Origin of the sequence: Roseovarius sp. PS-C2 (assembly GCF_018862045.1) — a bacterium.
Taxonomy (GTDB): domain Bacteria; phylum Pseudomonadota; class Alphaproteobacteria; order Rhodobacterales; family Rhodobacteraceae; genus Roseovarius.
The window spans coordinates 60,185-142,999 of the sequence record NZ_JAHKSQ010000009.1; the positions used below are offsets into that span (position 1 = coordinate 60,185).

Below are 82,815 nucleotides of genomic sequence, written 5' to 3' on the forward strand. Positions count from 1 at the left end.
ATACGGGGCGACAAGCCCCACGGTATGCGTGCTCTCCGCACCGGAAAGAGGAACGAGTTTCAATCGTTTCCCCGCCGCCAGAAAATTGGCCATGTCCTCGGGCAGGATCGTCAGCCAGTCCCCCGCCTCCACATTCGCCACCACGACGACCGTAGAATTCGATTCGATCCGGGCCTCGGGCATGACCCCTGCCGCGGCGAAATTCTTGTTGATAATACGCCGGTTCTGCATATCCGGCGTCAGCAGGCAGAGCTTCTGCCCGACCAGTTCGTTCCACCCGACCGTACTGCGCCCCGCGAACGAAGATCCTTCAGTGCAGACAAGCATGTAGCGTTCCTCATAGAGCGGCTCCGTGCTCACGCGTCCCATGGGTTGGTTATCGAGATACGAAATCCCCGCATCCACATCGAGATTGTCCAGCATCGACAGAATCTCCACCGAGGTCCGCGACAGGATGGTGAAACGCACATTCGGATGGGCATCGCTGAACCGGCTCGACAGCTTCGCCGCCCATGTCAGAGCGGTGGGAATGACGGCAATCCGCTACTGGCCGGACAGGCCATGACGCTTGAATCGCATCTCCTCCCGAAGCTGCCGCGTGTCCCCGACGATCTTGCGCGCTCAGATAAGCGCGGTTAGCCCCCCGAAACGCGAGCCGCGAAAGATCAGCTGAACACCCAGTTGCACCTCGAGATGCTTGATCCCGGTCGAAAGCGTTGGCTGGGTAATTCCAAGACTGGTCGCGGCACGACCGAAATGGCCCTCCTTGGCGACGGCGATGAACATTTCCAGCTTGTCGATCATGGTTGCTCAGCCGCCTTGAAATCGGGAAAGCCCGGTTCGCTCGCCATTGCCCGCAGGCCGATCCGGGATCAGGAAAACACCGCGCTCCGCCCGAGCGTCGTTCAGATTTGAAGCGAAAACAACAGGATCATCGAGCGCCATGCCGGTCGAGAAAATCCAGGATGGCAGGCGCGATTTCTTTAGCGACAGTCGGATCGAGATGTAAATGATGGTCTCCGGGAAACTCCATCATTTCATAATCCCCGATCAAATCCGCTCCAAGACGGATCAGGTCAAGGGCCTTGGGCCGCTTGCTCTTGATCCCGTCCCTGGCCCAGATATTGAGCACGGGACACCGGATCGACCTCAGCACGGCCTCGACATCCCCTTGCGTCAGCTTGACGGCGGAACTTGCGAACAGGCGCGCATCCCCCCGCATGTGAAATCCTTCAGGCCCCTCTTCCAGAGCGCGATCCGCAAGCGCCTCGGAAACCTGCCGGGAATTGCCCTGCGCGCACCGGCGATCAATGTAATCCGCCCTGGTTTCGAACGTCCTGCGGGCACGGGCCTTTTGCTTGTTGGTATCCTCGATGAAGGCACGCAAGGTGGCCACGACGGTTTCCTCCGTCGGCTCCGGCACCAGAGAATCCAGCGCAACGAACGCGCGGACCTTTTCGGGCTGAGCCGCCGCGAACAGGGCCGAAATATTGGCTCCTCGGGAATGACCGACCAGCACGCAATCCGTCCATCCGAGCTGAACCAGAATACCGGCAATCTGCGGGAGGTCGTCCCAGATATTATAGGTCGCGTGGGGCGACCGGTGGGAACTCAACCCCTGGCCGCTCAGATCGAGCGCGACAACGTGGCAACCGGTGAGCAACGGAGCCAGTTCCCGAAAACTGTCGGCATGGTCCATCCAGCCATGCAGCATCAGAACCGGAGTGCCGTCCCTCGGCCCCCATGCCAGCCCCGAAAGGCAAAGACCATCCACCTCCCACCGGCAAACCAGCGGGTCCGTCCCGACATTCTCTATCATTCGCGCCTCACCGTTCAATTCACCCGAATTGAGTACGATACACTTCATTCTGCAATTCGCAGCAACCGGGAAGTGACTGTTTTGCCTAGGGGAAGCGGTACCTGACCAAACCGGCATCCGCCGATCCACGGCAGATTCGCGCAATGGGTTCGATAGCCCTCATGCACCGCAGTTTCCGGACCTGCGCAGGCAATCAGGATGGCGGGCCTCTTGGGGCATGCCGTTCATTTCATAAATTCGCGGAACCGTTTCAGGGCCAGCCAGAACAGGACCGATCCGATACCAACGAGGGCAAGCAATTGCGGCCAGACCGTTTCAAGCCCCGCCCCCCTGAACAGAACCCCCTGAGACAGGGTGATAAAATGCGTGTTCGGGGCGGCGAGCATGATGATCTGAATGAAGTCCGGCATCGACTCGCGCGGGGTCATCCCTCCCGAAAGCACCTGTAACGGCAGCAGCACCAGCATCATCAGCAGAGCGAATTGCGGCATGCTTCCGGCAACGGTCGCCATGAAGATGCCAAGCGCGGTCATGGCGAACACCATCAGCACCACGCCGACAAGAAACAACGGCACAGACCCCTGCACCGGCACCTCGAGAAGGCCCTGCACCACCACGATCAGCGCAAAGGAGGACCCCAGCAGAACCACCAGCCCCATGGACCAGATCTTGGACAACACGATCTCGGCCGCAGTCACCGGCATGACCAGCAGGTGCTCGACGGTGCCATGCTCTTTTTCACGGATCAACGCGGCACCGGTGAGCACCAGCGACAGCATCGTGATTGACTCGATCACACTGTTGATCGCACCGAACCATGCCGGATCCAGCGATGGATTGTACCGCGCCCTGAGCGCCAGCCCGACAGGCAGCTCGGTTTCCGCGCGGTGACCCGCAACATACTCCGACACCTCGCCGGAAACGATCTGCTGGATGTACCCACTGCCGGTAAACGCTTGGCTCATCCGCGTTGCATCGACGTTCAGCTGAATGGCCGGGGTTTTGCCCGCCAGCACGTCGCGTTCGAACTCCGGCGGTATGTTCAGCGCAAAAGTATCGAGCCCCGCATCCATGCGATCATCCATCTCATTCGTGGTGATCATCCGCGGCTCGAGAAACCACGGCGGATAAAAGGCCAACGCGATGCGCGACGAAAGTTGCGACCGGTCTTCGTCCACGATGGCGATCGCAGCCTTGTTCAAGGCCTCTGGCATGGCAGTCGAAGACGTATAGATCGACAAGCTGAAGGAATACACGATCAGGGCGAGCATGATCCAGTCACGCCACAACCCGCGCAGTTCCTTTACTCCGAGGTTCCAGACGTTCTTGAGGTTCATGTCCCTACCTCGCCTGTTTCTTAAGGAAAACCGTGGCCAATCCGAGGATGACGGGAATCGAGGCCGCTATGGCCAGTATCGGTTCGACCTGTTCCGCAAAACCGAACGCCTTGGAAAAGGCGCCACGGGCGGACGTCACGAACCAGGATGTCGGATAGATCTCGCCCAGCATCCGGCCAAACCCCTGCAACGATGAAACCGGGTCAATCAGGCCCGAATACTGAACCGCCGGAATCATCGTCAGCATGACCGTCGCGAACAGCGCGGCCACCTGGCTGGTGATGAAGACCGAAACCAGAAGACCAAGACCCGTTGTCGCGATGACATAGACCAGCGACGACAATATGAAGCCCACAAGACTGCCAGAGAATGGCACGCCGAAGACAGTTACCGCCATGCCCATCATCAGCGCAAAGTTCAGCATCGCGAGTGCGATATAGGGCAGTTGCTTGCCAAGCAGGAATTCAAGGCGCGTCACCGGCGTGACATAGAAATTGATGATCGATCCCAGTTCTTTCTCGCGGGCGACCGACAGTGTGGTCAGAATGGCCGGAATCATCAACAAAAGCAGCGGAATGACCGCCGGGACCATGGCAACGATGCTTCGCACATCCGGGTTGTACCGGAACCGGGTCAGCAGCTCGAAATTTCCGGCAAGGGCCGCATCGCCGTACAGTTCGCGCGTCTTGCGTGCGATCCAGTCCGCATGCATGCCCTGGATATAGCCCTGCACCGTATTGGCGCGGGTCGGATTTGCACCGTCAAACCAGGCCCCGATCTCGATATCGCGGCCACGCGCGATGTCTGCGGCAAAACCGGGGGGAATCTCGATAGCGAGCCCGAGTTCGGACGAGCGCATTCGCGCGTCCATCTCCGCGTAGCCTGACAGAGGGGGCCGTTCGTTGAAATAACGCGAGCCTGCGATATCCAGAATATAGTCGCGGCTTGTCGCGGTCTGGTCACGATCGAGCACGGCAAACGTCAGATCCTCGACATCCATATTGATGCCAAGACCGATAACGGCCATCAACAGCAGGCTACCGATCAGCGCCATGGACAGTCGGATCGGATCGCGCCGAAGCTGTAAACTTTCCAGTAGCGAATAACTCAGCAAGCGGCGCGAACTGAACGCGCTTGCCGTCTTGTGCGGTTCCGGAGCGGACTTTGCCACGGCGGATACCGTGGCTTCGGGCGCTGTCGCTTCCTGGCCGATGGCGTCTTCCAGATAGGCGATAAACGCGCCTTCCAGTGTCGCGCTGTCCTTCGATTTCGCAATCGCCTCGGCCGTATCGCTGATCAGCACCTTGCCGGCATGCATCAGGCTGATACGGTCGCACCATTCAGCTTCGTTCATGAAATGGGTCGAAACGAAGATCGTCACTTCGTCCCGGCGCGAAAGATCCATCAGGATACGCCAGAAGTCGTTGCGCGCCACCGGATCGACCCCCGAGGTCGGCTCGTCGAGGATAAGAATCTCGGGGCCGTGGATCATCGCAACCGCCAGCGACAACCGTTGACGAATGCCGATGGGCAGCGCGCCAGGCAAATTGCGCACCACCTCGCCCAGATCGAAGCGTTCGATCATCTCCTCGACACGGGCGGGAATTCTTGCTTCCTCCATGTCGAAAAGACGTGCGTGCAGTTCCAGATTCTGCCGAACCGTCAGTTCGGAATACAACGAGAATGCCTGAGACATGAAACCCACGCGATGACGCGTTTCCATGTCACGTGCGTCAACCTCGTGTCCGAAAAGCCTGGCGCGGCCTTCGGTGGGCTCCAGAAGGCCGGTGAGCATTTTCATCGTCGTTGTCTTGCCGCAGCCGTTCGAACCGAGGAAACCGAATATCTCGCCCTTCGGAATCCGAAAGCTGACCTTGTCGACCGCGACAAAATCTCCGAAGCGCTTTGTCAGGCTCTCGGCCTCGATGGCGAACTCCGCCTGCACTGCACTGCGCGGAGGTATCTTCACCGCGAGATCGTCCCCCCGTTGTTCGGCGGGGAGCAGCGCAATGAAAGCATCGTCAAGAGTCTCCGCCCCGGTGCGGGCCAGCAGATCCTCGGGCGTGCCCGTCGCCAGAACCTGCCCGGCGTTCATCGCCACCAGCCAGTCGAACCGCGCGGCCTCTTCCATATATGCGGTGGCCGTGATCACGCTCATCCCCGGCCGGTCGGCGCGGATACGGTCGATCAGATCCCAGAACTGACGACGCGACAGCGGATCGACACCCGTGGTCGGTTCATCGAGTATCAGAAGATCGGGATCGTGGATCAGCGCACAACAGAGACCGAGCTTCTGTTTCATGCCCCCCGAAAGCTTGGCCGCCGGACGGTTGCGAAATGGCGACATGCCGGTGGCCGCCAGAAGATCGGCAATGCGCCTTTCGCGCTCGGCCGTGCCATGGCCGAAGAGGCGACCGAAGAAATCGAGGTTCTCACCGACCGAAAGCGTGGAATACAGGTTCTTGCCCAACCCCTGCGGCATATAGGCGATACGCGGGCAGACCCGGCTGCGATGGCCGGAGTTGCGCATATCGCCGTCCAACACCCACACCGCACCGTCCTGAATTTTCCGCGCACCGGCCAGCAGCGACAGGAAGCTCGACTTCCCCACGCCGTCCGGCCCGATCAGCCCGACCATGCACCCGGCGGGGATTGTCAGAGAAACATCGTCGAGCGCCGTCACCTTGCCATAGCGAAGCGTCAGTTCCGACACCTCTGCGACAGGCAGGGCCGACTCGTCGGTCATTTCACGATGTTGTCGAGGAAGGCAGGCCATTCGACCTGCGGGTCAAGCCGGACATACGCCATGCCCGGCAACCCGGTTTTCACATACTCGATATACCGGGCCAGCAGATCGGGGTCGATCCGGGCGCGGACGCGGAACATCAGCTTTTCACGTTCATCTGCGGTTTCCACCGTTTTCGGCGTGAATTGCGCCACATCCGCGACATATGAAACCGTCGCCGGAATCACGTAGTCTGGCGCGGCGTCCATCACCAGCCGCACTTCGGACCCGACCTGAACGCGGCCCACCTGAGATGTCGGAAGGAAGATCGTCATATAGACATCCCCCAGATCGACCAGATTCAGGATGCGCCCGCCCGAGGCGACGATCTCGCCTTCTTGAGCGACAAGGTACTGGACACGCCCGTCGCGCGGCGATGTCAGCGTGGCGTCATCAATGGATGCGGTGATCACGTCGATCGAAGCCTTTGCCGCTTCGACAGCGGCCTCGGCATCCACGACCTGCGCCTGCGCGGAGGTGACACCCGCCAGCGCCGCGGCGTGCGAGGCTTCGGCCGAGGCCAGCCCCGCCTTTGCCTGCCGGTCACTGGCGAAATCGTCATCAAGGGTCTGTTGTGAAACGGTATTCGATTCGACCAGCCGCTCGGACCGGGCCAGCCGCTGTGCGGCGGCTTTCGCGACGGCTTGTGCCTGGTCGATGGCCGCGACGGCGGCGCGTTCCTGCGCCTTGGCCTGCGCCACAAGCGATTGGGCGGTCTGCACCCCGATTTCGGCACGGCGCAATTGCGCTTCGGCCTGGCGTTTCTGGGCGTTTAGCTGAACCACATCCATTTGTACGAGCACATCACCCGTCTTCACGAAATCGCCCTCGACGGCGGTGATGTCAGCGATACGTCCCCCGGTAAGCGCGGCAATATCTATCTCGGTCGCCTCGATCCGTCCGTTCCCCGAGGCCAATCCCTCGGGCAGATCGGGAGCCTGAGCGCTGCTCCAGGTGAAGTACCCGGCGGCCACAACGATCAACGACAGAACCGACAGCAGCAGTCTCATGTTCATATTTTGCATGGCATTTTCTTGGACAGCACCGACCGACAGCTTGTGACGGCACAAGCAGGTTCATTGCATCACACCTCCGACACAGGGTGTCAACAACTGAGAGTTGCGGCAACGCCGCACAAGTGGACGTGCCTGAAATTCAGCCACCGCATCGGCGCCTGGCGGGCCGAAGGAACAACAATCGGACCGATGGCGATATCTTGGGCAAGGGATGGCCGGGTAGACCCCAGAACACGAAAAGCTTGATCGAAAACAATGACAGCCCATCTTTCCCGTGGCAGCATAATCAGGCGCGGACCAATACGATATTCCTGCGCCTGCACCGTCCGACATGCCGGCGTCCCACCCGGATAGCGCCGACAAGGATAAAGAAAGGCACGCAATGTCCGACACGCCGCTCAAGAGCGACCAGAATACGCTGCCAGTGCCTATGGCTCCGGCGGCGCTCTCCGAGACCCCTTCCTCCTCTGCACGGGACGGGTTTCATGACACGCTCGACCGCACCCTTGCCTCGGTCCAGGCGCGGATGACCATGGGCGTTTCGCCCTATGCCGCCGCCTCTGCATGGCAAGATTGGGCCCTCGCCCTGAGCCGCGCGCCGGGACGGCAGACCGAATTGGCCGAACGGTTCTGGGACAACCAATGGCAGGCGTTCAAAGGGGCGTGGGATACAGACGCGGGATTTCGCCCCGCACCCGGCGACCACCGGTTCGACGACGAGGGCTGGACCGCGCCGCTGGCGCGGGTTTTCAAGCAGAACTTCCTTGCCGCCGAAGACTGGTGGGCCGCCGCCACCCAGCCTCAGCGTGGCATGTACCAGCGCAACGCCGAACGGGTTTCCTTCATGGCACGCCAGACGCTTGATGCCATGTCGCCGTCCAACATGCTCTGGTTCAACCCCGAGGTCCAACGCCGTACTATGGAAACCGGCGGGCAGAACCTTGTGAATGGGGTGATGAATCTTGCCAATGACTGGCTCAGCGAATGCAGCATGCAGTGCGAAGACCCGTCCGAGGATTTCGTGCCGGGCCGTGACGTGGCCTGCACGCCGGGCAAGGTGGTGTTTCGCAACCATATCCTCGAACTGATCCAGTACGCACCGGCCACCGGGGCTGTTCAGGCGGAACCGGTCCTGATCGTACCCGCCTGGATCATGAAGTATTATATTCTCGACCTCAGCCCCGAAAACTCGCTGATCCGCTATCTGGTTGGACAGGGGTTCACGGTATTCTGCATCTCGTGGCTGAACCCCGGCGCCGAGGAACGCGAGCTGTCGCTGGACGATTATCGTCGCGACGGCGTGCTTGCGGCGCTGGACGCGGTAGAGCGGATCTGCCCGGACGAGAAAATCCATGCCTGCGGATACTGCCTTGGCGGGACGATCCTGAGCATCGCGGCGGCAGCCATGGCCCGTGACGGAGACGATCGTTTTGCCTCCATCACGCTGCTGGCGGCGCAGACCGATTTTTCCGAGGCGGGCGAACTGATGTTGTTCATCGACGATGCCCAGATCGCCTATCTCGAGGATCTGATGTGGGCCCAAGGCTATCTCGACCAACGGCAAATGGCGGGAACGTTCCGAGTGCTGCGCGCACGCGATCTGGTGTGGTCGCGCCTTGTCCGCCGGTATTTCATGGGCGAGGAAGAACAGGAATTCGACATCGGCGCATGGAGCAAGGACGCCACGCGCATGCCCTACCGGATGCATTCGCAATACCTGCGGTCGCTGTTTCTGGAAAACCGCCTGACAGCCGGGCGGTTCGCCGTCGAGGGCCGTGTCATCGCGCTCAAGGATATCTCGGCACCACTCTTCGTGCTGGCCACCGAGGAGGATCACATCGCACCGTGGCGTTCGGTCTACAAGACGGCGCTGTTCACCGACAACGTCCTGACATTCGCCCTGGTCAGCGGCGGCCACAATGGCGGCATTCTCAGCGCACCGGGCAAGAAACACCGGGAATACCGCCTTGGCCACCGGCCACCCGGTGCACAATATGTCGATCCCGACAGCTGGCACACCCGCTACGCGCCAACCTCCGGCTCGTGGTGGCCTGTCTGGACCGACTGGTTGCGCCACAAGGGCAAGGGCGAAGAAACGGCACCGCCCGGCATGGGCGCCCCCAAGGCCGGTTTTTCACCGCTTTGCGAGGCACCGGGCCTCTATGTCCAGCAACACTGAAATCCCGGCTGCCCCGCTTTTTCAGGGGGCGCAACAGCCCGCATTCCGGGCTTTCGCAATTCGTTCCGTGAAAACCGCAGGGAAGAGGCGCGTTGTGACCGAACGGGTCTTGCGCCGAACCCCCTTTTACGCCCTGCGCCGGTTCGATGTGGCGGAGCACGACCGGGATGCGGCGCCGGTGCTTGTGGTGCCGCCGCTCTCGGGGCACTTTCCGATCATCCTGCGCGATATGGTCCTGAGCCTTCTGGCGGACAGGCCGGTTGCGGTGCTCGACTGGTGCAATGTGCGCCATGTGGCCGTAGGATACGGGCGGTTCGGTTTCGACAGCAATATCCGCGCCATCGCCGACGCGATCCTGCAAATCGGCCCGCCTGTCCGTGTGATAGCGCTGTGTCAAGGCGGCGTGCCCGCGTTGGCCGCCACCGCGTATCTTGCCGCGCAGCTGCCCGGATCGGAACCGGCGGCGCTGGTTCTGATCGCCGCACCGGTCGATCCGCTGGCCAATCCCACGCCGGTGGTCGAGACCATCCGGGAACGGCCCTTGCTCTGGTATCGAACCGTCCCGATTTCGCATGTCGGGCGGTCCCATGCGGGGCACCGGCGCATGGTTTATTCCGCCGAAACCCAGCTTGCGGCGCTTCAGAAATATCTCTCTGCCGCCCAGGACGCCGGGTCCGAACTGGCCCGGAAAATGCGTGTCGATGACGGGGCCGATCCCCGGCATTTTCCGTTCCGCGATCTTTACACCTCGGTGATGGATCTGGATGCCCGGCACTATGCCGAAAATATCGACCGGGTGTTCCTGTCACGGCAAATTGCGTGCGGTACGCTGCACTTCGAGGGGCGGTGCATTCAGCCGGACGCGATCCATCGCACCACCCTGCTGACGGTCGAAGGCGCGTCTGACGCAGTGGCCGCACCGGGACAGACCAGCGCCGCGCACGCCCTTTGCCCCGAAGTACCCGACCGGAACCGTCAGAGCCTGATCGTCCCGGATTGCGGGCACTTTGCCCTGTTCCACGGAGCGACATGGCGCGATACGGTCTACCCGGCCATTACGGCCCACATCACGGGTTGACGCCTTCTGGATGTTTCATGCATCGGCTAAGTGGCCTTCGGAGGTCGGGGTGCTGTTGGATTTGCAGCTTTTTACTCTATCCGTCCCGTTCACCAGATCGGGCTCGTTTCAAAAAAATACATTCCCCCTTTTCCCGATCGCTCATGCAAATTCTCCGCATCCCAACCGCAGAACGGAAAGCGTGGCCCGTGAAACAGCGGCCAGACGGAATGACATCGACCCCGATTCAACGGCATGAGGTGCAAAGGGTTTTCATTCCGACGAGTCCTGTGGCAAAAGCCCGTCACATCACCTAGTCGCAAGCCGATTCCAAATGCTCCACAGGCACCTTCATCTATCCGGGTTTCTGCCGGTGCTCCCCCGCCCGGTCGGGCGCGAGGTGTGGCGTGCTTCGGCCGGTGCCGCCGTTGGCATCGGGCTTTGTGCAGCGGTGGCAATGGCCGTGCTGGACGCCGGGACCTTTCACCTGTCCCTGGTCGCTCCGCTCGGCGCGTCCGCTGTTCTGGCATTCGCCGTTCCGAATGCCCCGCTCGCACAGCCTTGGTCGGCAGTGGCCGGGAATACGCTATCCGCGCTGATCGCAGTGATCGTCCTGTCCCTCTATTCCGGGCCGTGGGCACCGGCCATCGCGGTGAGCCTCGCAATTGCCGCAATGATGCTTGCGCGCGCCTTGCACCCGCCGGGCGGCGCTGTTGCCCTTCTTGCGGCGCTGGACCCGGACCCGGTGATCGAAGCGGGTTTCGTCTATGCCCTGGCACCGGTCGGCCTGATGACCGTGCTTCTGATCGGGTCGGCCATCCTGTTCAACCGGATGACGGGCCGTGTGTATCCGTTCCGGCACACGGGCGATGACGAAGAACAGATCGAAGATGTCAGGCTCGGGCTGTCCGAGGAGGAACTGGCCACGCTCCTGCAAACCTACAGGCAATCCTCGAATATCGGCGTGGCCGACCTCGGGCGTCTTCTTGCCGCCGCCGAGCGGGAGGCCGCGAACCACCGGTTCGACAACGTCACATGCGCGGATATCATGACTGCGGACCTCATCACCGTGACGCCCGATACCGATATCCGGCAGGCCGCAAAACTGTTCCGCCAGCACAGGATCAAGAGCCTTCCGGTTGTCGGCACGGACGGTCGGTTCGGGGGGCTTATCCTGCAAGCGGACATCATCGACGCATTGGTGACATCGAAACTCGATCTGCGGATCGTGGGACGCGCCCCGAAAGTCACGGCCCAAAAGATCGCCCGCCCCGCAGACCGTTCCACGACAACCGATACCCCGGTGGGCCAGATCCTGAACCGCCTCGCGATTCAGGGAACCGAAACGGTGCCGGTCATGGCGGGCGAGCGGCTTGCCGGGATCATCACCCGATCCGACGTCATGCGCCTGTTGCTGACAGGGGCGCATGAGCGACAGACCGTGTGAGCCCTTTGTTCAACGGCCGGTGGCGATATCGCGGGTCCGGGCGCGCACCGGGAAGGTCGATTGCGACAGGTGCGTTCCGTCGCGATCCACGATCAGCCGCAACGCCCGCGCACCAGCGTAGAACGTGATGCGCCAGCGGCCTTCATCCTCGTCCTGCCCGGCCTCGCAAAGCGATGTGATGTGACCGTTTCGAATACGCGTTCTGACGTCATCAGGCGTCAGGTCAAACGCCGAGGCCAGCAGATTGGCATCAACGATGAACTCGTCGCCGTTCCGCTCGACGTTACTCATGATTTGCCCTGCCAATAGCCGTTTGCCGCAGCAACCGTGGCGAAATGCGTGGCGACCACCTGACTAACGGCAATCAGAGCGTCAGGGTCCTCGGCATATTCGGGCCGCAGCCGGTCGCGCACCCCGGCATCCGGTTGGGTCAGTTTCACAGCGACCCGCGAGAGTTTGACGGCAAGGTCATAGCCTTCTTCGGGAGTGGCGGTTTTCAGTGTCGGGAGCCAGCTTGTCATCGGTATGTCCTTCCGGTTCAGGTGGGGTATCAGATGAAATGATGTATCGCGGTCATCCCGGTCGGCCGCTGCACGTCACGCGGCGACCCGTTCGGGCAACGCGATATCCGCGAGGGTCGATTGGTTCAGGTCCTCGATAAAGCGGGCTTCGGCATGGCGCAGCCGCACCTTGAGTCGACAGCAGCCCTCGATCGTGCAGTTGTTCCCGTCGGGCCTGAAGCACTCGACCAGCGCCTGCCCCTGCTCCAGCAGTCGCACCACATCGCCAAGCCTTATTTCCCCCGGATCACGGCGCAACCGGGCCCCGCCGCTCACGCCCCGGCGGGTTTCGACGATCCCGCCCTGGGCCAGCCGTTGCATGATTTTCGTCAGATGATTGCGCGACAGTTTGAATTCTTCTGCCAATTCGGCGGTCGAGAACGCCCGGTCGGGCGCACTGGCCATCCGCATCAGCATTCGAAGCCCGTAATCGGTAAAGGAAGTCAGCTGCATGGTATACGATTGCCCTTAATTCGGTATTTACAATACCTATTTAACAGAGATAGGCTTGAATTCAAGTTCAAACGCCGGAGATTCCCGTGCCCTCCATCGACCCTGAAATCGTCTCCGCCCGCCCGCAAATGACCGCCCAAATCATGGCCCGGACCGGGCTGGACGAGGCCAAGCTGACCGAACTGGTGCACCGCTTCTACGACAAGGTGCGCGCGGATTCGGCACTTGGCCCGATCTTCGCGGAGCGGATTTCGGACTGGGACTCGCATCTGGACCGGATGGTGACCTTCTGGTCGTCGGTCGCGTTGATGACGGGCCGGTATCACGGGGCTCCGGTGCCGGCCCATGTCGGCCTGCCCGTGGACTGGGATCATTTCGACCGCTGGCTGACGCTGTTCCGCGAAACCGCGGCCGAAACCTGCCCGCCCGAAGGCGCGGCGCATGTCATCGAACGCGCCGAGCGGATCGCGCGCTCGCTGCATATGGCGGTCGAGGATGCGAAGCCCCGGACAATTCCATCACTGCTCTGACCCGAGGATACGAACATGACAAAACCACTGCCCCCGCAAGACCCGAGCGACCTGACCAGTTTCATCGAAACCGAGTATCACGCGAAACACCGTGCCCAGCTTCCCGAACTGGCGACCTTGTCGGAAAAGGTCGAAGCGGTCCATGCCGGGCAAACGGATGTTCCCGCAGGATTGGCCGACCTGCTGCACCGGATGATCGGTGACCTCGAAGTTCACATGAAGAAAGAGGAACTGATCCTGTTCCCCGCCATTCGCAACGCGGCGGCGGAGCTGGATGCGCCGATTGCGGCAATGCGCGCGGATCATGACGACCACGAAGCCGAAGTCGGCCAAATCCGGCACCTGACCAACAACCTGACATTGCCGGACGGCGCCTGCCGAAGCTGGACGCGGCTTTATACCGGGGTCGGTGAATTCCTTGACGATCTCGAAGAGCATATCCGGCTGGAAAACGATGTGCTGTTTCCGCAATTCGAAACGCGGGAGACAGGCCATGTCTGAGCTACACCTCCCAAAACCCACCAGGGACCTTGTCGACCGGCGTCATGCCCTGGCACCCGATACCGAAGACGCATTCCGCGCGTTCTCAAAGGCGGTGTTCGCCGAAGGGGCGCTCGATACACGCACCAAGCAGCTCATCGCGGTGGCCGTGGCGCATGTGACCCAATGCCCGTGGTGCATCGAGGGCCATGTCAAGGCGGCCAAGCGCGAGGGAGCCTCGGGCGAACAGATCATGGAAGCCATCTGGGTTGCGTCCGAAATGCGCGCCGGGGCGGCCTGGGCACATGCGCTCAAGGCGGTAGATCTGATCGACGACGCGGGCCAACGGGACAGCTGATGCCGTCCCGACCGTCCGTCTCAGACACCCCCGCCGGGCGCATCCGCATCAAGCGGATTTATCGCGCGGCGCGGGTGTCGGACGGCAAGCGGATTCTGGTCGATCGTCTTTGGCCACGCGGCGTGGCAAAGGACCGCGCCCGGCTGTTCGACTGGTGCAAGGACATCGCGCCGAGCGATACGTTGCGGCACTGGTTTCATGCCAATCCCGATCAGTGGCAGGACTTCGCCACGCGCTACCGGGCGGAACTCGCCACGCGCGAAGATTTGGTGTGCGAGCTTGCCGGATACGCGCAGGGCGATGTCGTCACGCTGCTGTATGCTTCGAAGGACGAAGAACACAATAACGCCGTCGTGCTGCGGGACTACCTGCGCCGATGGTTGGAAAGGGAGGGGGAAAAATGACGGACCGGCCTAATGACGAGCCTCTGCGAACGCCGCTTTGCGATCTGCTTGGATGCGAGGTGCCCATTCTGCTGGCGGGCATGGGCGGCGTGTCCCGGTGGGAACTGGCGGCGGCGGTGGCCAATGCGGGCGGCTACGGGATGTTGGGGATGGTGCGCGAACCCACCGACCTGATCACACGGGAAGTCACCGCGATGCAGGCGGCGACGGACCGGCCCTTTGCCGTCAACCTGATCCCGGCGGCGACCGAACCGCAGTTGCTTGGGGCACAGATCGCCTGTTGCCTCGATCTTGGCGTGACGGCCTTCTGCTTTTTCTGGGATGTAATGCCGGATGTAGTGGCGCGGGTGAAAAACGCGGGATGTCTCGTATTGCATCAGGTCGGCACGGAGGCCGCCGCGCGACTGGCCGAAGAGGCCGGGGCGGATGTGATCATCGCACAGGGGATCGAGGCGGGCGGCCATGTGCACGGGCGAAGCCCGGCCTTCGGGCTGGCGGAACAGATACTGGCCGGGACCGACCTGCCGGTCGTCGTCTCGGGCGGGATCGCGACGGGTGAAGGGCTTGCCGCCGCGTTGGCGATCGGGGCCAACGGTGTGCAATGCGGCACCGCCTTTCTGGCGACCGAAGAATCCTTTGCGCATTCCTATCACAAGTCCCGCATCGTCGAGGCCAAGGGCGAGGATACGGTGCTGACCGATGTGTTCGTTCTGAACTGGCCCAAGGGCGCCGCCGTGCGGGTGATCGGCAACAGCGTGACGGAGGGGCTCAAGGGACATTACCTTGGGCACGACCCGGACAGCCTGCCGCGCGAGACCATCGCCCATGACGACGATCAGCCCCGCCTGCGCTTCAGCACGGATTCGCCTTTGCGCACGACAACCGGCGATCTCGAAGCGATGGCGCTCTATGCCGGTCAGGGCGCGGGAAATATCCCCGATATCGTCCCCGCCGCGACGCGGCTTGCCGGGATCGCCTCGCAGGCCAGAAACATACTGGCCAGTACAGTCCGGGAGGGTTCTGGCCCGGCTTCATGAGCGATCTGGCAAAGGCCCCAGAGGCGCATTGGGGGGAGCCTGTGACAAAGCTGAGGCTTTAGGAATATACCTGCAGGGCGTATGGACTGTCGGCATGATCGAATCCGTCACACGCCAGCGCCAAATTGCGAGCGTCGCCACGCCAGAGCCATGCGACACCGATTAGATGCCGATCCCGTCGCGCAGGTGGCCTGGGCCGTTTCAGCGCTGCTGTGGATTCCGCAAGCCTGGTTTGCGGCCTCGCTGATTGCTGGCTTGCTGCAACAATCGTCGATGCAAGAGGTGACTACGAAACTCGCCCTTTTCGCACTTTTGGGCGGTACGCGCGTTGGTCTGGATCATGTCGCTCAAACACGGCTCGTCCGGGATGCGCGGCGCTCTGTCGCGATACTGCGGCAAGAGCTTCTGAACCGCGAGGCCGGGCGCAGCCCAAGCGATGACGCCCGCCCCGATTCCGGCGCGCTGGCGGCGCTACTTACCGAAAAACTGGACATGCTGATCCCCGCGCTGACACGCTACCAACCCGCGATGATGCGGGTTCGGATCGTCCCGCCTGTCATTCTCGTTCTGGCGCTGTGGCACTCCTGGGCCGTCGGGCTGGTCCTGCTGGTGGCTGGACCGCTCATTCCGGTGTTTCAGGCCCTTGTCGGCATGGCCGCCAAACAGGCCAGTGCGCAGCAATTGGAAGAGGTATCTACCCTGAACACGATGCTCCTGGACCGGTTGCGCGCCCTGCCCGACCTCCGGCTTCTGGGGGCCGTGGGACGCATGACCGAGGATTTCCGGCATCGGGCAGACGCCCTGCGCGAACGGTCGATGCGTGTTCTGCGTCTGGCCTTCCTGTCATCGACCGTGCTCGAACTTTTCTCCGCCATCGGTGTTGCCATGGTGGCGGTCTATGTGGGCTTTCTCCTGTTGGGGCAGATCGACTTTGGCTACTGGGCCAGCCCACTGAATGCGACCGAAGGCATCTGGCTGCTGATGCTGGCCCCGGCCTTTTTCGAACCCCTGCGCGAGCTGGCCGCCGCATGGCACGACAAGGCCGCCGCCGAAGCGGTCAATGACGAACTGGACATACTGCACGCGGGCGAATTTCTGCCCTTGCCCGGCGGCACCGGCAGGGCACCGGCCCTGAATGGACCGGCGCATATCCGAACCCGGTCGCTTGGCGTGCAACTGGCGGACCACCGGATCGTTTTCCCCGATCTCGATATCCCACCAGGTGCGCGCGTGGCCCTGACCGGGCCCAGCGGGTCGGGCAAAAGCACGCTGCTGGCCTGTCTTGCGGCGTTGCGCACCCCCGTTCATGGGACAATCGAGGTTGCCGGTCATGTGCTCGACCCGGCGACAGCCGCCGCGTGGCGCGCACGTCTGGGCTGGTTGCCGCAGGATATCCATTTCCTGAACCGCAGTCTTCTGGGCAACCTGTTATTGAACGGGCGCAAGGTTGACGACCCCACTGTGCAAGCCGCTCTGCGAAAGGCCCAGGCCGACAGGATCGTGGCGCGGCTGCCACATGGTCTGCACACCCGGCTTGGCGAAACCGGCGTGGGGGTCTCGGGGGGTGAGGCGCGGCGGCTGCTTATCGCCCGCCTGTGGCTTTCGCAGGCCGACGTGATCCTGGCCGACGAACCGACGGCGGATCTGGACCGGGCAACCGCCGACGCGGTGATCGACGCGCTTCTTGACCTGTCGGCCTCGGGGCGCACCCTGATCGTGGCGACACATGACACCGCACTGGCGGACCGGATGGATCGTGTCGTTTCACTCGACGGAGGGGTGCGCTGATGCGCTGGCTCTGGCGGATATACCGGCTGCTTTGGCGCTCCGACAGGGTGGCGATGCGGCGCGGGCTTGCCCTTTCGGTCGCGGTCCTTGTGGCGGGTGCAGCGCTGTTAGGATTGTCGGGATGGTTCATTACGGCGGCGGCCGGTGCCGGGCTGATCGGAATGGGCGCCGTTTTCGATGTCTTCCGCCCCAGTGCCGGGGTGCGGTTCCTTGCGCTTGGACGGACAGCCGCGCGCTATGGTGAGCGGGTGCTGACGCATGACGCCACGCTGCGCGCCCTGGCCAACCTGCGCGTGCGGCTTCTGGCAGGCATCGCTGCGCGGCCCTGGCGGCAACTGACACGGATGCGTGGATCGCAAACGCTGAACCGGATCGTCGCCGATGTCGATGCGCTGGACGGGGTGATGCTGCGCCTTGCGATCCCGTTGCTTGCGGGCGCGTCGACCCTTGGGCTTGGACTCGTGGTGCTGGCCTGGCTGGTTGCACCGGTCGTTGCGCTGTGGATGGTGGCCGTTCTTGGGCTGGGCGGCGCGGCAGGTCTCGGTGTGGCGGCACGGCGTTCACGCCGGGCAGCCCGGCGGGCCGAGGCAGCGATGCAGGACCTGCGAACCCGGAGCATGGACATGATGCGCGCCAAAACCGATCTGGCCATGCATGGCGTGCTGGATCGCGCACAAGCGGATTTTCACAACGCGGCAGACCGGATGGAAGCGGCCCGCGCCGAGGTGGACCGCGCCGAACACCGCGCCGCGCTGGCCCTTGGCCTGTCGGCGCTGCTGGCCGCCACCGGCGCATTGGGCCTTGGCGCATCTCTGGCGCAAAGCGGCACACTGACCCCGGCGCAGGCCGCATTGGGGTTCTTTGCGGCACTTGCCCTTGCCGAAATATTCGGCCCCCTGCGGCGGGGCATGGCCGATCTGGGGCGCATGGCAGACGCGGCGCGCCGCGTCGGGCGGCAACTCGATACTGCAACCGTATCGCATGACCCCGCCAATGATGAATGTAACGCCCCGCATACCCGATTGAGCTTGCTGGATGTTGGCTGGCGGGACAACAATGCGTCCGCCTCGATTGTATCGGGTGTGACGCTGGAACTCGGCCCCGGCGACATGGTGGCGCTCACGGGGCCAAGCGGGTGCGGCAAAAGCACGATCCTGCATCTCGCCGCCGGGCTCCTGCATCCGACCGAAGGCCGCGCGCTACTCGACGGGCGTGACCTTGCCGACTGGAATGAAATGGACCTGCGGGCGCGCACGGTCCTGCTGGCACAACGCAGCGTCCTGACACGCGGTACGGTGGCCAGCATCCTGCGTGTGGCCAGCCCCGAGGCCAGCAATGAAGAAATGCGCGCGGTTCTCGATGCCGTGGCGCTGTGGCCGGTCCTGGCCCGGCGTGGCGGATTGCAGGCGGAACTGGCCGAAACCGGCACGGGCCTGTCGGGCGGGGAAACGCGGCGACTGGCGCTGGCGCGCGTTCTGATCCGCCGTCCGGCGATCCTGCTGCTGGACGAGCCGACAACCGGGCTCGATCCCGCAACCGCGCGCGCGGTTCTGGACGGGGTGCGGACGATCTGCCCCGACAGCGCAATACTCCTCGCCTCGCATAGCCCTGTCGAAACCGAATGGGTGCGCGCGGCCGGCGGGTCGGTCATGTCAATCGGAAAAGATAGAGATTTCTGAATATTCCTTTGACCTGAATCAAAGATTTATCTGTGATACATCTTATTGATCTACTTGTACCCACGCCAAGGATGCCCTTCGGGGCCGGAGAGTAGACATTATGGAACTCGACATCGTTGAGCTGTCTCGCCTGCAATTCGCGATGACGGCCATGTATCACTTCCTGTTCGTACCGCTGACACTGGGCCTGTCGATCCTGATCGCCATCATGGAAACGGTCTATGTGATGACGGGCCGCCCGATCTGGCGGCAGATGACCAAGTTCTGGGGCACGCTGTTTGGCATCAATTTCGTGCTGGGCGTCGCGACCGGCATCACCATGGAATTCCAGTTCGGCATGAACTGGAGCTATTACAGCCATTATGTCGGCGATGTGTTCGGCGCACCGCTGGCCATCGAAGGACTGATGGCTTTCTTCCTTGAAGCGACCTTTGTTGGCCTGTGGTTCTTCGGCTGGGACAAACTGTCCAGGGTGGCCCATATGGTGGTCGGCTGGCTGGTGGCCATCGGATCGAACTTTTCGGCGCTTTGGATTCTGATCGCGAACGGCTGGATGCAGAACCCCGTGGGGGCCGAGTTCAACCCCATGACCATGCGCATGGAAATGATCAGTTTCTTCGACGTGATGTTCAACGAGGTCGCGCAGGCGAAATTCGTCCACACGGTATCGGCGGGCTATGTCACCGCCTCGGTCTTCGTGCTTGGGGTTTCGGCGTGGTACCTGATCAAGGGGCGGCATATTGAACTGGCCCGCAGGTCGATGACCGTTGCCTCGAGCTTTGGATTGGCCGCCGCGCTGTCGGTCGTCCTGTTGGGCGATGAATCCGGCTACAGCGCCACTCACACGCAGCGCATGAAGCTCGCCGCGATGGAAGGCATGTGGCACACCGAAGAGGCCCCCGCTCCCTTCACCCTTGTCGCCCTGCCCGATCAGGGGGCGCGCGAAAACCACTATGCGATCAAGATTCCCTATGCGATGGGCCTGATCGCCACGCGGTCCCTGACCCGAGAAATCCCCGGCATCAACGACCTGGTGGCCGAGTCCGATGAGCGCATCCGCTCGGGCCTCATCGCCTATGACGCGCTGATGACTATCCGTGACACTCGGGAAAACACCGCACCTGCGGTTCTTGACACCTTCGAGGAACACGGTGGCGACCTTGGCTATGCGCTGTTGCTGAAACGCTATGTCGAAGACCCGCGCGAGGCCACCGAGTCACAGATCGTGCAGGCCGCCAACGATACCGTGCCCACCGTCTGGCCGCTGTTCTGGGCGTTCCGCATCATGGTGGGGCTTGGCTTTGGCTTCATCGGCGTGATGGCCTATTTCTTCGTGCGCTCCAACTTCGGCAGCCGCAGCTACCCACGTTGGGCGCTGTGGGCAGCGGTTGCAATCATTCCGACCCCGTGGATCGCCGCCGAAATGGGCTGGTTCGTGGCCGAGTACGGCCGCCAGCCCTGGACGGTGGATGGTGTCCTGCCGACGGCATTGTCGGTCAGCCACCTGTCGGTCACGTCGCTGCTGCTGACGCTGGCGGGGTTCATCACCTTCTATACCGTTCTCTTCGTCATCGAGATGGGCCTCATGCTGAAATACATCGGCAAGGGTCCGGTTCAGGATGTCGAGGAAACCGAGAAATGGCGCATTCGCCACGAACACCGCCTGCGCACCCATGACGGGCGCGATCCATTTGCAAGCCCTGCGGAGTAAACGCCATGATCCTGCATGAATTGATTGATTTCGACATCCTGCGCATCATCTGGTGGGGTCTTCTAGGCGTGCTGCTGATCGGCTTTGCGCTGACCGACGGCTTCGATATGGGCGTCGGCGCACTGTTACCTTTCATCGCCAAATCGGACGAAGAGCGCCGTCTGGTCATCAACACCGTCGGCCCCGTCTGGGAAGGCAATCAGGTGTGGTTCATCCTTGGCGGCGGGGCGATATTTGCCGCATGGCCACCGCTCTACGCGGTCAGCTTTTCGGGGTTCTACCTTGCGATGTTCATCATTCTGGCCACCTTGATCCTGCGGCCCGTGGCCTTCAAATATCGTTCCAAACGTGAGGATCACCGTTGGCGCAACACCTGGGATTGGGCGTTATTCGTCGGTGGGGCGGTTCCGGCGCTGATTTTCGGGGTTGCCGTGGGCAACGTGCTGCAAGGTGTGCCCTTCCGCCTGACGGATGATCTGTTCTCGCTCTACGAAGGATCGTTCTTTGCCCTGCTCAACCCGTTCGCCCTGCTGGCCGGGGCGGTGTCGCTGACGATGCTCATCGCCCATGGTGCGGCTTGGGTGGCGGTCAAGGCCGAAGGGCCGGTCGTGGACCGCGCACGCCGGTTTGGCACGTTCGCCGGGCTCGCCGCAATGGCGGGCTATGCACTGGCCGGTCTCTGGCTGGCCGTGGGGATTGACGGCTATACCATGACCACCGAGGCCGTGGTGAACGGCCCCTCGAACCCATTGCTGACTGAGGTTGCACGCAAAGGCTCGTGGCTGGCGGCCTATGCCGCCCGCCCCTGGATCGTGATCGCCCCCGCGATGGGGTTTGCCGGGATGGCGCTGGCCTACCTGTCGCTCTGGCGCGGTGGCGAGGTTTCGGCGCTGCTGTTTTCGAAACTGGGGATCACCGGCGTCATTTCCTCGGTCGGGCTGACGATGTTCCCGTTCATCCTGCCTTCGTCGATCGACCCGCGCTCGTCGCTGACGGTGTGGGACAGTTCCTCGTCACACCTGACGCTGTTCGTGATGCTGGCCGTCACGGTGATCTTCATGCCGCTGATCCTGCTTTACACCGCCTGGGTCTACAAGGCGCTGTGGGGCAAGGTCACCATGGACGAGATCACGCAAAACAAGAACGCCTATTAAGGAAAGGAGCCCTAACCATGTGGTATTTCGCCTGGATTCTCGGCCTTCCGCTGGCCGCGCTGTTCGCCATCCTCAACGCGATATGGTTCGAGGTGCGTGAGGATTCCCGCCTGACGGAGGACGCGGATTGAGCCGTGGTCGCCAAACCGATCCAATCAGGCCGGGCCACAGTTGACAGCGCGTCATGTCGGCCACTTGCATCCTCATTCCGGCTGCACGCGCCCGGTTCCAAACCTGACGGATTGAAGGGTCACTTCCTTTGAGCCAGTTGGCGTGCCTGTTGGAAATTGGAGCCCGAGTTCGGGCCGCGAGACGGTGCCCACCGCCGAAACCAGACTCGTCCGGGTGAGATCCCGGCCGGCAATCCGAAGAGCGTCGCGCAACACCTCACCGATCAACACGGCATGGGCTCGTATCACCTCGATATCCTCGACAACAGCCAGGTCGAGCCCCGGTGTCTCGTGGCGTCCGACAACGAGTGTCCCGTCGAAACCCTCAAGCGAATTGAGCAAATTAACGACATACCCCCCCGGCACATAGATCGCCCGGGGGCTGCCGATATCCTGCCACGTCAGGGTGCCGCGGTTTCCGGACAGGAAGAACACACATTCGGCATGTCGCTCCAAACCGCGCGAAACCTTCAGAGGTGCCGGGTTCTTTTGAACAAGTCGTTCTTGCGCGTCCCGGAATTCCCCCTCCGTCGCAGTCAGGAGAGAGATTTGTCGGCAGCCATCAGTGCCGATCTTGTCGATGAGCGACCTGATAACGCGTTCCCGCGATGCGTAAAGGCTGCGGATCAAGGTGTGATCGTCGTCTTCGGACACCGCTGCAAGTGGGAAGAGAACCGGGATACCGGAGTCGGTGAATTGGGATTGGTCAAGCCGGCCTGAAGGAACCGGAGACAGCACCGCAACAGTCTGACGCCGCGCCTGATCCACGATCGACGGAAGATCGCCCACAAGAGGCCGCAGTTCCACCCGCCTGCCATAGAGACCATTGCGCGGAATTTTCGCCGCAATCATAGCGTCGAGGTTTTGAACCAGGCGACGCCCATAGGCTTCGCGACCCGTCGGAACGGGAACGCCGAAAACGATCCTGTCCGGATGGATGCCTGTCTTCTGCTCTGCCGTCAGCATGGACAGATATGCAACCAGAGAACCCATGGTCTCGTCATCGAACTCATATCGGGGCATCAGGCGGCTGATCCGCTTGCCCGACGGTGCAACGCCGGTTGCGAGCAGATTGTTGAACGATTCCACGTCATAGGCAGGTCTGCCATGTGCAGGCCGGGAAAGATACTCCCACGCTATCGGAGGGGCATCACCCTCTCCCCCACCGCGCCCGTCGCGGCGGTGGCATGTTCGACATGGGAAGCGGGATGCCTCGACCTTGTTGCTGCCAATAGCGGCATATCCCGGCGCTTCGGCCAGACCCTCGAAAACGGCGCGGCCCGGGCCCAGAGGATCGGCAATACCCGGAAACGCCCAGAAACTCAGAAAGATGACCGCCCGAAGCAGCGTCATGCCTCGAAACTGTTGAGCATTCGGATGAGTTCATCCGCATCGGGCATCGACAGAGAACGGAAATAGCGGCCCGATCCGATCTCACCGACCAGAAACACCGGATCGTGAAACTCGATATCTGCAACATTCGCATCAGCCGCTTTGAGGATTTCGGAAATCACGGCTGGCGAAGAGGTCAGCCAATGCCATTTCTCACTGGCGCCGAACGCCTCGGCCGCCTCCCGCATCTTTCCGGGCGTGTCATGGGCCGGATCTATGGTGATCGTCAGGAGGTGCACCGGCCTTGTCACCTCACTTCTGCGGTCATCGACAAACTGCAGAATCTGGTTGCCAAGCGGGCAGATCGACTCGCATGTCGTATAGCTGAAATTGATCACGACAAGCGCGTCCTGATCTATATCGCCCCGCAACCGAAATGCGCGGGCGGACGCATCGAGCATCTTGGCATCGGGCAGGTCGATCCGCGCCTCCTGAAAATTCTCGGGGCCGGATGGCCCAAACGTGGTGAACCCGACAACAGCGGCGGCAATCGGCACGGCGACGAGGATGGAAAGCAGAATCGTTTTACCAATCATGACGATACCTCGAGTAATACAGCACTTTTGAGATGAAGCTTCTCCGGGAGGGCAAGCGGTTGCAGGGCATAGGGTCCGGGATGGGGAAACCTTACGCGCCCCCTCAGCTTGCCATCCGGCGCACGCAGGGCGGTCATCCTGCCGATCCAGGAGGAAGACAGGCTGGGCACCAGAAACTCGACGCGATCGACGGCAATCGGATTGCCTGCCCTGTCGTGGAAGGCCAGTTCGATCTCGACATCCTTGCCAGCAGGAACATGGCCCTGTCCGGCATCGACACTCAGGGTCACCAGGTCCGCCTGCTGCATATCCACCGGGCCGCGCACCCTAAAATCGAGACAGGCGGTCATGCCGCCGATACCTGTCGTCAGGACAAGTTCGTGATCTCCCCCCGGAACAAGAGCAACGGTTTCGAACACGCCAGGGTCGGTTTCGCGAAAACTGCGGTCAATCACCGCGACACGCGACGGGACACCGCCACGAAGCCGGACGGAATCCATCGGAGGCATCTCTCCGACCGCCTGATCGTCGTGAAGCAGCCACCCCGTTTGGGTTTCGGGCGAGACGGCAAGCACCTGTGGCGATGGCCAGAGAGGAACCAAAAGGCCCTCCGTACTCCGGGGTTGCGCCGATTTACGGGCGAGATCGATCTTTCGAATCTGCGCCCCTCGCCCGAGCGATACCGAGGACAGGTCGATCAGACCGGCAAAACCGCCGTCCAGACTCAGAAGATAGGCCGCATCGTCGGTAAAAGTGACCTCGGCAAGTGTGCTGTCGGTCAATTCGAGCGGCTGGACCACTTCGGCCCGAGCAACGTCAATCACGACGGCGGCAGAGCCGCCGGGGGTGTATGCAATAGCGTGGCGGCCATCCGGACTGGCAACGACACGCCCCGCCTTGAAACCCAGCGGGACGTCGATGGATTGGCCCGGTGCGTCCGGATAAACGATCCGTGCCACCCTGCCGGATACAGGAACGGTAATTGCCGAACCGTCATGAAGAAGCGCGAGATCGCTGAGGGGCTCGAATTGAGGGGCGTCGAACACCGTACGGCCTGTTGCACCGTCGAACACCAGAAGCCCGCCCTGATCGGCAAAGGCGGCCAATAACGGACTGTCGGGTTCGCTGGACTTGCGAAATGTAACGGCGCCATCACCGACACGGCGAAGGGCATCCGGATCGCCAAAGGGAAACATATGACCATCGACCCGCCCGACCCAGATACCGCGTTCGTCCCCTCCTGCGACATCGGACAGCGGTGGCTGACGTTCGAAATGCTGTTTCAGAGCGCCCGTCAGCAACGACAAGGACGATATTCCAGCCCCGTCGGCATTCACGAAAAAGGCCCGAAAACTGCGTACATCCACCGCCATGGCCAAGGGTCGTCCGTCGAGATTGGCGGCCGCGATCATGTTGGAGGATTGCAGGTTCAGCTTGGGATCAATGACGCCAACACTGGCGCCTTCGTTCAGCGAAACAAGCAGGATACCGTTCAGGTCAACCGACCCGACCGGCGGCTGTGCCGTCACCCGAAACGCCTGTGCCGCCTCTTCGCAGCCTGCATTTCCCGGTGCCTTGCTGCGGACCCACCCCGCAACCGTCAGGCCGCGTGGGGCCCGTCCGGTCGTGACATCGGTCAGCGAGACACGCATCCCGATCGCTGTTCCCGCCTCGGGCCTGACAGGACGGCGCGTTTCCGGGTCGAAGAAGTCCAGTTCCGCAGCAAGGCTTGCCCGCGCGTCCTGTGCCCCGGCGCTTTCAGGACCGACAGCCAGCGACATGACCGCCACGACCAGCGCAGCAATTGACCTAGTTGCAGGATGTATCATCGGTATCCAGCCTGCCGGAGGGCACGACATCCAACAGGCCCCATGTTCCACCGGAACGAAGATGCAAAGGTCCGTCGAACCAGAGATAGCAGCCTTCGCGCATGACTTCCGTCAGCGATGCGCTCATCGATTTTCCGGGGGCCAACAGGGCGGAATGCGGGAATCCGAAATCCGGAAACAGATCGTCGTAATCCTGCGCGATGGTCACGAATGCCCGCTGACGCGCCCGCCCGCCCGGATGCACGAGATGGATGACGACTTCTTCTCCGGCTTCGGCGCGCAACACTGGCGTTGCCGCATTGGCCTTGAAGACACCATCGCCGAAATCAAAGGCATTCAGGTTGAAATGGCGCTCAATCGTATCGCCGTTACCGTTTCGTCCGCGAAGCTCCCGTCCAAAGCTGGCGCTGCGATAGTTTACGCCCTGATCGCCAAGATCATAGCTGTCGTCGCAAACCTCGCATTCGGCGACCAGACTGGGCGTGACCGCCGTGGAACTTCCGGGGGGCAGATAGCCCTTAAAGATGTCCCTGGTATCGCTGTCGCGCAGATTCAGCCCGTCCTGCCAGAACAACGTGAACTGGCGGATCGGGTGTGCCGTTCCGGCAAGGTCCGTTTCGATCCTGCTGATCCAGACGGGTTGCGATTTCATCGGAGCGGCAACGAAATGACCCGGAGCGATCTCGGTTCTTGTTTGGCCATCCTCCAAAGTCGCGCTCTTGGGCATGATGTTGACCGACCCGAACAGCCCATGCGCCCCGTGTCCGATAATATCGCCCATCGATTTTATGGGAAGTGCGCCATAGGCGTAGGGGATGAAATGGACACCATCCAGGATGGCCGCCTGCGCGTCGCCCGTCAGGTCATCGAGAAGCGCCTGCAAAGCCTGATGCCGGTCGGCGGACAGAATGTTGCGCATGACCTGGGGACCGCTGGTGGCAAGCACACCGATATCCACCAAACGGCCACCAACACGGAACACCGCCTCCGATTGTTCGCTGGGGGTGATCTCGCCAAAGGCAACGAACCCCTCGGTTTCAGCGGCAAGCCTGATCTGCGTCCATGCGGTATCCGTCGACCCGAGAGCAGGGCCAAACGCCTCGGAAACCTGTTCTATCGGATCGAAATCCAGGTCCTTCGGCGCCGATGCCCGGCCCGCGTAAAAAGTCAGAAGCTCGATCTGGCTGTTTCGGGGACTGTCCGGCATATCCATGCACTCATCCGCCGCACCGCCGCCACCCGGCACAGGGCAGATCGACAAGGCCGGATCTTCCACAACCGGTATGCCCGCCAGTGCCCATGACCCGTTGCCACCGAACGGCATGGCGACATTCTGTCGGTGGTTCAGGACAGGCAAGGGAAAGGTCAGCGCCAGCCGCGCCGAGGGGCGCAGATTGACCGTTTCGGTCTGTTCGAACGTCCAGAGCTCGTTTCCGTCGCCTTCGGTATGGCTCCAGACCGGTTCAACATTGAGCGGCACGATGGGCGGCATTCGTGCGTCTCCGAGATCGTCCCAAAGCCCGCTTGGGTCGCCCTCGCCCGTGTCGCGCAGCGCATTCAGGACGGCGAGTTTCACACAATCGCCTGCATTCACCGAAAGGACGAACGGTTCGGGACGGTCGTATTTCCGGGTTATCGCCGCGCTGATGGTCGAAAGCCTGATACCCTTCCAGAGCTGCGTGTTCCCAAGATCTTCCGGTGTCACGCTTGCGGGATTTTCCGGCGCAAGAAGCTCTCTTGGATCGACGAGCGCCAGAAACAAGCCGTTCCGGTCGTAATAGCGCGGGCCGTATGGAGTGCCCCAGTCTCCCGCCTCCGGAAGTTTGCCGAATACCGTGCTGGCTTCGATTGCAACGACGGCGGCATAGACACGCGGCGCATCGTTGGCGCAGCCGAATACCTGCGTCGGCGGGAAGGTGGCGAGAGTGGACGCAATCGCTTCGTTCCCGTCCGCAAGCAGCAACCGACGACTGTTTTCAAGCGCCACGATATCCGTTTCCCCGGCATTCTCGTGGACCCGGAACAAACCCCAGGCACCGTTCCACAGGGCATCTGACGACCCGAAGTGAAGCAATGTGTCCGACGCGCGGTCCTGAAGCGAGGGAACAGCCTCGAGGCCCGTCGCTTCCTGCCGGAAAACACCCTGAAACTCGAAATGCTCCGAAATACCGACTTCCTGCGCGGGGATGCGCCCGGTTGCGTTGAAACATTCACCCAGGAAGGTTTCGTATGCGTTCCAGTAGTCCCGGTCGGCCGCATTCGCGAACGCTTCGGGCCCCAGACGCAGCCACATGGAGTACTGATCCGGCCTCCCCGTCCGCGCGGCATCCAGACGGGTGCAGGCATGGGTCAGGGTTCCTGCCGCGGTGATGTCGCCCAGGATTGGACTGCCGGCGGGAAAGGCCTGATCGATATGGCGCGGCCATGTGTACCCTTCCAGCGTAAAGGTGTGCTGCACTTCCTGCGCACCTTGTATCAGGCGGAACTGCACCTTGTCGCCCGACAGGCTTTCAAAGACCGGCGTGGCTGGATCGCCATGCACCGCCGACAGGAAGACATTCGCCATGTCGCCCCGATCTCCCGGTCGCTGTTGTCTGACCGAACAGGTTTCACGCACACCGGTTTCCAAAGAGGCCACCCAGTGATCGAGTTCCTTCAGATCACAATCCTCGCCCTCCAGATTACCTTTACCCACACGCAGAGGTATGGGCTCTCCGCGATAGTTGACGAGGTAGGGATCGTGGTGATCGACCGAAATGCTTTCGGGCCGCTGCGGTGCGACAACGGGTTTGGCGAGCGGCGCAGCCGGATCTACATCCGGATCATTGCCTGCCGCCTTCTGGCGGTAGGCGATCATCTCCTTGCGCAGATCGTCGAACTCTGTCGCGGAAATCTCAACGCCGGGGCTGATATCATGCCCCGAGATATCTCCCGGACGTCCATTCGCGATCCATGCCGGAGCCGCATTCCCGGCGGGAGCGAAAAACTTGCTTGGATCACTCTCGTCCGTCGCGATCGCCGATCCACAGATATCGCGAAGCCTCTCCGGATCGTTCTGATACCGCGCTTCGCAGACCAGCGTCCCCATACCTTTGAACGTATGCCCTGCCGTTCCGTTCAACGCCGCGTCGAACTCCGCCGGGTCCAGCCTGTCCCTTGGGTCGTAGAGCAACGCAAAATCGGCCACGGCAAGCGCGAATTCTCGATATGTCCGATCCTCGATGCTGCCGGGACCATTCAGAGTCCCCGCCACCGCCTGATCAATCAGCGCCTCGTCGAACCTGTCCACTATATCGGGGTCGTGAATCACCTTGCGCGCACCGACATCGCTGTCATCAGCAAGAACAAGGGCCCGGTCATTCCTCTGGTCGGTGCATCCGCTGCCCGTGCCATTGCTGTTTGCGGGACAGGTCTGCGAACGCTGTGGCTCGATCACCAGCGCAGTGTAGAAACCGTGCTGCTGAATCGAGGACGGACCAAAATGATCGTGGCTGAAAACGGTCTTCAGCGTCCGGTCGGCGAAACTGTCGCCATCTCCATCGGCCCGCGTCGCGCTGAGGATCGGATCGGCAAACCAGCGTTGTACCGTTGTCTGGAAAAGCTTGCGGTTTTCGCCCTCCTGCAAAGCCTTGCGCCAGATATCCTTGAACGCCTCCGCAACTTGCCACTTGCCGTCTTTTTCAACGCACAATCCCTCTGTCTCGCGCAGTTCCAGCGCGGATGGCGGCCGGTCCGGATTGGTCGCCATACCGCCGTTCTTCGCGGCGCAGATTCGCAGCGCGATTTCATCCGGCGCGAATGTACCGTCCTCGTAATTGAACCCGTTGCCCGACCCGTCGGACGAGGTGACATCGAACTTCACAAGGTGGATGTGCTGGCCGATCGTGTCGGTTGGGGTCTTCACCTGGAAATCGTCGAGTTCCAGTTCTTTCGGCAACTCGTTGGTATGCCGGAATTCGATGCATTCACCTGAAAGCGCGCGGAAGAAGAACGGCTCTTCACTCGCACTGATCACCGGAGAAATCCGGCGCTGACTGGCAATATCCGCATCCTTGTACTTGCCGGAATTACGGGTGAGCACGTTGATGCGTGCCTGTGGATCGTGCCATCCCGCACGGTTGGTCACCAGATCGAGCTGTACCGCAGACGCCTCATAGCGCCGATACCCGACGACTGCCGGATCGGCCGTGAAAACACCGGCAATTTCGGTATCCACAAGGAACGGGTCCGCCTCGGTGATCTGTATCGGGCCGATGATTTCCTGCTGTGTGCCGTCATCTCCGACCGTGTAGAGTTTCGGGCGATCTTTCGGCGTGGCGTCGGGATGCAGGCGTTTGACCCATCCCGTCACCTCAAGCGCGGTCGCTTTCTTGCGGTCCGCCTCCGGGATGATCGTGGTCGACAGATCAACGTCGCCATCGACGAAGAAAACGGTTCTCTGCTGGTGCGTGTAGGAATCCGCCGCTTCCGTGACGCTGCCGAGCGTGTCAGGAGCGCCGCAAGGGTCTGCATAAGGGGCACCGGGTTTACCCGGAGCACCATTCACCGAATAGACACCACCGGGCGACGTATACCCACCCAATACCGGATCGTAAGTGCTGGGTGATCCATCTGCGGCCTTCAGCGTCAGGCCGGAACCGTCATGATGAAACGCCATCGCCGCGCGCTCGAGCGGCGTGCCGTCGTAATCGAGCAGGTTCAGGTCCATCGTCTCGATCTTCATCGACATGTCGCCAAGCGCCAACGCCTTGGCGACGATCTGTTCCTGCCGGATTTCGCGGTCCGTTTTCTCGCCGCCATTCAGCGCATCCTCGAACTCCGCCGCCGTTGGGGCGGGAGCGAGGTCAGGAACCTCGAACGGAAAAATGCGCTTGCCCGCATTCACGACATGCCGGGGAAGACCGCCGTCAAGGAACTCATCGCCGGGGTCCGAGGCCGGGGTCCGTGCGATATCCATCGGTGGCTGCGGCGGCCGATGGCCGGGCTGTCCGGCAATGTAGAACGGGTATCCCGGCATGGCGTCGACGGTGTCCGTCTCGGCCGGCGTATCCGGATCGCCATAGGTGGGCAGTACGGGCCAGGGCTGTCCGGGAAGTGGAACAACAGCCGGGATCGGCGTGCCAAGCTGGCGCGCCACAGGATTGCCATCCGCATCGGATGCAGGCGCGTTCCAGGCTCCGGTCACCGGATCGACCGAGCCGGGACGGCTCAACTCGCGGATTTCCTTCTTCATCTCGGCCAGCGACAGGGATGGCTCCCACTGCCCATCGGGAAGCTTGCGGCTCCCGTCTTCCAACGTATCGTGGACGCGCCAGAGCTCCCACATGCCTTGGGCGAAATGCGGATAAAGATGGCAATGAAAGATCGAGTCCCCAACCGTACGGTTGCGGTTGCCCGAACCCAGCGTGTCATACCAACCGGTCTCGCCGTCCTCGCCGCGGCGGTAAATCTCCATCCCGCCGCCGTAGATGCGATATGTAAATCCTTGCTGCGGCGCGACCGTCTGCGAGTCGAGATATGCGCCGCGATTGGCGTCGTTGCCGCTGAACCACTGATGTGCATGCAGGTGGAAAACATGTGTCTCTTTCGGACCGGCATGAAAATTCCGAAAGACGACCGGATCGTTCAGATAGGAATGGTGAACATTCGACGGATCTTCGCTGAATTGCTCCAACAACGCGGGATCTCCGTTTGCCCATGAGGTCAGAAAGAATTCTTCGTACAGGCATTCGATGCAATCCGCGGCAGGGCCGATTCCCTTGCGGTTGGCAAGAACCATCGCGCCCATGCCACTGGAGCCATAATTGATCGCGAAACCGTCCTTTACCCCGGCAAGCTGACCTTCGGCAAAAAGACCGAGTTCTTCGTAATTTCGGGTCACGAACGTCTTGAGTTCGTCGTGGAAGAAAACCGAAAACTCACGGTAGATGATGCCCGCCTTGTCAGGATCGCCGCCGTATTCCGGAGCGCGGTGAACGATCGCGTTCAGATCACTGTGGACGATTTCATACGCATCGCCGTCCAGTTCGCGCAGCATGTTGAGGATCGGAACACCATTGGGCCCCAGGGCCTCATACGGCGCCATGTCTCCGGCGTTCGTCACGGCATCGAGTTGGCCATCGTCCAGACGATCAACGCTCCAAGCCGCATCGAAGGCCGCTTTCGAAACCTGGCTCCGGTACCATTGGGTATCCGCCGGTTCCGCCACCACGGCACCAAACAGCCCGTGGGTCAACGAACCTCCGTCGCCCTCGCCCCCCGATGGTGCTGCGGTCGACGCCAGAAAATAAGGCCCTTCGCGCAGAACGGCATAAAAACACTCGACAGGATCGCCCTGAACGACCGGCGCCAGCCCGATACAACGATCGTCAGGGCGCCCATCGGTCTGTTTGTCATGCGGGTTCGCCACTGCGCGCAACCCCTGGATCGCAAAATTCACGCTTCTGGTGCGGGGCCAGTCTCCACCCTCCGGGGCGGACTCCGGCGACTCCGCGGTCTTGCTTGCATCACAGGTGGCCTCGCCATGATCGACGCGTGCCGTGTCTCCCCAACTCACCCAATCGCGCAGTTTCGTCAGAAGACTGTCGGCCCCGTCCGGTTGCTTCCGACAGAACGTCTCGGAAATGCCCGGCGCGGCCTCTCTCAGCAGGTTGTCCAACCGGACATGCAACAGATCACCGACATTTGCCCGCAACGTCAGGGGGCGCGGGCGCTTGCAATCCCTAAGCCGGACATCGCCGGGCCTCAGCGGGCCACCGCCGGCCTCGGTTCCCAGCAACGCGTCGCACGCATCGGCGGTGTAATGTTCGGGCGCATCGCTCATCGGTGCAACGTCACGCCGCAGCGCAAAGATCATCCCATAAGGATTGAACGAACCGAACCGATTGTAGACCAGGACCTGATCCAGCGCGACGACATCAGCACAAACCGTTCTCTTCAGGCTCAAGTCCGCGACTTGGTCATGAACGGGTTTGCAGTTCATCGCTGTGCTGTCGTCACTCTCGGCCGCGACAGCGAAAGGTGCTGAAACGAAGACAAAGCAGGCGGCAAATGCGCCCTTGAGGAAAATACGGGACATGAAAAATAACCTCGGGCAGTAAATAAGTTACGCGCCGAACATAAGCGCACCACAACCAAAACCTGCTCGATGTGTTATGCTTCTACTATAACGAGCGAATCTATTTACGTCAAAGAGTGTTGTTTCGACGATTCCAGGGAGGGTTGCATGTCTGATCGCCGATTGAATTTCGAAGAGCGCATTCTTCGGAGACTGCCGCGAAGTCCCGCAAACGAACTCATCTCGCGCCGACGCCTCCGCGACAGCAGGCTCGACATTGCGCGCATCAACCGGCTGATGGACCGGGTCCGCGCCGGTGAGACGCTTGACGAAACCGAGACGATCACGCTGTTCTCGATCATATCGCCCGAGCTGCGGCCCGCGATCCCGGTGCTGAACGACCTTCCCGAACCGACGGACCACCCCCTGTGGCTGGACCTGAACGAAAGCGCGGCCCAGAACATACTGGGAAAGGTCTGCAAGGCGACGGGGCGGATCGAGTACAGTTCCGGCGCAGAGTTCAAACCATACGGAAGCGGTTTTCTCGTCGCGGACGACCTGATCCTGACCAACCGGCATGTTGCGGATGTGTTTTCGATGTCGGTGCGCGGTATCGGGCATTTCCTGAAGTTCGGTTACGATGTGAGGATCAATTTTTGCCGCGAGATCGACCGCTGGGATACCGATCCGACCTGCACCAAAACGGTAACCGAGGTGCTGATGCTGCATCCGTGGTTCGATCTCGCGCTTCTGCGGATTCAGGAAAAACCGGACGGTGCAGAACCGCTTTCCCTGGCGATTGCGGACGCTGACACAATTCAGGATACACGCGTCGCAGTCGTCGGGTATCCCTCGCGAAATCCGGACGAGGATGTCGATATCCAGCGGCAGGTGATCCGCGAATTCGACAGCAAGCATGTTTCGCCAGGCTTCGTGGACGAGGTCACCGTAAAATCGTTTGACGGCAAGACCGGGCGGGCGATCGGGCACGATAGTTCCACGCTTACGGGAAACTCGGGGTCACCGGTTGTCGATCTGCAAACCGGCAATGTCGTCGGCCTGCATTTCAGGGGAAATGCCGATGGCCTGAACTGGGCGGTGCCTGCCTCCGATATCGCTTCGGACACCCGCATCATAGATACCGGGATATCGTTCGATGGCGTCGCAGTGGCGCAACAAGGCCCGTGGGATACCGCTTGGGCCGTCGTTTAACGGCTGGCGGTCATGCGCGGGTGTTTCACCCCGGCAATGGCAGGCCGGTCGCCTGGCTGCCGGATATGCCTTGGGCTTGCTCCGGCCCGCTTCAAACCATGTAGACGCCGCCGTTCACGTCCACTGTCGCGCCGCACATATAGCTTGCCGCGTCGGAACACAGGAAAACGATTGGCTTGGCGATTTCTTCGGGTTTCGCCATGCGGCCAATGGGGATCGACGACGCATCTATGTTGGAGGATTTCACCATCGCCGTCGCTGTCGCTCCGGGGGCGACGGCGTTGACATTCACACCATGAGGGGCGGCCTTGGCCGCCATCCATTTGGTCATGGAAATGACACCCCCCTTGGCCGACACGTAATGCGGACTGGCACGCAACCCGCCCATGCGCCCGGCGACCGACGCCACAAGAACCGCCTTACCGTATTTTTGCGCGATCATCCGGGCGATGGCGGGCCGCATGACATTGATCACCCCCTTGAGGTTGATATCCACCACCCGGTCAAAGGTATCGTCCCAATCCCCGTCGTTCCAATCGTCCCAAGGGCAAAAACCGGCATTGGCAACAATGGCATCCAGCCTCGGCTGCGCGCCGATGAACGCCTCGGCTTGCGCGCGGTCGCGGATATCGAATGCCGCCGTTGCCACACCGGTGCCGATGTCGCGCAGTTCGTCGGCCAGATCGTTGCAACCTTCAAGATCGCATAGCGCCAGATCGGCCCCCAGACCGGAAAGGATACGCGCGGTTTCCTGCCCGATGCCCCCGGCAGCGCCGGTGATCAACACGGTCTTTCCTTCGAATGACAGCATGGCGTTACACGGCCTCCTTTCCGGGTTCGGGCAGGGCGCTGTCACGCAGCATGGCCAACAATTCCTTGGTGATGTCGTCCTCACCGGCCAGCGCCGCACGCTCCAGCACCCGCGAAACGGTCGGCGGCGCCCAGGCCCCGGTGACGCGCTTGACCGGCTGATCGAGATAATCGAAAAAGCGCCGCTGAATCTCGTCCACCAGAAACGCCCCGAACGCGGCCCCGCGCGTGGTTTGCTCGATGATCGCGACGCGCCCGGTCTTGCGCACGGACTGCCCGATCAGGTCGTAGTCTATATCGCGCTGCGACAGGCTGCGCAGGTCGATCACATCTGCGCTGATCCCCAGGCTGGCCACCAGATCCTTGCAGGTCTCGACCATACCGAGCGATGTCAAAAGCGTCAGATCGCGGCCTTCGGTCACGCGCTTGGCCTTGCCGATAGGGATGTAATAATCCAGATTCTCCGGCACCCGGCAGCGGCGTTTGTGCAGCGCTTGCGGCTCGATGATCAGAACCGGATCGTTGCAGCGCATCGCGGCATTCATCAGGCCCACATAATCGAACGCGTTTGACGGCGCGAGGATGTGCCAGCCCGGAAACAGCGCGAAACCGCTGGTCGGGTCCATCGAATGCTGCGAGCCATACCCTTCCAGCCCCGGAAGCCGGCACCGCAATACCATCGGAACCTGCGCCGTGCCGTTGAACAGATGCCTGATCTTGCCAGCCTGATTGAACAACTGGTCCGCCGCGACCAGAAAGAAATCGCTGTACATCAGTTCGACGATGGGCCGCAGCCCCGACATCGCCGCCCCGACGGCCAGTCCGCAAAATCCGTTCTCGGTGATGGGGGTGTTGATGATCCGGGTCTCGAAAAACTCGGACAAGCCGCGCGTCGCCCCGACGGTTCCGCCGCCCATATTCGCCACGTCCTCGCCGAACAGAACGATACCGGGGTCGTTTTTCATCGCCGCGCCCATGGCGGCGGGGATCGCTTCGATGAACGTCATCTCGCGCATCTGTTCGGACGGGAAATCCTCGGCCTCCGCCGCGCGAAGCCCCGAGAATTCCGACATGTCCGAGGTCAGGTGATCGTCAACGCCCGCAGGGTCGGGCCAGTGTCCGGCGTGGATCGCCATGGCCGACCCCTTGCCCTCGGTACAACTCTCCGCTGCGGCCTGCATCGCTTCCGACACCGCGGTATCGATGGCGTTCAGTTCGTCCTCGCTCACAATACCGTGCGAGATCAGCTTGTCGCACAGGAATTCCCAAGGGGACCGGGCGCGCCAGGCCTCCTCCTCCTCTTTGTTGCGGTATCCGAACACGCTGCCCGGAAAGGGCGATGACTGATGATAATAGCGATAGACATCCGCCTGCACGAAAGCCGGGCGGCCCTGTGTGCGAATGTGATCTTCGGCCCACCGCGTGGCCAGCCAGACGGCCAGAGGGTCCATCCCGTCAACATGAACGCTTTCAATACCATGCGCGCAGGGGCGGGTGTTCAGGTTGGTCTCGAAAGTGGATTGTTCGATCGTCGTCGAAACGGCATAGCCGTTGTTTTCGCAGAAAAACAGAACCGGCAGGCGATAGAGCGCAGCTAGGTTCATCGCCTCATGCGTCGTGCCCTGATGAATGGCCCCATCGCCGAAGAACGATACGGTGATCCGCTCACCGCCCTGCTGCTTTTCGGCGAAGGCATGACCGCAGGCTATCGGCAAGCCCCCCGCGACGATGGCGTTCGTGCCCATCACTCCCAGATTTTCCCGCCGCAAATGCATCGAGCCGCCACGCCCGCCGGTCCAGCCCTCCTTGAGCCCCAGTATCTCGTGCATCATGCGCCGGATTTCTTCGCGCATCTCGTCCCGCAGGACAGGCGCCGCCGATGGATCGAAATTGTCGGTATAAAGCGCGTTCACGATCTTGGCGACGACCTGATGATGCGCCCGGTGAGAGCCGTTCATCATCGTGTCGATGGGCAGCGCCGCAAGGCACCCCCCTGCCCCGCCTTCCTGCCCCAAACTGGAATGCGCGGGGCCATGAACCAATCCGCGCTTGTCCAGCGACAGGATCGTTTCCTCGAACCGGCGCGCAGACAGAACCAGCGTGGCAAGCCGCTTGGCGTCTTTCGTCGATAGACGCGCCCAGTCCGAGTCCTCGGTGACAAGGCGGCGCATGCCCGTTTTCATTTCAAGCCGGGTGAACTTCATCCTCGCCTCCTGCCGGTTCGGGTACGCATTCAATAGGCCGTCTGCAAAAGGGTCAGGAACTCCTGCTGCGTGGTGTGGCGCGGGTTCCAACGGTTATAGTTCAGTGCATGGCAACGCTCTGCGATCTCGGGCAGGGCCGCCTTTTCGACACCAATATCTCTCAGGCGCGATGGCACGCCCAGATCATCGCAAAGGGCCTCGATGGCGCTGATGGCCCTGCGCCCGGCGGTCAGCTCGTCACAGTCGCGCACATCCTCGCCCATCGCCTCGGCGACCTGCGCGTACCTGCCCGGCGCGGCGATGAAATTGAACCGCGCGACATGCGGCAGGCAGGCGGCATTCGCCAACCCGTGAGGCACCGGGTAAAGCCCGCCAATCGCCATCGCCATGCAATGCACGTTCCCGGTTCCGGTCGTGCCAAAGGACATGGCCGCCATGGAGGCCCCGCACAGCATGTTCAGCGCCGCATCGGCATTTTCCCGGTTCGCGACATAGGGGCGAATGTTCCCCGACAGGACCCGCATGGCCCTCAGGTTCCATGCGTCCGTGAACGGGTTCGCCAGTTTCGACAGGTAGGATTCAAAAGCATGGACAAAGGCGTCGACCCCGGCATGAACCGCAACATGGCCCGGAACCGTCGCCACCACCTTCGGGTCGAGAACGGCATGAACCGCAGGACCGAACCGGGCATGGCGGATCGCCATTTTCACATTTCGGGCCGTATCGGTGATGACCGCCGCCCCTGACACCTCCGAACCCGTTCCCGCCGTCGACGGGATCGCGATCAATGGCAGGGGCGCGACATCGAAGGCATCGACCCCTTCGTAATCCGCGATACACCCGCCATTCGTGGCGACTATGGCCACCGCCTTGGCCACATCAATCGCGCTTCCTCCGCCAAGGGCGATGACGGCATCGGCCCCTGCGGCGTTCAGCACATCGAACGCTCCGTCGACATTGATATCCTTGGGTTCGGGATCGACACCCGAGAATTCGCAGAACCCGACACCGGCCCCCGACAAATCGTCAATCAATCGCTTGTAAGCCACCCCGCCGACAAGCGCCGGGTCGACGACCATCATCACCCGCGACCATCCCGCCCCGGTCACGATCCGCGTCACCGCAGCCAGTGCGCCATGCCCGAAATGCAACCGTGTCGGACAATGAAAACTGACGATGTCACCTGTGAGCATGGAACATCACTTTCCTGAAATTGGCGAGCAGAGGGCGGGACAGCGCATGCCAGTTCACCCCCGCAACTCCCTCAGCAGCCGCGTTGCAGTGCGTTCGTTAATGTCACCGCTGGCCTTCATCGCTTCGGCAATCCGGGCAATCTCGTCACCTGCCGCACCGGCCGTGATCGCGATATTCTGGGCATGCAACGCCATGTGCCCCTTCTGGATGCCGTCCGTCGCCAGGGCCCGCAACGCGCCGAAATTCTGCGCCAGCCCGACCGCCGCCACCATGCGCGACAGTTTCTCGGCGCTGTCCGCGCCCATGATCTTCAAGGCAAGCTGCGCAACGGGGTGAATACGCGTGGCCCCGCCCACGATCCCCAGCGACAAGGGAACCTCGATCGACCCCGCCAGATCGCCATTCGCGGTCTTTTCCCACCGGGTCAGCGGGCCGTACTGCCCGGATTGCGCCGCGAATGCGTGGGCGCCGGCCTCGATGGCGCGGGTGTCGTTGCCGGTTGCCAGCACGACGGCGGACACACCGTTCATGATGCCCTTGTTATGCGTCGCGGCACGATACGGGTCGATCACGGCGAAATCCGCCGCCTCCAGCATCGTCTCCACCACCTCCAGGCCGCCGATCTCGTCTGCGGGCCAGACGGCCTCGGCCCTGACGATGCGGCGGTCGGCAAGGTTGGACAGGATGCGCAACAAGGACCGCCCCCCGACCCAGTCCGCCAGAACCGGGGCCAGCCGCTCGGCCATGGTGTTCACGGCATTTGCCCCCATGGCATCGCGGGTATCCACGATCAGATGCACGACCATGACGGTGCCCTTGCGCCCGTTCAGCAGGCGAACATCCACATCCTGAAACCCACCGCCAAGCTCGACAAGCACCGGGTCGATATCGTCGCAGAACGCCCTGATCTCATCGACCCGGCGCAAAATCTCGAGACGCGCCCGATGCGGATCGGCCACATCCAGAAGCTGGATTTGCGCAATGGTCAGCGAGCCAGCATATGACGTACGAAACCCGCCGGTCGAGCGACAGCGCCGCGCCGTATTGCACACCGCCGCGATGACCGAGCTTTCCTCGGTCGCCATCGGAATCAGCACATCCTCGCCATCCACGATCATGTTCGTGGCCAGCCCGAGAGGCACCGGCATGACACCGATGGCGTTTTCGATCATCCTGTCCACCAGATCGTCAGGCAAGGCGTCCAGCCGGTCCAATGCGCCGGTCGCTCCGTCGCCCTCGTCAATCCAGTCCGACAGGATTTCGAGCCGTTTTTCACGGCTGAGGGTTGCAAACCCGGACAGTCTTGAGGTGCGTTCGCTCATTCGATTTCCCTTCCATTTCAAGGGCAGGCGTTACGCCCGCATCACAAACCCGCCATCCACCGGGATCGCCGTACCGGTCACAAAGCGCGAGGCAGCCGTGCTCAGAAACAGGATGGTTCCGGCAATGTCCTGCGGCTCCGCCCATCGGCCAAGCGGGGTTCTGTCCCGAACGCGCGCATCCAGATCGGGCATGTCCAGCCGCGCCTGCCGGGTCAGCGCCGTGTCCACCCACCCCGGAAGAACGCAGTTCGCCCGGATTCCATCCTTGGCCCATGCCGCCGCCAGACTGCGGGTAAGCTGAACGACACCGCCCTTTGCCGCGGCGTAGGGCGCTGTCATATCGTTGGCCAGAACCGACATCATCGACCCGATGGTGACGATCCGCCCATCCCCCGACTGGCAAAGCTGCGGATAAAAGGCCCGTGCCGTCACGAAGGTGCCGCGCAGGTTTGCATCCAGAACGGCATCCCAGTCCTCGAGGCTCAGATCCTGCGGCGGGCCCCGCCGGTTTATCCCGGCAGCGCAAACAATCGTATCGACACCGCCCATATGTGCCCTGGCCGTTTCGGCCAGCCTCTCGGCGTCGGCCTCGTCCGATGCGTCGGCGGCACAGAACCAGACATCACCCTTGTCCGCGAGACCCCCAAGCGCCGCCTCACCGCGGTCTTCGGAACGCCCCGAGATCGTCACCCGTGCCCCGGCCTCCAGAAAGGCCTGGGCAGCGGACAATCCGATGCCGCTCGTCCCGCCCGTGATGACAACGCACCGTCCCGTCAGATCGAAAAGATCACTCATGCGAACCCCCTCAGTTGACGGTCACGCCCGGCAGCCAGAGCACCAGTGCCGGGAACAGAATGCACAGCAAAAGCCCCAGAATCTGGATCAGAACGAAAGGAACGATCCCGGCATAGATATCGCGGATGCCCAGCTCCGGCGGCGCGATGCCGCGCAGGTAGAACAGGGCATACCCGAAAGGCGGGGTCAGGAAGGATGTCTGCAGGTTCACCGCAACCAGAACGGCAAACCACGTCAGCGTGATAGCGGAATTCTCGAACCCGAAATCCAGCCCCGCGATGACCGGCGCGAACAGCGGCAGCACCACATAACTGATCTCGATCCACTCGAGGAAAAACCCCAGGACAAAGATCAGCGCCATGATCAGGAACAGCGTCTGATAGGGCCCCGATGCAATCGCCATGACCGCGTCTTCGATCATGTAATCGCCGCCGACACGCTTGAAGATCGCGCTGAACACGGTTGCGCCGATGGCCACGGTCAGGATCATGGCCGTTGTCAGCGCTGTCTCCTGAACGCAGTCCACAAGGTTCTTCCACGTCAGTTGCCGCATCACCGCCGCCAGGATCGTGGCCCCGAGGGCGCCGATGGCCGCCGCTTCGGTCGGTGTCGCGACACCCGCGACAATGGACCCCAGCACACCGAGGATCAGAAGCACCGGGGCGATCAGGTGCTTGACCAGAACGGCCAGCGCCTCCAGCGTCGAAACCTTTTCCCCGCGTTCGCTCGGAGGCGCGATGGACGGGTCGATATGCGTGGTGACGAGAATATAAAGCGCATAGAGCCCACCGAGGATCAGGCCGGGGATCACCGCCCCCATGAACAAATCCCCGATGGAGATCTGCAGGATATCCCCGACCAGCACCAGCATGATCGAGGGCGGGATAAGAATGCCGAGCGTCCCCGCCGAGCAGATCGTGCCGGCCGCGAGCCGCATGGAATATTTCTGTTTCAGCATGACCGGCAAGGCCATCAGCCCCAGCATGACCACCGAGGCCCCGATGATCCCGGTGCTCGCGGCCATCACGACACCGACGATCGTCACCGACAGGGCCAGCCCGCCGGGGCGCTGCGCGAACAGGCGTTCGAGCGCGAGCAGCAGGTTCCTGGCGATATTGGACTTTTCCAGCATCAGCCCCATGAAGACGAACAACGGCACGGCCATCATCAGCCAGTTCGTCAGGGTGCCGGTAAATATCCGCGATGAAATCGTATTGAGAAAGATCAGCGGCACATCGCCGATGAACGTGAAAAGTATCCCCACACCGGCCAGAACCAGCGCAACGGGATACCCCGTGAAAATGCCGCCGACGAGCATCAGCACCATCGCGATCGGCAAAATGTATTCAGTCATGCTGTCGGTCTCCGCGCGCAAACAATTCGCCAAGATGCATCAGAATTCGCCCGATCCCCGCCAGACCCAGAAAGACAAAGCCGATCGGCAGGATGGCCTTGACCAGATACCTGTCGGTCAGCCCGCCGTAATCCGATTGCTCGCCGGTGTTGTAGGCAAACTCGACAAAGCCCAGGCTCAGCCAGCCGATGATGATGCAGAACGGCATGAGAAACAGGACATCGCAAACCAGATTGACCCCGGCGCTGACACGCGGCGAAAATCGTGCCGACAGCATGTCGACCTGAACATGCGCATTGCGCGACAGCGCATAGGACATACCCAGCATCACGATGACCGCCTGAAAATGCCACTGCAATTCAGCCAGCCCCGTCAGGGTCAGTTCAGAGCCGAAAAGCAGAATATCCGCATCCCAGCTGGCGATCTGGCCCCATTTCATCAACGAGCCGACGACAGCCAGTAATACCAGCGCGATCATCGGCAGGAGCAGCCAGGCCGCGATACGACCGGGCCATGCGCTTGCCTCGACAAGCGCATGGCCGACCCGCTCCAAAGTGGAACGCCGGGTCATCTGGCAATCACTCCGAAGGTGCGGGGATTGTCTGCAGGTTCGACCAGATTTCGGCCTTGGCAAGGTAATCCTGAATGGATGCGTATGCCTCGGCAAAAATCTCGTCGTTCGCGGCCTGCTCTTCCAGAACCTCGTTCGCGGCAGCCCTCAGCGCTTCAAGCACGTCGTCCGGGAACCGCTTGGTCTCGACGCCCTGCGCGCGGAACTCTTCGATGACAGCGCCCTGCGGGGCAGGTGCGGCTGCAAGCGACCAGTTCACCGTCGCACGGCAGGCCATCATGATCTGGTCCTGGGTCTGCTCGTCAAAGCCGTTCCAGACATCCATGTTCATGATCAGCGAGTTCCAGCTCGCGGGCTGATGCCAGCCGGGGAAATAGTAGTATTTCGCGATCTCCGAGAACCCGAGGGCCTTGTCCACGACCGGCAGCGAGAATTCCGTCGCGTCGATACGGCCACGTTCCAGAGCCACGTACAGCTCCCCGCCCGGAATCAACTGCGTTGAAACGCCCAGCTTGTTGAGAACCTGGCCGCCCATGCCGGAAATCCGCATACGAAGCCCCTTGAGGTCTTCCACGCTGTTGATTTCCTTGTTGAACCAGCCGCCCGGCTCGGGCGCCGTCACGTGACAGGGCAACAGCTTGATGTTCAGCGGATCATAGGCCTTCTGGACGATTTCAAGCCCGCCCCCTTCCCACATCCAGCCGACAAACAGATCGGGGCCGGGGCCGAACGGCATGGAGCCCGCCAGCGAGGCCACCGGGATCGTACCGCCCCAGTACCCGACATAATCCCAGCCCGCCGGAATCGCGCCCGAACTCACCTGGTTCAGCACCTCCAGCGCCGGAACCAGGTCGCCAGCGCCATGAACGCGCAGCTTGACCTCGCCGCTGGTCGCGGTCTCGATGTTCTTGGCCAGAACTTCGGCCCCTTCACCAAGAAACGTCAGATTCTTTGGAAAGGTGCTTGCGACATCCAACGTTTCGGCCTGCGCCGGAACGGTGGCCACCGCGGTCAGCGCAGCCAGTAAAGTTGCCTTTAATTTCATAATATTCCTCCCTTTATCCCTCCCGGAAAATCCGGGTGCATCGCGATCGTCGATTGCGGGGTTCACTTGACTTCCTCGGCCCTACGCTGCAATCTGAGATCGCAGATCAACGATAACCATAGAAAAACAATATGCAAGACGTTTCCGAGACTCGCCTGACCTTCAAGGCTGCCACCCTGAGGCGCGACAGTCTGCAACAGCAGATTTACGACAATCTCCGCAACGACATCATGACGGGGGTGTTCAGGCCGGGTGAAACACTCTCCAGCCGCAGCCTTGCCACCGAGCTCGGCGTCAGCGCCATGCCCGTCCGCGAGGCGCTGACCCGCCTGACCACCGAAGGCGCGTTGGAGCTCACGACCAGCAGGACACTCCGTCTCAGGCTCCTCACCCCCGAAGATTTCGACGAAATCACCGCCATCCGAACCGACCTGGAAGGCATGGCCGCCGAACGGGCCGCCGAACAGATAACCGCTGACTCGCTGTCCCGGATCGGCAAGCTGAACGACGACCTGACCGCCGCCGCCGACAGCGGCGATGCAGACAGGTATCTCAAGGCCAACGCCACATATCACGCCGAAATCTACAAGATGTCGGGCTGGCCGCTTTTGCTCAGCATGATCGAACGCCTCTGGCTGATCGTCGGCCCGTCGATCCGGACATGCGTCCCCGACCGCGACCATATGGCGACATCGCAGGGCTTTCACGATGCGGTCATGACCGCCCTGACCAAAGGCGATGCCAAGGCGGTACGCGCCGCGATCGTCGATGACATCCAGACCGCCGCCCATGATATCCGTGCGTTTCTCGCCTCGGGCGAGAAACATTGAACGAACGCGATGAAGGACATGACACAATGACAGCCCCGGCCACCCTCACACCGCCCTCCGGGCTGCGCGTCCTCGTGACCGCAGGCGCCGCCGGGATCGGCAAATCCATCGCCGAAGGTTTCGCAGCCGTCGGCGCACGGGTCCATATTTCGGATGTGGATGCCGCCGCCGTCAGCGCCACATGCTCTGACAGGATCACCGGCACCGTCGCCGACGCCGCAAACGAAGACGCGACGCGCGACCTGTTCGGCGAGGCCCGTGAAACCCTTGGCGGTCTTGACGTGGTAGTGGCCAATGCCGGCGTCGAGGGGCCGACCGGCCCGATCAGCGATATCAGCGCCGAAGACTGGGACAAGACCCTCGATATCAACCTGAGGGGGGCCTACCTTGCCGCGCGCTTTGCCTCCGAAGACCTGATCGCAAGCCGCGGCAGCTTCATCGGCATCGCCTCGGTGGCGGGCCGCCTGCCCTTTGCCTACCGGACACCCTATGCCGCCTCGAAATGGGGTGTGGTGGGGCTCGCGAAAAGCCTCGCCTCCGAACTGGGACCGCAGGGCGTGCGGGCCAATGCCATCCTGCCGGGGATCGTCGAAGGCCCCCGGATCGACCGGGTCATCAATGCCCGCGCCGAACGGCTGGGCCTGACTTACGAGGAAATGCGCGAACGCAACCTCGAAAAAGTCGCCCTTCGCCGCATGGTCAGCCCGGATGACATCGCGGCGATGTGCCTGTTCCTCAACACCCCCGGTGGCAGCAACATCACCGGACAGGCGCTGAGCGTCTGCGCCGGCGTGGAGACCCTGTGATGACACAATCGACGAAAACCGCCATCATCGGCAGCGGGCTGATCGGCTGTGCCTGGGCCGTGGCCTTTGCGCGGGGGGGCTGCACCGTGGCCCTCTACGATCAGAACACCGCCGCCGCCGGGCAGGCAAAGGACACGTTGGCCAACCTCGCCTCCGAACTGGAAGAGGCCGACATGCTGAACGGTCAGACGGCCCACGACATCGTGCAGCGCGTCAGCATTGCGGACACCCTGGAAAGCGCCCTGTCCGGGGCCGCCCATGTGCAGGAAAACGTCCCCGAAAAGCTGGACATCAAAAAGCAGGTTTTCGCACAGCTCGACGCAGCGGCCCCGCCGGATGCCATCCTGGCCAGTTCCACCTCGGCGCTCCTGCCCTCGGCCTTCACCGAACACCTGACCGGGCGCAACCGCTGCCTTGTCGCCCACCCGATCAACCCGCCCAGCCTGATCCCGGCGGTCGAGATCGTGCCGGCCCCCTGGACCGATCCCGAGGCGGTCGAACGCTGCGCCGCGCTGATGGAGCAAATCGGCCAGAAGCCCATTCGGATGACGCGCGAAATCGACGGTTTCATCATGAACCGCCTGCAAGGTGCCCTGCTGCAAGAGGCCTTCCGCCTCGTCGCGGACGGCATCGCCTCGCCCGAGGATGTCGATACCGGCCTGCGCGACGGGCTTGCCCCCCGTTGGGCGCTGCTTGGCCCCTTTGAAACGATCGACCTGAACGCCCCCGGCGGCGTCCGCGATTATGTCGCCCGCTATGGCGCAATGTTCGAAACCATTGCCGCCGGACAGCGCGAAACCCGCGACTGGACGGGCGACACGCTTGACCGGATCGAAAAGTCATGCCGCGCAATGCTCCCGCTGGATCGGATTCCCCAGGCCCAGGCCGAGCGCGACAGCCGCCTGGTGGCCCTGATGAAACATCTCGGACAGCCCAAAACAAACACCTGAACAACCCCGGAGGCCCCGATGCCCAAATCCAACCGCAAGGTCATCATCAGCTGTGCCGTCACTGGCGCCATTCACACCCCTTCGATGTCCCCGCACCTGCCGGTCACGCCCGAGCAGATCATCACCGACAGCCTTGCCGCCGCCGAGGCGGGCGCAACCATCCTGCACCTGCACGCGCGCGACCCTGAAAATGGCCGCCCCACGCAGGACCCCGAAGCATTTCGCGCCTTCCTGCCGCAACTGAAGCAGGCGACCGGCGCCGTGTTGAACCTGACCACCGGCGGCAGCCCGCACATGAGCGTTGAGGAACGCATGCGCCCCGCTGCCGAACTCAAACCCGAGGTCGCGTCGCTCAACATGGGGTCGATGAACTTTGGCCTCTACCCCATGCTGAACCGCTTCAAGGAGTTTCAGCACGACTGGGAACGCCAGCATCTGGAAAACAGCCGCGATCTGGTCTTCAAGAACACATTCGCGGATATCGAACATATCCTGAAAACCGGCAATGCGAACGGCACCCGCTTCGAGTTCGAATGCTACGATACAAGCCACCTCTACAACCTTGCGCATTTCGTCGATCGCGGCCTCGTCAAGGCGCCGTTCCTCGTGCAAACGGTTTTCGGCCTACTCGGCGGCATCGGCGCCCACCCCGAAGATGTCTCTCACATGAGACGCACGGCGGATCGCCTGTTCGGCGACGATTACATCTGGTCCGTGCTCGGGGCCGGGCGCAACCAGATGGCCGTGGCCGCACAAGCCGCGGCCCAGGGCGGCAACATTCGCGTGGGGCTCGAGGACTCGCTGTGGATTTCACCGGGCAAGCTGGCACAAAGCAACGCCGATCAGGTCCGCAAGGCGCGCGAACTTCTCGCGGGCCTCAGCCTCGAGGTCGCAACCCCGGACGAAGCCCGCGACATGCTGGAGCTCAAGGGGGGCGGGAATGTCGCATTCTGACACCGGCCCGGTTGTCGTCACCGGCGGCAGCCGGGGCATTGGCGCGGCGACGGTGCTGGCCCTGACCCGCGCCGGACGGCCCGTCGCCTTCTCCTACGCATCGAACGATCGGGCGGCGCAGGATCTGACCGCTCGTGTCAGCGCCGAAGGGGGCCGCGCCCTCGCCGTCAAGGGCGATGTCACCGACATGGCCGCCATCAAAGACCTGTTCAAAGGCTGTGAACGCGAATTCGGCCGCCCGACCGGCGTTTTTGCCAATGCGGGCATCACCGGCCCGGCAGGCCGCTTCGAAACCCTGCCCCCCGAAACGCTCCGCCGGGTTCTGGACGTGAACGTCACCGGCGCGGGCATGACCGTGCAGGCCGCGACCCGCGCCATGTCAACGGCGCATGGCGGATCGGGCGGTGCAATCGTCATGATGTCCAGCCGCGCCGCCGCCCTTGGTGGCGGGAACGAATGGATACAGTATGCCGCGTCCAAAGGTGCGATCAATTCCATGACGGTCGGCTTCGCCAAGGAGCTGGGCGGCGACGGCATCCGCGTCAACGCCGTCGCACCGGGGCTGATCGACACGGAAATCCACGCTGCCGCCGGTCTCGCCGACCGCCTGCAAACCAAGGCAAAAGACGTGCCCCTCGGCCGGATCGGCACCGCCGACGAAGTCGCCGAAGCGGTGAAATGGCTGCTGTCCGATGCTGCCTCCTATGTCAGCGGGGCGATCCTGGACATTTCCGCAGGGCGGTAGACACCGAAGCGCCCCCTCGCCCCGCGTGTCAGGTCGCGCCCTGCAAGGCCGCCTCGATGCCCGCGATGTCGATTTTCTGCATCTCCATCATCGCGGCCTGCGCGCGTGCCGAGGCGTCCCGGTCCGGGTGCGACAGCGCCTCCATCAGAATGCGCGGGGTGATCTGCCAGCGATAGCCCCAGCGATCCTTGCACCAGCCGCACATGATGGGCTCTCCGCCATTACCCACGATGGCATCCCAGAGCCGGTCCGTCTCGGCCTGGTCCTCGGTATAGACCTGCAACGAATAGGCATCGTTGGGTTGCACATGCGGACCGGCATTGAGCAGCGCATACGGCAGGCCGAGAAGGGTCATCTCGACCACCTGAACGGTCCCGGCTGGCGCGCTCGGCGCTCCTTCGGGCACGCGGATCACGTTGTCCACATGGCTGTCCGGGAAGGTGGCGGCATAGAACTCCGCCGCCGCTTCGGCCTCGGTATCGAACCAGAGGAACACGGCGGCCTTTCGTTTCGTCATCGTCTTTCTCCTTTCAAAGGGCGGTCGGGACGGTGCATCGGGGTATCACGCGGGTAGCTACGGGACCCGTCCGGCACCCTGTCAAAACTGCAGCCCTTGCATTGATCACAGTTCAGGCACTGTCCTCGAATATCGGGGTAAAGCCGCCCCACATCATGCGCTTGCCATCGAAGGGCATGTCCATCTCCTGCCAGCGCGGGTCGGTCTGCATGCTGGCGCCGCACTTGTCATGCGTTTCCTTGTCCGGCCAGATCATCCACGAAAAACAGACCGATTCACCCTCCTCCAGGGCCACCGCGCGATTGAAATCGGTGTGTTTGCCTTCGGGGATCTGATCGCCCCAGGTTTCCATGATCTGCAGGGCTCCGTACTCCCTGAAAAGCGGCCAGGCCTTGCGGGCGCTTTCGATATACGCCTCCTTGTTCCCGTTCGGGACGGGGGTGAGGAATCCGGCAATATAGGTCATGTCGTCTCTCCTTTTGTGGCTTGAAGCTCCGCCATCCATGCGTCGAAACCGGGCGGCGGGTTACCCGTGAAACCGGCCATCTGCGCGGCCAGTGCTCTCTGAAAGGCGGGCCGTTCGGTGCCCCGCGCGACATAGTCGGCGAGATTGGGAAAGGTCTCGATCAGCCCTTCGCCTTCGATGGCCCGAAGAACGCTGACCATCATCAGATCGCCCGCGCTGAAGCGGCCCGTGAACCACTCCGCCGCCCCAAGCCGATCCGAAGCCTCCTGCAACCGTTCCGCGATCCGCGCGTCGATCCCCGGCAAACGCCGCGCCGACCAGGGTTCGGTGGCCTCGAAGATCGTCGCCGTGGCGCGCTCCATGATTGGCGGCTCCAGCGTGTTGAGCGCGGCAAAAAGCCATTCGAGCGCCCGCGCCCGCCCGGCGGTCTCCTCGGGCATGAGGCCGGGAAACCGCTCGGCGATATGCCAGACGATAGCGCCGCTTTCGAACAACGTCAGGTCGCCCTCTTCGTAGGTTGGCACCTGCCCGAACGGTTGCAGGGCACGGTGCGCGGCCTCCTTCTGCTGCCCCTGCGGTAGACAGCGAACGGCATAATCCTGACCGACCTCTTCCAGCGCCCAGCGAACACGCAGGTCACGCACCTGCCCCTTGGCGAAATCCGGCACCCAGTCAAAGGCGGTGATCGTGATCGGGGCGTCCGCCTTAACCGGCATGGGACATCTCCGCCGGCCCCTTCTCGACCGCCTCGGCGCTCATCCACATGGGCTCCCAGATATGTCCGTCGGGATCGGCAAAGCTGCGCCCGTACATGAACCCGTGCTCCTGCACCGGACAAGGATCGCCCGCGCCGCCCGCAGCCACGGCGGCGTCGGTGATGGCATCCACCGCCTCACGGTCCGCTCGGCTGATACACAGCAGCACCTGCGCCTCGGTCGCGGGGTCCACCCGGCGCCGGTCGGTGAAGCTCGACCAGAATTCATGGGTCAGCAACATCACCCGGATCTCCTCCGACAAGACCATGCTCGCCGCGAGGTGATTGGTGAATTTCGGGTCCTTGGTGAAACCGATCGCCTCGTAGAACGCAATGGAACGCTCGAGGTCTGCCACCGGCAGGTTTATGAAGATCATCTGTGACATCGCGTTTCCTCCTGAGTCGCGTCGTCGATATGGACAGGCTACGAGAATGAGATTATAAAAAGCAACCATGAAGTTACAAAAAGAAACCAAACCGGCGAAAAACCCCCATGGCCGCTGGTACGGCGATGCCTGCGGCACGGCCTTCGGCCTCGAGCTTTTGGGGGAGCGCTGGTCACTGCTGATCGTGCGCGAGTTGATGTTCGGGCCGCGACGCTTCAGCGACATTCGCGCAAACCTGCCGGGGATCAGTGCCAAGGTGCTGACCGAACGGCTTGCCGGGCTCGAGGCAAACGGTGTGGTCCTGCGCTCGACCGCACCCGAACCCGCACCTGCACAGCTCTACGGCCTGACCGAATGGGGCTATGCCGCGGAACCGGTCATTCAGGAACTGGGCCGATGGGCCGCGGCCTCACCCTTGCACGACCCGACCCTGCCCCTGTCCCCCGTTTCCTTCATGCTGTCGCTACGAACGATGCTTGATTCCGAGGCGGCGCAGGGCATGGAGGCAGAGGTCGTCTTTCTCATCGGCACCGCCCGGTTCACGGCCCGGCTGACGAAAGGCACGCTGCCGGTGACACGGGGCGAAACCGAAACGCCCGACCTCCTCTTCAAGGCCCCCGCCGCACCGCCCCTCGCAGCCGTCTTCTACGGCGATGCCCCCCCCGAGACCGTTGGCGTGCAGATCACCGGCGATCCGGGACTGGCGCAAAGGTTCACCGCCATATTCAAGCTCCCGAAACCTTACCTTTAAGGCGGGGATAACACCCGATCCCTGCCCGTCCGGCCAGTCTCGAAGGTCCTGTCAGGTTCTCAAGCGGAAACCTCCGCAGTTTTGCTATATGCCTCCGGCGCGGATGCCCCGGCTGAGCCCGAGTTGACAGGTGTCAACCATCGACCCTAGCGAGCCGCCGACACACAAAGCGACACCCCGCTACGACGCCTGACTATAAACCGCGCCAATATCGCTGTAGGCGTCATAGGCGCTGGCGATTATTCGGGTCAGGGGCTTTCCCTCGTGGCGTATCGACAAGGCGTCATCGTCAAGTGAAACGAACTCATCGAACCGCGCCGCGACCTGCCGGTGGATCGGTTGAAGGCGGTCCACAGCGGGGCCGAACTCGAAGAAAAGCGCCGGGATGTTCAGCGTCAGGTCGCACATCAGCATCTCGATCGCGCGGGCGCGCAGGCGGTCGTCCTCGGACAGGACATGGCCGCGCGATCCGGCAAGCTCACCCGCCGCGATGCGTTGTGCATAGGCCGCCGTGGCGGGCGCATTCTGGACATAGCCGCCCGGCAGTCGCGAAATCGACGAGGCACCGAGCCCGATCAGCACCGGGCAATCGTCGGCGGTATAGCCCTGAAAGTTGCGCCGGAGCCGGCCGGACCGGGCGGCGCGGCACAGTTCGTCATCGCTGCGGGCGAAATGGTCGATCCCGATGGCGGCGAACCCGGCATCGGTAAACAGTTCCGCCGCGGTTTCGGCCAATCCGTAACGGGCGCGTTCGCCAGGCAGGGACAGTTCGTCGATCAGCTTCTGCCGTTTCGACATCCAGGGCACGTGGGCATAGCCGAACAACGCGATCCGATCCGGGGCGAGGTCCAGAACTTTGTGCACCGTATCGACCAGGCGTGCCTCGGTCTGGTGGGGCAACCCATAGACCAGATCGGCATTGAGCGAGCGTATCCCCGCGTCGCGCAGATCATTCACACAGGTGCGCGTAACATCGAAGGGCTGAATTCGTCCGATCGAGGCCTGCACAAGCGGGTCGAAATCCTGAATCCCGATCGAAGCCCGGTTCATGCCCTCATCGGCCAGCGCGGCGATCTTGGCCCGGTCCACCATGGTCGGGTCGATCTCGACCGAGAATTCCCAGTCCTCGGTTGGCGGGATGACGGCTTTCACGGCTCCGGCCAGGCGTTGAATCATGTCGGGGGGCAGGATCGTCGGCGTGCCCCCGCCCCAGTGCAGGCGTCCCATCCGAATGCCCTCCGGCAAGGTGTCGCGCATCAGGGCCAGTTCGCTCTCCAATGTTTCCAGGTAGCTTTCCACGGGGCCAAGCGTTTTGGTCCCCTGCGTGCGGCAAGCGCAGAACCAGCAGAGCCGCTCACAAAACGGGATATGGATATAGACCGAAACCGGCTGTGCCGGGTCGAGGCCGGACAGTTGCTCTTGCTGGAACGGGCTGCCCGTCTGCGTGGTGAATACCGGCGCGGTCGGGTACGAGGTGTAGCGGGGCACCCTGGAATCGAAGAGACCGAGGGATTCGAGGCGTTGCATCTGTTTCATGGATACACATTGCCAGTTCCATCCCGATCCGACTTTGCGATCCCGCAAAGTCATGCGTCATGAGATGGCGCAAACTGCGGATGATGCAGGAGAGACATATGAAGCGCCCCGACATAGACGATCCCGATCTGCCGTTGACCGATCTTTTCCATTATTGGCCACGCGCGTCGTTGCCGTTCCTCGATCATGGAATGCTGTGTCCGGGATGCCCGATTGCGCCGTTTCATACGGTGGTCGATGCCTGCGAAGAATACGACCTGGACGAGGCGGCCTTTCGTGCTGAACTTCGCCGCGCTGCCCTGGAGACGCAGTGACGATCCGGGCTCAGCTATTGCTTTGGCTGAGCACCACAAGCCGGTGGGGGTCCGTCACGACGACGTGTTTCCGGGTCGATTTCACGATCCCTTGCTTTTGCCAGCCCGACAGCAGGCGGCTGACCGTGTGCAGGGTCGTTCCGGTCATGTCGGCGATGTTCTCGCGTGTGACGGGGAATGCGATCTCGATACCGTCGTCGGTCTTGCGCCCGCTCTGGTTCGCCATACGCAGAACCGTGGCGGCCACGCGCTGTTCGACCGCCTTGGTGGCCATTTCGGTGAGCGAGGCCTGAATTTCGCCGAGCCGGAGGCCGACGGTCTTGTAGCTTTCGGCGGCAAAGCTCGGATAGCTGTCGATGAACGGGGCCCACAGTCTCATGGGCCAGCTCAGGACGATCGACTCGGCGGCGGCAATCGCCGTGGCCGGATAGGTCTCGCGCTGAAGCGCACGGGCAATGCCGAACAACTGACCGGGTGAGATGTGCAAAACGATCACCTGTTCGCCGGTTTCCGTGGCGCGCGACACGCGAACGAATCCGTCGAGCAAAAGAAAGAAATGATCCGCGTCGAACCCTTCGCGGAAGATCGCCTTGCCTTCGTCGTACCGGCGCGAGGTCGCCTCGTCGAGAATGGCGCGCACCTGTGGCCGCTCCAATTGGCTGAAGGGCGGCAATCCGGTCAAAAGGCTTTCGTCGAGCTTTGCCACGAAACGATCCGAAGTTTGTCAAAGGGCAACGTTCATGAAGGTCAGGCATCGCATATCGGGACCGTCAAAGACAACCGGATTAACGGGAAAGGAAAATCCGATGTTCAAATATGCGATGGCAACCGCAGCGCTGGCCCTGATGGCGACAAGCGCCGCTGCCGAGACATTCGAGGTCGAACTGCTCAACCGCGGTGAAGCCGGGGTGATGGTATTCCAGCCCGACTTTATCGAGGCGCAGCCCGGCGACACGATCCGCTTCGTGCCGACCGACAAAGGCCATAATGTCGAGTCCATCGGCGGCATGCTTCCCGACGGGGTCGAGGCTTTCAAATCCGACTACAACACCGAGTTCGAGCTGCAGGTGGATGCCGAAGGCGTATACGGTGTGAAATGCACCCCGCATTACGGGATGGGCATGGTGGCCCTGATCCAGGTCGGAGAGGCCGGCAACCTGGCCAGCGCCAAGGACCAGAAACAGCCCGGCAAAGCCGCCAAGCATTTCGACGCGCTGTTCGCCCAGGTCAACTAGACCGTTTCGCGGGGCGGTGCCCGGAGGTGGCGCCGCCCTTCTTCCATCTGCCTTCCGAAGGAGACCGTGATGACCCGTTCCGCGTATGATGGCCCGGCGCTGTTTTCGTATGGCTTCCGTCCATTCTTTCTTGTCGCGACGGCCTATGCCCTCGGCGTCGTGCCGGTCTGGCTGTTGATCTGGCGCGGCACGATCCCACTGAATGGACATCTTGCGCCGGTTTCCTGGCACGTACATGAAATGCTGTTCGGTTACGGTGCCGCCGTGGTCGCGGGATTTTTGTTTACCGCCGTGCCGAACTGGACGGGCCGTATGCCGACCCGTGGCTGGCCCTTGATGACACTTCTGGCGCTCTGGATCTTTGGCCGGTTGGCCTGTGCGGGTGTCCTGGGCCTGCCGCCGACCGCCGTCATGGGGGTCGATGTCGCCTTTCTGGCAGCCGTGGCGGCGATGGTTGCGAGGGAAATCGTGGCTGGTCGCAACTGGCGGAATCTCAAGGTTCTTGTCCCTGTGACGCTGCTCATGGGCGCAAACGCGATGCATCACGTCGAGTCGATGCAATATGGTGCAGCCGCTTACGCAGAACGTGCGGGTATTGCCACGCTGGTCTTTCTGATTACCCTGATCGGCGGGCGGATCACCCCGAGCTTTACGCGCAACTGGCTGGCTAGGACGGGATCGCCGGGACGGCCTGCGCCTTTTGGTATATTCGATGCCGTTTCGTTGATCGTGGGGGCGGGCGCTCTGGCGCTTTGGACAATCGCGCCTCAGACCGAGGTCACGGGGATTGCGCTGGCCGTTGCGGCGGGGCTGCACCTTCTGCGGCTGCTGCGCTGGTTGGGTATTTTCACGCTCGGATCGCCGCTGCTGACCATGCTCCACATCTCTTATGCCTTCATCCCGCTTGGCCTTGCCGCCGCATCGCTGGCCGCTTTCGGGCTGGCGGAACAGGCAACACCGTCGCACCTGCTGGGGATCGGGGCGATCGGAGGCATGACGCTTGCCGTGATGATGCGGGCCACGCTCGGCCACACGGGGCGCGAGCTGGTCTCGGGCCCGATCCTGAATTTCGCCTTCGTGGCGATTGCCGGCGCAGCGCTGGCCCGGATCGCCGGGTCGTCCGATGTCTTTCCCGGTATTGACGGCATCCACCTTGCCGCCGCGCTGTGGACCCTGGGCTTTGGCATGGCGCTGCGGCGGCTTCTGCCGTGGCTCGTTCAGCCACGGGTCCAGCCGCGCCGCCCCTCGCGTGCCCCCGGCCGCGCATGACGCTGCTGGCCGGGGTTGGCGAAACACCGTCAGCCCCGGCACGAAAACCGGATCGAAGATTGCTGATCCGCAAAGAAGGCCAGCCGCCTTTTCGTTAGTCTTTCCGCAAGAACATCGGAGAACGAAAAGGAGAGTTCTGATGCTTACCCGAAGAGCCGCTCTGCTTGGTGTCGCTGGCGCAGCCGCCTCACCGCTTCTGGCCCGCGCAACCCGCGCCGAAGAGGCGATGACGCCTCTCGCCGTTCCACTCGACCTGTCCAACCTCAAGCGCATCAAGCGCGAGTTGGTGCGCCCGCCCTTTGTGCACGCGCACGAACAGGCGGCCCCCGAAGAGCCGCGGATTGTCGAATTCACCATGACGATTGTCGAACAGGAAATGCAGATCGACAATGACGCCTACGTTCAGGCCATGACCTTCGACGGCTCCATGCCGGGCCCTCTCATGGTGGTGCATGAAGGCGACTATGTGGAACTGACACTGATCAACCCGGCGAGCAACATGATGCCGCACAACATTGATTTCCATTCGGCCACCGGAGCCATGGGCGGTGGCGCGCTGACCCATGTCGCGCCGGGCGAAATGACCGTTTTGCGGTGGAAAGCGACGCGCCCCGGAACCTTCGTCTATCACTGTGCGCCGGGCGGTCCGATGATCCCCTGGCATGTGGTCTCGGGCATGAATGGCGCCGTCATGGTGCTGCCGCGCAACGGGCTGAGGGACCATAACGGGACGAGAGTGTCCTATGATCGCGTCTACTATATCGGAGAGCAGGATTTCTACATCCCGCGCGACGACAATGGCGATTACAAGCGATTTGCCGATCTCGGGGAAAGCTACCCCGAAACCGAAACGCTGATGAACGGCTTGATCCCGACGCATGTTGTCTTCAACGGCGCGGTCGGCGCGCTGACCGACGAGAAGGCGTTGACCGCCAAGGTGGGCGAGAAGGTTCTTTTCATTCACAGTCAGGCCAACCGCGACACGCGTCCGCATCTGATAGGCGGACATGGTGACCTCGTTTGGGAAGAGGGCAAGTTCAACAATGCCCCCTTGCGCGATCTCGAAACATGGTTCGTGCGCGGAGGATCGGCGGCGGCGGCAATCTATGAGTTCCTGCAACCCGGCATCTACGCCTATGTGAACCACAACCTGATCGAGGCGGTAAATCTTGGCGCGACGGCCCATATCTCGGTCGAGGGCGAATGGAACAACGACCTGATGGAACAAGTCGTCGCTCCGACGGCAATCACCTCCTGAACGGGGACGCTACCACTCACGACAGAACAGGGCGGTCACCAAAGTGGCCGCCCTGTTCCATTTCCCCCACTCGACACATTGGTAATAAATTTTAACCAATTTTGTTGCCGATCGGAAACTCTGGGGTTAAATAACGGGGAAATCAGAATACGACTGTATGCCTGACCAGACCAGCAATGGAGGACTCCGACATGGCGCAACGCATCGAAAAGCACAGCCTTCAGGTGGCCGGGCCACTGGCCCGCTTTGTAGATGAGCAAGCCCTGCCCGGCACGGATGTATCGGCTGATGATTTCTGGTCGGGCTTTGCCGCGCTCGTCGAGGAAATGGCCCCGAAGAACAAGGCCTTCCTTGAGCGGCGTCAGGAATTGCAGGATCAGATCGACGATTGGCATATCCGCCACCGCAATCAGGCGCATGACCACGAGGCCTATAAGCAGTTTCTCAGCGACATCGGCTATCTGGTCGGGGAAGGCCCGGATTTCGAGATCGAGACATCGAATGTGGACCCCGAAATCGCGCTTGTGCCGGGGCCGCAGCTCGTCGTGCCGATCACCAATGCACGATATGCGCTCAATGCGGCGAACGCCCGCTGGGGAAGCCTGTATGACTGCCTTTACGGCACCGACGCGATGGGCACGACCCCGCCCAAAGGCGGCTATGACCGGGGCCGCGGCGCGCGCGTGGTGGCCCGTGCGCGGGTGTTCCTGGACGAGGCCTTTCCTCTGGTGGGCACCAGCCATGCCGACGTGCGCCGCTATTACGTCCAGGACGGGGCGCTTCTGGTAGACGATTGTCCCTTGGCCGAGCCTGAAAAATTCGTGGGCTATCGCGGAAACCCCAAGGCCCCCGATGCCATCCTGCTGCGCAACCACGGCCTGCATGTGGAACTGATCTTCGACCGTGCGCATTTCATCGGCTGCCGCGATCAGGCGCTTCTGGCCGATGTGCAGATCGAAAGCGCCGTCTCGGCCATCATGGATTGCGAGGATTCCGTCGCCTGTGTCGATGCCGAGGACAAGGTTCAGGCCTATGCCAACTGGCTGGGCCTGATGCAGGGCAATCTCGAGGCGACGCTCGACAAGGGCGGCAAGACCATCACCCGCCGCCTGAACGAGGACCGCCACTATACCGCCCCCGACGGCAGCGATCTGACCCTCAAGGGCCGGGCATTGATGTGGGTGCGCAACGTGGGCCACCTGATGACCAACCCCGCCATTCTGGACGCGCAGGGCAATGAAATTCCCGAGGGGCTGATGGATGCCGCGATCACCACGCTGATCGGCATGCACGACCTCAGGCGCGACAGCGGCAACTCGGTGCACGGGTCGATCTATATCGTCAAACCCAAGATGCACGGCCCCGAGGAAGTGGGGTTTACCGACGAGATTTTCACCCAGGTGGAAAAATTCCTCGGCCTGCCGCAATATACCGTGAAGATCGGCGTGATGGACGAAGAGCGCCGCACATCCGTCAACCTCAAGGAATGCATCCGCGCCGCCAGGCATCGCGTGGCCTTCATCAACACCGGCTTCCTTGACCGGACGGGCGACGAGATCCACACCAGCATGGAAGCCGGCCCCTTCAGCCGCAAGGATTTCATCAAGCGCAAGGCATGGATCGGCGGGTATGAAAACCAGAATGTCGATATCGGGCTGGAATGCGGGCTTTCGGGCAAGGCGCAGATCGGCAAGGGCATGTGGGCCATGCCCGACATGATGGCCGCCATGATGGAGCAGAAGATCGAACACCCGAAATCCGGCGCCAACTGCGCCTGGGTGCCTTCGCCCACGGCGGCCACGCTGCATGCGCTGCACTATCACAAGGTCGATGTCTTTGCCGTTCAGGACAAGCTCAGGGCTGGCGGGCGGCGGGCCTTTGTCGATACGCTTCTCGATATTCCCGTCGCCAGCTACCGGAAATGGTCGAAAGACCAGATCGTGAAAGAGGTCGAGAACAACGCCCAGGGTATCCTTGGCTATGTCGTGCGCTGGATCGATCAGGGGGTCGGATGCTCGAAGGTGCCCGACATCAACGATGTGGGCTTGATGGAAGACCGTGCAACCTGCCGCATCAGTTCTCAGCATATCGCCAACTGGCTGCACCACGGCGTGATCAGCGAACAAGAGGTCATGGCCGCAATGCAGAAGATGGCGCAAGTGGTGGATCGGCAGAACGCAGACGATCCCGGCTATCGGCCCATGGCGCCCGGATTTGACGGTATCGCCTTCCAGGCGGCCTGCGATCTGGTCTTCAAGGGTCGCGAGCAACCTTCGGGCTATACCGAGCCCGTGTTGCACCGCCGCCGTCTGGAACTCAAAGCCGCGCAAACCTCGTAATTCAACCTGACAGGAGCATATAATGGCAGAACTCTCGCTCAATCGCGCCCGCTCGATCATCCGCAAGGCCCTGGCCAAAGGCCGCGAAGAGGGTTTCAAGCCGCTTTCCGTCGTGGTGCTGGACACCGGCGGCCATGTGAAGGCCTTTGAACGCGAGGATGGTGCCGCTCCGGGCCGCTTCGGCATCGCTCAGGGTAAGGCTTACGGTGCGATCATGCTGGGCATGGCGGGCCGTGCCCAGATGGCCCGCGCCGAACAGCAGGCTTATTTCATGGCCGCCGTGAACGGCGTCTACGGCGGGCAGGTCGTGCCGGTGCCGGGCGGGGTTCTCGTGCGCGACAAGCGCGGCAACATCATGGGCGCCGTGGGCGTCACCGGAGACACCTCCGACAATGACGTGATCGCCGCCGTCGCCGGGATCGAGGCCGTGGGTTTGACACCGGAAGAATAGGCCGAAAGAACGCGTTTATCTATCGACGCTGTTCAATGCACCGCGGAGTGCCGCCCAGGAAACCGGCTGTGATCTGGCGGCCCTAGACGTTACTTGCGATCCGGTGCGCGTTCGCCATAACCGAGAAGGTGATGGTGCTTGCGGGGACCGCCGGAACCACCGAAGCGTCCACGATATGAATGTGCCCGGCCCCGCCTGGACGGCCAAGCGTGTCGGTCTCGCCGGCTCCGGGAGCACGCGCCATAGGGAACGTGCCGCCGGTGTGGAAACTCGATCCCGGCTGTCCCACATGTCCGGCCATACCGATACCGTAGAGCCCCGCACGCCGAAGCCAGGCCATCAGACGTTTGCGGGCAAGCCCGGCGACCCTGTCATAGCCGGGGGCTGGGAGCACCTCGGCCGAGAGCCGCCGCGCGACATCGCCCGGGGCGGGCCTGAGCGCGATCCGTGCGCAATGATCGGAATGCAGGAAGGTCTGCGCTACGATCAGGCGCTGCGAGACCGCCCCGAAGATGGGATTCAGCGCCGAGATCCCGTGGCCGTATTTGTGCGCCATCTCCTGCTGATAGAGGTCGTTCCACCCGTAAAGCTGGTTGTGAACCAGCCGAGGCGAAACCGATGGATCGCGGAACTCGACGAAGGCAAGGGCAAGCGTGTGATGCGGGCCGGCACCGGTCTTCCCCGCCGGCCAGCGCTGCAGGAACGGTGTGAAGAAATGCCGGCTGTCCTTCAGGATCGCACCCCGCCGGGCGCTCTCGGCGTCGCTTTCGAACATCAAGCGCGCGGTTTCGAGAACTCCCGCGGCCACGAAAACCCGCGCGCCGGAGATGGGCGGGCGTCCGTCGGCCAGATGCAGGACCACCCCTCCGTCGATTTCCCGGATGCTGACGACCTCGGCCTTCTCGTAGGCGATCCGCCCCGCCTGCAGAAGGTTCTGCACCGGATGGCGCGTAGTGAAGATTTGACCGTAAGGACAGCCATAGAGGCAAAGGCCGCACGCGCGGCATTCGTTTCCTACGGCCTGGCGTGCCGGTCCCGCCCAGTATTCTCCGTCGCCGTGATGTCGCCCGACTGCCGCCAGCTGCTCCACGAGGCGGCGGCCCTGGCGGGTAGTAGGCAGCGGCTTGGCGAGCGGCAGGTCGCCGGCGTCGAGAACGTCATCATAGGATGCGGCACATCCCGCGATCGGCATCAACTCGGCGACCGCGCGATAATGGGGACGAAGCTCCGCCGCCGGGACCGGCCATTCCATAAGATCGTCCGGCGACCAAGGCAGAACCGCCGAGCCCCAGACATTGCTGAGCCCCCCCAACGCATGTGAAGACTGGAGTACGACGCCCGGTTCGGGCGGATGCACAACCGCATCGCGAGAGCGCAGCGCGAAGCGCGAGCCGAACCGGCCTATGCCGTCCGTGATCGCGCGTTGGCGTGCGCGGAAATCATTGAGCACATCCACCGGCCAGTCCTGCGGTTCGGTCGCCGCGAGCGCACGTCGCAGCGCGTCGTTTTCGGGTTCAAGCTTCCCGCCGGCATCCACGATGGTCACCGCACGGCCCCGGTCCAGCAGGGCCCGCGCGGCGGCGTAACCCGCCGGCCCCGAGCCGATGACGATATCGCCCTCCGGCCGGCTCATGCAGCGGTCCCCCGCCTGGAATTCCTCGACACTGCGATTGCCTCCCTCGTTACCCTTCGGGCCTGAGCCGCGACAATGCCCGCGCTCCAGCAGCCAAGTGCATGTGTATTCTCGGCAATTCGACTCGGAATGCCTAGCCCCGATTTTTGCCGGGCCTTGCGAAACCGACCTGCCTGTGACAATCATTTAACCGGTTGACCGCTTGCGGCATCCAATTTGCAAAGGTGAAAATTTCCATGACGCGTGACGCAGATCCGGCGGTGGATGACGAGGCACGACTGTCCATTCTCCAGATCGGAACGCAATTCAATCTGGGCGGCATTCCACGCCACATGATCGGCCTGACACGCGCGTTGCGCGACCAGGGCCACGAGATCACGCTGGCGGGCAATTCCGGCACCTGGTGCGGCCCCGATAGCGACCCGTCTTTCCTGGAACTGCCGATCCGCTACGTGGCAAGCGAAGGTGGCGCGCTGCACAAGCGGATCGTGCACCTCGCGGTGTCGGTGCACCGGCTGCGGCGCTGGCTGAAGCGGCACCCCGTCGACCTGATCCACGCCCATGAATCGGCGCCCGCGCTGGTGGCGATGCTCGCCCGGATCGGCCGCCGGGTGCCGGTGGCCGTCACCTATCACGGGGCCGAGCCCGAACGGGTTCTCACATTTTCCAGAACCGCGCGCAAATGCGATCTGGTGATCACGCCAAGCCACCGCTCTGCCGAGGATCTGGCCACTACCGGCGGCGTGCCGCGTGAGCGGCTCCAGGTGATCGGACTGGGGCTCGATCCGGCGCCCGAGGACTCCCCCGAAGAGATCGCAGCACTACGCGCTAAATTGCTCGGCGACGGCGAACGCCTGATCGTCACCGTAGCGCGGCTGGCCCACCAGAAGGGCATCGAGATCCTGATCGACTGCGTCGCCCGGCTGAAGGAAACCCATCCCGGCTATCGTTTCATCCTGGTTGGCACCGGGCCGCTTGGCGGTCAGTACAAGGCACTAGCCAAGGAAAAGGGCGTGCTTAGCCACTTGAATTTCGTGGGCCGGACCGAGCGGGTGCATCTCTACCTGCGCGCCGCCGATCTGTTCCTTCTAACCTCACGATGGGAGGCGCTGCCCTTCACCATCGCCGAGGCCTTCCAGGCCGGAACGCCGGCGGTGGCCACGGCCTGCTCCGGGGTGGTGGAATTGATCGACGACGCAGTCGGCGCGGTGGTGCCGGTCGGTGACATCCCGGCGATCTGCGACGCCGTGGCCAGAGTGCTCGGCGACGAGGAGCGCCGCGCCGCCATGGCCGACGCTGCGCTGGCGCGCAGCCGCGAAGACCGGTTCGACCCGGATTACATACGGAAGCAGTTCGAAACCGCCTATCGAAAGCTCATCGCGGACGAGCGTCTGCAGCATCAATAACCGGCCACCGCCCCGCTCACTCGCGTCGGCGGACAAGGTTCAGCACCCGCGTCGCGGTGTCCGGCATGACGACCACGACCAGCCCCACGGCGCAGACCGTACCAAGCAAGATCGACGTCGCGACAACGACGAGATCCCCGGCGTGCCCGTCGACAACTTCGCCCCAGAGTCCGACGGCCAGCGCCATCCCCACCGCGACGACGAAAGGCGTCGCGAGGTTCGACATATAGCGCGACCAGGAAATCACCTCGGCCGCCCGGGCCACGCGGGTGCGGAAATAGAACGCGATCAGCGACCGTGCGAGTACCGCGGCGGCCGCGGCGGTCAGCCCGTAGGTGGCGGCTACGGCGATCAACGGGATGCCGATCGCCGCCTCGATCATGCCGGCATACAGAAATCGCCGGAGATAATCGATTGAGAGCACGTAGGCCTCCTGGATGGCGACCAGCGAATTGACGGCCCCGGCGAAGCAGAGATAGGGCAGGATCTCGGCTGCCCCGATCCAGTCGGGCCCGATCACCAGCAGCACGGCAGGCTTGGCGATGACGGCCAGCCCGGCAAAGGCGGTAAAGCTGAGAAGGGCCGTGATCTGCGTGACATCGAGGAAGAAATGCGCCGTCACGCCAGTCCGCCGGCGCAGGTCGGCAAGGGCTGACTGGGCGACACCGCGCAGGGGAAACACCGCCAGCCGTGAGACGATCTCTATCAGCCGGAAGGCCAGGGCATAGAGGCCGACCGCCACCGGGTTGGCGAAATAACCAAGGGCAACTGTAGGTGTCTGGGTGATGATGAGTGACGTCGTGCGCAACAGGACTACACTCGGCCCGAGCCCACGGACAAGAGCGAACTCGGACTTCGTGGGAACCCGTCTGGGAACCCAGCCCGCGGCGACGATGGACAGGGTCGCGCTGGTGCCGACCTGCACGGCGCGCTGCGCGATAAGGCTCCAGGCTCCGAATCCGCCGAGCGCCAGGGCGAGGCAGACCAGCCCCCCCACGACGACGGCCAGCGCATCCCGTATGGCAAGCGTGCGGAACTCCTGCCCGCGGCGCAGGAGCGCCGTCGAGACACCGCTGGCTCCGATGAACAGGATCGCCGGGCTGCCCGCCATCAGAAGCGGCGCGACATCGGGCTCGCCGTAAAGCCGGGCGATCAACGGCGCGAGCAAGCAAAGTGTCAGCACCACCAAGAGCGCCACGCCAAACAGCACCGCGAAGGTGGCTTCCAGGCGGCCTTCCTCAAGGGTCTGGCGCTCGATGATGGCTTCGGTCACGGTGTCGCGGACCAGGAACTCGCCCACAAAGAGAAACGCGAAAGCCATCGCGGCGATGCCGAAGGCCTCGGTCCCAACGATCCGCGCGACGAGAAAGAAGATCAGTATACTCGTCACGTTCTCGACAAGGCTCGACGCCGCGATCCAGGCAACATTGACTGAGAACGGACGGCTCATCGGTCCCCCGGCGCCTGTGGCGGAGTGATGCGGGCAACGGGCCGGGTGCAGCGGCTGAGCGTCATGCCGCCCGACCGGCCGGCCGGAAACAGGTCTCCTTCAGCCGGGTGACGCCTTCGATCAGGGTCTCGATACCTTTTGGCTGGGACGGCCTCGCCATCGTGACAATCAGGCGCTCGCCATCGTCAAGCGGCTTCGCGCGCAGCGCGGCGATCTTTTCGGGAGAGTCGTCCACCGCCGGATCTGCGTCACGCGTCATGGAAATCTTCACCTCTGCCAATCGGGTGCCGCATGCGGTCAACCGGTGAAATGATTGTCACAGGCAGGTCAGTTTCGCAAGGCCCGGCAAAAATCGGGGCCAGGCATTCCAGGTCGAACTGCCGAGAATTCGCATCAATCATTCCGACGACGCGCACGCGCCATGACCCGCTTTCGACGCGTGTGAAGTTTGCAATAGTTGGCCATCTTGCACCCTTCAGTTTTCGGCCACTTCAAGTCGGAAGGAAACTTTTCAAGTCGACACATTTTCAAGCAAAGCCGCGCCGCCACGCTCGCAGAGTGGCGGCGCGGCTCAGTTGGCCAAATCGGTGAGGTTCTGCATCACCGTCACCAGCCCGTCATCGGGCCGGCGCGCAGCATCCGAAAAACCTCTATGGGCAGAACCCGGTCGTGGAAATCCGCGGGGGCAAGGGGGCTGTCGATGTTCAGCCAATCGGCGGTGAAGAAGGGAATATCCTTATCTTCGACCCCTTTCAGCGGGCGCAGCGGATGAGCCGCTGCGCCCTGTTGTCTACTGCCCGACCCGACCGGGAAGGCTCAGATCGCCCGAGGCCACGTCGAACACATCGGTTACGCAGAGCAACGGCGCGTGGACATTGGCGTTGACTCGCAGTGCCGCCGTCACCCCGTCGAACCGCGCCTCTGCCACCGCGCCGATATCGGCGAAAGGCACGGTCACGCTCAGGCGCGGCCCGTCGAAGGTCGGCGACCAGCCGGGACTGTCGATCAGTATCGGCAGTCCCGGCCAGGTCAGCGGCAGCGCCGGTGTCGCCCCCTCGGGGATGTCGATCACTTTGAGCGCACCCGGCCCGCAAGCCTCGTCCGGTCCCAGCACCACCCAATGGCTGTGCCAGGTTCCGCCATCGTCACCGGTACTGCCCGAACCGCTCTCGTCGAAGAGCGGCGTGTCGTCGAAATCCGGATGGATGGTGACCGCGAAGGCGAGGATGCCGACGCCGGCGTCGAACCCCACCACCGAGGGGTCCAGCGTCGTTGGCCAGACATAGGAAAAGACCGGTGCACCGGCCAACGCACCGGCGGCCTCCGGTCGGTCTTCGCCGGGCGTGCCAGCGACTGACATTGTGAAGATCGCATGACGCCCATCGGTGGCGATATCGGCGGCAACGACGTCAAAGGCCGCCCGTTCGGCATTGCCCAGCTCGGCCGTTAGTTCATGCGCGCCCACCGGAGCGCCCAAGAGTAGCGTCAGCGCCGCGCCGGTCGCATGGTAAAAGTGTGGTCTTTGTGTCATCATCTGATTGCTTCCTTTCGTGACAGAGGGGTTGCATTCGGGGCGTCCGGGCCGTTGCAGCGGCATTCCGGGCGCCCCATCTCACCCCACCTCGGCTAGCGCGGCCCAGGCTCGGGCCGCCGCCTCCTCGGTGGCGGTTTCGTAATCCGCGCAATCCAACCGCAGCGCAGCATCGCCAAACGCGGCATCGACAAAAGCGCAATGATGCGGGCGCGCGGCATCGTCGTGGACATGCGGACTGAAATAGCGACAGGTCAGGCACATGCGCTGCATCGGGATCGCGCGCGCCTCTTGCAGGGACCGGATGATCAGCGTCAGCGAGCGAAGCAGCCCGGCGGCGTCAGCGTCGCCCAGCCCGACGAGGGCATCTTGCAAGGCCTCGGGCGCCTCGGGCATTCGCGCCGCCAATACTCGCCCCGCTTCGGTCACCACGATCTGCCGGGCGCGGCCGTCCTTCGGGTCGGGCCGCCGCCGCACCATCCCCTTGCGGTCCAGTGATGCAACACTATCGCTCAGGCTGGCCTGGGAAATGCCAAGCACGAGAGCCAGATCGGCCACGCGTTCCGGCCGCACGGCCACCCGCGTCAGGATTTCGCATTGGGTCGGATTGAGGCCAAGCTCCTTGGCCACTTCCCACTGGCTGGCCCGCCAGAACAGAGTAAGCCGCTGCAATCCCGTAACAATCTGATGCGCTTTTGATTGCATTGTTCCTCTCTCGGAATATTTATATAGGATTCCTATATAAAAACAACTGCTATTCTTCGTCTGAGCGAATCCAGCCCGTCATTTTCACATGCCCGACCGTTATTCCTTTATGTTTATGGACACAGATATCCCCTTGAGAACAAACCTTTATGAATCGCGCCACAAATGAGCGAAATGTGTTCTGCAACCGCGATGGGCGAAGCTGATCTCTTCTGCGCCAGCGTTTGCTTGTGGGGGGTCTTATGCCGGGGAGTGTTAAATCCTACGCTTACACCCTGTGATCGCGAAGAAGGCCAATCAGGGCGTCGAAACCGTTCCCGTCATGGATGGTGCGCGCCTTGCCAGGATCATCACACGATCGGATATCATGAACCTGTTGCTACGCGGCGCACAGGAACGACAAAACCACGCCACCCAAGCCAAGACCTGACCGCGCAGTTCACCACGCCACCCACACAACAAAGAGGCGCGGCGAAAGACGCCGCGCCTTCGTCCTGACCTCGGGGGCAGTTCCTATTCTGCCGCCTTGAGCGCTTTGTCCGGTCGAGGAACTTCGGGGAAGCGCGTGCAGACCGCGTCAAAGGCTTCTTGCACGCCCGCTGCACCCGAACGGCCATCCATCCGGCGGAAGATTTCGGTCTTGATGAAGAACCGCCAGTGAATGGGCAAGCTGTTGAGGATGCAATGCAACTGGTCATAGGCCTCAAGCGACCATTGCGCCTCATAGCCCGTCCGCTCGGGGCCATAATCGAAATGGCCGTCAACCGTGGCCCTGTCCGCCCTTCGGGCCTCGGTTGCGGCTTCGTCAATCTGGCCATCGCGCAGAACGACGCCATATTCCCGCTCAGCGGCGTCTGCGGAAACATACTGCCGTTCGACATCCTGCAACACGCGCCAGGGTTCGCGGTCATAGGGATGACCCCGGCCACCGCCACCCGCCGAACGGATTTCAAGAACATCGCCAGGCTGCAATACGGCGGTGTCGATATTGCCCAGGTGACGTTCGTCATCCGTACCCGGATTCACCACCATGTCCGAAAGCCCGGCGGCCTTGCCGCCCAGAACACCCCAGGGCCGAAAGAAACTCCGGTCCCGGTTGCGCGCCGTGATCCGGCTGTCGGGCGCAAAGACACGGAAGGCCATCTCTGTCGCCAGCCCGCCACGCCAGCGACCGGCCCCGCCGCTGTCCTGCGCCAGACCGTATCTGACAAACTCGACCGGAGTTTCCGTTTCGGTGATTTCGATCGGCGTATTCTTGAGATAGGCGGCATCCGCACCGGACCCGTTGGTACCGTCGCGATGCGGCATCCCACCCCCGCCGCCGACAACGGGGTTCACCGCCGCGATGACCGTACGTTTCGTCCGTTCATCGGTGGTCATGACATTGACAATACAGTTGTTCCCTGCCGGAGCCGCTGGCAAACGCTCGGGGACGGCCTGACTGAAGGCGCCGAAAATGACCGAGCGCAAGCGTGCGCAAGTCAGCGACCGCATCCCGACCGCCGCCGGATGCACGGGGTTCAGCACGCTGCCTTCTGGCGTGATGCAGGTGAATGGGCGCGTCATCCCGACATTCAGAAGAAGTTTGGGATTGAGCGTGTAGAGGATGTAATAGATTCCAACCAAAAGAACGGAATGACGCGGATCGCCCCCTGTGGGCACATTCAGCGACGACGCCAGTTGAGGGTCCGATCCGGTAAAATCGAGTATCGCTTCATCCCCCTTTACGGTCAGCTTCAGCCTGAGCCGCACGGGGTTTGCCTCGGTCGAATCCTCGTCCGCATAGTCGGAAAAGTCCCAAGCGCCATCCGGGATCGAGGCCAGCACGTCACGGGCCTGCGCTTCGGAGTGGTCAAGCAGCGCCTCGACCCCTTCAAGAAAGGCCTCCTTGCCGAATTTCTCGACCATGGCCAGAATCTTACGTTCACCGGTGATCAGCGCACCGACCAGTGCCTTGAGGTCCCCGACGTTCAGGTCGGGCTTCCGCACGTTGGTCGACATGATGCGCATGAGCTGCTCATCGAACACACCTTCGTTGACCAGTTTCATCGGCGGGAAGCGCAGCCCCTCCTGATGGATTTCCGTCAACGCGCGGCTGAGCGAGGCCGGGACCGCACCGCCCATATCGGTGTTGTGAATGTGCCCGCCGGTCCAGGCGATGATCTCGCCATCGTAGAAAACCGGACGCCACAGAACCGTGTCGGGAGTGTGCGTCGCCACATACGAGGAATAGGCATCGTTGGTAAAGCCGACATCGCCGGGCTTGGAATCCTCGATCATGTCGATGGCCCGGCCAAAGGTCAGTCCGGGATACCATGTCGCGCCAAGATCCATGGGCACCGCAAAGGTTTCCCCCTTGCTGTTCAACAACATGACGGTGAAATCCTCGGTTTCCTTCACAAAGGCCGAGTGTGCGGTTCGGTGCAGTGTGTGGGCCATGTTCTCGGCCGCGCCACGCGCATGGTTCGCCAGAACCTGAAGGTTCATCCGGTCAAACATCGGGTTTACTCCGCGAAAGTGAGGTGAAGATTGAGATGACGATCGACACTGGCCTGTGTCCCTGCCGGGATGGCAAAGGTCGTATCTTCCTGCGCGACGACGGCGGGCCCTTCGAAGGTCCCGCCGGGGGCAAGATCCCGACGCTGATAGAGACCGATGTCGCGAAGCCTGCCGCCGGTAAAGACCCCGACCTCGCGAAGCGGTGTCGCGGCTCCCGCGACTTCGGTCGCCTCTGGGAATTTCAGCGCGGGACCCGCACCGATGGCCGCAAGCCGCAGGTTGACGACCTCCACCAGACCCTCGGGATCGTGGAAATCATAGATGCGGTCATGGGTGTCGTGGAACGCCTGGGCAATCGCCGTCAGGTTCTTTTCGGCCAGCCAGGCGACGTTCAGCGCCACTTCGATTTCATAGCTCTGCCCGGCATAGCGCATATCCGCGGTAACGCGCAGTTCTGCGGGTCCATCATGCCCCTGCGAGACCAGCCAGTCGCGGCCCTCCCTTGCCAGATCGTCATAGGCCGCACCAAGCGCCGGAAGGGTCGCCGGTTCCAGCGGCTCAAAGACCGTCCGGATGAAATCGCCTCGCAAGTCAGCCACAAGCCCACCCAAAGCGGAAACTACGCCCGGACGGCGCGGCGCCACGACTCGCGCCATGCCCAGTTCCTTGGCCAGGAAAGCACCCAGCATCGGGCCGCCACCACCAAAGGGCATCAGCGTGAAGTCACGCAGATCCACACCCGCGCGGGAAGAAAGTTTTTCGACCTCGACAAACATCTCGGAAATGGCAACATCCAGAATGGCCTGCGCGGTTTCCTCGGTGGACCGGCCCAGCCTGGTCGCAAGTTTCGAGATAGCCGCGCGGGCGAGATCGACCTCCATTTGCAATTGGCCATAGGCCATCTGACTGTGGCCCAACCAGCCACAGACGGCCATCGCGTCAGTAACCGTCGCGTCCGCACCACCCCGGCCATAGCAGGCAGGACCAGGGGTCGAACCCGCCGATTCCGGGCCCACCCGCAAAACGCCCTGTGCATCGACGCTGGCGGTCGATCCGCCACCTATGCCGATCGAACTGACAGAAACCGACGGAATATAAAGCGGGAATTCCCCGATCAGTTCGCCGGTTCCGAATTGCGCCTCACCGTCGATGATAAGCGCAAAATCCGCCGATGTGCCGCCAATATCCAGGGTCAGGATCTTCTGTTCACCTGCCTGACGCGCCAGCCATGCCGCACCGATCACACCCGAAGCGGTGCCCGACAAAAGCATGTTCACGCAAGACCGCTTGCCTTCGGCGGCATTCATCAACCCGCCATTCGATTTGGTCAGCATGGGCCGGGCGGGAACCTTGTGATTGGCCAGCCGGGATTCGAGGGCCGTCAGGTAACCGGCCACCCGAGGATGCACATACCCGTTCATGATGGTGGTCGAGCTACGCTCGTATTCGCGGATTACCGGCCAGACCTCGGCCGAGGTGAAGGTGAACAGTTCAGGTGCAAGCCTTGCGATCTCGGCCTTTACGGCAGCCTCTTGCCGCGCATCGCGCCAGGCATGAAGGAAAGAGATGATGATCCCCTCGGCGCCTTTCGCCTTGGCGGTCTCGACCGCCGCCGCGACGGCGGCCATGTCGGGGGCCCGCGTTTCGGTTCCATCCGAACGCAAGCGCGCCGGAATGCCATAGATCATATCGCGCGTGATCAGAGGATCGGGGCGCGCACAGAACAGCGAATACATTTCCGGCATCCGCAGGCGGGCCATTTCGACGACATCTTCGAAACCCGCATTGGTGAACAGGGCAAGAGAGGCCCCCTTGCGCTGAATGATGGTATTGATCCCGACCGTAGTCCCATGCACGAAACGGTTGACCGCCTCGGGCTCCAGCCCCTCGCGTTCGGCCAGCAGGGTCAGCCCCGTCATCAGTTCGGCCCCAGGATCGTCCGGTGTCGTCAGCACCTTGAGCGACGCCACCCGGCCCGAATTGGCCTCGAGCGCGCAAAAGTCCATGAAGGTTCCGCCAATATCGACGCCGATTTTCCAATCGGCGTGCTGTTTCGCATTCGCGTCGGGGGTGATTGCACCGTCCATCGCCTGTCCTTTCCTGTCTGTTGTGGGAAAAATCGCACGAAGGCACGGGCAAGGTCCAAGACACAGAAAGAGCAGGTGCATAACCTTGGCTTATGGACCTTGCCGACTTGCCATTTGGGAATGGGGCGGCCACAGGTGAGGCCCGCAACCACGTAGAACGGGCCAACGCCCTCTACCTCGGATAGCCTTTCCCGTTTACGTCCGTTACTGCGCCGCTTGCTCCTGAAAACGAGAGACCGAGAAGTCACCGATTGGTGTCGTGCTGTCGCCCGTCGCGATCAGTTCGGCCATCACGTCCCCGACACCCGGCCCCAACTGGAACCCGTGGCCACAGAAGCCGAATGCATAATAGAGTCCCGGCACCTTGCCGCTTGGGCCCATCACCGGCAGCATGTCTTCCAGATACCCTTCCGGCCCCGACCACGTCCGGATGATCTGCACATTGGCCAATGCCGGGCACAGCCGGACAAGATGGGGCAGTTGCACCGCAAGCGCCCGTGGGTCGGCTTTCGCAAAACCGGTCTCCCAGGGCACGTCAACCCGACGCCCGCCCCCGAACACGATATTGCCGCGCTCCACCTGACGGAAATAAACCCCGGCACCCGGATTGCGCTCCCACACCCCGACAACAGGATGCACCCGGTGCGGCAGCGGTTCTGTCACCGCCATCTGCGGCCCGTTCAGGCGTATCGGCACAGGTTCTCCGAACTCCGCCGACATACGCGCGCCCCACGCCCCGGCGGCAATCAGCAACTGACCCGCCTCGAACCGCCCCTTTGTCGTTTCGACCGCAAAGCCATCGGACCCGCGCAGGATATTCTGAACTTCCGCCTCTTCGACGATCTGCGCGCCCGCAGCGGCTGCGGCACGCGCAAAGGCTGGTGATATCAGTCGCGGATTGGCCGAACCGTCCTCTGGCGAAAAAGAGGCGCCTATCGCTTCTGGCCCAAGCCCCGGAAAACGGCGGCGGATGTCGGCTGGCTCAAGCACCTCCAGCTCAAGCCCCCAGGGAAGCGCCGCCTTGGCAAAGGCCTGCATGTCCTCAAACCCGCCCTGATCGTGGATCAGTCGCAGGTGGCCCGTCGCGCGAAACTCGACATCTTCGCCCAGCAGTTGCCGTATCTCCCCCCAAAGAGCCCGCGAGCGATGTGCCAGTGGTAACTGTGGAAGATACCGGCCTTGCCGGCGGATGTTTCCGAAACTTGCGACCGTGGCTCCCTGACCGACGAAACGGCGCTCCAACAAAGTCACACGATAGCCCCGGCGGCTCAGGAAAAACGCCGCCGACGTGCCCATCAGTCCGCCCCCAACAATAATGATGTCCATCGACGCCTCCTGCAAATCACGACAAAACTTTCATGGCGGCACGCCCTCGTCCAATATCGCTTGTTATGTAAGCCATAAGCCTTGGCTGTAGACGCGCACGGGAAGACAAGCGCATTCTTGCCGGGTCGCCGGAACCATTTGCCAGTCCATAGCCAAGGCTTATGGATATACCCACAGTTTGACTTGGCCTCTCACAAGGATAGCATGTCAGGTTTCCAGCAATCGCAGCAACAGGGCATCGGCATGAGCGCTCCAACAGGATTTCGTCGTCTGGTTCCCGGCAATCGCCGGACCATCCGGTTTTCCATCGACGGGAAGCCGGTTCAGGCACTGGCCGGCGACAGCGTACTGACTGCACTGCGGATCAACGCGGCCCCCGCGCGCACCAGCGAATTCGGCGACGGACCCCGCGCTGGCTTTTGTCTGATGGGCGCTTGTCAGGATTGCTGGGTCACACTGAAAGACGGGCGCCGGCTGCGCGCCTGCGAAACCCCCGTCGAGGACGGAATGAACATTATCACTGCACTTCCGAGCGAGACACAATGGCCCGGCGCATAATTATCGTAGGAGCCGGACCCGCCGGCATCCGTGCCGCAGAAACGCTGGTACAGGCTGGCCTGCGGCCCATCGTCATCGACCGCGAATTCAAATCGGGCGGTCAGATCTACCGGCGTCCGGCTGAAGGGCTCGACCGCCCGGCGGAACAGCTTTATGGCGGCGATGCGCCCAAGGCCCGCGCCCTGCACGCGACATTTGACGCACTTGTCTCAAGCATCGACTACCGTCCGAGGACCGATGTCTTTGGCATCACCGACAACCTTTTGCACCTGCACGATGGCGAGCGTCTGTATGACCTGCCTTTCGACGACCTGATCCTTGCCACCGGCGCGACCGACCGCATCGCCCCGATACCCGGCTGGACCCAACCCGGCGTACATACGCTTGGCGGGGCGCAGATCGCGCTCAAGGCGCAGGGGTGCGCCATCGGGCACCGCGTCGCCTTTGTCGGAAGCGGGCCATTGCTGACGCTTGTCGCCGCACAATATGCCGCCGCTGGCGCCGAGGTCGCGGCTGTACTCGACACGTCGTCATTTGCAGACCTGATGCGTGCAGCCCCCCTGATGGCCGCACGTCCGGGGTTGCTGCTACGTGGGCTGAAGTTGCGCGCAAGCCTGCGACGCCATGGCATTCCCTACGTGACCGGCGTCCGGGATATCCACATCGAAGGCAACGGAAAGCACGTCACCGGACTGCGCTGGACAGTCAAGGGCAAGGCCAGAAACCTGGACTGCGACGGTGTCGGCATGGGCTGGCATCTGCGTTCGGAAACGCAACTGGCACAACTGGCCGACTGTGCCTTTGGCTGGGACCCGGTTGGCCGACAAAGCGCCCCCGACATCGACGACATGGGACGTTCGAGCCGCCCCCATGTCTATCTTGCCGGGGACAGCACCCGCATTCTGGGCGCGGACGGGGCGGAAACCGCCGGGCGTCTGGCCGCTGCCGCCTGCCTTGAGGATATGAAAAGGTCCGCGCCCTTCCCTGTTGCGCCCCTGCTTCGCCGGATGCAACGGATGCGCCGCTTCGCACTGGGCATCGCCACCGCCTTCCCCTACCCCGATGACATCTGCACCGACCTGCCCGATGACGCCCTTCTTTGCCGGTGCGAAGCCATCACTGCCGGGGACTACCGCGCCACAATCACCAAAGCCCGCGCAATCGAGCCGAACCGGGCCAAGTCTCTGTCACGTGTGGGTATGGGGCGTTGTCAGGGGCGCTATTGCGGCGCCGCAGCGGCCCGGATTCTTGCCGAAAATGGCGGACTCCCTCTTGAACAGCAGCCTGGACTGCGGCCCCAGGCCCCCGTACGGCCCATGCCGATGGGGCTCTTGCGCGAGAACGGCGAAGAGACCGCAGGGTAATCAGATCAGCGCCTGCCGGGCAGGTTTTCAAGCGTCGGATTTGTGTGTCTCTTACTTCGTGGATAGAATCATCCGTACCAGTTGCCAACAACCTTTGGTTATGGAATAGATTTCAATATCAAGCCGTCAGAGCGACCGCCCAATGAATGCACGCCAACTTGAAATCTTCCGCGCCATCATGCGCGACGGATCGGTCACTGCCGCCGCGAATTCACTGGCAGTGTCCCAACCAGCGGTCAGCAAGGTGTTGCACCACTTTGAAAGCCAGTTGGGCTATCAACTGTTTGAACGGATCAGCGGCCGTCTGGTTCCAACCATGGAAGCGCATCTGCTGTATGACGATGCCGACAGGGTCTTTCGCGAGATCGAGGCGCTCAAGAACCTTGCCCGCACCATCGCAGAGCGCAAGGTTGGTCTGCTGCGGATCGGGGCAAGCGCACCCGTGACCTATTCTCTTCTGGCAGGTGCGCTGCTGAAGTTCCGCGCCGAACATCCGCAGGTCAAGGTTCATCTCCACACCCTGCCCAAGGCGGACGTCGAAGAACAGCTTCTGATTGGCGAGATCGACTTTGCTCTCACCCTTTCGACGATTCAGGCCCCGACCGTACGAAGCGAGATTTTGGCGCCGGTCCCGATGATGGCCGTGATGCGCCACGACGATCCCTTGGCGGACAAGACCGAGATCACACCGCATGATCTGGCGGATCGTCCACTCATTTCCTACGGCTCGACCACCGCCGATATCGGCCCGGAGCTGGACAATGTTTTTGAGCAGTCCGGCGTGAAAAGGGATGTTTCGATTCAGCTTTCCTCGTCGCTTGGGGCCATCCCGCTGGTTTCTGGTGGGCTAGGCGTCGCGCTGGTGGACGGGCTGGTGAAATGGGGAAATTTCGAGGGCCTCGTGGCGCGCCCCTTCTCGCCCACGGTGCTCATGGACATCTCGATTTCGACAAACAGCGCGCGACCAGTGACACGGTTTTTCCGGCCATTCCTGAAGTCGATCAAGGACCTCCTGAACGATGAGGAAACCGCGCAGGTTCAGCCCTAGAACACGCCAGATGCCGAATAACATGTCAGGTGCTGGCGGCGAACATCGGTTAATCCGGCTGCCGATACAGACCATTGTCCTTGTTGTCTGACACGGCTTGGACAGTTCCAACAATTGTGCGCCCATAACCTTCGCTTATTGCCTTTGATCCAAATGGTCTTGGGCCTTTGTCCTGCGAAGTGGTCACATAGCGCCGAACAGCCCGACAGCCGGAAAACCCCAGGAGACAAGACCTGACACCATGAAAACATTCATCACCGCTGACCAATTGATCGATGGAACCGGGGCCGCGCCGCTTTGCAATCCCATTCTGGAACTGGAAGGGGGACGCATTCTTGCGGTGCATGACGGAAGCGCTGGCCTGCCCGATTCTGAAGCCGGTGAGTTGCTTGAGTACCCGGGCGCGACCATCCTGCCCGGCCTGATCGATACGCATGTGCATCTCAACCTTCCGGGCACCGGACCCACGCTGGAAGAAGCGATGCGCGAAGGCACCGAAGTCATGACCGCCACTGCAATGGGCAGTGCCGCACAGGCGCTTGGGGCGGGGATCACGACGGTCCGCGATCTGGGAGCTTTCGGAACCACCAGTTTTGCAGCGCGCCGCGCGCTTGAACTTGGCTATGGAAAGGGGGCAAGGGTCATTGCCTGTGGTGCGCCGATCACCATCACCGGGGGCCATTGCTGGCAGATGGGTGGCACCGCTGACGGGATCGAAGGGTCGCGCCGGAAGGTGCGCGAGCTTTGCCGCGATGGCGCCGATTTCATCAAGGTCATGGGATCTGGCGGCGGCACCGTCGGCACCCGCTCTTGGAAGCCGTCGTTCACCCGTGACGAAATGAACGCCATCGTCGATGAGGCGCATCGCAACGAACGCCGCGTGACCGTGCATTGCCTGTGTGGCGAGTCGATCTCAAACGCGGTTGCCGCCGGGGCCGACCAGATCGAACATGCGAATTTCCTGGTAGATGCCAGCGGGCGGCAAGAATACGATCCAGCTGTGGTCGACCAGATCGCCCGCGCAGGCATCCCGGTGACGACCACGCTGGTGGTCTATGTCGCCTCGGTTTTCCATTACCGCAGCAAGGAACGGCTGACACCGGTCGAACAGGCAATGGTAGACAAATGGTGCCGCCGCGCCGAAGAGACACTTGACTATCTTGACCGGATGACACGCGCCGGGGTGCGCTTTGTCGCGGGCACCGATGCTGGCTGGCGGTTTACGCCTTTCGATGCGCTGATGCTCGAATTGGAAATCATGAACAAGGGCGGCTACGCCACGCTGGACGCGATCACGGCGGCGACCGGCGATGCAGCCGATGTGATCGGAGCGGAAGACATAGGGAAATTGCGCCCCGGTCGCCGCGCCGATGTTCTGGTCGTCGATGGCGATCCGCTGGCGGACCTTGACTGTCTGCGTGATCCGCTTCTTATCCTTCAGGATGGTGCGCGGCAGCATATCACGGGGCGCGCCAACCTCACCCCGACGGCGCAGGCCGGACCGCTTTGAACATCACTCCGGGAAGGAACGAGATGACCAACACACCGCTTTCCGTCGCCATTGTGGGCATGGGTAAATGGGGGCAGACGCTTGTGAACTCGGTTCAGGGCCGCAGCGAAAAGATCCGTTTCGTCGCTGGCGCCACCCGAACTCCGTCAAGGGTTGCCGGGTTCGCCGCGCGACAGGGGATCGAAATGCTACCCGATCTCGATGCCGTGCTTGCCCGTGACGACATTCAGGGCATCGTCCTTGCCACCCCTCACAGCCAGCACCGCGCCCAGATCGAAGTGGCTGCTGCCGCAGGCAAGCATGTATTCTGCGAAAAGCCCCTGACCCTGACCGCCACAGACGCCAAAGCGGCCTTTGCCGCCGCCCGGCAGGCAGGCGTGACCCTGGCCATCGGCCACAACCGCCGCTTCCTGCCCGCCTACGCCAAGCTGAGCCAGCTTGTTCGGGAAGAGATCGGCGAGCTGAGGCAGGTCATCGGCAATTTCTCCTCCGGCCAGTGGGGTTACAGCGCCGAAAACTGGCGCGTCGATCCCGCCGAAAGCCCCGCCGGAGGCATGACCGGCCTTGGTATCCATACGGTCGATGCGCTGATCGGGCTGGGCCTGAAACCAGCGGAAGTCACCGTCGCGAACCGGCGCCGCGCGGCGCAAGGTTTGGCCGATACCGTCACTGCACTGATCGAGAATAGCGACGGAACGCTTGCCATCCTGACAACCGTCGCCGGGCCCGGCCGATTCTGGCGGATCGAGGTCTTCGGCTCTGACGGATGGGCATCGATGAACGGGGAACACAGCGTGTCATTGGGACGCCCCGGTGAGCCTGAACAGGTCTGGAATTTCGCCTGGAGCGACATGGAGCGCGCCGAACTGGAAGCCTTTGCAGATGCCGTAACGGGCGAAGCCCCCTACCCGATCACCGCCGAGCAGGGCGTCCGCGGAATTCACCTGTTCGAGGCCATCTGCGCTGCTGCCGAGGCCGCACCGGGCGGGCGCGCCAGCCGCACGGTTTCGCAGGGATAACCAGCCTCATTCCAGCAGGTGCACGAAAACGCCCGGCCATTTCGGACCGGGCGTCTTGTTACCTGTGCAGGCGCCCGAACGAACGCCGTTCAGTGGCCTCTTAGGCGTCCAGACCACCAAAATGAAAGGCCTTGGTTTCGAGATACTCTTCGATCCCTTCCTGCGCGCCTTCCCGCCCGAGGCCCGAGGCTTTCACACCCCCGAAAGGCGCCTCCGCATGGCTGACCACCCCGGTGTTCAACCCCACCAGACCCACTTCAAGCGCCTCCCCGAACCGGAAAGCCCGCGCCATATCCGTGGTGTAGAAATAAGCTGCCAGTCCAAAGGGCGTTCCGTTGGCGATGGCCAGCGCCTCGTCTTCGGTCTCGAACCTGAAGATCGGCGCGACCGGCCCGAAGGTTTCCTCGCTCGCCAATTGCATCTGTGTCGTGACCCCGGTCAGCACCATTGGATCGGCGAACTGCGCCGCCAGATCACGCTTGGCTGTGGCCCGCTGCGCGCCCTTGGACAAGGCATCCTCGACATGGGTGTCGATCTTGCGAATTGCAGCCGAATTGATCATCGGACCGATCTGCGTGCCTTCACCCATCCCCGAACCGACCTTCAGCGCATCGACGCGTTTGGCAATAGCCGCGACAAAGGCATCGTGAATCCCCGATTGCACAAGGATGCGGTTCGCACAAACGCAAGTCTGTCCACCGTTACGGAACTTGGAGGCCATCGCCCCTTCGACCGCCGCATCCAGATCGGCATCGTCGAAAACGATGAACGGGGCATTGTCCCCCAGTTCCAGCGACATTTTCTTGAGCGTGGGAGCGCATTGTTCCGCCAGCAGCGCCCCGACCCGTGTCGAGCCGGTAAAGGACAGTTTACGTACGACAGGTGACGCGGTCAGCGTTGCACCTATGGCCTCGGGCCGTCCGGTCAGAATGTTCAGGACACCCGCGGGAATACCCGCCCGTTCGCCCAACACGCCCAGGGCCAGCGCCGAATAGGGTGTGAAATCGGAAGGCTTGATAACCATTGTGCAACCTGCGGCCAGTCCCGGCGCGACTTTGCGGGTGATCATCGCGTTCGGGAAATTCCAGGGCGTGATGATGGCACAGACGCCGACGGGTTCTTTCATGGCGAAGATCTTTTTGCCCGCCACCGGCGATGGGATGATATGGCCATTGATCCGCCGGGCCTCTTCCGCGAACCAGCGCACAAAGGACGCACCATAGAGGATTTCGCCCTTCGCCTCGGCCAGGGGCTTCCCTTGTTCGGCGGTCAGGATCATCGCCAGATCATCGGCATGCTCCAGCATAAGCTGATACCAACGCATGAGGATATCCGCGCGCTCCGCATGGGTACGCTTGCGCCACCCGATCATGGCAACCTCTGCCGCGGCGATGGCAGCCGTGGTTTCCTCGGCAGTACAATCGGGCATGTGCCCGATGGGGCTGTCAGTGGCGGGGTTCAGCACCGGCATGTCCGCTCGGGTCAGCCAGTCACCATCAATCAGGGCCGCTTCGCGAAAAAGATCCGGATCGGCCAGGAGGTCACGCAGTTTGGTGGTCGGGGTATCGTGGATTGTCATGCTCACGCCTCCAGTGCAGTACAAATGGCTTTGGTGATTTCGTCGGTCGAATTCTGTCCGGGGCGCGTTCCGATCCCTTTCGAGGTCGCCTTTTCGACAGCACCCAGAATGGCTGCGGCAGCCTCGCCCTCGCCCAGATGGTCAAGCATCTGCGACCCGGACCAGATCGCGGCAATCGGGTTGGCGATATTCTGCCCCGCGATATCGGGGGCCGAGCCATGCACCGGCTCGAACATCGACGGAACAGAGCGATCAGGACAGATATTGGCCGAGGCCGCAAAACCCAGCCCCCCCTGAATGGCTGCGCCAAGATCCGTCAGGATGTCACCAAACAGGTTCGACGCAACGACCACGTCCAGATCCTGCGGCGCCATCACCATCTTGGCCGCCATAGCGTCGATATGCATGTGGCTGACCGTCACTTCAGGATATTCGGCAGCCAGTTCGCGCGTTACCTCGTCCCAGAATACCATCGAGTATTTCTGAGCATTGGATTTCGTCACCGACGTCAGATGGCCGCGTCGCGCCTTGGCCTGCTCGAAGCCGAACCGCAGGATGCGTTCCACCCCGGTCCGGGTGAACACCGAGGTTTCGACCGCGACTTCGTTGTCCTTGCCCTGATGCACACGGCCACCGGCCCCGGAATATTCGCCTTCGGTGTTTTCGCGGATGCAGAGGATATCGAATGCCGATGCCTTCAGCGGCCCTTCGACACCGGGCAACAGGCGGTGCGGCCTGATGTTCGCATATTGATCGAACGCCTTGCGGATCGGCAGCAACAGCCCATGCAACGACACCGCGTCCGGCACGGTTTCCGGCCAGCCCACGGCACCCAGAAAGATCGCATCGAAGCCACGCAGCGTTTCGATGCCGTCTTCGGGCATCATCGCGCCGGTCTTCAGGTAATAGTCGCAGGACCAGGGAAAACTCTCGGTCTCCAGTGCAAAACCATAGCGGCGGGCGGCGACGTTCAGGACGGCCATTGCCGCATCCGTCACGTCAACGCCGATCCCGTCACCGGGAATGAGGGCAAGTTTGTAGGTGGTCATGTCGTTCTCCTTGGAAAGGCGCTGTCGGGACGGTTCACAGGTCGATAAGAACCGATTTGGGGCGACGGTTCGCGCGGTAGGCCTCTCGGCCCAGATCCGAGCCGAGACCGCTGGATTTCCAGCCGGTCGTCGGCAGGATGTGATCGCGCGACCTCCCGTATCTGTTAACCCAGACGGTTCCCGCCTCGAGCCTGCGGGTCAGGCGCATCGTGCGGCTTAGATCACGCGTGAACAACCCCGCGCAAAGCCCATAGGTCGGGTGATTGGCAAGTGTCATCGCCTCTTCTTCGGTGGCAAAGGTCTGGAAGGTCGCGACCGGCCCGAAGATTTCCTCGCGGACTGCCGGGCTGTCTGCGGTGACACCCGTGATCAGGGTCGGCTGATAAAAGCTGCCCTCCCGGTCAAACCGGCATCCGCCACAGACCAGTTCAGCACCCTGCCCCACTGCCGCCTGCACGATGCCGTCGATACGGGCAAGCTGTGTCTCGGAGATGATCGGCGAAAACCCGGCTTCCGCGGCAAGCGTATGGGCCGGGCGATAACGGGCAAAGCGTTCGGTCAGCCTCGCGGCCAGATCCCCGGCGATTTCCTCGGCCACGATCATGCGCGATCCCGAAACACAACCCTGCCCCGCATTCGCCATGATCCCGCGATCAAGGCAATCGGCGGCCAGATCCAGATCCGCATCGGCAAATACCAGCATCGGGCTTTTCCCGCCCAGTTCCAGAGTCATCGGCTTGATGCCCGTGCGCGCGATGTTTTCCATGATGGCGCTGCCGGCGCGGGTCGATCCGGTAAAGGACACCTTGTCGATGCCCGGATGTCCGGTGATGGCCACGCCCGTGGTTTGGCCGTCGCCCAGGACGATGTTCAGGATACCGTCGGGAATACCCGCCCGCACGGCCAGTTCCGCCATGTAGAGCGTCGAATAGGGGGTCATTTCAGATGGTTTCAGCACCACGGCATTGCCCGCGGCCAGCGCCGGACCCAGCTTCCAGCCGGCCATGGAAATCGGAACATTCCAGGGCGTGATCGCGCCGATCACCCCATAGGGTTCTTCGGCCACGTACCCGAAGTGATCGTCGGACACGGGCACCAGCGCCCCGCCCTCCTTGTCCGCGAATTCCGCGAAGAAACGGATCTGTTCGGCGGTCACGGCCAGATCGCCCGTCAGGACCTGCGTGAACGGGCGCGAGGAACAGATCGCCTCGAGACCGGCCAGCGTTTGCGCCTCGGCTTCCATCAGGTCGGCCCAGGCACAAAGCAGGTTGCGCCGCTCGCGCGGTCGCAGCGTTGCCCAACCCGACCGTGCAAGCGCCTCACGCGCTGTCCGAACCGCAAGATCGACGACATCGGCACTGGCACAGGGAATGGAGCCAAGCACCTCGCCCGTAGATGGAGACCGGATTTCGATCTCCTTCGGCCCATCGATGTAGGCACCACCAATGAAATGCGCGTCTGGAAGTTTGAGACCGGCAGGATCGCAAGCAAAGGACATATGGAACCTCATCGTGAAAGTGTGCGTTCAAATTCCTGCACACCGGACGAAAAGAGGTGCCGAAGAGCGGACGCGCACAGCATCATCCGTTTCAGACGGCGGCTGGACAGCAGATTATTCGGCCCCTCGCGCCCTGCCTCAGAACTTCGAGACCTTGCCCCACTGCGATTGCTCGAAACGGTTCAGCTTGTACTGCGCCGTATCGGTGATTGGCGTACGACCGGTCACGAGATCCGCGACCAGATGCCCGACCCCCGGGCCGATCCCGAACCCGTGCCCCGACAACCCGGCAGCCAGTGTCAGACCCGGAATTCCGATATCCGCGTCGATCACCGGAACGCCGTCCGGCGTACTGTCGATATAGCCTGCCCAACTGGCCTGCATCGGAATATCGCGTAGCGCGGGCAGCAGCTTGCGACCACGGCGCAATGTTTCGTCCACATGCGCCTTGGATGGCCGGGGATCGAGGATACGCACCCGCTCCATCGGGGTTTCCCGGTCCAGCGCCCAGATGGCCCGTGTCTCGAAACCCGCGTTCCAAGCCTGCAACCCGCCCGGGGAAAGCGCCTTCCAGCGTTTCGCGAACATCGGCAGAAAGTGTTTCGCGCCACGAAACATGCCCGGCGTCGGGTCCAGATGGCTGCGCCCGGACACGGCGACGGTATAACCTCCGTCGAACCGGCGCGTGACCGAGGCCGCTGCCGTATGAACCGCATCGGGCAGCCCTTGCGCGCCCGGCTTCAGCGACAGAATGGAACTCCGCACCGAAGCCTGCGGAAAGAAGATGCCGGATTGATGCAGGAAACTGCCCGCCCATGCCCCGCCAGACAGAACGACACGGGGCGTCCTGATCACGCCGCGTTCGGTTATGACAGCAGATACCGCGCCAGCCGACGTTTCGATGCCACGCGCCGCACAGTCCTGAAGAACGACGGCGCCATGCCGCCTTGCACCCTGTGCAATCAACGGTGCGGCACGCGATGGGTCCGCCGTTCCGTCAGTCGGCGACCAGACCCCCCCGGCCCATGTCTTGCCGGTGGCCGCACCCCGTTCGGTCGCTTCGGCGCTGCTCAGCATACGTGTATCCACACCCTCGCCCCGCGCGAAACGCCCCCAACTGGCCCAACCTTCGATTTCGGCGGCATCATCGGACAGGTACAGCAAACCGCAGCGCCGGAAGCCAAGGTCAGCCCCGATATCGCTGGTCATTTCCTCCCAAAGGGCCAGGCTGCGGGTCGACAGGGGCAGTTCGCGGGCATCGCGGTTTTGCTGGCGGCACCACCCCCAGTTGCGGCTCGATTGTTCGGCGCCCACACGCCCTTTTTCCAGCAGAACGACATTCATGCCCGAGCGCGCCAGCCAGTAGGCAGAGCTGACGCCGACGATCCCGGCACCGATCACGACGCAATCCGCGTTTTGTGGAAGTTCACTGTCCGTATCGATCTGCATCAAGGGGGCTGACATGGCTATCTCCGATAGTTTCCCGCAACCTAGGCGACATCCTCCAGCCACTTGTGCCAGATGCTGCAGACGAAACGGCATTTTATGTTGAATGTAGTTGACTAAAAAGGGCGGCTGGCTGTTGATTTCCGCTGAGAAGTGACCCGGTAGCTCACCAAATTTCCACTGAGAATTGACCCATGTGAACACGTTGCCCTGACGGATTCGGTCGGGGAGATATGGAGTGATCGACATGGGATTTTTGAG

Annotated in this window: 70 protein-coding genes and 1 pseudogene (1 of these 71 running past the window's edge); 33 read left to right on the forward strand and 38 right to left on the reverse strand. The window is 62.4% G+C overall.

Annotation, left to right across the window (positions count from 1 at the left end; translation table 11 throughout):
• From KPG71_RS16080 to KPG71_RS16105, 5 genes and pseudogenes are all read right to left on the reverse strand, one after another.
• Positions 1 to 804, reverse strand: a pseudogene (locus KPG71_RS16080) (LysR family transcriptional regulator) (it extends 69 nt beyond the left edge of the window).
• Positions 805 to 931: 127 nt separating this feature from the next.
• On the reverse strand, positions 932 to 1,819 hold the full coding sequence (locus tag KPG71_RS16090) for an alpha/beta fold hydrolase (RefSeq protein ID WP_216339179.1): 888 nt from the start codon (positions 1,817 to 1,819) through the stop codon (positions 932 to 934).
• Positions 1,820 to 2,043: 224 nt separating this feature from the next.
• Positions 2,044 to 3,156, reverse strand: a complete 1,113-nt coding sequence (locus KPG71_RS16095; RefSeq protein ID WP_216339181.1) for an ABC transporter permease — start codon at positions 3,154 to 3,156, stop codon at positions 2,044 to 2,046.
• 4 nt (positions 3,157 to 3,160) lie between these two features.
• Positions 3,161 to 5,902 (reverse strand): ribosome-associated ATPase/putative transporter RbbA, encoded by a 2,742-nt coding sequence (gene rbbA, locus KPG71_RS16100; RefSeq protein WP_216339183.1) that lies wholly within the window; start codon positions 5,900 to 5,902, stop codon positions 3,161 to 3,163.
• Complete coding sequence (locus KPG71_RS16105) at positions 5,899 to 6,951, reverse strand: HlyD family secretion protein (protein ID WP_253196315.1); 1,053 nt, start codon at positions 6,949 to 6,951, stop codon at positions 5,899 to 5,901. The genes rbbA and KPG71_RS16105 overlap by 4 nt, the downstream gene beginning before the upstream one ends.
• A gap of 388 nt (positions 6,952 to 7,339) precedes the next feature.
• Between KPG71_RS16105 and KPG71_RS16110 the strand changes: the two genes are divergently transcribed.
• The 3 genes from KPG71_RS16110 to KPG71_RS16120 all read left to right on the forward strand — a co-directional run bounded on the left by KPG71_RS16110 (position 7,340) and on the right by KPG71_RS16120 (position 11,640).
• Entirely contained in the window at positions 7,340 to 9,136 is a 1,797-nt protein-coding gene (locus KPG71_RS16110) for an alpha/beta hydrolase (protein WP_216339187.1), read from the forward strand.
• Positions 9,137 to 9,230: 94 nt separating this feature from the next.
• On the forward strand, positions 9,231 to 10,214 hold the full coding sequence (locus KPG71_RS16115) for a hypothetical protein (RefSeq protein WP_216339189.1): 984 nt from the start codon (positions 9,231 to 9,233) through the stop codon (positions 10,212 to 10,214).
• Positions 10,215 to 10,566: 352 nt separating this feature from the next.
• The gene (locus KPG71_RS16120) at positions 10,567 to 11,640 is read left to right on the forward strand and encodes an HPP family protein (protein WP_367397373.1); all 1,074 of its coding nucleotides are present in this window, start codon (positions 10,567 to 10,569) and stop codon (positions 11,638 to 11,640) included.
• A 9-nt stretch (positions 11,641 to 11,649) separates the two neighbouring features.
• Here the strand turns inward: KPG71_RS16120 and KPG71_RS16125 are convergent, their stop codons facing one another.
• The 3 genes from KPG71_RS16125 to KPG71_RS16135 all read right to left on the reverse strand — a co-directional run bounded on the left by KPG71_RS16125 (position 11,650) and on the right by KPG71_RS16135 (position 12,653).
• A complete protein-coding gene (locus tag KPG71_RS16125) occupies positions 11,650 to 11,931 on the reverse strand; it encodes a DUF6522 family protein (RefSeq protein ID WP_216339193.1) in 282 nt (93 codons plus the stop codon).
• The gene (locus KPG71_RS16130; RefSeq protein ID WP_073035912.1) at positions 11,928 to 12,161 is read right to left on the reverse strand and encodes a hexameric tyrosine-coordinated heme protein; all 234 of its coding nucleotides are present in this window, start codon (positions 12,159 to 12,161) and stop codon (positions 11,928 to 11,930) included. The genes KPG71_RS16125 and KPG71_RS16130 overlap by 4 nt, the downstream gene beginning before the upstream one ends.
• Positions 12,162 to 12,236: 75 nt before the next feature.
• Positions 12,237 to 12,653 (reverse strand): Rrf2 family transcriptional regulator, encoded by a 417-nt coding sequence (locus tag KPG71_RS16135; RefSeq protein ID WP_216339195.1) that lies wholly within the window; start codon positions 12,651 to 12,653, stop codon positions 12,237 to 12,239.
• Positions 12,654 to 12,781: 128 nt separating this feature from the next.
• On the opposite strand from KPG71_RS16135, the gene KPG71_RS16140 reads away from it, so the two are divergent.
• The 10 genes from KPG71_RS16140 to cydX all read left to right on the forward strand — a co-directional run bounded on the left by KPG71_RS16140 (position 12,782) and on the right by cydX (position 21,925).
• Complete coding sequence (locus tag KPG71_RS16140; RefSeq protein WP_216339196.1) at positions 12,782 to 13,183, forward strand: group III truncated hemoglobin; 402 nt, start codon at positions 12,782 to 12,784, stop codon at positions 13,181 to 13,183.
• Positions 13,184 to 13,198: 15 nt separating this feature from the next.
• Entirely contained in the window at positions 13,199 to 13,684 is a 486-nt protein-coding gene (locus tag KPG71_RS16145) for a hemerythrin domain-containing protein (RefSeq protein WP_216339198.1), read from the forward strand.
• Entirely contained in the window at positions 13,677 to 14,021 is a 345-nt protein-coding gene (locus KPG71_RS16150) for a carboxymuconolactone decarboxylase family protein (RefSeq protein WP_216339201.1), read from the forward strand. The genes KPG71_RS16145 and KPG71_RS16150 overlap by 8 nt, the downstream gene beginning before the upstream one ends.
• Positions 14,021 to 14,425: a DUF488 domain-containing protein gene (locus KPG71_RS16155; RefSeq protein ID WP_253196316.1), complete on the forward strand. Its 405-nt coding sequence runs from the start codon at positions 14,021 to 14,023 to the stop codon at positions 14,423 to 14,425. Before KPG71_RS16150 ends, KPG71_RS16155 begins: the two co-directional genes overlap by 1 nt.
• Positions 14,422 to 15,462, forward strand: coding sequence for a nitronate monooxygenase family protein (locus tag KPG71_RS16160; protein ID WP_216339202.1), 1,041 nt, complete (start codon positions 14,422 to 14,424; stop codon positions 15,460 to 15,462). The genes KPG71_RS16155 and KPG71_RS16160 overlap by 4 nt, the downstream gene beginning before the upstream one ends.
• Before the next feature lie 150 nt (positions 15,463 to 15,612).
• Positions 15,613 to 17,250: a thiol reductant ABC exporter subunit CydD gene (gene cydD / locus KPG71_RS16165; RefSeq protein ID WP_216339204.1), complete on the forward strand. Its 1,638-nt coding sequence runs from the start codon at positions 15,613 to 15,615 to the stop codon at positions 17,248 to 17,250.
• Positions 17,250 to 18,929, forward strand: a complete 1,680-nt coding sequence (locus KPG71_RS16170; RefSeq protein WP_216339207.1) for an amino acid ABC transporter ATP-binding/permease protein — start codon at positions 17,250 to 17,252, stop codon at positions 18,927 to 18,929. The genes cydD and KPG71_RS16170 overlap by 1 nt, the downstream gene beginning before the upstream one ends.
• Before the next feature lie 100 nt (positions 18,930 to 19,029).
• A complete protein-coding gene (locus tag KPG71_RS16175) occupies positions 19,030 to 20,640 on the forward strand; it encodes a cytochrome ubiquinol oxidase subunit I (RefSeq protein WP_216339209.1) in 1,611 nt (536 codons plus the stop codon).
• Positions 20,641 to 20,645: 5 nt separating this feature from the next.
• Positions 20,646 to 21,794 carry a cytochrome d ubiquinol oxidase subunit II gene (gene cydB, locus KPG71_RS16180; RefSeq protein ID WP_216339211.1) on the forward strand — a complete coding sequence of 383 codons (1,149 nt, stop codon included), beginning with the start codon at positions 20,646 to 20,648 and terminating at the stop codon, positions 21,792 to 21,794.
• 17 nt (positions 21,795 to 21,811) lie between these two features.
• On the forward strand, positions 21,812 to 21,925 hold the full coding sequence (gene cydX / locus KPG71_RS16185) for a cytochrome bd-I oxidase subunit CydX (protein ID WP_216339213.1): 114 nt from the start codon (positions 21,812 to 21,814) through the stop codon (positions 21,923 to 21,925).
• A gap of 72 nt (positions 21,926 to 21,997) precedes the next feature.
• On the opposite strand, the gene KPG71_RS16190 is transcribed toward cydX, so the two are convergent.
• Genes KPG71_RS16190 through KPG71_RS16205 form a run of 4 tightly spaced genes read right to left on the reverse strand, consistent with a single transcriptional unit; the run spans position 21,998 to position 32,799 of the window.
• Entirely contained in the window at positions 21,998 to 23,317 is a 1,320-nt protein-coding gene (locus KPG71_RS16190; RefSeq protein ID WP_216339215.1) for a hypothetical protein, read from the reverse strand.
• Complete coding sequence (locus KPG71_RS16195) at positions 23,314 to 23,892, reverse strand: SCO family protein (RefSeq protein ID WP_216339217.1); 579 nt, start codon at positions 23,890 to 23,892, stop codon at positions 23,314 to 23,316. Before KPG71_RS16195 ends, KPG71_RS16190 begins: the two co-directional genes overlap by 4 nt.
• Entirely contained in the window at positions 23,889 to 25,721 is a 1,833-nt protein-coding gene (locus tag KPG71_RS16200) for a hypothetical protein (RefSeq protein WP_216339219.1), read from the reverse strand. Before KPG71_RS16200 ends, KPG71_RS16195 begins: the two co-directional genes overlap by 4 nt.
• Positions 25,702 to 32,799 carry a hypothetical protein gene (locus KPG71_RS16205; protein WP_216339221.1) on the reverse strand — a complete coding sequence of 2,366 codons (7,098 nt, stop codon included), beginning with the start codon at positions 32,797 to 32,799 and terminating at the stop codon, positions 25,702 to 25,704. Before KPG71_RS16205 ends, KPG71_RS16200 begins: the two co-directional genes overlap by 20 nt.
• 147 nt (positions 32,800 to 32,946) lie before the next feature.
• Between KPG71_RS16205 and KPG71_RS16210 the strand changes: the two genes are divergently transcribed.
• Positions 32,947 to 33,990 (forward strand): serine protease, encoded by a 1,044-nt coding sequence (locus KPG71_RS16210; RefSeq protein ID WP_216339223.1) that lies wholly within the window; start codon positions 32,947 to 32,949, stop codon positions 33,988 to 33,990.
• Positions 33,991 to 34,081: 91 nt separating this feature from the next.
• On the opposite strand, the gene KPG71_RS16215 is transcribed toward KPG71_RS16210, so the two are convergent.
• Genes KPG71_RS16215 through KPG71_RS16250 form a run of 8 tightly spaced genes read right to left on the reverse strand, consistent with a single transcriptional unit; the run spans position 34,082 to position 43,285 of the window.
• Positions 34,082 to 34,801: an SDR family NAD(P)-dependent oxidoreductase gene (locus KPG71_RS16215; protein ID WP_216339225.1), complete on the reverse strand. Its 720-nt coding sequence runs from the start codon at positions 34,799 to 34,801 to the stop codon at positions 34,082 to 34,084.
• A 4-nt stretch (positions 34,802 to 34,805) separates the two neighbouring features.
• The gene (locus KPG71_RS16220) at positions 34,806 to 37,004 is read right to left on the reverse strand and encodes a thiamine pyrophosphate-dependent enzyme (protein WP_216339227.1); all 2,199 of its coding nucleotides are present in this window, start codon (positions 37,002 to 37,004) and stop codon (positions 34,806 to 34,808) included.
• A 29-nt stretch (positions 37,005 to 37,033) separates the two neighbouring features.
• Positions 37,034 to 38,197: an iron-containing alcohol dehydrogenase gene (locus tag KPG71_RS16225; RefSeq protein ID WP_216339229.1), complete on the reverse strand. Its 1,164-nt coding sequence runs from the start codon at positions 38,195 to 38,197 to the stop codon at positions 37,034 to 37,036.
• A gap of 54 nt (positions 38,198 to 38,251) precedes the next feature.
• Positions 38,252 to 39,520, reverse strand: a complete 1,269-nt coding sequence (locus KPG71_RS16230; protein WP_216339231.1) for a hydroxymethylglutaryl-CoA reductase, degradative — start codon at positions 39,518 to 39,520, stop codon at positions 38,252 to 38,254.
• A 30-nt stretch (positions 39,521 to 39,550) separates the two neighbouring features.
• Entirely contained in the window at positions 39,551 to 40,315 is a 765-nt protein-coding gene (locus KPG71_RS16235) for an SDR family NAD(P)-dependent oxidoreductase (RefSeq protein WP_216339233.1), read from the reverse strand.
• 10 nt (positions 40,316 to 40,325) lie between these two features.
• Positions 40,326 to 41,669: a TRAP transporter large permease subunit gene (locus tag KPG71_RS16240; RefSeq protein WP_216339235.1), complete on the reverse strand. Its 1,344-nt coding sequence runs from the start codon at positions 41,667 to 41,669 to the stop codon at positions 40,326 to 40,328.
• A complete protein-coding gene (locus tag KPG71_RS16245) occupies positions 41,662 to 42,240 on the reverse strand; it encodes a TRAP transporter small permease subunit (RefSeq protein WP_216339237.1) in 579 nt (192 codons plus the stop codon). The genes KPG71_RS16240 and KPG71_RS16245 overlap by 8 nt, the downstream gene beginning before the upstream one ends.
• A 7-nt stretch (positions 42,241 to 42,247) precedes the next feature.
• Positions 42,248 to 43,285, reverse strand: coding sequence for a TRAP transporter substrate-binding protein (locus tag KPG71_RS16250; RefSeq protein WP_216339239.1), 1,038 nt, complete (start codon positions 43,283 to 43,285; stop codon positions 42,248 to 42,250).
• 131 nt (positions 43,286 to 43,416) lie between these two features.
• Here KPG71_RS16250 and KPG71_RS16255 point away from each other — a divergent pair, with 131 nt between their 5' ends.
• Genes KPG71_RS16255 through KPG71_RS16275 form a run of 5 tightly spaced genes read left to right on the forward strand, consistent with a single transcriptional unit; the run spans position 43,417 to position 47,570 of the window.
• A complete protein-coding gene (locus KPG71_RS16255) occupies positions 43,417 to 44,115 on the forward strand; it encodes a GntR family transcriptional regulator (protein ID WP_216339241.1) in 699 nt (232 codons plus the stop codon).
• Between the two features lie 26 nt (positions 44,116 to 44,141).
• The gene (locus KPG71_RS16260; RefSeq protein ID WP_216339242.1) at positions 44,142 to 44,921 is read left to right on the forward strand and encodes an SDR family oxidoreductase; all 780 of its coding nucleotides are present in this window, start codon (positions 44,142 to 44,144) and stop codon (positions 44,919 to 44,921) included.
• The gene (locus tag KPG71_RS16265) at positions 44,921 to 45,871 is read left to right on the forward strand and encodes a 3-hydroxyacyl-CoA dehydrogenase (protein WP_216339244.1); all 951 of its coding nucleotides are present in this window, start codon (positions 44,921 to 44,923) and stop codon (positions 45,869 to 45,871) included. Before KPG71_RS16260 ends, KPG71_RS16265 begins: the two co-directional genes overlap by 1 nt.
• A gap of 18 nt (positions 45,872 to 45,889) precedes the next feature.
• Complete coding sequence (locus tag KPG71_RS16270; protein WP_216339246.1) at positions 45,890 to 46,825, forward strand: 3-keto-5-aminohexanoate cleavage protein; 936 nt, start codon at positions 45,890 to 45,892, stop codon at positions 46,823 to 46,825.
• Positions 46,812 to 47,570, forward strand: coding sequence for an SDR family oxidoreductase (locus tag KPG71_RS16275; RefSeq protein ID WP_216339248.1), 759 nt, complete (start codon positions 46,812 to 46,814; stop codon positions 47,568 to 47,570). Before KPG71_RS16270 ends, KPG71_RS16275 begins: the two co-directional genes overlap by 14 nt.
• Before the next feature lie 28 nt (positions 47,571 to 47,598).
• On the opposite strand, the gene KPG71_RS16280 is transcribed toward KPG71_RS16275, so the two are convergent.
• The 4 genes from KPG71_RS16280 to KPG71_RS16295 form a co-directional block, all read right to left on the reverse strand.
• Positions 47,599 to 48,087 carry a VOC family protein gene (locus tag KPG71_RS16280; protein ID WP_216339250.1) on the reverse strand — a complete coding sequence of 163 codons (489 nt, stop codon included), beginning with the start codon at positions 48,085 to 48,087 and terminating at the stop codon, positions 47,599 to 47,601.
• 112 nt (positions 48,088 to 48,199) lie between these two features.
• The gene (locus KPG71_RS16285; protein ID WP_216339252.1) at positions 48,200 to 48,553 is read right to left on the reverse strand and encodes a DUF1428 domain-containing protein; all 354 of its coding nucleotides are present in this window, start codon (positions 48,551 to 48,553) and stop codon (positions 48,200 to 48,202) included.
• Entirely contained in the window at positions 48,550 to 49,269 is a 720-nt protein-coding gene (locus KPG71_RS16290) for a glutathione S-transferase family protein (RefSeq protein WP_216339254.1), read from the reverse strand. Before KPG71_RS16290 ends, KPG71_RS16285 begins: the two co-directional genes overlap by 4 nt.
• Positions 49,259 to 49,693, reverse strand: coding sequence for a VOC family protein (locus tag KPG71_RS16295; protein ID WP_216339256.1), 435 nt, complete (start codon positions 49,691 to 49,693; stop codon positions 49,259 to 49,261). Before KPG71_RS16295 ends, KPG71_RS16290 begins: the two co-directional genes overlap by 11 nt.
• Positions 49,694 to 49,760: 67 nt before the next feature.
• Here KPG71_RS16295 and KPG71_RS16300 point away from each other — a divergent pair, with 67 nt between their 5' ends.
• Positions 49,761 to 50,444 carry a helix-turn-helix domain-containing protein gene (locus KPG71_RS16300; RefSeq protein WP_216339258.1) on the forward strand — a complete coding sequence of 228 codons (684 nt, stop codon included), beginning with the start codon at positions 49,761 to 49,763 and terminating at the stop codon, positions 50,442 to 50,444.
• 180 nt (positions 50,445 to 50,624) lie between these two features.
• On the opposite strand, the gene hemN is transcribed toward KPG71_RS16300, so the two are convergent.
• Positions 50,625 to 51,980 (reverse strand): oxygen-independent coproporphyrinogen III oxidase, encoded by a 1,356-nt coding sequence (gene hemN / locus KPG71_RS16305; RefSeq protein ID WP_216339260.1) that lies wholly within the window; start codon positions 51,978 to 51,980, stop codon positions 50,625 to 50,627.
• Positions 51,981 to 52,078: 98 nt separating this feature from the next.
• On the opposite strand from hemN, the gene KPG71_RS16310 reads away from it, so the two are divergent.
• Positions 52,079 to 52,294, forward strand: a complete 216-nt coding sequence (locus tag KPG71_RS16310; protein WP_216339263.1) for a hypothetical protein — start codon at positions 52,079 to 52,081, stop codon at positions 52,292 to 52,294.
• 10 nt (positions 52,295 to 52,304) lie between these two features.
• Here KPG71_RS16310 and KPG71_RS16315 read toward each other — a convergent pair whose 3' ends face one another.
• A complete protein-coding gene (locus KPG71_RS16315; protein ID WP_216339265.1) occupies positions 52,305 to 53,000 on the reverse strand; it encodes a Crp/Fnr family transcriptional regulator in 696 nt (231 codons plus the stop codon).
• A 100-nt stretch (positions 53,001 to 53,100) separates the two neighbouring features.
• Here KPG71_RS16315 and KPG71_RS16320 point away from each other — a divergent pair, with 100 nt between their 5' ends.
• The 5 genes from KPG71_RS16320 to KPG71_RS16340 all read left to right on the forward strand — a co-directional run bounded on the left by KPG71_RS16320 (position 53,101) and on the right by KPG71_RS16340 (position 58,846).
• Positions 53,101 to 53,529 (forward strand): pseudoazurin, encoded by a 429-nt coding sequence (locus KPG71_RS16320; protein ID WP_216339267.1) that lies wholly within the window; start codon positions 53,101 to 53,103, stop codon positions 53,527 to 53,529.
• 69 nt (positions 53,530 to 53,598) lie between these two features.
• A complete protein-coding gene (locus KPG71_RS16325; protein ID WP_216339269.1) occupies positions 53,599 to 54,798 on the forward strand; it encodes an NnrS family protein in 1,200 nt (399 codons plus the stop codon).
• A gap of 139 nt (positions 54,799 to 54,937) precedes the next feature.
• On the forward strand, positions 54,938 to 56,056 hold the full coding sequence (gene nirK, locus KPG71_RS16330) for a copper-containing nitrite reductase (RefSeq protein WP_216339271.1): 1,119 nt from the start codon (positions 54,938 to 54,940) through the stop codon (positions 56,054 to 56,056).
• Positions 56,057 to 56,247: 191 nt separating this feature from the next.
• Positions 56,248 to 58,395: a malate synthase G gene (locus KPG71_RS16335; RefSeq protein WP_216339273.1), complete on the forward strand. Its 2,148-nt coding sequence runs from the start codon at positions 56,248 to 56,250 to the stop codon at positions 58,393 to 58,395.
• Positions 58,396 to 58,417: 22 nt separating this feature from the next.
• Positions 58,418 to 58,846: a heme-binding protein gene (locus tag KPG71_RS16340; protein WP_216339275.1), complete on the forward strand. Its 429-nt coding sequence runs from the start codon at positions 58,418 to 58,420 to the stop codon at positions 58,844 to 58,846.
• 82 nt (positions 58,847 to 58,928) lie between these two features.
• Here the strand turns inward: KPG71_RS16340 and KPG71_RS16345 are convergent, their stop codons facing one another.
• Positions 58,929 to 60,479 carry a GMC oxidoreductase gene (locus tag KPG71_RS16345; protein WP_216339277.1) on the reverse strand — a complete coding sequence of 517 codons (1,551 nt, stop codon included), beginning with the start codon at positions 60,477 to 60,479 and terminating at the stop codon, positions 58,929 to 58,931.
• A gap of 236 nt (positions 60,480 to 60,715) precedes the next feature.
• Here KPG71_RS16345 and KPG71_RS16350 point away from each other — a divergent pair, with 236 nt between their 5' ends.
• Positions 60,716 to 61,885 (forward strand): glycosyltransferase family 4 protein, encoded by a 1,170-nt coding sequence (locus KPG71_RS16350; RefSeq protein ID WP_216339279.1) that lies wholly within the window; start codon positions 60,716 to 60,718, stop codon positions 61,883 to 61,885.
• A gap of 16 nt (positions 61,886 to 61,901) precedes the next feature.
• On the opposite strand, the gene KPG71_RS16355 is transcribed toward KPG71_RS16350, so the two are convergent.
• The 4 genes from KPG71_RS16355 to KPG71_RS16370 all read right to left on the reverse strand — a co-directional run bounded on the left by KPG71_RS16355 (position 61,902) and on the right by KPG71_RS16370 (position 65,538).
• Positions 61,902 to 63,335: an oligosaccharide flippase family protein gene (locus KPG71_RS16355; RefSeq protein ID WP_216339281.1), complete on the reverse strand. Its 1,434-nt coding sequence runs from the start codon at positions 63,333 to 63,335 to the stop codon at positions 61,902 to 61,904.
• Positions 63,336 to 63,396: 61 nt separating this feature from the next.
• A complete protein-coding gene (locus KPG71_RS16360) occupies positions 63,397 to 63,594 on the reverse strand; it encodes a hypothetical protein (RefSeq protein WP_216339283.1) in 198 nt (65 codons plus the stop codon).
• Positions 63,595 to 64,125: 531 nt separating this feature from the next.
• Complete coding sequence (locus KPG71_RS16365; protein WP_216339286.1) at positions 64,126 to 64,869, reverse strand: hypothetical protein; 744 nt, start codon at positions 64,867 to 64,869, stop codon at positions 64,126 to 64,128.
• Between the two features lie 78 nt (positions 64,870 to 64,947).
• Complete coding sequence (locus KPG71_RS16370; protein ID WP_216339288.1) at positions 64,948 to 65,538, reverse strand: MarR family winged helix-turn-helix transcriptional regulator; 591 nt, start codon at positions 65,536 to 65,538, stop codon at positions 64,948 to 64,950.
• Between the two features lie 310 nt (positions 65,539 to 65,848).
• Between KPG71_RS16370 and KPG71_RS16375 the strand changes: the two genes are divergently transcribed.
• Positions 65,849 to 66,001, forward strand: a complete 153-nt coding sequence (locus KPG71_RS16375) for a hypothetical protein (RefSeq protein WP_216339290.1) — start codon at positions 65,849 to 65,851, stop codon at positions 65,999 to 66,001.
• 83 nt (positions 66,002 to 66,084) lie between these two features.
• On the opposite strand, the gene KPG71_RS16380 is transcribed toward KPG71_RS16375, so the two are convergent.
• The 3 genes from KPG71_RS16380 to KPG71_RS16390 all read right to left on the reverse strand — a co-directional run bounded on the left by KPG71_RS16380 (position 66,085) and on the right by KPG71_RS16390 (position 71,483).
• A complete protein-coding gene (locus KPG71_RS16380; RefSeq protein ID WP_216339292.1) occupies positions 66,085 to 68,070 on the reverse strand; it encodes a hydantoinase B/oxoprolinase family protein in 1,986 nt (661 codons plus the stop codon).
• Positions 68,071 to 68,075: 5 nt separating this feature from the next.
• Positions 68,076 to 70,157: a hydantoinase/oxoprolinase family protein gene (locus KPG71_RS16385; protein ID WP_216339295.1), complete on the reverse strand. Its 2,082-nt coding sequence runs from the start codon at positions 70,155 to 70,157 to the stop codon at positions 68,076 to 68,078.
• 204 nt (positions 70,158 to 70,361) lie between these two features.
• On the reverse strand, positions 70,362 to 71,483 hold the full coding sequence (locus tag KPG71_RS16390) for an FAD-binding oxidoreductase (protein WP_216339296.1): 1,122 nt from the start codon (positions 71,481 to 71,483) through the stop codon (positions 70,362 to 70,364).
• A gap of 243 nt (positions 71,484 to 71,726) precedes the next feature.
• On the opposite strand from KPG71_RS16390, the gene KPG71_RS16395 reads away from it, so the two are divergent.
• The 5 genes from KPG71_RS16395 (at position 71,727) to KPG71_RS16415 (ending at position 76,982) form a co-directional block, all read left to right on the forward strand.
• Complete coding sequence (locus KPG71_RS16395; RefSeq protein ID WP_216339298.1) at positions 71,727 to 72,041, forward strand: (2Fe-2S)-binding protein; 315 nt, start codon at positions 71,727 to 71,729, stop codon at positions 72,039 to 72,041.
• Complete coding sequence (locus tag KPG71_RS16400; protein WP_216339300.1) at positions 72,026 to 73,405, forward strand: NAD(P)/FAD-dependent oxidoreductase; 1,380 nt, start codon at positions 72,026 to 72,028, stop codon at positions 73,403 to 73,405. Before KPG71_RS16395 ends, KPG71_RS16400 begins: the two co-directional genes overlap by 16 nt.
• A 142-nt stretch (positions 73,406 to 73,547) precedes the next feature.
• Entirely contained in the window at positions 73,548 to 74,453 is a 906-nt protein-coding gene (locus KPG71_RS16405; RefSeq protein WP_216339302.1) for a LysR family transcriptional regulator, read from the forward strand.
• 241 nt (positions 74,454 to 74,694) lie between these two features.
• On the forward strand, positions 74,695 to 75,963 hold the full coding sequence (locus tag KPG71_RS16410; RefSeq protein ID WP_216339304.1) for an amidohydrolase family protein: 1,269 nt from the start codon (positions 74,695 to 74,697) through the stop codon (positions 75,961 to 75,963).
• 23 nt (positions 75,964 to 75,986) lie between these two features.
• Positions 75,987 to 76,982, forward strand: coding sequence for a Gfo/Idh/MocA family protein (locus KPG71_RS16415; protein ID WP_216339306.1), 996 nt, complete (start codon positions 75,987 to 75,989; stop codon positions 76,980 to 76,982).
• Positions 76,983 to 77,082: 100 nt separating this feature from the next.
• Here KPG71_RS16415 and KPG71_RS16420 read toward each other — a convergent pair whose 3' ends face one another.
• From KPG71_RS16420 to KPG71_RS16435, 4 genes are all read right to left on the reverse strand, one after another.
• Complete coding sequence (locus tag KPG71_RS16420; protein ID WP_216339308.1) at positions 77,083 to 78,561, reverse strand: NAD-dependent succinate-semialdehyde dehydrogenase; 1,479 nt, start codon at positions 78,559 to 78,561, stop codon at positions 77,083 to 77,085.
• A gap of 2 nt (positions 78,562 to 78,563) precedes the next feature.
• Positions 78,564 to 79,610 carry a tartrate dehydrogenase gene (locus tag KPG71_RS16425; RefSeq protein ID WP_216339309.1) on the reverse strand — a complete coding sequence of 349 codons (1,047 nt, stop codon included), beginning with the start codon at positions 79,608 to 79,610 and terminating at the stop codon, positions 78,564 to 78,566.
• A 34-nt stretch (positions 79,611 to 79,644) separates the two neighbouring features.
• On the reverse strand, positions 79,645 to 81,120 hold the full coding sequence (locus KPG71_RS16430; RefSeq protein ID WP_253196317.1) for an aldehyde dehydrogenase: 1,476 nt from the start codon (positions 81,118 to 81,120) through the stop codon (positions 79,645 to 79,647).
• A gap of 126 nt (positions 81,121 to 81,246) precedes the next feature.
• Positions 81,247 to 82,572, reverse strand: coding sequence for an FAD-binding oxidoreductase (locus tag KPG71_RS16435; RefSeq protein ID WP_216339311.1), 1,326 nt, complete (start codon positions 82,570 to 82,572; stop codon positions 81,247 to 81,249).
• Positions 82,573 to 82,815: the final 243 nt, after the last annotated feature.

Bases quoted from the DNA above. Each gene is read 5' to 3' on its own strand.
- cydD (WP_216339204.1), top strand. From the start codon at position 15,613: ATGCGACACCGATTAGATGCCGATCCCGTCGCGCAGGTGGCCTGGGCC.
- KPG71_RS16340 (WP_216339275.1), top strand. From the start codon at position 58,418: ATGGCAGAACTCTCGCTCAATCGCGCCCGCTCGATCATCCGCAAGGCC.
- KPG71_RS16240 (WP_216339235.1), bottom strand. From the start codon at position 41,669: ATGACTGAATACATTTTGCCGATCGCGATGGTGCTGATGCTCGTCGGC.
- KPG71_RS16260 (WP_216339242.1), top strand. From the start codon at position 44,142: ATGACAGCCCCGGCCACCCTCACACCGCCCTCCGGGCTGCGCGTCCTC.
- KPG71_RS16320 (WP_216339267.1), top strand. From the start codon at position 53,101: ATGTTCAAATATGCGATGGCAACCGCAGCGCTGGCCCTGATGGCGACA.
- KPG71_RS16265 (WP_216339244.1), top strand. From the start codon at position 44,921: ATGACACAATCGACGAAAACCGCCATCATCGGCAGCGGGCTGATCGGC.
- KPG71_RS16410 (WP_216339304.1), top strand. From the start codon at position 74,695: ATGAAAACATTCATCACCGCTGACCAATTGATCGATGGAACCGGGGCC.
- KPG71_RS16210 (WP_216339223.1), top strand. From the start codon at position 32,947: ATGTCTGATCGCCGATTGAATTTCGAAGAGCGCATTCTTCGGAGACTG.
- KPG71_RS16420 (WP_216339308.1), bottom strand. From the start codon at position 78,561: ATGACAATCCACGATACCCCGACCACCAAACTGCGTGACCTCCTGGCC.
- KPG71_RS16150 (WP_216339201.1), top strand. From the start codon at position 13,677: ATGTCTGAGCTACACCTCCCAAAACCCACCAGGGACCTTGTCGACCGG.
- KPG71_RS16135 (WP_216339195.1), bottom strand. From the start codon at position 12,653: ATGCAGCTGACTTCCTTTACCGATTACGGGCTTCGAATGCTGATGCGG.
- KPG71_RS16200 (WP_216339219.1), bottom strand. From the start codon at position 25,721: ATGATACATCCTGCAACTAGGTCAATTGCTGCGCTGGTCGTGGCGGTC.
- KPG71_RS16130 (WP_073035912.1), bottom strand. From the start codon at position 12,161: ATGACAAGCTGGCTCCCGACACTGAAAACCGCCACTCCCGAAGAAGGC.
- KPG71_RS16310 (WP_216339263.1), top strand. From the start codon at position 52,079: ATGAAGCGCCCCGACATAGACGATCCCGATCTGCCGTTGACCGATCTT.
- KPG71_RS16225 (WP_216339229.1), bottom strand. From the start codon at position 38,197: ATGCTCACAGGTGACATCGTCAGTTTTCATTGTCCGACACGGTTGCAT.
- KPG71_RS16415 (WP_216339306.1), top strand. From the start codon at position 75,987: ATGACCAACACACCGCTTTCCGTCGCCATTGTGGGCATGGGTAAATGG.
- KPG71_RS16350 (WP_216339279.1), top strand. From the start codon at position 60,716: ATGACGCGTGACGCAGATCCGGCGGTGGATGACGAGGCACGACTGTCC.
- KPG71_RS16300 (WP_216339258.1), top strand. From the start codon at position 49,761: ATGAAGTTACAAAAAGAAACCAAACCGGCGAAAAACCCCCATGGCCGC.
- KPG71_RS16205 (WP_216339221.1), bottom strand. From the start codon at position 32,799: ATGTCCCGTATTTTCCTCAAGGGCGCATTTGCCGCCTGCTTTGTCTTC.
- cydX (WP_216339213.1), top strand. From the start codon at position 21,812: ATGTGGTATTTCGCCTGGATTCTCGGCCTTCCGCTGGCCGCGCTGTTC.
- KPG71_RS16345 (WP_216339277.1), bottom strand. From the start codon at position 60,479: ATGAGCCGGCCGGAGGGCGATATCGTCATCGGCTCGGGGCCGGCGGGT.
- nirK (WP_216339271.1), top strand. From the start codon at position 54,938: ATGCTTACCCGAAGAGCCGCTCTGCTTGGTGTCGCTGGCGCAGCCGCC.
- KPG71_RS16395 (WP_216339298.1), top strand. From the start codon at position 71,727: ATGAGCGCTCCAACAGGATTTCGTCGTCTGGTTCCCGGCAATCGCCGG.
- KPG71_RS16160 (WP_216339202.1), top strand. From the start codon at position 14,422: ATGACGGACCGGCCTAATGACGAGCCTCTGCGAACGCCGCTTTGCGAT.
- KPG71_RS16145 (WP_216339198.1), top strand. From the start codon at position 13,199: ATGACAAAACCACTGCCCCCGCAAGACCCGAGCGACCTGACCAGTTTC.
- KPG71_RS16290 (WP_216339254.1), bottom strand. From the start codon at position 49,269: ATGCCGGTTAAGGCGGACGCCCCGATCACGATCACCGCCTTTGACTGG.
- KPG71_RS16295 (WP_216339256.1), bottom strand. From the start codon at position 49,693: ATGTCACAGATGATCTTCATAAACCTGCCGGTGGCAGACCTCGAGCGT.
- KPG71_RS16215 (WP_216339225.1), bottom strand. From the start codon at position 34,801: ATGCTGTCATTCGAAGGAAAGACCGTGTTGATCACCGGCGCTGCCGGG.
- KPG71_RS16355 (WP_216339281.1), bottom strand. From the start codon at position 63,335: ATGAGCCGTCCGTTCTCAGTCAATGTTGCCTGGATCGCGGCGTCGAGC.
- KPG71_RS16270 (WP_216339246.1), top strand. From the start codon at position 45,890: ATGCCCAAATCCAACCGCAAGGTCATCATCAGCTGTGCCGTCACTGGC.
- KPG71_RS16090 (WP_216339179.1), bottom strand. From the start codon at position 1,819: ATGATAGAGAATGTCGGGACGGACCCGCTGGTTTGCCGGTGGGAGGTG.
- KPG71_RS16235 (WP_216339233.1), bottom strand. From the start codon at position 40,315: ATGAGTGATCTTTTCGATCTGACGGGACGGTGCGTTGTCATCACGGGC.
- KPG71_RS16170 (WP_216339207.1), top strand. From the start codon at position 17,250: ATGCGCTGGCTCTGGCGGATATACCGGCTGCTTTGGCGCTCCGACAGG.
- KPG71_RS16230 (WP_216339231.1), bottom strand. From the start codon at position 39,520: ATGAGCGAACGCACCTCAAGACTGTCCGGGTTTGCAACCCTCAGCCGT.
- KPG71_RS16280 (WP_216339250.1), bottom strand. From the start codon at position 48,087: ATGACGAAACGAAAGGCCGCCGTGTTCCTCTGGTTCGATACCGAGGCC.
- KPG71_RS16250 (WP_216339239.1), bottom strand. From the start codon at position 43,285: ATGAAATTAAAGGCAACTTTACTGGCTGCGCTGACCGCGGTGGCCACC.
- KPG71_RS16220 (WP_216339227.1), bottom strand. From the start codon at position 37,004: ATGAAGTTCACCCGGCTTGAAATGAAAACGGGCATGCGCCGCCTTGTC.
- KPG71_RS16365 (WP_216339286.1), bottom strand. From the start codon at position 64,869: ATGATGACACAAAGACCACACTTTTACCATGCGACCGGCGCGGCGCTG.
- KPG71_RS16385 (WP_216339295.1), bottom strand. From the start codon at position 70,157: ATGGACGGTGCAATCACCCCCGACGCGAATGCGAAACAGCACGCCGAT.
- KPG71_RS16360 (WP_216339283.1), bottom strand. From the start codon at position 63,594: ATGACGCGTGACGCAGATCCGGCGGTGGACGACTCTCCCGAAAAGATC.
- rbbA (WP_216339183.1), bottom strand. From the start codon at position 5,902: ATGACCGACGAGTCGGCCCTGCCTGTCGCAGAGGTGTCGGAACTGACG.
- KPG71_RS16155 (WP_253196316.1), top strand. From the start codon at position 14,021: ATGCCGTCCCGACCGTCCGTCTCAGACACCCCCGCCGGGCGCATCCGC.
- KPG71_RS16125 (WP_216339193.1), bottom strand. From the start codon at position 11,931: ATGAGTAACGTCGAGCGGAACGGCGACGAGTTCATCGTTGATGCCAAT.
- KPG71_RS16380 (WP_216339292.1), bottom strand. From the start codon at position 68,070: ATGTTTGACCGGATGAACCTTCAGGTTCTGGCGAACCATGCGCGTGGC.
- KPG71_RS16425 (WP_216339309.1), bottom strand. From the start codon at position 79,610: ATGACCACCTACAAACTTGCCCTCATTCCCGGTGACGGGATCGGCGTT.
- KPG71_RS16195 (WP_216339217.1), bottom strand. From the start codon at position 23,892: ATGATTGGTAAAACGATTCTGCTTTCCATCCTCGTCGCCGTGCCGATT.
- KPG71_RS16435 (WP_216339311.1), bottom strand. From the start codon at position 82,572: ATGTCAGCCCCCTTGATGCAGATCGATACGGACAGTGAACTTCCACAA.
- KPG71_RS16335 (WP_216339273.1), top strand. From the start codon at position 56,248: ATGGCGCAACGCATCGAAAAGCACAGCCTTCAGGTGGCCGGGCCACTG.
- KPG71_RS16105 (WP_253196315.1), bottom strand. From the start codon at position 6,951: ATGAGACTGCTGCTGTCGGTTCTGTCGTTGATCGTTGTGGCCGCCGGG.
- KPG71_RS16245 (WP_216339237.1), bottom strand. From the start codon at position 42,240: ATGACCCGGCGTTCCACTTTGGAGCGGGTCGGCCATGCGCTTGTCGAG.
- KPG71_RS16175 (WP_216339209.1), top strand. From the start codon at position 19,030: ATGGAACTCGACATCGTTGAGCTGTCTCGCCTGCAATTCGCGATGACG.
- hemN (WP_216339260.1), bottom strand. From the start codon at position 51,980: ATGAAACAGATGCAACGCCTCGAATCCCTCGGTCTCTTCGATTCCAGG.
- KPG71_RS16390 (WP_216339296.1), bottom strand. From the start codon at position 71,483: ATGGACATCATTATTGTTGGGGGCGGACTGATGGGCACGTCGGCGGCG.
- KPG71_RS16325 (WP_216339269.1), top strand. From the start codon at position 53,599: ATGACCCGTTCCGCGTATGATGGCCCGGCGCTGTTTTCGTATGGCTTC.
- cydB (WP_216339211.1), top strand. From the start codon at position 20,646: ATGATCCTGCATGAATTGATTGATTTCGACATCCTGCGCATCATCTGG.
- KPG71_RS16110 (WP_216339187.1), top strand. From the start codon at position 7,340: ATGTCCGACACGCCGCTCAAGAGCGACCAGAATACGCTGCCAGTGCCT.
- KPG71_RS16430 (WP_253196317.1), bottom strand. From the start codon at position 81,120: ATGAGGTTCCATATGTCCTTTGCTTGCGATCCTGCCGGTCTCAAACTT.
- KPG71_RS16400 (WP_216339300.1), top strand. From the start codon at position 72,026: ATGGCCCGGCGCATAATTATCGTAGGAGCCGGACCCGCCGGCATCCGT.
- KPG71_RS16405 (WP_216339302.1), top strand. From the start codon at position 73,548: ATGAATGCACGCCAACTTGAAATCTTCCGCGCCATCATGCGCGACGGA.
- KPG71_RS16140 (WP_216339196.1), top strand. From the start codon at position 12,782: ATGACCGCCCAAATCATGGCCCGGACCGGGCTGGACGAGGCCAAGCTG.
- KPG71_RS16255 (WP_216339241.1), top strand. From the start codon at position 43,417: ATGCAAGACGTTTCCGAGACTCGCCTGACCTTCAAGGCTGCCACCCTG.
- KPG71_RS16190 (WP_216339215.1), bottom strand. From the start codon at position 23,317: ATGACGCTGCTTCGGGCGGTCATCTTTCTGAGTTTCTGGGCGTTTCCG.
- KPG71_RS16285 (WP_216339252.1), bottom strand. From the start codon at position 48,553: ATGACCTATATTGCCGGATTCCTCACCCCCGTCCCGAACGGGAACAAG.
- KPG71_RS16095 (WP_216339181.1), bottom strand. From the start codon at position 3,156: ATGAACCTCAAGAACGTCTGGAACCTCGGAGTAAAGGAACTGCGCGGG.
- KPG71_RS16275 (WP_216339248.1), top strand. From the start codon at position 46,812: ATGTCGCATTCTGACACCGGCCCGGTTGTCGTCACCGGCGGCAGCCGG.